At 37.2% G+C, this 83407-nt stretch carries 84 protein-coding genes and 1 riboswitch; of the genes, 53 read left to right on the forward strand and 31 right to left on the reverse strand.

The genetic code is table 11. The features are described from left to right. Positions 1-309 precede the first annotated feature (309 nt). The 5 genes from NYQ66_RS06355 to NYQ66_RS06375 all read left to right on the forward strand — a co-directional run bounded on the left by NYQ66_RS06355 (position 310) and on the right by NYQ66_RS06375 (position 3823). On the forward strand, positions 310-1179 hold the full coding sequence (locus tag NYQ66_RS06355; protein ID WP_259867933.1) for a tyrosine-type recombinase/integrase: 870 nt from the start codon (positions 310-312) through the stop codon (positions 1177-1179). Continuing rightward, the gene (locus NYQ66_RS06360) at positions 1176-2342 is read left to right on the forward strand and encodes an IS91 family transposase (RefSeq protein ID WP_456151316.1); all 1167 of its coding nucleotides are present in this window, start codon (positions 1176-1178) and stop codon (positions 2340-2342) included. The genes NYQ66_RS06355 and NYQ66_RS06360 overlap by 4 nt, the downstream gene beginning before the upstream one ends. A gap of 370 nt (positions 2343-2712) precedes the next feature. Beyond that, on the forward strand, positions 2713-2844 hold the full coding sequence (locus tag NYQ66_RS06365; RefSeq protein WP_407652055.1) for a YuzL family protein: 132 nt from the start codon (positions 2713-2715) through the stop codon (positions 2842-2844). A gap of 320 nt (positions 2845-3164) precedes the next feature. Continuing rightward, positions 3165-3326 (forward strand): hypothetical protein, encoded by a 162-nt coding sequence (locus tag NYQ66_RS06370; RefSeq protein ID WP_259868055.1) that lies wholly within the window; start codon positions 3165-3167, stop codon positions 3324-3326. Between the two features lie 44 nt (positions 3327-3370). After that, the gene (locus NYQ66_RS06375) at positions 3371-3823 is read left to right on the forward strand and encodes an SRPBCC family protein (protein ID WP_259868058.1); all 453 of its coding nucleotides are present in this window, start codon (positions 3371-3373) and stop codon (positions 3821-3823) included. A gap of 166 nt (positions 3824-3989) precedes the next feature. Here the strand turns inward: NYQ66_RS06375 and NYQ66_RS06380 are convergent, their stop codons facing one another. The 5 genes from NYQ66_RS06380 to arfA form a co-directional block, all read right to left on the reverse strand. Further along, positions 3990-5330: an ABC transporter substrate-binding protein gene (locus NYQ66_RS06380; protein ID WP_259868060.1), complete on the reverse strand. Its 1341-nt coding sequence runs from the start codon at positions 5328-5330 to the stop codon at positions 3990-3992. 54 nt (positions 5331-5384) lie between these two features. Then, positions 5385-6044 (reverse strand): YesL family protein, encoded by a 660-nt coding sequence (locus NYQ66_RS06385; protein ID WP_259868062.1) that lies wholly within the window; start codon positions 6042-6044, stop codon positions 5385-5387. A gap of 25 nt (positions 6045-6069) precedes the next feature. After that, positions 6070-6909, reverse strand: coding sequence for a carbohydrate ABC transporter permease (locus NYQ66_RS06390; RefSeq protein ID WP_259868064.1), 840 nt, complete (start codon positions 6907-6909; stop codon positions 6070-6072). Then, complete coding sequence (locus NYQ66_RS06395; protein ID WP_259868180.1) at positions 6909-7790, reverse strand: carbohydrate ABC transporter permease; 882 nt, start codon at positions 7788-7790, stop codon at positions 6909-6911. Before NYQ66_RS06395 ends, NYQ66_RS06390 begins: the two co-directional genes overlap by 1 nt. 526 nt (positions 7791-8316) lie before the next feature. Further along, a complete protein-coding gene (gene arfA / locus NYQ66_RS06400) occupies positions 8317-9831 on the reverse strand; it encodes an arabinosylfuranosidase ArfA (protein ID WP_259868066.1) in 1515 nt (504 codons plus the stop codon). A 768-nt stretch (positions 9832-10599) separates the two neighbouring features. Here arfA and NYQ66_RS06405 point away from each other — a divergent pair. The 5 genes from NYQ66_RS06405 (at position 10600) to NYQ66_RS06425 (ending at position 15206) form a co-directional block, all read left to right on the forward strand. Continuing rightward, entirely contained in the window at positions 10600-11988 is a 1389-nt protein-coding gene (locus tag NYQ66_RS06405; RefSeq protein ID WP_259868068.1) for a DUF6880 family protein, read from the forward strand. A 23-nt stretch (positions 11989-12011) separates the two neighbouring features. Then, positions 12012-12311 (forward strand): Dabb family protein, encoded by a 300-nt coding sequence (locus NYQ66_RS06410; RefSeq protein WP_259868070.1) that lies wholly within the window; start codon positions 12012-12014, stop codon positions 12309-12311. A 178-nt stretch (positions 12312-12489) separates the two neighbouring features. Next, complete coding sequence (locus NYQ66_RS06415; protein ID WP_259868071.1) at positions 12490-12978, forward strand: PH domain-containing protein; 489 nt, start codon at positions 12490-12492, stop codon at positions 12976-12978. Continuing rightward, positions 12978-14495 carry a PH domain-containing protein gene (locus NYQ66_RS06420; protein ID WP_259868072.1) on the forward strand — a complete coding sequence of 506 codons (1518 nt, stop codon included), beginning with the start codon at positions 12978-12980 and terminating at the stop codon, positions 14493-14495. Before NYQ66_RS06415 ends, NYQ66_RS06420 begins: the two co-directional genes overlap by 1 nt. A gap of 147 nt (positions 14496-14642) precedes the next feature. Beyond that, complete coding sequence (locus tag NYQ66_RS06425) at positions 14643-15206, forward strand: DUF1697 domain-containing protein (RefSeq protein ID WP_259868074.1); 564 nt, start codon at positions 14643-14645, stop codon at positions 15204-15206. Between the two features lie 75 nt (positions 15207-15281). Here NYQ66_RS06425 and NYQ66_RS06430 read toward each other — a convergent pair whose 3' ends face one another. Together NYQ66_RS06430 and NYQ66_RS06435 are read right to left on the reverse strand one after the other, a co-directional pair. Then, positions 15282-16508: an endo-1,4-beta-xylanase gene (locus tag NYQ66_RS06430; protein ID WP_259868076.1), complete on the reverse strand. Its 1227-nt coding sequence runs from the start codon at positions 16506-16508 to the stop codon at positions 15282-15284. Positions 16509-16798: 290 nt separating this feature from the next. Next, entirely contained in the window at positions 16799-17005 is a 207-nt protein-coding gene (locus NYQ66_RS06435; protein ID WP_259868078.1) for a DUF378 domain-containing protein, read from the reverse strand. A gap of 310 nt (positions 17006-17315) precedes the next feature. Between NYQ66_RS06435 and NYQ66_RS06440 the strand changes: the two genes are divergently transcribed. The 4 genes from NYQ66_RS06440 (at position 17316) to NYQ66_RS06455 (ending at position 22175) form a co-directional block, all read left to right on the forward strand. Then, complete coding sequence (locus NYQ66_RS06440) at positions 17316-18914, forward strand: xylulokinase (protein ID WP_259868080.1); 1599 nt, start codon at positions 17316-17318, stop codon at positions 18912-18914. Positions 18915-18944: 30 nt separating this feature from the next. After that, positions 18945-19637 (forward strand): L-ribulose-5-phosphate 4-epimerase, encoded by a 693-nt coding sequence (gene araD, locus NYQ66_RS06445; protein WP_259868082.1) that lies wholly within the window; start codon positions 18945-18947, stop codon positions 19635-19637. Between the two features lie 25 nt (positions 19638-19662). Continuing rightward, positions 19663-21150, forward strand: coding sequence for an L-arabinose isomerase (gene araA / locus NYQ66_RS06450; protein WP_259868086.1), 1488 nt, complete (start codon positions 19663-19665; stop codon positions 21148-21150). Between the two features lie 203 nt (positions 21151-21353). Next, a complete protein-coding gene (locus tag NYQ66_RS06455; RefSeq protein ID WP_259868088.1) occupies positions 21354-22175 on the forward strand; it encodes an alpha/beta fold hydrolase in 822 nt (273 codons plus the stop codon). Positions 22176-22249: 74 nt separating this feature from the next. Here NYQ66_RS06455 and NYQ66_RS06460 read toward each other — a convergent pair whose 3' ends face one another. After that, positions 22250-22627, reverse strand: a complete 378-nt coding sequence (locus NYQ66_RS06460; protein WP_259868090.1) for a hypothetical protein — start codon at positions 22625-22627, stop codon at positions 22250-22252. Positions 22628-22675: 48 nt separating this feature from the next. Beyond that, the gene (locus tag NYQ66_RS06465; RefSeq protein WP_259868182.1) at positions 22676-22972 is read right to left on the reverse strand and encodes a hypothetical protein; all 297 of its coding nucleotides are present in this window, start codon (positions 22970-22972) and stop codon (positions 22676-22678) included. 360 nt (positions 22973-23332) lie between these two features. Here NYQ66_RS06465 and mnmH point away from each other — a divergent pair, with 360 nt between their 5' ends. The 5 genes from mnmH to NYQ66_RS06490 all read left to right on the forward strand — a co-directional run bounded on the left by mnmH (position 23333) and on the right by NYQ66_RS06490 (position 27851). Beyond that, entirely contained in the window at positions 23333-24400 is a 1068-nt protein-coding gene (gene mnmH, locus NYQ66_RS06470) for a tRNA 2-selenouridine(34) synthase MnmH (protein ID WP_259868092.1), read from the forward strand. 33 nt (positions 24401-24433) lie between these two features. Beyond that, positions 24434-25669, forward strand: a complete 1236-nt coding sequence (locus NYQ66_RS06475) for a mechanosensitive ion channel family protein (protein ID WP_259868094.1) — start codon at positions 24434-24436, stop codon at positions 25667-25669. A gap of 296 nt (positions 25670-25965) precedes the next feature. Next, on the forward strand, positions 25966-26145 hold the full coding sequence (locus tag NYQ66_RS06480; protein ID WP_259868096.1) for a hypothetical protein: 180 nt from the start codon (positions 25966-25968) through the stop codon (positions 26143-26145). Between the two features lie 3 nt (positions 26146-26148). Next, a complete protein-coding gene (locus NYQ66_RS06485; RefSeq protein ID WP_259868098.1) occupies positions 26149-26748 on the forward strand; it encodes a hypothetical protein in 600 nt (199 codons plus the stop codon). 338 nt (positions 26749-27086) lie between these two features. Beyond that, entirely contained in the window at positions 27087-27851 is a 765-nt protein-coding gene (locus NYQ66_RS06490) for a DUF817 domain-containing protein (protein ID WP_259868185.1), read from the forward strand. 61 nt (positions 27852-27912) lie between these two features. On the opposite strand, the gene NYQ66_RS06495 is transcribed toward NYQ66_RS06490, so the two are convergent. Both NYQ66_RS06495 and NYQ66_RS06500 read right to left on the reverse strand, forming a co-directional pair. Next, positions 27913-29151 (reverse strand): endo-1,4-beta-xylanase, encoded by a 1239-nt coding sequence (locus tag NYQ66_RS06495; RefSeq protein ID WP_259868100.1) that lies wholly within the window; start codon positions 29149-29151, stop codon positions 27913-27915. Positions 29152-29330: 179 nt separating this feature from the next. Then, positions 29331-30050, reverse strand: coding sequence for a 3-ketoacyl-ACP reductase (locus NYQ66_RS06500; RefSeq protein WP_259868102.1), 720 nt, complete (start codon positions 30048-30050; stop codon positions 29331-29333). A 253-nt stretch (positions 30051-30303) separates the two neighbouring features. Between NYQ66_RS06500 and NYQ66_RS06505 the strand changes: the two genes are divergently transcribed. Further along, complete coding sequence (locus NYQ66_RS06505; RefSeq protein WP_259868104.1) at positions 30304-30519, forward strand: hypothetical protein; 216 nt, start codon at positions 30304-30306, stop codon at positions 30517-30519. An 87-nt stretch (positions 30520-30606) separates the two neighbouring features. Here NYQ66_RS06505 and NYQ66_RS06510 read toward each other — a convergent pair whose 3' ends face one another. Both NYQ66_RS06510 and NYQ66_RS06515 read right to left on the reverse strand, forming a co-directional pair. After that, entirely contained in the window at positions 30607-30843 is a 237-nt protein-coding gene (locus tag NYQ66_RS06510; protein ID WP_259868105.1) for a Parvovirus coat protein VP1-like protein, read from the reverse strand. 198 nt (positions 30844-31041) lie between these two features. Then, positions 31042-31299 carry a hypothetical protein gene (locus NYQ66_RS06515; protein WP_259868106.1) on the reverse strand — a complete coding sequence of 86 codons (258 nt, stop codon included), beginning with the start codon at positions 31297-31299 and terminating at the stop codon, positions 31042-31044. 276 nt (positions 31300-31575) lie between these two features. Between NYQ66_RS06515 and NYQ66_RS06520 the strand changes: the two genes are divergently transcribed. Both NYQ66_RS06520 and NYQ66_RS06525 read left to right on the forward strand, forming a co-directional pair. Continuing rightward, entirely contained in the window at positions 31576-32364 is a 789-nt protein-coding gene (locus NYQ66_RS06520) for a hypothetical protein (RefSeq protein ID WP_259868107.1), read from the forward strand. 5 nt (positions 32365-32369) lie between these two features. Continuing rightward, the gene (locus NYQ66_RS06525) at positions 32370-32840 is read left to right on the forward strand and encodes a hypothetical protein (protein ID WP_259868187.1); all 471 of its coding nucleotides are present in this window, start codon (positions 32370-32372) and stop codon (positions 32838-32840) included. Between the two features lie 62 nt (positions 32841-32902). Here the strand turns inward: NYQ66_RS06525 and NYQ66_RS06530 are convergent, their stop codons facing one another. Further along, positions 32903-33442, reverse strand: a complete 540-nt coding sequence (locus tag NYQ66_RS06530) for a hypothetical protein (RefSeq protein WP_259868108.1) — start codon at positions 33440-33442, stop codon at positions 32903-32905. A 118-nt stretch (positions 33443-33560) separates the two neighbouring features. On the opposite strand from NYQ66_RS06530, the gene NYQ66_RS06535 reads away from it, so the two are divergent. Together NYQ66_RS06535 and NYQ66_RS06540 are read left to right on the forward strand one after the other, a co-directional pair. Next, on the forward strand, positions 33561-34157 hold the full coding sequence (locus NYQ66_RS06535) for a TetR/AcrR family transcriptional regulator (RefSeq protein ID WP_259868109.1): 597 nt from the start codon (positions 33561-33563) through the stop codon (positions 34155-34157). 78 nt (positions 34158-34235) lie between these two features. Further along, positions 34236-34406, forward strand: coding sequence for a hypothetical protein (locus NYQ66_RS06540; protein ID WP_259868110.1), 171 nt, complete (start codon positions 34236-34238; stop codon positions 34404-34406). Between the two features lie 77 nt (positions 34407-34483). On the opposite strand, the gene NYQ66_RS06545 is transcribed toward NYQ66_RS06540, so the two are convergent. After that, complete coding sequence (locus tag NYQ66_RS06545) at positions 34484-35011, reverse strand: hypothetical protein (protein ID WP_259868111.1); 528 nt, start codon at positions 35009-35011, stop codon at positions 34484-34486. 263 nt (positions 35012-35274) lie between these two features. Further along, the gene (locus tag NYQ66_RS06550) at positions 35275-36243 is read right to left on the reverse strand and encodes a sugar phosphate isomerase/epimerase family protein (protein ID WP_259868112.1); all 969 of its coding nucleotides are present in this window, start codon (positions 36241-36243) and stop codon (positions 35275-35277) included. A gap of 215 nt (positions 36244-36458) precedes the next feature. Here NYQ66_RS06550 and NYQ66_RS06555 point away from each other — a divergent pair, with 215 nt between their 5' ends. The 6 genes from NYQ66_RS06555 (at position 36459) to NYQ66_RS06580 (ending at position 43131) form a co-directional block, all read left to right on the forward strand. Continuing rightward, positions 36459-37448, forward strand: coding sequence for a LacI family DNA-binding transcriptional regulator (locus tag NYQ66_RS06555; RefSeq protein WP_259868114.1), 990 nt, complete (start codon positions 36459-36461; stop codon positions 37446-37448). Positions 37449-37574: 126 nt separating this feature from the next. Continuing rightward, entirely contained in the window at positions 37575-38525 is a 951-nt protein-coding gene (locus NYQ66_RS06560; RefSeq protein WP_259868115.1) for a substrate-binding domain-containing protein, read from the forward strand. Between the two features lie 135 nt (positions 38526-38660). Beyond that, a complete protein-coding gene (locus NYQ66_RS06565) occupies positions 38661-40175 on the forward strand; it encodes a sugar ABC transporter ATP-binding protein (RefSeq protein ID WP_259868116.1) in 1515 nt (504 codons plus the stop codon). Beyond that, positions 40168-41142: an ABC transporter permease gene (locus NYQ66_RS06570; RefSeq protein ID WP_259868117.1), complete on the forward strand. Its 975-nt coding sequence runs from the start codon at positions 40168-40170 to the stop codon at positions 41140-41142. Before NYQ66_RS06565 ends, NYQ66_RS06570 begins: the two co-directional genes overlap by 8 nt. A gap of 12 nt (positions 41143-41154) precedes the next feature. Then, positions 41155-42162, forward strand: coding sequence for a Gfo/Idh/MocA family protein (locus NYQ66_RS06575; RefSeq protein WP_259868118.1), 1008 nt, complete (start codon positions 41155-41157; stop codon positions 42160-42162). 372 nt (positions 42163-42534) lie between these two features. Beyond that, positions 42535-43131: a CPBP family intramembrane glutamic endopeptidase gene (locus NYQ66_RS06580; RefSeq protein WP_259868120.1), complete on the forward strand. Its 597-nt coding sequence runs from the start codon at positions 42535-42537 to the stop codon at positions 43129-43131. Positions 43132-43270: 139 nt separating this feature from the next. Here NYQ66_RS06580 and NYQ66_RS06585 read toward each other — a convergent pair whose 3' ends face one another. After that, entirely contained in the window at positions 43271-44815 is a 1545-nt protein-coding gene (locus NYQ66_RS06585; protein WP_259868122.1) for a BCCT family transporter, read from the reverse strand. Between the two features lie 154 nt (positions 44816-44969). Between NYQ66_RS06585 and uvsE the strand changes: the two genes are divergently transcribed. The 7 genes from uvsE to NYQ66_RS06620 all read left to right on the forward strand — a co-directional run bounded on the left by uvsE (position 44970) and on the right by NYQ66_RS06620 (position 51821). Next, positions 44970-45923, forward strand: a complete 954-nt coding sequence (gene uvsE, locus NYQ66_RS06590; protein WP_259868125.1) for a UV DNA damage repair endonuclease UvsE — start codon at positions 44970-44972, stop codon at positions 45921-45923. A gap of 170 nt (positions 45924-46093) precedes the next feature. Then, complete coding sequence (locus tag NYQ66_RS06595) at positions 46094-47956, forward strand: anaerobic ribonucleoside triphosphate reductase (RefSeq protein WP_407652056.1); 1863 nt, start codon at positions 46094-46096, stop codon at positions 47954-47956. Continuing rightward, positions 47953-48420: an anaerobic ribonucleoside-triphosphate reductase activating protein gene (nrdG, locus tag NYQ66_RS06600; RefSeq protein WP_259868127.1), complete on the forward strand. Its 468-nt coding sequence runs from the start codon at positions 47953-47955 to the stop codon at positions 48418-48420. The genes NYQ66_RS06595 and nrdG overlap by 4 nt, the downstream gene beginning before the upstream one ends. Before the next feature lie 370 nt (positions 48421-48790). Further along, positions 48791-49366 (forward strand): DUF7010 family protein, encoded by a 576-nt coding sequence (locus tag NYQ66_RS06605; protein ID WP_259868128.1) that lies wholly within the window; start codon positions 48791-48793, stop codon positions 49364-49366. A gap of 188 nt (positions 49367-49554) precedes the next feature. Then, the gene (locus NYQ66_RS06610; protein WP_259868130.1) at positions 49555-50277 is read left to right on the forward strand and encodes a 5-formyltetrahydrofolate cyclo-ligase; all 723 of its coding nucleotides are present in this window, start codon (positions 49555-49557) and stop codon (positions 50275-50277) included. Between the two features lie 211 nt (positions 50278-50488). Continuing rightward, the gene (locus tag NYQ66_RS06615; RefSeq protein ID WP_259868131.1) at positions 50489-51025 is read left to right on the forward strand and encodes an RNA polymerase sigma factor; all 537 of its coding nucleotides are present in this window, start codon (positions 50489-50491) and stop codon (positions 51023-51025) included. Next, positions 51018-51821: a hypothetical protein gene (locus NYQ66_RS06620; RefSeq protein WP_259868132.1), complete on the forward strand. Its 804-nt coding sequence runs from the start codon at positions 51018-51020 to the stop codon at positions 51819-51821. The genes NYQ66_RS06615 and NYQ66_RS06620 overlap by 8 nt, the downstream gene beginning before the upstream one ends. Positions 51822-52068: 247 nt before the next feature. Here the strand turns inward: NYQ66_RS06620 and galT are convergent, their stop codons facing one another. The 5 genes from galT to NYQ66_RS06645 form a co-directional block, all read right to left on the reverse strand. Further along, positions 52069-53559: a UDP-glucose--hexose-1-phosphate uridylyltransferase gene (galT, locus tag NYQ66_RS06625; protein WP_259868133.1), complete on the reverse strand. Its 1491-nt coding sequence runs from the start codon at positions 53557-53559 to the stop codon at positions 52069-52071. Further along, on the reverse strand, positions 53560-54558 hold the full coding sequence (galE, locus tag NYQ66_RS06630) for a UDP-glucose 4-epimerase GalE (protein ID WP_259868135.1): 999 nt from the start codon (positions 54556-54558) through the stop codon (positions 53560-53562). After that, the gene (locus NYQ66_RS06635) at positions 54559-55743 is read right to left on the reverse strand and encodes a galactokinase (RefSeq protein ID WP_259868136.1); all 1185 of its coding nucleotides are present in this window, start codon (positions 55741-55743) and stop codon (positions 54559-54561) included. It lies immediately after the preceding gene. A 234-nt stretch (positions 55744-55977) separates the two neighbouring features. Then, the gene (locus NYQ66_RS06640) at positions 55978-56295 is read right to left on the reverse strand and encodes a DMT family transporter (RefSeq protein WP_259868137.1); all 318 of its coding nucleotides are present in this window, start codon (positions 56293-56295) and stop codon (positions 55978-55980) included. Beyond that, positions 56295-56642 carry a DMT family transporter gene (locus tag NYQ66_RS06645; protein ID WP_259868139.1) on the reverse strand — a complete coding sequence of 116 codons (348 nt, stop codon included), beginning with the start codon at positions 56640-56642 and terminating at the stop codon, positions 56295-56297. The genes NYQ66_RS06640 and NYQ66_RS06645 overlap by 1 nt, the downstream gene beginning before the upstream one ends. Before the next feature lie 60 nt (positions 56643-56702). Next, positions 56703-56800, reverse strand: a riboswitch (guanidine-I (ykkC/yxkD leader). Between the two features lie 619 nt (positions 56801-57419). On the opposite strand from NYQ66_RS06645, the gene NYQ66_RS06650 reads away from it, so the two are divergent. Then, positions 57420-58244, forward strand: coding sequence for an undecaprenyl-diphosphate phosphatase (locus NYQ66_RS06650; RefSeq protein ID WP_259868141.1), 825 nt, complete (start codon positions 57420-57422; stop codon positions 58242-58244). Between the two features lie 62 nt (positions 58245-58306). Here NYQ66_RS06650 and NYQ66_RS06655 read toward each other — a convergent pair whose 3' ends face one another. Continuing rightward, positions 58307-59179: a DMT family transporter gene (locus tag NYQ66_RS06655; protein WP_259868146.1), complete on the reverse strand. Its 873-nt coding sequence runs from the start codon at positions 59177-59179 to the stop codon at positions 58307-58309. A 109-nt stretch (positions 59180-59288) separates the two neighbouring features. Here NYQ66_RS06655 and NYQ66_RS06660 point away from each other — a divergent pair, with 109 nt between their 5' ends. Together NYQ66_RS06660 and NYQ66_RS06665 are read left to right on the forward strand one after the other, a co-directional pair. After that, a complete protein-coding gene (locus NYQ66_RS06660; RefSeq protein ID WP_259868148.1) occupies positions 59289-61043 on the forward strand; it encodes an ABC transporter substrate-binding protein in 1755 nt (584 codons plus the stop codon). Between the two features lie 48 nt (positions 61044-61091). Beyond that, a complete protein-coding gene (locus NYQ66_RS06665; RefSeq protein ID WP_259868149.1) occupies positions 61092-62003 on the forward strand; it encodes an aminoglycoside phosphotransferase family protein in 912 nt (303 codons plus the stop codon). A 61-nt stretch (positions 62004-62064) separates the two neighbouring features. Here NYQ66_RS06665 and NYQ66_RS06670 read toward each other — a convergent pair whose 3' ends face one another. Continuing rightward, positions 62065-63063 (reverse strand): DUF3231 family protein, encoded by a 999-nt coding sequence (locus NYQ66_RS06670; RefSeq protein WP_259868151.1) that lies wholly within the window; start codon positions 63061-63063, stop codon positions 62065-62067. Positions 63064-63397: 334 nt separating this feature from the next. On the opposite strand from NYQ66_RS06670, the gene NYQ66_RS06675 reads away from it, so the two are divergent. Together NYQ66_RS06675 and NYQ66_RS06680 are read left to right on the forward strand one after the other, a co-directional pair. Next, positions 63398-64669 carry an MDR family MFS transporter gene (locus NYQ66_RS06675; protein ID WP_259868152.1) on the forward strand — a complete coding sequence of 424 codons (1272 nt, stop codon included), beginning with the start codon at positions 63398-63400 and terminating at the stop codon, positions 64667-64669. Positions 64670-64798: 129 nt separating this feature from the next. Further along, positions 64799-65797 carry a DUF3231 family protein gene (locus NYQ66_RS06680; protein ID WP_259868155.1) on the forward strand — a complete coding sequence of 333 codons (999 nt, stop codon included), beginning with the start codon at positions 64799-64801 and terminating at the stop codon, positions 65795-65797. A 75-nt stretch (positions 65798-65872) separates the two neighbouring features. Here the strand turns inward: NYQ66_RS06680 and NYQ66_RS06685 are convergent, their stop codons facing one another. Then, a complete protein-coding gene (locus NYQ66_RS06685; RefSeq protein ID WP_259868156.1) occupies positions 65873-66436 on the reverse strand; it encodes a hypothetical protein in 564 nt (187 codons plus the stop codon). 477 nt (positions 66437-66913) lie between these two features. Here NYQ66_RS06685 and NYQ66_RS06690 point away from each other — a divergent pair, with 477 nt between their 5' ends. The 3 genes from NYQ66_RS06690 (at position 66914) to NYQ66_RS06700 (ending at position 69754) form a co-directional block, all read left to right on the forward strand. Further along, positions 66914-67936, forward strand: a complete 1023-nt coding sequence (locus NYQ66_RS06690; protein ID WP_259868157.1) for a Gfo/Idh/MocA family protein — start codon at positions 66914-66916, stop codon at positions 67934-67936. Between the two features lie 49 nt (positions 67937-67985). Further along, positions 67986-68846, forward strand: coding sequence for a DUF6807 domain-containing protein (locus NYQ66_RS06695; protein ID WP_259868158.1), 861 nt, complete (start codon positions 67986-67988; stop codon positions 68844-68846). A gap of 257 nt (positions 68847-69103) precedes the next feature. Then, positions 69104-69754, forward strand: a complete 651-nt coding sequence (locus NYQ66_RS06700; RefSeq protein WP_259868160.1) for an SDR family oxidoreductase — start codon at positions 69104-69106, stop codon at positions 69752-69754. A 65-nt stretch (positions 69755-69819) separates the two neighbouring features. Here NYQ66_RS06700 and NYQ66_RS06705 read toward each other — a convergent pair whose 3' ends face one another. From NYQ66_RS06705 to NYQ66_RS06715, 3 genes are all read right to left on the reverse strand, one after another. Beyond that, the gene (locus NYQ66_RS06705) at positions 69820-70470 is read right to left on the reverse strand and encodes a PepSY domain-containing protein (RefSeq protein WP_259868161.1); all 651 of its coding nucleotides are present in this window, start codon (positions 70468-70470) and stop codon (positions 69820-69822) included. A 95-nt stretch (positions 70471-70565) separates the two neighbouring features. After that, positions 70566-71921 (reverse strand): sensor histidine kinase, encoded by a 1356-nt coding sequence (locus NYQ66_RS06710; RefSeq protein ID WP_259868162.1) that lies wholly within the window; start codon positions 71919-71921, stop codon positions 70566-70568. Then, positions 71918-72604 carry a response regulator transcription factor gene (locus NYQ66_RS06715; protein ID WP_259868163.1) on the reverse strand — a complete coding sequence of 229 codons (687 nt, stop codon included), beginning with the start codon at positions 72602-72604 and terminating at the stop codon, positions 71918-71920. Before NYQ66_RS06715 ends, NYQ66_RS06710 begins: the two co-directional genes overlap by 4 nt. Before the next feature lie 145 nt (positions 72605-72749). Here NYQ66_RS06715 and NYQ66_RS06720 point away from each other — a divergent pair, with 145 nt between their 5' ends. After that, entirely contained in the window at positions 72750-73703 is a 954-nt protein-coding gene (locus NYQ66_RS06720; protein WP_259868164.1) for an alpha/beta hydrolase, read from the forward strand. A gap of 74 nt (positions 73704-73777) precedes the next feature. On the opposite strand, the gene NYQ66_RS06725 is transcribed toward NYQ66_RS06720, so the two are convergent. After that, complete coding sequence (locus NYQ66_RS06725) at positions 73778-73939, reverse strand: hypothetical protein (protein ID WP_259868165.1); 162 nt, start codon at positions 73937-73939, stop codon at positions 73778-73780. A 264-nt stretch (positions 73940-74203) separates the two neighbouring features. Here NYQ66_RS06725 and NYQ66_RS06730 point away from each other — a divergent pair, with 264 nt between their 5' ends. Then, positions 74204-74965, forward strand: coding sequence for a YdcF family protein (locus tag NYQ66_RS06730; RefSeq protein ID WP_259868166.1), 762 nt, complete (start codon positions 74204-74206; stop codon positions 74963-74965). 315 nt (positions 74966-75280) lie between these two features. Here the strand turns inward: NYQ66_RS06730 and NYQ66_RS06735 are convergent, their stop codons facing one another. Then, positions 75281-75793 carry a DIP1984 family protein gene (locus NYQ66_RS06735; RefSeq protein WP_259868167.1) on the reverse strand — a complete coding sequence of 171 codons (513 nt, stop codon included), beginning with the start codon at positions 75791-75793 and terminating at the stop codon, positions 75281-75283. A gap of 356 nt (positions 75794-76149) precedes the next feature. On the opposite strand from NYQ66_RS06735, the gene NYQ66_RS06740 reads away from it, so the two are divergent. Then, positions 76150-76989: a hypothetical protein gene (locus NYQ66_RS06740; RefSeq protein ID WP_259868169.1), complete on the forward strand. Its 840-nt coding sequence runs from the start codon at positions 76150-76152 to the stop codon at positions 76987-76989. 184 nt (positions 76990-77173) lie between these two features. On the opposite strand, the gene NYQ66_RS06745 is transcribed toward NYQ66_RS06740, so the two are convergent. Beyond that, positions 77174-77320, reverse strand: coding sequence for a hypothetical protein (locus NYQ66_RS06745; protein WP_259868171.1), 147 nt, complete (start codon positions 77318-77320; stop codon positions 77174-77176). A 384-nt stretch (positions 77321-77704) separates the two neighbouring features. Between NYQ66_RS06745 and sda the strand changes: the two genes are divergently transcribed. The 5 genes from sda to NYQ66_RS06770 all read left to right on the forward strand — a co-directional run bounded on the left by sda (position 77705) and on the right by NYQ66_RS06770 (position 83091). After that, positions 77705-77839: a sporulation histidine kinase inhibitor Sda gene (sda, locus tag NYQ66_RS06750; protein WP_259868173.1), complete on the forward strand. Its 135-nt coding sequence runs from the start codon at positions 77705-77707 to the stop codon at positions 77837-77839. Positions 77840-77998: 159 nt separating this feature from the next. Next, positions 77999-78715, forward strand: a complete 717-nt coding sequence (locus NYQ66_RS06755) for a LytR/AlgR family response regulator transcription factor (protein WP_259868175.1) — start codon at positions 77999-78001, stop codon at positions 78713-78715. Positions 78716-78867: 152 nt separating this feature from the next. Next, positions 78868-80703: an ATP-binding protein gene (locus tag NYQ66_RS06760; protein ID WP_259868177.1), complete on the forward strand. Its 1836-nt coding sequence runs from the start codon at positions 78868-78870 to the stop codon at positions 80701-80703. Between the two features lie 355 nt (positions 80704-81058). Beyond that, positions 81059-81928 (forward strand): tyrosine-type recombinase/integrase, encoded by an 870-nt coding sequence (locus NYQ66_RS06765; RefSeq protein WP_259867933.1) that lies wholly within the window; start codon positions 81059-81061, stop codon positions 81926-81928. Further along, positions 81925-83091, forward strand: a complete 1167-nt coding sequence (locus NYQ66_RS06770) for an IS91 family transposase (RefSeq protein WP_456151316.1) — start codon at positions 81925-81927, stop codon at positions 83089-83091. The genes NYQ66_RS06765 and NYQ66_RS06770 overlap by 4 nt, the downstream gene beginning before the upstream one ends. Positions 83092-83407 lie beyond the last annotated feature (316 nt).

The following is an 83407-nucleotide window of genomic DNA, read 5'->3' on the forward strand; positions in this document are numbered from 1 at the left end:
ACAAGAAGAACGAAATCGCGTCCCGCGATGGCTATGGGATAGAGCGTTATTATGTAAAGAGGAAAAAAATACAGATAGAGGGTTATTAAGGGAAGAAAACCATTAAGAACATAAAGAAAAAGTATGCTTTCTGTGATATTGTTTAATCGCCAAACCAAACAATAAAAAAGAGAGAGCATACTTCTATGAAATTTATTCTAACACGAAAAACAACAAAATTACATAACCAATATTTTACTCCACTTAATCGTGGACCACCCACCTTCCGGTTTGTTTAAAAATCAACTAACAAATCGGAGGGCTTTTATAATGGAAAAATATAAACGACAGATCGAACTATTCTTTGAGCTTAAGAACTCACCAGAATCCACAAGAAAATCTATGAGAAGAAGAATAAACGATTTTTTATTCTATGTGGAAGTAGTATTAGAGATAGAAATTGATGAAGTTGCTTTTGAAGATATTCAGGGGTATATCCTTCACTTAAAAAGAGATAGAAAACTTTCACCAGGGACAATAAATAATTGTATTTCATCTATTAAGTTTTTTTACACGTATGTACTAGAGAAAACCTGGAATCCAATAAAGGTACCTAGAATGAGAAGAGGCAAGAGCTTCCCTGTTATTCCACCTAGAGAGCAAGTATATGCACTTTTAGAGGGTACCAATAATTTAAAACATAAGGCGATTCTCGCCTTAATCTATGGTAGTGGATTGCGCGTTAGTGAAGTTGCACGACTAAAAATTAGTGATATAGATAGTCAAGGAATGCGAGTTCGTGTGCAGAAAACAAAACACGATACGAACCGTTATACCATTTTGTCTGAAGCTAGTCTTCTTGTCCTGCGAGAGTATTTCAAAGCCTATCATCATCGATCCTTTTCTAAAAATGATTGGCTCTTCAAGGGACAAAAGCAAGAGAATCATATTACGGTTAAAAGCATACAAAATACCTTTCTTAAAATTAGAGAAAGATTAAATCTCGATACAGCAATTTCAGCACATACCTTACGGCATTGTTTTGCGACACACTCTCTCGAAGACGGAATTGATCCTGTGCATATACAACATATGTTAGGTCATAAAAGAGTGGCAACGACAGTTGCTTATTTACACATGACTTCTAAAAGTTTAATGGGGATCAAAAGTCCATTGGACCAGCCTAGAGGTAAAAATTGATGACTATACAAAGTTTATTCGTTGATAACTACGATTACTTTAGAGTAACTCATAAAGTATCCATAGAACAGGCAAAAGCAGCCACGGCCATTAAAAATTGTAAAACAGATGCTTTAGGAGGTCACAGGCATGAGTGTGATTCATGTGGTGATTCAAAACTTAGCTATAATTCTTGTCGAAATCGTCACTGTCCGCAATGTCAAGGAGTTGATAAAGAGATTTGGGTGGATCAAAGAAGCAAAGATATTTTAAACGCACCCTATTTTCACGTCGTGTTTACGATACCCGAACAATTACACATGTTGATCTATCACAATCAAAAACTACTTTATAAATTAATGTACAAAGCAGTGGCAGAAACTTTGAACGAACTCGCATGGGACGATAAATATTTAGGTGCCCAAATTGGCTTTTTATCTGTCTTGCATACTTGGGGCCAGAATTTACACTATCATCCTCACATTCATACCATAGTCTTGGCCGGAGGCCTGACAAAAGATAACCGTTGGAAGGAAACGAGTAAAAAATTCTTTATTCCTGTGAAAGTTTTATCAAAGCAATTTAGAGGGAAATTTCTCTATTATCTCAAACAATATTACAACCAAAAGAAATTAAAGTTCTTTACTGAAACAACAAAATATCAATCTAGAAGTCAGTTTCAACAATTACTAGATAGCTGTTATGAACTGAATTGGTATAGTTATACCAAAAGAACATTTTCAGGTCCTTTAGCTGTGATGAAGTACCTTGGATTATACACGCACAGAATTGCCATTTCGAATAAACGTATCCTTTCACAAGGTTATGATACAGTGACCATCGGTGTAAAAGACTATAAGAATAACAATAAGAGAAAGCAAGTAAAGATGACCAAAGTAGAATTTATTCGGCGTTTTTTAATGCATGTATTACCGACACGATTTGTGAAAGTAAGGCATTATGGTTTATTAGCAAATCGAAATAGAAAAACGAAGTTGGAACGTTGTCGAAGACTAACAAAGAGCCCTAGCTATAAACCGTTATATGAAGGGTTAAGTAAAATTGAAGTCCTTGGAAAAATATTAAATAAGGATATGACTTTGTGTCCTTCGTGTAAAAAAGGTCATCTAGAAAGCGTTCATTCATTTAAGATACCGCCGTTTCCATCATATAAGATACCGTGATCGGTAGAATTAAATGCTTTTTTAAAAGCCTCTTAAATGGGGAGGGGGAAAGTACACCCATTTTTAACTGTTATCTATGTTTTTAAGAAAAAACATAGATAACAGTTAAAAAAACTGATAAATAAAAGATCAAAAATGAGGTTGGGGAGGATTGAATCCCCATAGGAAGAGAAGGAAGCGACTTCGTCCTTCTGGGACAATCAAAAATTTGCGGATAGTGGTAATACGAGATAGTACAAAGGCACAGATAGCTTAAATAGCTAAATGTGCCTTCTTTTTTCGCAAACTTCCGATTGTTCCCTAAAAGAACCGTCCCTCCGTTCACATAGCTTGCAATATTAATGGAACACTATAATCGGAGGTGATTATAGTGAAGGAAAGAAAAGCGAATCCATCAAAAGTAGGATTAGGTTCCGCGCATACAGAAGGGCAAGGAACGACAACACAAGAAACTGGTAGACATAAGGCTGATTCTTCGAGAAAGAAACCGAAGCGAACATAATTTATCAGGTCTAGAATGTAAAGCAGGTGGAAGTAATCCACCTGCTTTACATATTAACGCTTACATTATTGGAGGTTGGATGGACTGTATATGGTAATATCAAGGTAGGGGAATTGTTAATTATGGGTGGGGGACATTGTGAAATCAGTAATGAAATACTTTTCTATAAAAGATAACTTACCCATGCTTATTATTCATTCGTCATTCACCATTATAGCTATACTTTCAGTCCTGATTCTATTTGTAGTCGATAATTGATTGTACGAAATGGTATAGTGGTCTATATAGCATAAACGATCATCATGGAGAGGGGCAATACTTTGGATTTTCTTTTTTACATCACGATCATTGTAGCATTATCCTTGATATACTACGGATATGAAAAAAAGGTAAATGCTGAATTAAAGAAAAAAGAAATAGAACTAGAAGAAAAAAAGATAGAATTAGAAATGAAGAAAATAGATTATGATAGAGAAAAGTAAGTAGAGGGGACGCTTTAAATAAAGGTGAAAATGGAGGGGTTAGTGTGAGTATAAGTTTTGAAGTAATGAAAACATTTCAGGTATCTAAAGAAAAAGTGTACGAGGGGTTACTTGATCTTGAATCAGCTAAACACTGGATGCAGGGCTTAGTAAGTATAGAGCGATTGGATACTGGTCCGATTCAAATAGGTAGTGAATGGAAGGAAACAAGAAAGATGTATGGTAAAGAAGCGTCTGAACATTTTGAGGTCGTTGAACTGCAATCGCCAGATAAGTTTGTGCTCCTTTGCGATGGAACGAAAGGCACGATGGGTAAGGGGGAGTATGTGTTTACATACCAACTTGATTATTCTGATAATCATACAGTCGTTACGCTTGATGGAAAAATAAACGGTTTGACCGGTTTAACAAAGTTATTTGGTAAGATGATGGTTGGGTCATTTAGGAAGGCATGCGAAAAAGATTTGGATGCTTTAAAGCGTTATTTGGAGGAGTAGGGAGAGGAACGGAGATTAGAACCACAATATATCTAGCATGGATAAAACGTGAACGAAAGAACCGTCCCCCTGTTTACACCCCTGTTTACAAGAGTTAAGTCGGAAAGCTTACTTCCTCTTATTATAGAAAAAGGGCTACAATATTTGCAGCCCTTTTTCTCATCCTTTAATTATTCACTTGTGATTCAACAGCTTCTTGTGCGGCGTTTAATGCTTCTTCTGGTGTTTCAGAGCCAGCACGCAAGACGTTGTTTAGTGTATTCGTGTTAATTTCAGTTGCTACTTCCGGTGTATGAGGAGAAACATTAATCGCGTTAATTTCATCTTGAATTTCAGTTAAAGTGTCAAAGATATCATCACCAAAGTATTCGAAGTATTTATTAGATTCTAATACATCTGGGTGGTCCCACACATCATGACGTATCGGGTCGAATCCTAAGACCGTCCAAATTTTTACGTTGGATTCCTCAGAAAGTTTTGCATATGCTAAGAATTCTTTCGCTAAGTCTGTACTTTCTGATTGGTTGGTAACGACTGTACCCGTACCACCCATACCTGCTGAACGGTTTCCGCCTTCTTCAAACGCTGGCATTGGTCTAACAACCATTTTACCTTTTAAGTCAGGCATACTGTCAGTAAATCTACCCATATACCAAATTGGCATTGCAACAGATGCGGCTCCACCATCTAGCATGTAGGAATAATACTCTTCTGCGTGTGGTTCATTACCAGGTGCTACTTCTGCAATTCCTGCTTCTTGCATATCTAAAAGTAATTGCAATGCATCAATATTTTCCTGTCTATTAATAGTAAGGTTATCATTTTCATCGATAAAGTCTGAGCCTTGTTGGGATACTAATTGGAAGTACGGTAAATAATCACCAGGGAATGTGTTATACATCATAGCATCCGTGTTAGCAACTACTTTTTCACCTGCCGCCATAAAGTCATCCCAAGTTTTAATGGAATCAATATCTACACCAGCTGCATCCATTATTTCCGTGTTGTAGTACATAACCGATGCACCTACGTGTGTCGGCATACCGTAGTAATTTCCGTCTTTTGAATAAATTTCAAAACGTGATGATACAAAGTTATCTAATTCAGGTTCCACATATTCGTTCATCGGTTCTAATTGTGGTTCCCCTTCCATGTAGTTAGGGAATCGTGCGATCTCTACATCGGCAATGTCTGGAGCACCGTTTCCTGATTGCAATGCTAGCAACAAGTTATTGTGCATTTGATCAAATGGATATGTTTCGGCAGTTAATTCAATTGGTCGATCTGGATTTTCTTCATTCCATCTTTCAGCAGCATCAACAAAGAAATCAACGTGTTGTGCAGCGAACGTCCAGAATGTAAGAGGTGTAGCATCCTCTATGTCATCCCCTACAACAGATACATCGTCGGCTTCAGTGCTAGCAGCCTCTTCATCATCTCCCCCACAAGCTACTAGGAACATGGCTAATATTCCGAATAAAATTGCTAATAAACTTTTCCTTTTCATTTTCCTACCCCCATCTATATATTAAAATTTAAGTGAAACCGCATGTCATAAGATCTAATGATTCGTTTCAACTGTTGGATTTTGTTCCAACATGTCTATATTGCTATGATCAATCTTTTCAAACACTCGCATAGATAGAAACGATACGATTATGGCTAATAAACTCATAGTACAAAAGATAAACATACTTGGAATCTCCAAAGAGATATAGATGATGATGAATATAAATAAGCTAATTAGTAAGGTTATTGGTAAATTTGTAATACCAATGATGAAAGCGTTTTTAAAATGGTTTTTTATGCTAGATTGATAGTGTGTTAATAAAGGAAAGATCCAAATAACCAAGATAGAGTAAAGCAGTATGATAAAGTAATAAGCAAATACAACTACAACCGGCATTTGGTCTCCGAATTGTAAAAGAGCATGGTAATTTAGGAATAGGATAGCTGCTATGAAAGTTAAGACAATGCCAATAATATTAGACTTCAAGAATTCCTTTTTATACGATTTCTTGAAAGTCTGGAAAACAGATACGTCCTCTTTGTTCTGCACCCATTTTCTAGAAACACTAATGGCGGCTGTGGTAGCTGGAAACACACCAGCAAATACTAAACCCATTAAAGTAAATGCAATCCATAAGCAATTGAGCCATGCAACCCTCACTACAATTCTTAAAAAGCGTTCCAATGAACCTACAATTTGTTCACCAAACATATTTTTCACATCCTAGTAAGTGCAATTATCCTTTCACTCCACCAACTGTTAAACCTGAAATAAAATAACGTTGGAAGAAAATAAATAAAATAATGATTGGTATGACTGTCATCACGGAGCCGGCTATTAAAACGTCGTAGTTGTTTCCATAAGGTGTTAATAATGTTGCTAAACCAATTGGTAAGGTAAACATGTCATTGGAACGTAGGACAATTAATGGCCATAAGAAATTATTCCAGCTCCCAAGACCTTGTAAAATAGCCATTGCTCCTAATGATGGTGTCATTAGTGGAAGCATGATTTTGAAATAAATGCCATACTCTGTGGCACCGTCTATCCTAGCTGCATCCATGAGTTGAATAGGTAATCCTAAAGCGTACTGTCTAAAGAAGAAGACGGCAATTGGAGCTACAATCATTGGTAAAAGAACCCCAACATAGGTATCCACCAATTGAAAACTAATCATCATTTGGAATAATGGAAGCATTAGTATTTCAAAAGGTACCATTAAAATAAATACTACAAAAGTAAAGAAGAGATTTTTCCCTTTAAAATCATACACAGCTAGTGCATAGCCTACCATCGCAGAGAAAAATAAAGATAATACAATGGTAATGGCCGATATAATTAGACTGTTCATGTACCAGCCCCAATAACCATTTGCCTCTGTAAAGATGTACATGTAATTATCTAAATTAAGTACACTCCAATCAAATGCTAGACTAATTCCTGTACGCATTAATTCTGACGAAGGCCTTAGTGATGAAATTAAGAGCATAATGACAGGGAATAACGCTATTAAACAGATAATTCCCATACCAATATTCGCTATCATAACTGAAATTTTACGCTTTTCTTTTTTCATTACTCGTCACCTCGCTTGAATGCACCAGTTAGAACTAGCTGAATGAAACTTATAATGAAGATGATCAGCATGAGGATAACCCCAATTGCTGCCCCAAAGCCCATATCATTTTGTTGGATACCTTGTTGATAGATGTAACCAACAACGGTTAACCCGATATTTCCTGGTGAGCCTGCTTCCCAAAATACAAAGCTCTCCTCGAACATTCTGAAACCATTAATGATAGAAATAGTGACTACGAATATAGTTACAGGTTTTAAGAATGGTAACGTTACGTACCAAAACTTCTTGAAAATGGATGCCCCATCAATCTCCGCAGCTTCATATAGCTCTTTTGGAACTGTTTGAAGAGCTGCTAAAAAGTAGAGTATGTTGACCCCTAGCCAACGCCATACACAAAGCATAACCATTAAGAACATTCCAGACCACGCATTAAATTTCCAATCAACCGATTCCATTCCAAGCCAGTTTAGAAGCTGATTTGCTGCAGCGGTATCTGTTTCCCCGAACATCAACCGGAAGATCATACCAGCAACAATGGTGGAAGCTAATGCTGGCATAAATAAGGAAGCACGAAATATTGTTTTCAATTTGATAAATCTTGAATCCAGTATTACTGCAAGAATAATCGGTAGTATCGTCAGGATCGAAACAGTTAGAATAACGTATATTGTCGTATTTGTTAAAGCTTTATAAAATGTAGGATTAAATACGCGGTCATAGTTTGCTAACCCAACAAAATTAACTTGCCCTGGTAATACACTTTGAAAACTCATAATAATACCACGGATTGCAGGATAAACAGTTAAAACTAAGAATGAAATAATAAATGGTGATACGAAAATATAAGGTACGACTTTTTTTGAGTTTAAGAATTTCATCAAAGGCTTACGCGGCGGTTTTTGAGTAGCTACGTTAGGGTTCGTAGCTAAATTATGATCTGTTTTCAATATATCCCCTCCATTAAAGCATTAGTGTTTGAATGCGCTTTCAATATAGGTGTAGTGGAATTCCCTCTATTCCTATAACTCGATAGGTGTAATGTAATCGTTATCAATTATACGTATAAATAGGGTTGTAATCTGTTAGAATTACAATATTTAACCGTATAAGTTATTACTATTATATTCAGAAGTATGGAGTATAGGATTAATTATTTCATTTTTTCAAAATAATTGTTCCACTTAATTAATTTTGCACATCTTTACTAGAATAGTTGAATCTACTTTATGCATAGGCGATAAAAGTAAAAACTTAAAGTTTGGGATTGTTTACTAGATACTAGATATAAAGTGAAGTTCTATTTCCATCGTCCATCAATTATCGAAATAGAACTTCTAGCTAAGCCTGCCTCGCTTCTATCCGCAATATAAGTGTAGGAAAAACTTCTTAGATGAGGTGTTTGATTTATGATTTTTTAAGACGGATCATACTCCAAGAGAATTTAGGGAAAATACCAACTAATTTCCCATCTGTTAAATAAGACTCTCCGTTCGTATGAGGTTTTACATTTTCGCTTCCTGCAATATTTACAGCTTTTGCGTCTTCGTTTTCTAAAACAATGTGTTCTACCAAGCTATAATTTTCAAAAGAGCGAACATCGATATCAACTTCAAGGGGATTTTCTAGATGTCGGTTTGTGGCAAATATTACTAATTCATCTTTCTCTTGATTGTACACAACAGATGAGTCTAAATAAGGAACATCCGTAAAGTCCTTACTATCATATTTTGGTGAGCTAACGATTGGATTCAGTGCAATTCCTCTTCCATATACAGAAGTATAGTAATATGGATAGAAGATCGTTTGCTTCCAAGCTGCACCGCCGTTTTCAGTCATAATTGGTGCAATAACATTTACGAGTTGTGCCATACAAGCCATCTTGACACGGTCAGAGTGACGTAGCATCGTATTTAGCATGCTTCCAACAAGCAATGCATCTTCAAACGTATAAACATCTTCTAGTTGAGGTGGAGCTACTGTCCAGGGTTCAATTTCTTTATCTTGTTCATTCGAATGGAACCAAACATTCCATTCGTCAAAGCTTAAGTACATTTTCTTTTTACTGCGCTTTTTAGCTTTAATGTAATCACATGTGGAGATAACCGTCTGAATAAAGTTCTCCATATCCATTGATTTAGCTAAAAAGTTGGCTGTATCTCCGCTGCGATTTCCATAATATTGATGTAAAGAGATATAGTCAGCTACTTCGTATGTATGTTCTAACGTTTCAGCTTCCCAACTTGGAAAAGTAGGCATTTGTGCGCTAGAACTACCACAGCTAACTAATTCAATGTCAGGATCAACAAGACGCATTGCTTTGGCAGTTTCATAGGCTAAACGACCATATTCTTGCGCTGTTTTTTGACCAACTTGCCATGGGCCATCCATTTCATTGCCAAGGCACCATGTTTTTATTTTATGTGGGTGTTCATATCCATGTGATCTACGCAGATCGCTCCAATAAGTCCCACTAGGGTGGTTGCAATATTCGATTAAATTTCTAGCGGCATCAATCCCTCGAGTACCAAGGTTGACTGCCATCATAACGTCTGCATTAACTGCCTTTGCCCAATCTACAAACTCGTTTGTTCCTACTTGGTTCGTTTCCGTTACCCTCCAAGCAAGCTCTAAACGTTTTGGTCGATCTTCTTTCGGCCCAACACCATCTTCCCAGTTATAAGCAGATACCATATTACCACCAGGATATCGAATAATCGGTACTTGCAATTCTTTTACTAGGTTAATAACGTCCTGTCTAAAACCGTTTTCATCTGCAGTTGGATGGGTAGGTTCATAGATACCGCCGTAAACAGCTCTACCTAAATGTTCAATAAAGGAACCATATACACGTGGATCGATCTCTGAAACCTGAAAGTCTTTGTCAACAACCATTTTTGCTTTTACTGTAGCCTTACCCATTTCCGATCACCCTTTCACTTGATTATGTTCCTGGCTCTCAGCCTCTACGTAATTAAAGCGTTTACATAAGTGTGAAGAATAGATAACTTAATCGTACATCTGGTGATTAAGTTGATTTGGATATTAAGGTTGTACGTATATCTAGATTAGGGGTATATAACTCATTAGTCAAGGGCTGTAACTAAAAATCCTCTTTACATTGTTCGACAAAGATTATATATAAAATTAATTGTAATGCGAACAATAGAATTTTTCATGTTGACGAAAGCTAGGGCATTAAAGTTACTATTCTAGATGGTGTAGAAGTTATAAAAGTCAAAGTACATGTTAGAAAGATCCTAAGCATTTGGTTAGCAATTGCAAACATACATGATGACAAAATGGATAAATATTAGTCTATCATTAAGTACATAATAGCCTTGTTATTTTTACAAAAATTGGAGATAAACTATGTAGAACTTTGTCGAATGAATATTACGAAAACAATAATAAATTTTATAAGTCTGTAGCTTTAAAAAGCTATTAAAAGAACTTAAGAAAAAGTATCGTATCTACTGTTTTTTTAGTAGATGATTAGGAAAATAAATTTGTTATGGTTTAAGCAGACAAGGATGCTTAACAAGTTATTCCATATGTAGGACTCATAAGCTAGAATGTTGGAAAAAATTTACTGACTAGTGCTTTTTCCATTTGCTAAGAAACAATGAAATTCTGTAAAATGAATGTGTACCTATTAGAATTGCTTTTCTGGAAAGGAGAGTACTATGCTTGGATCTGTATAAAAAGATTGAGAAGCTTACAAAGCAAGAATTAGTGGACCTAATCATGAATATCGTCGACGGGGATGAAAATGTTGAGAAGAAGGTGGAATATAAACTAATAAGTCCTAACGATGAGATAAAAGCTAGCAAACAATTAATTCGAAAATACATAAATGAGAATAAAAGACGAGGTTTCATCTCGTGGCGAAATGTTCATGCTGCCTTAGAGGGAGCTGAGATGGTACTAGAAAAGGGTAGGAATAAACTCATTACCGGAGAAGAGGAAGTAACGGTTCGGTTAAGCATTGCGACGCTTTCTATTGTCATTGATATGCTTCAATATGCCGATGATTCTGGTGGAGAAATTGGCTATATGGTCAATCAGTGCATCACGCTATTAGAGGACGCTTCTTCACTTGTACTTGTTTCCTCCGACTACCGCGTTCAGGACACGATGTTTCAGTTACTTGTAAAAGAAGCGATGCACAAGCGTTATGATGGTTGGAGTGATACGCGCTACCAACTATTGGACGTATGTACAATCTATTCCGTTCGCGCCGCTGCTAGAAAAAAATTAGAAGCAACATTAGATAAGCTGCTTTCAGATATTGATGCTATTTCTTCCTGGTCGTCCGATTATGATCAAGAAGCGATTCATAAGCTACAGTTGAAGATTCTAGAACGAAATGGAGAATTTGACAGGGTAGAACAGTTTATAAATGATAATCTCGAATACGATGAATTTAGAAAAATGGCGATTGAAAAAGAATTAGAGAATGAGAACTTTGGAGCTGCCCTTCAACTTTGTGAGGAAGGCGAAAAGAACGATGAGAAATACCCAGGTCTCGTGAAGCAATGGAAGCAATATCGTTTGCAGGTTTACGAGGGACTTGGAGATATAGAGAAACAAAAGGAGCTTCTTTTTGAATTTGTCTATGCCAATGATTATGAACCTTATAATAAGTTGAAGGAATTATTTAGGCAAGATGAATGGAACACTGTTGTGGAAGATATCTTTGCTACATTTGAAAATGCTGACACTGGCTATTTACCAAATGTGTATGTCTATATTGCCAAACAAGAAAATCGAACAGATAAGATCCTTCAATACTGTCAATATTCGCCTATATCAATCTTGGAATATTATCGATTTTTATTAGATGATCACTTGAAAGAGGCACAAGTATTATTTTTAGATTATGTAAGAGGAGAAGCGGAAGAGGCGACGGATCGTAAGAAGTACCGGAATGTATGTAAAAAGCTAGAAACGTATAAATTAGCATTTGGAGAAGCGAAATTCCAGGATTTTGTGATGGAATTGAGAGATACGTATGAACGGAAGCCTGCTTTTCTGAATGAATTGGAAAAGATCGAGCGGAAAGTATTGAAAATCTAGTATTTTTAGAAGGAGAGAGAAATATGTATGAACACATTGTGTTATTTAAACTAAATAGTAACATTACAGATGATAAAGAAAAAGCATTAGTCTCCCAATTGCAATCCTTTAAAGAAAAAATACCCGGAATCGTCGAATTGACAGCGGGGATTAATGTGACAGAAGAAGTAGAAAATAAACACGGCTATACACTAGCCTTACGAATAACCTTCGAGGATAAACAAGCTCTTGACCACTATTTACCACATCCAGTACATCAAGCATTTGTCTCATCATTAGACGGATATATAGAAAATGTAGTCGTAGCCGATTATCCGTGTTAGTGGATGTGTCAACACAGGGACAGACCTTGTAAGCATAGGGACGGTTCTCTTGTTTCCAAAATGGAAACAGGAGAACCGTCCCCTTGTTTACACATGAAACTTTCGTTGCCAGCTTTTCGTATAGTTATTATCTAAGTTTACAAACATGTTTCTGTTTTCAAGGAGGAATTGGTACAAAGTGAATGATTATAAGTTTGAACATTCTTTATCTCCATCTTTTCCAACGATGCGTCGTATATCTGAAACAATTTCGAACTTAATCGGACTTGTTGTGCTAGGGGTACTATTTTGGTTAGATCATTTTTTTGAATGGCCGACATGGGCTTTTTGGATATTGATTGGCCTTGTTGTAGTCAGTGTGTTAGGTATAATCTGGTCGTTCATTGAACCAGTATTATTGTACCGAAGCTGGAGCTATCAGTTCGATGATGAGTACCTTCAGTTAAGTTATGGTCTTATAAAAAAAGAGTGGGTGACCGTTCCGATGACGAAAATACAATCGGTTACTACTAGACAAGGTCCAATCATGAAACGTTATCACACACGATCGATTAAAATAGAAACAATGGGGTCTTCACATGAGATACCTGCATTAGAAGAAGCCATTGCATTCCAGTTAAGAGAAAGATTAGCGGAATATGCAAAGCTTAAGGAAGTGGATGAATAATGAGGTATCATCCATTAACTATGGTTTTTCGACTTAGCGAGTTAGTGAAAAATAGTTTATTCATCGTCCTTATCTTGTTTGTGTTGAAGAAGAATTCAGAGTTCTGGCTAGTCGAGTATGGAAGATATGCTTTTGTGTTATTTGTTTTGTCGCGGATTGTTTATATTATTATTGCTTGGTTTGTTGAAACTTATGAATGGCAAGATCACACGTTTCAAATTCATAAAGGGATTTTTGTAAAGCATACGAGTTCTATTCCGTTCTCAAGGATACAAAATATAACGCGAAAGACAACACTTTTTCATAAAGTCTTTGGCCTTACCTCTTTAACATTCGAAACGGCAATGGATGGGGAGAATGATGCCATCCATTTTGAGGTATTATCTAAAAACCAAGCTAGCTCTTTAATAAGTCTTGTCAAACAAAATGAGCATAAACATCCACAAGAAACAAACGGAGATGAAGAGGTAATACATTCAACGTTGCAAGAAAACGATCAATCAGATGAGAAGACGGTACAGCAATCAAATAGGACCATTCATTTTACTCCGAAACGAAAAGATTTATGGAAAGCAAGCTTTACTTCCTTAAGTTTCCTGGCAATCATCCCACTTGTGGCTGGTGGATATGACTATTTACAACCTTTTTTACCGGATACAGATGAGGTGGAAGGTTTATTTCAAGGGTTGTTGGCGAGTGTTTGGATATTTATTGGAATCATTATGGTAGCCGTAGTTCTAGCAATTGGTTTTGGAATAGTTAGGACATTTATTCGTTTTGGGAAGTATGAAATTTCTTCAGATTATATGCATATTTACATTGATCGAGGAGTTTTAAATGAAAGTTATTTTGCAATTGAGAAGCGAAAAATTCAAGGTCTTGAAATCAATCAAACATGGATAAAGCGAATCTTTGGTTTAGCAGAAGTGAAACTGGTTAGCTCTGCTAATCCAGGCCAAGCAGATGAATCGGTAAATGTGAACTCACTTTATCCGTTTTTGCCGATTGATCAAGCGTATCGGTTAATAGAAGAGTTGTTACCTGACTATCAGTTGAATGAGAAATTGGAAAGGTTACCTAGGAAATCCTTATGGCTAAAGTTGTTTAGACCAAGTTGGTTATGGATTATAGCCACAATCGTTTTATGGTACTTTAAGCCTGCGATCTTTCAAATAGATCAAGCATGGTGGATTGTAAGTGTAGGTTTATTGTGTTTTATTGTCGTACACCGGATCCTTGACTATATCCATACGAGATATGTTGTGACGGGGGATCAGTTGCAATGGTGGCATGGAGGCTTAACAAGCCGCATGTTTGTAACAAAAAGAAAGAATGTAATTGAAATGGCTTATTCCCAGTCAAGAATCCAAAGATATTTTAACGTTGCGTCCATTACTACGATAAATCGATCCGTTCCAGCCCATATCGAACAAATCAAAGACATCCCGCTAGACCATGCATCAGCAATAGAAGACTGGTACCGTAAACGTAGAGAAGAAGTAAGGGTAGTGAAATAGTGTACACATAGGGACGGTTCTCTTGTTTCCAAAATGGAAACAGGAGAACCGTCTTTTCTTATAACATGTATTTTCCAATTAAAGCGTGCTATAGTTTGAGGTAGAAGGTGATATGTACGGACTAGATAAAAGGAAAGGTGGACGGGTATGACAATATATGTAGCGTTACTCCGAGGGATTAATGTTGGTGGACATAACAAAATCAAAATGGCAGATTTAAGAGTATCTCTAGAATTGCTAGGCTTAAAACAGGTCAAGACCTATATCCAAAGTGGCAACATATTGTTTCAGTCAGATGAGTCTGAATCAGCCTTACAAGAGAGGTTACAGTCTAGAGTAGAAAAGGATTTTGGTATAGTGAGTACGGTTGTAATTCGAACAGCCGAAGAAATGAAACAAATCATTAGCAACAATCCTTTTTCGGAACAGGAGATTTCAAAGGCATCAAGTTCTGCTAAAGGTGAATGCATGTATGTTGCCATGTTACCCATCGCTCCTTCTGCCAAAAATAGCGATACGTTTTTATCTTATACAAACGATCAAGAACAATGCGTGATAACCGGAAGGGATGTTTATTTTTTGTTCCATGATAGTATTCGGAATTCAAAGTTAAATAATAACCTGAAAAAGCTTGAAGTGCCAGCAACGGTGCGTAATTGGAAGACGCTCACCAAGCTCTCACGTATGATGGAAGATCTCATATCTAGTTAATAGATATCCCATAATCTAAAAAAAGCTTCCGTCCATTCGTAATGGCCGGAAGCTTTTTCATGGACTTGCGGGCAGTTAAATCGTGAACTGATCTTGTGCAGACTCTTTCTCTAATGTAAAACTAACGCTCTTATCCCCACAAACAAGATCATAATCACCAAGGAATCCTTCGAACGTGAGCATTCCCTTATCATCTGTCCTAACTGTTACATTCGTATGCCAGTCTTCTTTGATCAATCTCTTCACTACATCATATGAAGGTTTCGGACTATTATCCTTTCGTAAGAACCCTGCTGGGGCACCAAGCCATGCACCCTCATCACTGAACTTCCATGTAGTAATCGATTCTACCAATGGATGTTTAAACAAAATCGAATACATTTCTTCTACTTCTTTAGCTTGTCGCTCTTCGAATTCCGGTGTAGTAGGCCAATCATCAATTTGATAATCATTTAAGTCCTCAATTTCAGGAGGCATAATATGTCCAGAAGTTAACGTGTTTTCCGTAAAGTGAATCGGAAGACCAAAGTGTGAGAATCGGTCTAGTATTTCTTCTAGTTTCTCGCGTCCCCAATAGCCTTGGTGTTGGTGAGACTGAATACCAATCACATCAATTGGAACACCAGCGTTCAAGCAACCATCAATTAAAATCTCATAGTTTATCGATGTGTTAAAATCATTTAATAGTAGAGTTGCATTCGGGTTGACTTCCCGTGTTTTCGCAAACATTTCTTTTATAATACCAACTCGCCCAAGTTCTTGAGAGAGTCTAGTAATCCCGTTATCATACTTATCAAAAATTGGCATGATCACCACTTCATTGATGACATCCCACATATCAATTAAACCTTTGAAATCAGTGACATCGCGTTCAATTCGGTCAAACTGTGCTTTCAAGATTTCTTTATTGCTCATATCGAGTAGCCATGGAGCAGTTAAGGTATGCCATACAAGCGGATGTCCTTTTAATGTTACATTTCTACTTTTTAGCCACTTTGCTGCATTCTGTAATTCTTCAGTCATTGGTTTTCCACGTTTAGGCTCGAACCTATCCCAGTAGAAAGGAAGTGTTGCAGAATTAAATACATCAAAAAACTTTTCCATTTTGTCTTCTAAAAATGCAAGTCTGTCAGGATCCACACTTTTATTGGCGACCTCGACCGCATCAAACGTACTAGCACCAAATAAAAACTTATGGTTAGTCAAGTTCAATTGTACCTCTTGACCTGCAACAGGATTACCAGAACCATCTACAAGCTTAATAGATTTCCTTGCCATACGATGTGCAAATTCATTTGACATTATGTAACCTCCATTCGTAAACAGGGGGACGGTTCTTGTGTTTCCAAATGTAAAAACGTAAACGGGAGAACCGTCCCCCTGTTTCCACCTAAATTCAGAAAACGCTTTCATTAATCTCGTATAAATCTTACCAAAATCTGTTCGTTTAGGGAACTATCTTGTCTGAATACATTTAAATTTTTTTGTGAAGTGTAAACATGGGGACGGTTCTTGTGTTTCCAAAATGAGTTACTACCGATTAATGAAGAAGAGCTATCCCTCCATAAGAAGGATAGCTCTTTATCGATTAATTATGCAGATTCAGATTTTACTTTAGGGATAAACCGTAAAGCATAGATGGCACAAACCCCTACAATGATGTAAATCAGTTGAGATAGTATTGCTTCTTTTCCACCAAAGATTTGGGCAACAAGATCAAATTGGAATAGTCCTACTAAAAGCCAATTTAACCCACCTACAATCAGTAATACTAATGCAGTTATATTTAAGGCTTTCATCAATTAGTCTCCTTCCATTCTTTATTTATTGCCTTGCTTGTCCTGTATCCTATTTCGTGCCAATTCAAACATTTGAGGTAAGAAAATTGTGAACGCAGGGACGGTTCTTCTGTTCACAAATTGTAAACAGAAGAACCGTCCCTATGTTCACGATCTAGCTTGATTGTACGTATGAATTGTAGTAATATTAGAGTGCGAATCTAAACATATACGTACAAGTTGGTTAAAGACTTGAAGAGATACATATAATAGTAAATATGTAAACGGTTACTGAAATATGTGCTATAAATCTATTATTGGAGGGGATTACATGAGTCTTGATGTGAAAAATACCATTGAGAGTGGCAAAACAGTGCTTGGAATTGAACTAGGATCAACCCGAATTAAAGCAGTACTTATTGGTGAAGATCACACAACCATTGCATCTGGTAGCCATGACTGGGAAAACAGTTACGTGAACAATATCTGGACCTACAGCATCGAGGAAGTTTGGCAAGGGCTACAAAATAGCTACCGAAATATGGCAAATGACGTGAAACAGCAGTATGGAGTTACGCTTACAAAAATTGGGGCAATTGGTTTTAGTGCGATGATGCACGGCTATATGGCTTTTGATAAAGACGAGCAATTGTTAGTACCATTCCGTACATGGCGTAACAATATAACGGATCAGGCCTCCAAGGAGCTCACAGAACTATTTAACTATCAAATCCCGCAGAGATGGAGTATTGCGCATTTGTATCAGGCAATACTGAATCAAGAAGAACATACGAGTGATATTCACTTCCAGACAACGCTAGCTGGTTATGTACATTGGAAACTGACAGGCAAGAAGGTATTAGGCGTTGGTGAAGCATCGGGTATGTTCCCAATCGACTTGGAGACCAAGCGTTTTAACAAAACCATGATCAATCAATTTGATGAATTAGTTGCACCAAATGATTTTCAGTGGAAACTAGAAGATATTCTTCCTGAAGTCGTAGTAGCAGGTGAGCAGGCAGGTGTGCTGACGGAAGAAGGAGCAAAACTACTTGATCCGTCTGGCGAACTAGAAGCGGGCATTCCATTATGCCCACCAGAAGGTGACGCAGGGACTGGGATGGTTGCAACCAACAGCATTGCGAAGCGCACCGGGAATGTTTCAGCTGGAACGTCTGCGTTTGCAATGGTTGTATTGGAAAAAGATTTGTCTAAAGTACATCCGGAAATTGATCTTGTTACGACTCCGAATGGTGATCTCGTAGCGATGGCTCACTCAAATAACTGTTCTTCAGACTTAAATGCGTGGGTTGGACTATTTGAAGAATTTTCCCAAGTCATGGGTGTAGCAGTTGATACGAATAAATTATATGAAACGTTATTCAAGCAAGCGCTTCAAGGAGACCCAGATGGTGGTGGATTGCTTTCATACGGTTATCTATCTGGTGAACATATGACCCATTTTGAAGAAGGTCGTCCATTATTTGTCCGTTCTTCTGGAAGTAATTTCAATCTGGCTAATTTCATGCGTACGCATTTATTCACAGCTTTTGGTGCAATGAAAATAGGAATGGATATTTTGATTAATGAAGAAAAAGTACAATTGGATGAAGTGTTGGGCCACGGTGGTTTGTTTAAAACAGAAGGTGTTGGACAAAGCATCCTAGCTGCAGCGTTTAATGTGCCTGTTTCTGTCATGGAAACAGCAGGAGAAGGCGGCGCGTGGGGTATTGCCCTACTAGGTTCATACATGATCAACAAAAAAGACGGCGAAACATTAGAGACATATTTAAATGATAATGTTTTTGCGAATCAGTCTGTAAAAACGGTGTCTCCAGATCCAAAAGATGTTGAAGGATTTGAACAATTTATGACACGTTACAAGAATGGACTAGCGATTGAGCGTGCGGCAGTCGAGCATCATCAATAAAAATTAGAAGCGAAAGGAGTGTAAATTCCAATGTTAGAAAACCTAAAACAACAAGTACTAGAAGCAAATCTAGCATTACCGAAATACGGCTTGGTTACATTTACGTGGGGAAATGTAAGTGGTTTTGACAAAGAGTCAGGCTTAGTTGTCATTAAGCCAAGTGGTGTTCCATATGAAAAGTTAAAGGCTGAAGATCTAGTCGTAGTTGACTTAGATGGAAATGTAGTGGAAGGCGATTTGAATCCATCTTCTGATACACCAACCCATATTGTACTCTATCGTGAATTTCCAGGCATCGGAGGCGTGGTACATACCCATTCGCCTTGGGCAACAAGCTGGGCGCAAGCAGGTAAACCCGTTCATGCATTAGGCACAACCCAGGCGGATTACTTTTATGGCACCGTTCCTTGTACGAGAAAAATGACAGAGGAAGAGATCGAAGGAGCTTATGAATTAGAGACAGGAAATGTGATTGTGGAGACATTTAACGATATTGATCCACTCCAAATTCCGAGTGTGCTTGTCCATAGTCATGCCCCGTTCAACTGGGGGAAAGACCCTGCGGAGGCCGTGCATAACGCGGTTGTTCTAGAAGAAGTAGCAAAAATGAATTATCATGCTTATCAAATTAACCCGGATATCGGACCGATGGATCAAAAATTACTAGACAAACACTATTTAAGAAAACATGGTGCAAACGCTTATTACGGCCAGAAAAAATAATTAAAAATCCTAGGAGGAATAAAACATGTTAAAAACAAAGCCTTATGAATTTTGGTTCGTTACAGGTAGTCAAAACCTTTACGGCGAAGAACCATTACGCCAAGTGGCAAACAACTCTAAAGAAGTGGTAGCTGGATTAAATAAAGATGGAGATCTTCCTTTTCCAATCGTATTCAAATCTGTTGTTAAAACAGCAGATGAAATTAAAAATCTAGCAATCGAAGCAAATACAAATGAAAATTGTGCGGGGTTAATCACGTGGATGCACACGTTTTCCCCTGCAAAAATGTGGATCGCAGGACTAACTGCTTTGCAAAAGCCACTCCTTCACTTGCACACACAATTTAACCGTGATATTCCTTGGGGCGAGATCGATATGGATTTCATGAACTTAAACCAAGCAGCACATGGTGACAGAGAATACGGCTTTATCGGAACACGTATGGATGTTTCTAGAAAAGTAATCGTAGGACATTGGCAAAATAAAGATGTTACAGCAAAGGTAGCTAGTTGGATGAAAACGGCTGTTGGTGTAACGGAAGGTCCAAACATTCGTGTTGCTCGTTTTGGGGATAACATGCGAAACGTTGCTGTTACCGATGGGGATAAAATCGAAGCTCAAATTAAGTTTGGCTGGACAGTTGACTACTATGGTATCGGTGATTTAGTTGCCGAAATGAAAGAAGTAACGGATGCGGAACTAGATGCACTTTACAAAGAATATAGTGAATTATATGAGCTACCGGCAGAAGCTAGTGAGTCAGGTCCAGTGAGAGACTCGATCCTTGAGCAAGGCCGTATCGAGTTAGCGTTAAAATCATTCTTATCAAAAGGAAATTACAATGCTTTCACGACTAACTTTGAAGACCTGCACGGCATGAAGCAACTTCCGGGGCTAGCAGCACAACGCCTCATGGCAGAAGGCTATGGTTTTGCAGGTGAAGGGGATTGGAGAACTGCTGCATTACTTCGCTTGATGAAAATCATGTCTAACAACCAAGGTACTTCATTTATGGAAGATTACACGTACCACTTAGAGCCAGGTAATGAGATGGTTCTTGGTTCGCACATGCTTGAAATTTGTCCGACTGTTTCTGCAACAAAACCAAAGATCGTTGTGAACCCACTGGGCATTGGTGGAAAAGAAGACCCAGCACGTCTTGTATTTGACGGTCGAGGTGGAGATGCTCTTAATGCATCACTTGTAGAGATGGGTGGCCGATTCCGTCTTGTGATCAACGAAGTAAAAGCAGAGCAACCAACTAAGGAAACACCAAACTTGCCAGTAGCAAAAGTGTTATGGAAACCACAACCATCATTAAGCGAAGCTACAGAAGCATGGATATATGCTGGTGGAGCACACCATACGGTCTTCACATTTGACGTAACAACAGAGCAACTATGCGACTTTGCTGACATGGCCAAAATAGAAGTAGTTGTAATTGATGAAGATACAAAAGTAAGACAATTCCGCAACGAGTTAAAGTGGAATGAAGCAATCTGGAGAAGATAAAACGTAAACACAGGGACGGTTCTCTTGTTTCCAAATGGAAACAGAGAGCCGTCTTTTTTTCTCCAGAACCTTTTTTGCTCATTCTCATACGATGTTAAAAGGTTTGTAAATTTTTATGCATATTTTTATTAATTTCACATGTAATCGTCCCTTTTGCTAAATAATACATGTACATCTATGGATTAAACAGGGAGTGAAGGCTATTGTCTGGTGCGGGATTAACAGAGTCATACATCAGGGTTGCGAATATGGATTTGTACTGTGAATACTTATTGAATGATAAACCACCGATTTTGCTCATCCATGGATTTGCATCATCTATCTATACGTTTCGTCGGATCATTCCTTTATTGATGGAACAATTTTCTGTTATTTCGGTTGATCTACCTGGGTTTGGTAAAAGTGAAAAGTCAAATTCTTTTGTCTATAGCTTTGAAAACTACGCAAAGGTAATGCTTGAATTCATCCAAACATTTAACTTATCCAGCACGCATATCGTTGCGCATTCTATGGGCGGACAAATTGCGCTTCACATGGCACGACTGGCTCCTGAAAAAGTGAACAAGCTTATCTTGTTATGTAGTTCCGGCTATCTTAAGCGTGCAAAAAAGCTGTTGATTTATAGTTCTTATTTACCATTTTTTGATCGAATGGTGTATTATTATATCCACAGAAAAGACGTAAAAGATTACTTGCATAATGTTTTTTTTAACAAAGAATTAATTTGTGAAGAAATGATTGATGAATTTTCTAGGCCATTAGCAGAAAAACGGTTCTATAAATCTCTGATTCGCTTATTACGACACCGTGAAGGAGATCTATTGCCTAAACAATTACAGAAGATCGATGTACCTACATTAATTATTTGGGGGGAGGAAGACCGTGTCGTACCACTCCATGTTGGCAAACAACTAGTGAAAGATTTACCTAACGCCCAATTAATTACGTATGAAAAAACTGGACATTTAATCACAGAAGAAAGACCAGAACCAATTTTCCAAAACATATTAACCCATGTTATGTAGCGGGAATAATCTCTTTTGAAAAAAGGGAGGCAGTTATTAGCTACTGCTTCCTTAACAAAAGAAGCACCCTAAGGTTACTCCCCGTAATGACGGGTAATGATTTCAAAAAATTGATCCGAATCGCCCATATCCAATGTATAGGTCGTATTCGTATTGCTCGTTTTCATAATCGTACCGGTACTCGCTTGTATCCAGAGGAAATAACTCTTTTGACCATATTCAAATTTGTATTCTGGTTCTGCTATATCAACAGTACCAGGATCTTTTGTTGCGTTTTTAACTGCTTGCAAAATAACATCGATCTCTTCTTCATCTGTTATTTCAACGGTTGTATTAGCTTTCGTTTTCTGGAAGTTTTCCATTTCAACTATGGTAATTTTGCTCGGTGATGTACAGGCAACTAGAAAAAGTGTAATAATCACGAAAGTTGCAATAAACCTAAATAAGCGCATGAGATACACACCTTTGTCATTTATTTTCCTACTTCTGATTAACTCCTGCTAGTTTAACAAAAAATGTAGAATCGGGGGTGAAAGTAATAGTAGGATAGCACTTAATAATAGCGTTTTTGATACCACGCCGGGAAGTTTTTCTCTACCTTTTCCTGTGTACCATCCACTGAATTGGAGTTTATTTCTATACAAAACAAAGATGAAGATAAATACGCCGAACATAGATATCCATCCATATTTGTCCGTATCAATACCGATACTTGTATATATTGCATGCGGAATTCCATCCAAGACTGTTCCAAGGATCGCAATGATAAAAATTATTCTGAGTAATTCTAAAATCACGCTCAAAGACCTCTCCCCCTGTTCGTTAAAGTTACCCGTAGACAAAAAAAATATCCATTACTATTTTAACATAAAAATCCAATTATCATTGTTTATCAATCGCTATTAGGAAAGCAAAAAGCATCATATCTGTACACGGTAGTTTTTGCGATTGTGTTTGTGGATGATCTGTTTCTATTTTCTAGCCTTCTTTATTAAAATATAATTCGCGGTAAGGCTGTATCATAATGTAAAACGTAAACAGGAGAACCGTCCCCATGTTTCCAATTCTATTAGTATGGTAAAATTAATAGGGTGATAGTTTAGTGATTATAAATAGAGTAATGGTGGTAAAATACATGTATTAGGAAGTGAATCTTTATGTTTAAAGATATTGCTCTCGAAGATCTTTTTTGTCTTAAGAATGAAGCAAACCATACGCTTGTTGATGTTCGTTCGCCAAAGGAATTTATGGAAACGACGATTCCAGGGAGTATCAATGTCCCGATCTTTGACGATGAGGAACGCGCGGAGGTTGGTACGCTTTATAAGCAAAAAGGGCAAGAAGAAGCAAAAGAACGTGGCCTAGAAATTTTTTCTGCAAAATTGCCTGGGTTTATTACAACATGTAAGCAATTGGGCACACCACTAACCGTATTTTGTTGGCGTGGTGGGATGCGTAGCAAGACGGCTGCGACTGTTTTGGATTTAATGGGTATGGAAGTGAATCGCTTATCTGGCGGGATCCGTGCTTATCGCCAGTGGGTAGTTGATACGTTGGAAAAAGAGGAATGTAATCCTGAACTGCTTGTGTTAAATGGATACACGGGAGCGGGAAAAACATTGATCCTACACGAACTAATGAAAAGGCAGTACCCGGTGATTGATTTAGAAGGGATGGCCCAACATCGAGGATCTATCTTTGGTCAAATAGGAATTAACCCAAGTAATCAGAAAAATTTTGAATCCCAACTTGTACAAAAGTTGATTGAGTATAAAGAACATCCCTATGTATTTATTGAGGGGGAAAGCAAACGAATTGGTAAAGCAACTGTTCCAGATTTTCTTATGAATAAAAAAGAAAAAAGTATGCAGATTTTCATTGATATGCCGTTAGAGACCCGTGTTGAACATATTCTTGAAGCATACCATCCGTGGGAATATCCGGAGAAATTTATCGATGCATTTCAGATCATTAAGAAACGCATCCATACGCCTGTTGCTAAAGAGATTGAGCACGATTTACGAACAGGAAACTATCGTCACGCGGTTGCATTGTTATTAACTTATTATTATGATCCAAAATATAATCACAGCACAAGTCATCCAAATGCTAAATCATTGCACATTCAAGCAGAAACGATCGAGGAAGCTGTTGAGAAAATAGAAAACGTAGTTGGAGATATTTTTCCGTTAAAGAATAAATTGCGCGAAACACTCCATCATTAAGCGTGTTATCATCATTAGAATGGGAGGGAGCAAATGAAGTACATAGAAGATTGGTTGGTACAATATGATATGTCTGCTACTTGGGCAGGTTATCTTGCCAATATCATTATGATCCTTTTAATAGGAATCATCTGTATTATTGCAAATTTTATTACGAAAAAAGTCGTGATCAGAGTCATTAGCCATTATGTGAAAAGAAACAAATTCACATGGGACGATATTTTGTTGGAAAGAAAAGTGTTTCATAAGCTTTCTCATATTGTTCCGGCAATTATTATAATCGTATTTGCCACCACCACCACCTTTTTTTCAGGTTATAACGAAATAATTGAAAGAGGGGCAATCATCTATATCATCATGGCAGGTTTGATGGTGATCTTTAGCTTACTAAATGCAATTAACGATATCTATCAAACGTTTGAGATTGCGAAGTTAAGACCAATTAAAGGATATCTACAGGTAGCTAATATTATTGTCATTATTGTAGGGGTAGTCTTGGTCATCTCTATCCTAGTGGGAGAAAGTCCGTTTATTTTGCTGAGCGGAATTGGTGCCCTTTCTGCAGTGATCTTGTTGATTTTTAAAGATTCGATCTTAGGTCTCGTTGCAGGGATTCAATTGGCGGCGAATGATATGGTCCGTGTCGGTGACTGGATTGAAATGCCTAAATATGGCGCTGATGGAGACATTATTGATATTTCACTTGTCACGGTGAAAGTACAAAACTGGGACAAAACGATTACAACAATCCCAAGTTATGCGCTTGTATCCGATTCGTTTATTAACTGGCGAGGGATGCAAGACGCTGGTGGCCGACGTATCATGCGATCTTTATTTATTGATAAAAGTAGTATTACTTTTTTATCGAAGGACATGATTGAAAGCCTGAAAAGTATCCACTATTTGTCTGAATATCTTCTTGAAAAAGAAGAAGAAATTGAGGCTTACAATACAAGGCATGATATAAATGATAGTAATACCGTAAATCGACGTTCACTTACGAACATCGGTGTGTTCAGGGCCTACATTCAAAAATATCTTGAGCACCATCCGCAAATTAAACAAGACATGACCTTAATGGTTAGGCAGCTTGCGCCAACAGAACACGGGTTGCCGCTTGAGATATATGCTTTTACCAATGATATTAGGTGGCATATCTATGAAGGGATCCAATCCGATATCTTTGACCACCTGTTTGCCGTCGCACCAGAATTCGGCATTCGCCTATTCCAAAACCCATCCGGCAACGACTTTAGAAACTTAACGTGAACATAGGGACGGTTCTTGTGTTTCCATTTTGGAAACACGAGAACCGTCTTTTGTTTATGTAGTTCGTATTAAGTTATGGAATCATTCAACCACATTGTAAAGAAATGTTAAAATGTAAACAAAGGTGAAATACAAGATAAGGAAAAGAGTGGTGAGATGAAGAGAATTACTTTTTCTTTTGTCTATTCTAAGTCTTGGCTGTTCTTCTAATCAGGATGAACTAAGGAATTTTTATTGAATCATATAATAATCATGCGAAGGAGCTTTAATCTGTTGATCTGCTAGACAATGAGGATGTGCAACAAAAAGAAGATTATAATTATCTGCATAAATCATATTTGTACACGATTGGAGCATATCATCACGAAGATGATCTTAGTATTGAACTTGCTATTGAACAGGACCAGTTTTTTAAAGGGGCAGGTTATGATAGTTCATTAGTTATCGCTACTGTATTAGGAATAGAGGTGAAATAATAAATGTCATATTTATCGGGTTTCTTTAGAGTATTGATTATCCTTTTGCTTTTATATGCTTATCACATGATCATAAGCAATCTCGATTTTATTCAAAGTACAGTTGTATATCTCCTATTATTTGCAATTGTATTAATTGTAGCTTTTTGGATCGCAAATAAACTAGATCTATCAATAGACGTAGTTCGATTTCCAATACTAATCCGAATTATTGTGAGTTGTCTCATCATCCTGTTTTTCTGTTACTCGTTCTTTACTACTCATTTCTATACAGATAAACAGTTGATCGAGACCGGATTAGAAAAAATAGAAATGTATTATCAGTTGAATCAAGTTAACTTTACCGATGAAGAACGACAAGAACTACTAGATTCTATATTTCATGAGCAGTTTGGCTATTCTGTGCAGTTACTCGGAAAATATCCAGAAGCCGAGTTAGTGGAAGCAAATGCACTCAATATAACCCGGAACTTCTACCAATATAACCTGCTAGTAAAAGTGGAATTATCTGAGGGAGGCCACAAGTGGACGGAGAAATATATGCTGATATTGGAAAGGGACGGGTTTACATTTAAATTGAATGGGATGTCCTATGTTGATTAAGCTTATGCGACGAAATGATCATATTAATAAATTCCTTAAAAACATTACAGTTAGTTAGTAAAACGCTCATCCTGAGCGTTTTTTCTTTCTATTTATGTGATGACATGAATCTAAAATGAACGTTATCATTACATGTAATCAATAAAAAAATGTTAATAAACAGTAATAATTTATTGTTAAACAATAAATTGAATGTTATGCTTTAAACAAATAATCATGTGCGTATCGAGAAAACACGGAGTAAGAAAAATTCATTGTTTTGTTTTATAAAAAGGAGGTTAAGCATGAGTACATCTGTTCATGCAAATGTTCAAAAGAAAACGTCAAAGGCTAAAGTAATGCGGCCACTATCACAACTCGTGCACTTTGGGTGGGAGCAGGCCCTTTCTTGTATTTTTCCTGTCGTAATCTTTACTTCTTTAGCTATTACAAAAATAGTTCCTCTTCCATTTCTCCCACGTTATGATTGGCTCCTGATCATCTGTCTATTGATGCAATGGATAATGGTTCGTTCAGGACTTGAAACCCGAGATGAATTAAAGGTAATCACCTTGTTCCACCTTATAGGGCTTGGGCTTGAACTGTTTAAGGTGCACATGGGATCTTGGTCTTATCCCGAAGAAGGGTATTCAAAAGTTTTGGGTGTGCCGTTGTATAGTGGATTCATGTATGCGAGTGTTGCCAGTTATCTTTGTCAGGCGTGGAGAAGGCTTGAGGTGGAACTAGTAAAGTGGCCGCCATTCTTAGTCGTTGTTCCTCTTGCAACGGCGATTTACTTGAATTTTTTCACTCATCATTATTGGATGGATGTTCGATGGATTTTATCTGGGCTTGTCATTATCGTTTTTTGGCAATCATGGGTTACTTATGAGGTCAATGGGTCACGTTACCGAATGCCTATTGCATTTTCATTTGTGCTTATTGGTTTCTTTATCTGGATTGCAGAAAATATCGCTACTTATTTTAAGGCTTGGGAATATCCAAACCAAACGGAAGCATGGAGTCTTGTCCATTTGGGGAAAGTAAGTTCATGGCTTTTGCTCGTGATTGTAAGCTTTCTTATCGTCGCAACACTAAAGCGGGTCAAGGGAAAGCAAATGTGAACAGGGGGACGGTTCTTCCGTTTCCAAAAATGGAAACAGGAGAACCGTCCCTGTGTTTACACTAGATTACTAATTTAACTGTTTCACTATTTTTATCTAACTGCAAGGTTGCTTTCTTGTCTCCACATACTAGGTCATAGTCACCTAGGAATCCTTCAAATGTAAGCATTCCGTCGCTATCTGTTTTCACAGTCAGATTGGTATTCCAATCTTGCTTAATTAGACGCTTTAATGTGTTATAAGCAGGTTTTGGACTATTGTCACTTCTTAGGAAACCAGCAGGTGCACCAAGCCAAGCACCATCATCACTGAAGGTCCAGTTTGTGATTGCTTCTACTAATGGATGTTTAAACAGAATTGAATACATTTCTTCCACTTCTTTTGCCTGACGCGCTTCATATTCCGGAGTAGAAGGCCATTCTGGAATTTGATAATCATTCAAGTCTTCGATTTCAGCTGGCATAATATGCCCGGAAATAAGCGTGTTTTCTGTAAAATGTATTGGCAAGCCAAAATGAGAGAAGCGCTCTAATACTTGTTCTAATTTTTCGCGCCCCCAATACCCTTGGTGTTGGTGTGACTGAATACCAATCGCATCAATCGGAACACCAGCGCTTAAGCATCCATCTATAAGAATTTCATAGTTGATTGATGTGTTAAAGTCATTTAGCAATAACGTTGCATTAGGGTTTGATTCACGCGTTTTTGCAAACATCTCTTTGACAATTCCAACGCGACCTAAGTCTTTACTAATTCTAGTAATCCCATTATCGTATTTATCAAAAATAGGCATAATCACTACTTCATTAATGACATCCCACATATCAATTAATCCTTTAAAATCTGTTACGTCTCGCTCAATTCGGTCAAACTGCGCCTTAAGGATTTCTTCATTACTCATATCAAGTAGCCAGGGGGCTGTTCCTGTGTGCCAGCAAAGCGGATGTCCTTTGACCGTCATGTTTCTATTTCTATCTTTTAGATATTGTGCAGCAGCTTTTAATTCCTTTGTCTTTGGATTTCCTTTTTCAGGCTCAAATCCTCCCCAGTAGAATGGTAATGTTCCGAAGTTAAAAACGTCAAAAAACTTATCCATTTTGTCTTCTAAATAGGATAGATTTTCTGTTGTATCCGTTGCATTTGCAACCCTAACCGCATCAAAAATCCCTGAACCAAATAGAAACTGATGGTTTGTATGCGTTAGTGAGACTTCTTGATCAACAACAGGATTTCCTGAAGCATCTACTAGCTTAATAGTCTTTTTCCCCATTCGGTGTTGAAGCTCATTTATTTGTCCCATTATGTAACCTCCGTTAAGTAACAAGCATGTATTTAAGAAAACGCTTTCACGTCTCTTGTGAGTATTCTACCAAAATTCATTTCAATAGAAAACAAATTAGTCTTATGCCTGGTGTAAACGTGGGGACGGTTCTCCTGTTTCCAAAATGGAAACAGAAGAACCGTCCCTCCGTTTACGTTTTATGGATTTGTCGACCAAAGTCCTGCTGATTTGATGAATGTTCTACGGTTTAGTTTCAATCCTGAGATCACTAATTCAGCAAGGTCTTCTGGGTGCATGACTCGTTCTGGATCACCTGTAATCAGGTTTGATTCATTGGCTAAATCAGTAACAACGGTACTCGGCGTTAATGCAGTAACACGAATGTTATGCTTGCGTACTTCTAACATTAAAGATTCTGTTAGTCCTAAAACACCAAACTTCGAAGCACTGTAAGCACTTGTAACAGGTGCACCTTTCTGACCTGCTGTAGAAGAAATATTAATAATATCTCCTGTTTTTCTTTCAATCATTTCAGGCAGAACCGCTCGTGTGACGTTATAAACGCCCATTAGATTTACTTGAATGATGTTCTCCCACTCATTTGGGGCAAGGTCAAGAAAGCCACCGAACTTCGCTGTCCCTGCATTATTGATTAAAATATCAATCGGACCAAGATCCGCTTTAATATGATCGACTGCATGTGTAACTGCATCAAGATCAGCCACGTTGGCAGAAGCTGCCGAAATATTTACAGCATAAGATTCTGTTATTTCTGCGGCTACTTTCTCCAAATTTTCCAAGCTTAAACCAATCAAACCAACGTTCACACCTTCTTTAGCTAAAGCGATTGCAGTAGAACGTCCAATGCCTCTTCCAGCTCCAGTAACAATTGCTGTTTTTCCGTGTAAAGATGTCATTAAAAATCACTCCTTCATTATTAACCACATGTATTATTCCCAATAAGAGGGAAAGAAATTACTAACCTAAATATGTGCACTATTTTAATATACCAAGCTCATTTTACTAGATAAAGGAATTTGTTTATTAAGATGGTCGAAGTCGATGGTTGAGATGGCGGAAATGCAGACATGGACTTTTAAATAAGCTTAACGTTTCCATTATTGGACAAACTAAGGATACTAAATATAGTTGTGAAGGAGTATTAATTTTATGTCTGAAGAAACTTTTTATATAAGAAATGTTATAGATAAGGAAACAATCCAAGAAATTGAGAAAATCTTAAATCAAGTTAATGGAATGGAGAGAGTATTAATAGATACGGATGATGGAGAAGTTAAGGTAGAATTTTATGGAGATAAAGTAATGATTGAAGAAGTTAACAGGATTTTAGAGGAGCATCGTTATCAAGTGGAAAGAAAAGATTAGAACTGCTTTCCTTACTTTAGATGCATTTGTAAAATCATTACAAAAGGTAAAATCAGAGGGAAAACCCTCTGATTTTTATAATACTTATTACCTGTGTTTTAATCGGATTGCCCGATGCATAAGAGCTGCATCCTTACCTAATTTTGATCTTTGATTTATATATGGCTCAAGCTGTCTCAAGAAAATGTCATCACAATGTCTACTAGGGCCATATTTTCGATAACAAGCATCATGTTGCCTGCAAAAGGCATCTAGTTGATTTGTGGGTGGGCCAGGGCCACTACATCTAGGGCCACAATAACGATAGCCAGGTAAGCATGGCATGGGAATCCTCCTTTCTCCATATAGCTTTGTTCTGTAAGCAAACTATCCTGCCATTATAGAGCTCAAATTTATTAAGATCGGTTACAAGTAGCTAGGATTTTTTGCTCAATCCAAAATATCTCGAGTTAAAATTATGAAGACATTAGCGAAATGAAGGAATGCACCCATGTAAATGGATTGAAAATTTCCTTTAGTCAATTACCAGAAAAAAAGCGGTAGTAAGCTTAATGTTGCGATTGATCCCAATGCAACGCCCCATCCTAATCCACTTCCATAGCCACCCCAGCCATAACCATAACCACCTAATTGTTTAGGGCGATCAATTGGTCTTAAGAAAACTTGGTGACGGTCAACGTGCTCGATAATTCCTTTGTGAACTTTACCGCCATGGCATCTAATTTCTACTGCTCTACCTCGATATTTATTGCATAATCCGTGATAATGTCCAATAGACATCGTTTCACCCCCATATATTTTATTGTATGAATGGTTCCAACAAATGGAAGGGACAGGTGAACCAAGGTAAATGTGGAGTTTAAGATATGGTTTCATTCTATTTCTATGTAATCGAAAGGGCCTTAGTTTAGTGCAACAAGATTTAATGAAGATATATCCAACATTCGCCCTTCCACTTACCGATTGATTAATCTCCTAATACGATATGGCAGAGTAGTATATTTTTAAAAATAATAGGAAAAAATGGGAAATACATGATAATTAGGGGCATACTTAATGAATAACTACACAAATGACAATAAAGCTAGACGATACAAGGCGCATGTTAGCACACTCGGAACTACACAATTCCACTTAAGAAACCCATATATTGTAGCTTGGTGGAGTGCGGCGTTTCCCGGTTTTGGGCACTTATTGTTATCAAAATATATAAGAGGGTATATGTTATTTATTTGGGAAGTAATTGTTAATGTAAAAGCCCACATTAATATGGCGATGATTTACTCCTTTCAAGGGGAAATTGAAATGGCAAAAGATATTTTGGATACACGGTGGATGCTTATTTATATTCCAGTTTATCTCTTTGCGATCTGGGATAGTTATCGAACGACAGTGGATATGAATAAAGTGTACATATTAGCTGAGCGAGAAGATCATCACTTTAATTCATTTGTTATATCACCATTTGAAATTAACTATTTAGATAAAAGAAATCCGGTTTTAGCGTTTATATGGTCGTTATTTGTACCTGGACTAGGTCAACTGTATATTCATAGAATCTTGACTGCAGCTTTTGTTGTCATATGGTCTGTCGTCTTTTTTTATTATTCTCATGCGCTTGAAGCGATAACGTTTTTATTTTTGGGGGAAATAGAAAATGCAACTGTTGTTTTGAATGCAGAATGGCTATTGTTTTTCCCATCACTCTATGGATTTGCCACGTATGATTCCTATACGGCGACAGTAGAAAACAATAAGCTATACGAAAAAGAACAAAGAAAGTATTTTGTGGAGAATTATCAAGGGAATAACTTTAAGATCCTGAAAGGACAAAAGGTGAAGTAATCATGATGCAGGTATTTTCTACCTTTGAAAATAATGCCTTTACTGAACTAGCGATTACAACGCTAGAAAAAAAGGGAATAAAGAAGGAACAAATATTTATTGTACCACTTGATAATCGACAAGAGTCACCTAAGTTATTTGACACACTTCACCGATCAGATGGAACCACTTTTATTGATATTGGTTTGGCACTTGCAACAGCTTTTTCAGTGATTGGAGCTAGTATAGGGTTTAAATTTGCATGGGGTCCGATATATTGGGGACTAATCGGTGCTTTTTTAGGGTTTCTACTAGGATTTATTATTCGTCTATTTACTGAAGTCATTCTTAAAAAGAAAAAGAGAAAATTAAAGGGGAAGCATTCAGAGGTCATTGTCATTGTAGAATGCGAAAAAAGATTCGCTGAACTAGTAGAAAATATACTCTGGGCTCACTATGCCATAGGCGTAGCAAAAGTAATCTCCGGGGCAGAGTAAACAGAGGGACGGTTCTTGCGTTCACGTTTTGTAAAACGTGAACACAAGAACCGTCCCCATGTTCACGATTTGGCTCTTTTTGGCCAGATATAATTGCTAATGGAGATGGCAAAATCGATGCCAAGTACGAGTGACCATGTCATCCATACTCCTTTTAATGATTCTGTTCGGATAGGATCTTGGATTAGGAAGATTACGCCTAATAAAAGTGCTGAACCGATCAAGTAAGCGAGCACGTGACTGCCGAACCCTTTGATATAATGATGTGCATACTCCATACCATAGCGTTGTTTTGGTTTTTGTCCTTGTTTTAAAATGTAATATTGGAATCGCACGTCCGCCCAGGCAATCATCGATTTACCAAAAGCTAGCGAAACCCCAATATAAACCGCTGCTATACCGTGGGCTACCGTCGCAGTTGCCCCTCTGTACAAATCAATACTTGTAATAATTAGTAACAGCATGTCGATGACAGGTGTTAATGCTAGGAATACCATCCCTAATTTTGGACGCTTTAGCATATAACGCGTCACAAACCCCAAGGTAATAACAACCCAAAATCCAATCTCACATGCAACGATCATCCATCCGATAAAACTCATTGTATCCCCTCTTTTACAATACAGTTGTACTAATTAAGGTGATTGTAACATGGCTTTTTAAATAATACAACTGTATTATTAAATTGATTGAATAGGTCTTTCCTGCTAATATAAAACTATGCCAAAAATAGTAGATCATGAAAAAAGAAAAAAACAAATTGCAGAAGCGACATGGCAAGTCATCTTACACAAAGGAATGGAAGGAGCGACGGTCAGGAATATTGCCAAGGAAGCAGGATTATCCTTAGGCGCACTGAGGCATTATTTTTCCACACAGGACGAGCTACTGGTCTATGCGATGAAGCTTGTAAAAGAAAATGCGATGATCCGAGTGAATGAGATTATAAAGCGTGATTTACCAGCAAAGGAAAAAGTGATCCAAGTTTTATTAGAAATTGTGCCAATCAACAAAGAAACGATGGCTGAGATGGAAGTATGGTTTGCTTTCACGTTCTATGCCAGGCACAAGGAAGATGTATTTGGTGTCGAGGGTGATGGGATTTTTAAAGGAGTTCAGAATGTTATTCGTTATCTAGACCAATCCGGTATGTTACGGGAAGGTTTGAACAAGGATATCGAGTCAGAAAAATTATATGCGATTGTTGATGGTATTGCTCTGCATGCCATGCTTGAACCACATCGTGTAAACAAAGATCGGATCATCCAAACGTTGAGAAATCATATTGATTCACTTTGTGTAAGTGCGTCTAACTAGTGAGTACACGGATTAGACGTGCTACAACAGACTGAGGCTTTGAGGATATCTGAGTATGATTGATGGGGGAGTGTTACTGTGGAATTAATCATATTCCTAGTTATCATTATTGGTATTGTGTACGGCTGGCGGGACTATAAAAAGAAGGCAAAGGCGGCAGAAAATGAAGAAGTAAGAAATACGTTTGTACCGTTGTTTTTATTAGCGCTCTTGGTTGTGTTAATCGTGTACGTATTTATTTTTAGTTAACAATAAGCGCTTTAAGTACATATGAAAAAAGTATTTCCAAATAATCCAAAACGTGAACAGGAGAACCGTCCCCATGTTCACGTTTTTAGAAGTTTGTATAGTGTTTCTTTTTCGTCAACGGTAATGAATATTCTAGTTAACTTACTATTTTTTCTGTATGCTACTGGTTCGTGTAATACGATTTCAAAGGTAGGATCATCTAACCCTAGTAACGAAAGGTCGAGTACTTCCTTGTTTTTCTTATCTTGTTCATAATTGATATTGCCATTAAGGATTTCTTTAATGTTATCCGTTTTGATTGTAAGCTTAGGTCTAACGCCAATTTTGATAGACAATGTATCCCCTGATAATTCAATAGGATTTCTGATTACTGCTTGTAGGTCTACAATTAGAAAAACAAACATAACGATAGCTAGCAATAGGTGAATCCAATGTAAAAGCGGACTCCAGTTATACAAAAGGAAAGATATTGCTACAGTTTCGATCACAATAACAACAAGCATGGCACAAATGAATCCAATGTAACCAGATTTTTTGTGATAGGAAAAAGAATAGGTTTCCTGGTTAGTTTCTTTACTTTTCTTTACTAGTGTGGGACTATTCATAATGGAGATCTCCTCGTATCATTCTACTAGTTATATATTATATTATAGATTGGCATGTTTTTGACATAAAATAGAAGCGGATTCCATGAAATATCATGCTGCCTAAAAACTTGTACTTGATCATCAAGCTTCAGGGGTGTATCAAGAACATATAAAATAATGTATGTCAGTCACGTAGTGTGTAAGTAGGCGGACAGAAACTAAAAATGTTGCATCCATGATATTTCCGTATCATGGATGCAACATTTTACTAAAAGGGCTATTTAAGCCCACCACATTTCACCAACAGACTCTTTAACCATTACCGGTTTTAAGTTTGCTACTGCCTTAGCAAAACCTTCATTAATCGACATAAGTCCATCCTCATGTTCAATGCTGACAACATAATCATAGCCATACATACGTAAAGCGCTAATCATATCAGCCCAAACTTTCGTATCATGCCCAAACCCAACTGTGCGGAAATACCATGAACGATTTCGCATATCGGTGTAAGGTGTCATATCAGTCAGGCCATTTTTATTCATGTTTGGCTGGTCAATAATTGTGTCTTTTGCATGAAAATGGTGAATGGCATTCTCTCGTCCTAATAGTTTAATAGATTCCACTGGGTCAATGCCTTGCCACCACATATGACTAGGATCTAAGTTTGCTCCAATTGCAGGCCCACATGCTTCTCTCAGACGAAGTAAATTTGCTGGAGTGTGAACAGAAAAACCTCCGTGTAATTCTAAGCCGATTTTCACATCATGTTCTTCAGCTAGAATAGCTTTCTTCTTCCAATAAGGAATGATTTTCTCTTCCCATTGCCATTTTAAAATTTCTTGAAAATCATGTGGCCAAGGCGCTACAGGCCAGTTTGGATATTTTGCGTTCTCGTGGTCACCGGGACATCCAGAGAAGGTGTTCACGATAGGAATGCCAAGTTTACCTGCTAATCTAACGGTTTTGTCGAATAAGATGTCTGCTTCTTCCGCAATTTGTTTTTGTGGGTGAAGTGGGTTCGCATGACAGCTCAATGCACTAACCATTAATCCTCGTTGTTTAATTTTTTTCATAAATTCTTTTTGTTTATTCTCACTATCTAGTAACTCATCAACCTTACAATGCGCATCTCCAGGATATCCACCTGTTCCTAATTCTACAGCTTCGATACCCTGTGCAGCGACATGATCTAACATATCATCAACATTTTTATCTGAAAATAACACGGTAAATACACCTAATTTCATCGAAAATCCCCCTTATCATGAAAACGCTTAATGTAATCCATTACATAATATCACAACAATTAAAGTATGTAAAACAATCATAAATACGAATAATATAAAGGATTTTGTCATACAAAATTTACTGTTGACAAATATAAACAGTGTATTTACAATTAAATTTGTAATCGATTACAAGTTATGATAATCAAATTTTAATATTGAGAGAAGGTTACATCGTGGCAAATATTCAACAAGTTGCTCAGAAAGCAGGTGTTTCCGTTGCGACTGTATCTAGAGTAATGAACAATAGTTCTTCTGTTACAGCAAGTACTAGACAAAAAGTTGAAAACGCTATAAAAGAATTAAACTATGAACCTAGTGTATTAGGGAGGAATCTTAGAACCTCTGAAAGTCGATTAATCCTTGTATTAATTCCAAGTATTTCAAATCCTTTTTATACTGAAATCATAAATGGGATCGAGGATACATCGATCAAGAATGGTTACAATATTCTTCTTTGTGAAACAGATTCGAGTGTAGAAAGGGAAAATATCTACCTAAACATGATTAAAAATAAGTTAGTGGATGGTGCAATTTCGATGGATCCAGCAGTTAATATGGAAAAGCTCAATCAACTTGCTTTAGACTATCCTATTATTCAATGTAGTGAGTATGAAGAAGGTGGAATTATTCCCTATGTAACAATTAATAATGAGTTGGCTGCTTATCAAGCGGTAAAACATCTTATCAAGTTAGGTCACGAAAGAATAGCGCTAGTAAATTCAGATGAAAAATTCCTGTATGCTCGGCAGCGGAGACAAGGTTATGATCGAGCGTTAAAAGAGTATCACCTTCCTATCCGTGAAGAATTAATCTACCATACGGATTACCTAGAGTTTGATTACGGCATTCAAGCCATGCGAAAGTTGTTGGAAGTGCAGGAGAAACCTACTGCTGTATTCGCAGTTTCAGATACATTGGCTATTGGTGCACTGAAAGAAATCAATCAATCTGGTTTGCAAGTACCTAATGATATTGCAGTTGTTGGTTTTGACAAAATCAGTTTTTCAAACATGACGAACCCATCACTTACTACAATTTCGCAACCCATGTATAAAATGGGATGTACAGCTGCAACGATGTTGATTAATAGTGTCGTTGGCAAGAAAGTTGAAAATATTGTGCTTGACCATGAGTTAGTGATTCGTGATTCAACCATGGGATAACCTTTTAATTGAGACTAACAACCCGGCATTAAACTCCGAATTAGTGTCGGTCAGTTAGCCTCAAATGTAAACGGTTTCTTATGGGGAGGTTACCAAATTTCAGTAAAAACAAGGGGGAAAAGAAGAATGAAGCGTATCTTATCTTTAGTGTTCGTGTTAGTTGTAGCAATTGGAATGGCAGGTTGTGCTAGTAGTAGCTCAGGTGATGATGAGGTTGTTTTAGGTTTAGCTTTACCTTCTGCAACACATGGTTGGATGGGTGCCCTAATTCAAAATGCAGAGGATCAAGCGAAAGCACTTGTCGAGGATGGTACGATTGATGACTACGAATTTACAACAGCAGATAATCCAGCAGATCAAACAAGTAATGTGGAAGATTTAATAGCTCAAGGGGTAGATGCTATTGTCATGCTTCCAATTGAATCTGAGGCATTGTCTCCAGTGGGGGCAAAAGTAAAAGAGGAAGGCATTCCACTTATCATTGTTGACCGTGAACTAACGAATGATGCGGCAACAGTTGTTGTGAAAGGCGATAATACTGGAATTGGAATTAATGCAGGTGAATACATCGTTGAACAATTAGGTGGCAGTGGTAAAGTAGTTGAAATCGCTGGTCCTTCTAGCTCTGTAACGAATCAACGTAGTGACGGATTCCGTGAGTCTATTGAGGGTACTGATATTGAGATCATTGCTTCTCAAAACGGTGAATTTTCAACAGAAACATCTTTACAGGTAATGGAAAACATCTTAACAGCACAAGCTGAAATCGATGCTGTTTATACGCAAGATGACGGGATGGCATTAGGTGTTATCCAAGCGATTAAAGAAGCGAACCGTACTGACATTCAGTTTGTTACAGGTGCTGGTGGAGCGAAGGAAGTATATGAAATCATCCAAGAGGACGGTTTAGTTAAAGCAACTTTCTTATACTCTCCACTAATGGTTATCGATGCAGTAGATATTGGAGCCGATCTTGCGAATGGTGATGAAGCGGAAAGTGCGGAGGTAGTTATTCCAGCTACACCAATAACACAAGAAAATGTTGATGAACATTACGATGCAGACGCAGCATTCTAAAACGAACACCCTGTAATTACTTACCATCAGTGGCAGGGCGTGCTCCGCCACTGATGGAATTTTATTTTAATAAGTTAAAAATTTTGACTAGATAGTCGTTGTATTTCCATTTTTCTGTTAAAGGGGGTAATTGAAATGGAACATGAAACTATTTTGGAAATGATTGGTGTGAAAAAGTCTTTTCATAATAACGAGGTTTTGCATGGTGTCGATCTCGTGTTAAATAAAGGTGAAATCCATGCCTTACTAGGGGAAAATGGTGCAGGGAAATCAACATTAATGAACATTCTTGGAGGAGTTCATCAGCCTGACAACGGTCAGATTAAAATAACTGGGCAAACAGTTCTAATGGGCAACCCGCGAATTTCGCAAGCACATGGTGTTAGTTTTATTCACCAAGAGTTAAATGTAGTTACTGATTTAACTGTCTATGAAAACATGTTTCTTGGTTCCGAACTAAGAACGAAAATAGGATTTTTAGATGAAAAAGAAATGTGTAGGCAGACACGTGAAGTGTTGTCTAAGTTAGGTGTTCATATTGATCCAAAAACATATGTCAGAGATTTAGAGACTTCCTATAAGCAAATGATTGAAATTGCAAAAGCATTATTAAGTAATTCGAAAATTATTATTATGGATGAGCCAACGACATCATTAACGGATAATGAAGTAGAACGATTGTTCACGATAATGCGCTCTTTAAAGCAATCTGGTGTTTCCATTATTTATATTTCACACAAACTAAAAGAGATTCAAGCCGTTTGTGATCGATATACTGTTTTACGTGATGGTAACTTAGTGGGTACAGGTAATATGAAAGATACGGATTTAAGCGCCATTACACAATTAATGGTTGGGAAATCTGTTTCGACAGATGCGTTTTATAATAAAGCAACTAAAGGAGAACCTGTATTAACTGTAAAAAACTTAACAAGCGAAGGATTATTTAAAGATGTAAATTTCTCTCTATCAAAAGGGGAAGTCCTTGGGTTCACAGGTTTAGCCGGTGATGGAAGAACAGAATTATTTGAGAGTATTTTTGGATTTAGAAAAAAATATGGTGGTGTCATTGAAGTGAGTGGCAAGCCAGTAAAAATAAATCATCCGAAGCAAGCACTCCGAGCAGGAATCGGACTTGTACCAAAAAACAGGAAAGAAAATGCAATTATTAAAGATTTAAGTGTAATTGAAAACATGAGTTTAACGTCGATGGGACACTTTGAGAAAAACGGCTTCATTAGTTCGAAAACGGAACAGAAAAGATTTCAAGAATATAAGGAACAATTAAATATCAAAGTGCATGATCCGAAAGTGACAATTGATTCCTTGAGTGGTGGTAATCAACAAAAAGTAGTTATAGCAAAATGGCTTGAAGTAAATGGTGACATTATCATCTTTGATAATCCGACCCAAGGGATCGATGTTGGAGCCAAAAATGAAATTTATCAACATATTATGCATCTAGCAGAAATGGGAAAAGCAATTATTATATTGTCTTCAGAGGCACCGGAAATATTAAGGGTATGTGATCGGGTTAACATTATGTTTCATGGTGAGATTACTGGAAAATTCACTCGAGATGAATTAACAGAAGAAAAAATCATGGAATATGCAACTGGTTCAAAAAGGGAGGCGAAGAACATTGGCTGAATTAAAAGTGAATGAGAATAAATCTATGAATAGAGGAAAGAAAAGTCTGCAGTGGCTTTGGAGTGAATACAGTGTTGTCATTGCCTTTGTCATAATTTTTATCGTTGCTGCATTAATGAATGACCGCTTTCTTTATATTCAGAACCAGATGAATATTTTGATGCAAGTATCGACGATTGGGATTATTGCACTAGGTATGACAGTAGTGATGCTATCTGGTGGGATTGACTTATCTGTTGGGTCCGTGCTTGCGATGGTTGGTGTCTTTTCCGTTTTGGCACTCAATGCATCTGGAAGTATATTTATAGGGATTTTGACTGCTTTAGCCGTTGGGGCGATTACAGGAGTTTTGAATGGTTTACTTGTAGCAAAAGGGAAAATTGCTTCCTTTATTGCTACCCTTGGGATGATGGCGGGTGCGCGTTCCATTGCGCTATTCTATGCTGATGGTGGAAGTGTTTCAGGAGAAGTAGACGGGCTCACTGCCATTGCAAATACAGAACTTTTTGGAATAGTTGACTTACCGATCATTATCTTCCTTTTGCTGACCGTAGTTGTGTATTTACTCATGCAAAAAACACGTTTTGGTCGTTATGTTTATGCCTTAGGTAGTAATGAAAAAGCAGCACTTTTATCTGCTATTCGTGTGGACCGTATCAAAATTGGTGTGTACACACTTTGTAGTTTATTAGTAGGTGTTGCAGCCATCATTGAAACATCACGCTTAAACTCTATTTCCTCCTCAAGCTCTGGTAATCTATATGAGCTTGACGCAATCGCAGCAGTTATCATCGGTGGTACGAGAATGACTGGTGGTAAAGGTAGGGTTATTGGAACTTTTTTCGGGGTTCTCTTGTTGGGTGTTCTTAATAATATGATGAACTTAATGAATATTTCTCCTCATTTACAAGGTCTGGTAAAGGGGTTAATTATTATCGTTGCAGTATTTTTCCAAAAAAGAGATTAAGGGGGACTTTTGATGAAACAAATTAATGTCGGTATTATAGGCTGTGGCTCTATTACTAAATTTCGTCACGCACCAGAATATAAAGCGAATCCGCATGTGAATGAGATTGTCTTTTTTGATAGAAACATAGAAAGATCTAAGGCGCTTGCGAACGAATTTGGCGGACGTGTCGTAGAAACGTTAGAAGAGATGTTCGAAGATCGAACGATTGTAGCCATCAGTGATTGTTCATCGAATGAAACGCATCATATTCATTCTGCTAATGCGTTGTTAAAGGGAAAGCACGTATTATGTGAAAAACCGATCGCGATAACAGTCGAGCATGCGGAAGAAATTTTAGAAGCGCAACGCAAATCTGGAAAAAAACTAATGGTTGACCATAACCAACGATTTACAAGAGCACATCAAAAAGCAAAAGAAATAATTGAAAGTAAAGAACTTGGAGAAGTGTTAACATTCAAAACATCATTTGGGCACCAAGGGCCTGAAAGATGGGGAGTAAACAAATCAAATGCTACCTGGTTTTTTAAAAAAGAACGATCCCATTCTGGAGTTGCTGGCGATTTAGGTATCCATAAGATCGATCTCATTCATTATTTACTAGATGATGAAATTGTCGATGTTCATGCTTTTCATGGTGCGTTTGATAAAGTAAATGAGAATGGCGAGCCAATCGAGGTTTGTGACAATGTCGTTAGTGCATTGAGAACAAAAAAAGGCAGGCTTGGTACAGCTTCCTTTTCATGGACATATTACGGATCTGAGGATAATTCAACAACAATTTACTGTCAGAAAGGCATTATCAAAATTTATCATGATCCAACGTATCAGCTAGTAGTAGAACATAAGAATGGTGAAGTGGTTAAATATGAACTAGAAGCAATCCAAACCAATGACAATCAAACAAATACTGGCGTGATTGATGCATTTGTGGAATCGATCATTCATGACAAAGAACCAATTGTTACAGGTAAAGATGCTGTTACTGCGCTCAAGGTAATTGAAAAAATCATAGGTTAATGAGATAAACACACAGTTACCTGCTTTTAGTGAAGCGAGTAGCTGTTTCTTTTTTCGTGAAATGTGGAACTGCAGCCCGGTGTGAAACGTAAACGAAAGAACCGTCCCTGTGTTTCCAAAAAGTTCGAGTGTCAAAGGAAGAAGCATTCTTAAAGTAAAGGAAAAGGCAGGTACGTGATCCGGCCTTTTGTTGTATGTTAGGAAAGTATAAATTTTTGCTAAAAAGTCTATCGGATAGAAACCGAGTGAATGCGCACTGTTAAAAAAACTTGATCATGACGTAGCGTTATCTTTTATAATGGTCGTATTGAATGTGGTGTTCCTACATAATTCAGTTCACAGGTACGAGCATCATTTAAGGGGGAATAAGTAATGGGGAAAAAAGCGACTCCAGAGATAACGATGAAAGATTTGATCATGTCGTTTTCTCTATTTGGTTTTGCTGCTCTTATTTGTATTTTTATATGGAAACGACAGCAAACAGTACCGTTTTTATCAGAAATATTCGATCTTTCGAATATCCTAATCAGTAGCTTAATTGGGATTGGTTCCGGCATAGTTTTCGCGGTTTTAGTCGCCATATTGGCACGTGTAACGAAAACGAAAATGCCGGATAATGAAGGTGGTACGATGCTTCTAGAGTTGATGAAGAAGCCATACGGACCTGTATTAGTAGGCGTTTTACCGGGAGTCTTTGAAGAATTATTTTTCCGTGGATTTTTACTTGCATTACTATTAACTTTCATGAATACGCCTCTGGCAATCTTATTGTCTACGCTTGTCTTTTGGCTATTGCATGTTCCGCAGTACAAAGGCAGTATCGTATTAAACGTGGTTGTGTTTGTTTTATCGATCGGACTAAGTATCTTATTTGTCGAACTAGGTACGCTATGGGCACCCATACTCGCCCACGGTATATACAATTATTTAGTAACCCTATTCGTACAAAAAGGAATCATCGAGATATAGGAAACAGGGGGACGGTTCTTGTGTTCACAAAATCGTGCGAGCCAGAGGAAAAGTCACTTGTTCCAAAAAGAGATAAAGGCCAGGTATGATCACATACCTGGCCTTTATCTTCTGGTGAGCAAATCTAGCCCTGAGCCTATTACTTCTTTTTATTAACTTCATCTCTAATACGACGGAAGCGCCGCAAGTCTCTTTTTGCAATCGGTAACGGTTCCTTTTTCAACAGCTTCAGAATCGCAAAGATCAACATTAATAAGATGATGGTGAATGGTAAAGCTGAAATAAGTGAAGCGGTTTGTAACGCTTTTAGGCCGCCAGCATACAGAAGTACGGCAGCAATCGCTGACATAAGCACACCCCAAACTAGTTTGGCGAAAAACGGTGGACTTGTACTTCCTCTCGTTGTCATGCTTGATAAAATATACGTAGCGGAATCCGCTGATGTAATTAAGAATGTTGCAATTAACAAAATGGATAATATAGACATGATCATGGTCATGGGTAGTGATCCGTATAATTCAAATAGAGCAGTCGCCAAATCCGCGTTTACTGCTTCAGCAATACTCGTCCCTTGATATAAATCACTCCACAGAGCTGTACCACCAAATGCAGCGATCCATACACATGCTATTAAAGGAGGGATGATCATAACCCCAATAATAAACTCGCGAATCGTACGTCCTCTTGAAACCCGAGCGACAAATGCACCAACAAATGGGGACCAAGCTATTGCCCAAGCCCAATAAAAAATCGTCCAATCCTGAACCCATGTTCCTCCTTTGTATGGTTGCATCCGTAAACTATATTGTATGAAGTTTGTAATATAATCGCCTATAGCTAGTGTAAAAGTCTCAAGAATAAATATCGTAGGGCCGGCGATTAACACAAAAGCTAGTAAACCTATTGCTAAGCCTAAATTTAAATTACTTAAATATCGGATACCTTTATTTAATCCTGTTGTAGAAGACGCCATATAGGCAATAAAGATAAATAATATGATCAACATTTGAATCCCTACATTATTGCCTATATTGAACACATAGTTTAGTCCACCATTCATTTGGAGAATTCCAAGCCCAAGTGATGTTGCAATCCCCATAACCGTTGCAATAACTGCTAACGAATCAATGGTATGCTTAACAATCGTGTTATTCCCTGTAACTGGTTCAAGAGCAGTTGAGATAAGTCCATTTCTTTCTTTTCGGAACTGCAAAAAACCGATGACTAGACCTACAATAGCAAAAACAGACCATTGACTAACTCCCCAATGGAAAAAGGAATATGCCATGGCGACTCTTGCAGCTTCTAGTGTTTGTCCTTCTAAGTCTGCAAATGGAGTGACAAAGAAATGACTCATAGGTTCTGCAACACCCCAAAAGACAAGTCCGGCACCAAATCCTGCGGAAAATAACATGCCAATCCAGGTGAAAAAAGGGAATTCAGGGCGTTCATCTTCTCCCCCAAGACGAATCGTACCAAACTTACTAATTGCAAGGATAATTAGAAAAAGGACTAGCACAAAAACAGCGAGTAAGTAAAACCACCCAAAGTAATCTGTTGTATAACCAAATAATGTTGAAGATACCTCACCGAATTTTTCTGGAATAGTTGCACCTAACACCACTAAGGTTGTGATGACAATAGCAGATATGGAGAAAACAGGATTTTTCCATAAGTCTCCCATAGCAATCCTCCTAAACTAAAAAGATATTTTTAACGTTTTTATATCTTTACCGAAAAATCCGTTATTATGTGGCTTTATGAATCAAGTCAAACGTATGAAACAATTTCTTCTATCACACACTATCTGTATCTTTAACAAGGGTTGAGGTGAAACCATGATAATTAGATTCGGATACGTCTCTACAGCGCTCTCTCTATGGGAAGCTTCACCTTCCCGAACGATGACGTACACTAATTGGAAGAAGCAAGAGCAGGAAAGTAGAAAAGAAAAACTTCATCATCTTACAGAACAGAACCTTAAAAACACAATTCGAATTCTTCATTATAATATTGCACATGGCATTGACGTGTATCGGATGTCTTCATCCCTCGTGCCACTTGCTACGCATCCAGATGTGAATTGGGATTACCGCACGCCATTTCTTCAACTCTTTGAAGAAATTGGTTCCTTAGTCAAGCGATATAACCTTCGTGTTAGCTTTCATCCTAACCAGTTCACATTGTTCACAAGCCCACAGGAACATGTAACGGACAATGCCATTATTGATATGACTTATCATTATCACATGTTAGAAGCGATGGGCTTACATAAGGATGCCAACATAAATATCCATGTTGGAGGATCGTATGGGAATAAACAAGAAGCCATTACAAGATTCGATCAAAACTTTGTAAAGCTTGATGAAAAAATAAGAATGCAAACGACCTTGGAGAATGATGACAAAACTTATACAACCGAAGAAACACTACAAGTCTGTGAAAAGCATCATATTCCGTTTGTATTTGATTATCACCACCATTGGGCAAACCCAGGTGATGAGCAATTTGAGACGTTATTGCCTCGGATTTTTGCTACCTGGAAACGAACAGGAAAACAACCCAAATTCCACCTGTCCTCACCAAAGTCAGACAAACTCATTCGAGCACATGCAGATTATGTTGATGTGGATTTTGCGCTTCCTTTCATTAAAGCTTTAAAAGCGTATGGAGAGTCTGCAGATATCATGATTGAGGCAAAAGCAAAAGATAAAGCGGCATTAAATTTAGTGGAAGAGTTAGCTAAAGTGCGAACGTTTAAGCGGATAAATGGAGGGGCGATTGAAATATAGAGCTTATAGGAAAGGCCCTGTCCCACTTTCTCGCAATTTTTTTAAATATGTTACATTTATCACAGTCTCCCGTGTTTAATTTATGATAAACTTAGCACTAATCTATATATAGTTGTCGTATTACGAATTTAACACAATATATAGATAACATAAAGACGGGAGAGGCTATAATGACGAACGGACTTTTAGAAATGAATGAGTTAATGGGTTCATTTCGACAAATAATTGAATCAAGTAATCTAGACCTAATTCAGGAAAATGCAAATGTGGATGGACAGTCACCTATGGGACAGATGTCCAAAATTGGTTCTGAATCAGCTAAATACTATGCCATCAATCAAATGCTGAGCCGAGAGGTCCAACAAGCAATTAATGAGAACTATATTCATCCTCATGATTTAGATTTCATGCCTACAGGAACAACAACATGCTGTCAGATCCCTTTAGGTAAACTAATAGAAGGTGGATTCAATACAGGACATGGTTTTATGCGAGAACCTAATGATATAGGTAGTGCCATGGCGCTATCCTCCATCATTTTTCAATCGAATCAAAACATGCAGCATGGTGGTCAAAGTTATCCGATGTTCGATTATGATTTAGCACCATACATATCTAAAACGTTTCAAAAACACAGGATTCGATTGCATTCGTATCCATTAAATATGACAGGTTCGGAAGTAGAGGAATTGGCTTGGATAGAAACGGACCGAGATGTGTACCAGGCTTGCGAAGCTTTTATACATAATTGCAATAGTATGCATTCACGTGGTGGTGCTCAGGTTCCTTTCGTATCAATCAACTATGGAACGGACACCTCACACGAAGGTCGTCTCTTAATTAAGAATATATTATTAGCAACAAAAGCAGGTCTTGGAAAAGGGGAGACACCTATTTTTCCGATACAAGTATTTAAAATGAAACAAGGGATCAATTCAAATCCAGGTGATAAAAACTATGATTTATATCAACTTGCATTAGAAACCACTGCTAAACGGTTGTTTCCTAACTTTAGCTTTATTGATGCCCCTTTTAACAAGCAATATTACAATGGCACCCCTGAATCAGAGGTAGCTTATATGGGGTGTCGAACAAGAGTAATGGGGAACATGCACGGAGCAGAAAATAGTATTAGTCGAGGCAATTTATCCTTTACGTCTATCAATCTTGTGAAAATAGCTTTAACATCTAGTACCTTTGATAGCTTCCTAAATAAAATGGATCATTATACGAATCTGATAATAAGACAATTACTAGAACGTTATCAGTTTCAAGCAAACAAAAAAGCACATCATTTCTCTTTTTTATATGGGCAATGTGTTTGGAAAAATAGCGAACAACTTGGTGCAAACGATGATCTTACTGAAGTTTTAAAACAAGGAACGCTTAGCATTGGATTTATCGGTCTTGCTGAAGCTTTGGTTGCTTTATTTGGTGAACATCACGGACAGTCACAATTGGCTTATGATCATGCAATAAAAATAATGGAATACTTGCGCGAAAAAGCGAACCAAGCATCTGATAAGTATGGACTGAACTTTTCACTGATTGCTACACCTGCGGAGGGCTTATCAGGTAAATTTACAAGACGGGATCAACAAGTTTTTGGGAAAATTCCTGGTATAACGGACCGTAACTTTTATACGAATTCATTTCATATTCCGGTCTACTATCCCATTAAAGCAATCGATAAGATTCGTAAAGAAGCTCCGTTTCATGCACTTTGTAATGGTGGGCATATTTCCTATATTGAATGTAATGGAGATGTATCAAAGAACATCCATGCACTAGATAAACTTGTAAAAGCGATGGCCACTCATGGAATTGGCTATGGTTCGATTAATCATCCTGTTGATCGATGCCGCAGTTGTGGTTATATCGGTATTATTGACGAAAAATGTCCGGGTTGCCAAAATGAGGATGAACATATGATTGAAAGAATTAGAAGAATCACTGGGTATCTAGTAGGTGACATGAAGAAGTGGAATGGTGCGAAAAGAGATGAGGAAAGTAATAGAGTGAAGCATCAATGAGGGTGATGAATATTATTCATGATTCTGTTGTTGATGGCGAAGGGCTCAGAACTGTTGTATTCTTTGCAGGCTGCCCACATTTCTGCAAAGGATGTCACAATCCACAGAGTTGGAATATAAGAAATGGCACAGAAATGTCAGTAGAAGACATTCTTACAGAAATCAAAAGCAACCCTCTAACAGATGTAACCTTATCCGGCGGAGAACCTTTTTTTCAAGCAAAAGAAGTGAGTGTACTTGCGAAAAAAATAAAAAAATCAGGTAAAAATATATGGATTTATAGTGGTTACACCTATGAAGAAATACGTAGATCTAATGATCGATACAAACGAGAACTACTTCATTACTGTGATATCCTTGTTGAAGGACCATTTATCTTGGAGCAACGAGACCTAAGCTTACGGTTTCATGGAAGTAGGAATCAACGCATTATTGATTTAACCAAAAAAAGCGAATTTAGATAGCAAGTTTAAACTTATAAGAAAGATAGATTGATTTCACTTGGGATTTCGAAGTATGTAGTAATTGTCATAGTACCACGAGAAATATCAATGATAATATTTCCTTGGAAATAATTGTGTTCTACTGATGACTTATGACGAATCGTCGAATACTGTTCATCATTTAAATGCAAAGGTACTTTTTTTCCAAACCTTCACCAAACGTAATATAGAGCAACTTATGTAGAGGTAAGGGACGAGTTCCCTTGTTTTTGTATGGGGAGGAAGTGCATACTTGGAAAAATCATCCTCTAGACGGATAAAACTGGCGATAAGTAGAGCTATAATCAATTTGATATGCGTCAAAATTGAATAAAGAGAAGGTGTGTAGTGTATGAATTTGGAGGAATTAAGAGATGATTTATCGGTTAGGTGTAAGAATGGTATTTCCTTTCTTATTGCGGGGACGCTGATCTGGACTATTATAACCATTTTATTTTTACAATCTTTTGATTTAACGCAGAAAAATATTTTCACTTTGTTTGCAACTGGACTCATGATGCCTTTATCCCTGCTTGCTACGAGATTAATTAAGGCGGAGTTTAGTGTAAAGAATAACCCTATAAATCAATTAGGGATCTTTTTAAATATCGCTCAATTGATGTATTTCCCTCTTCTTTACTGGGCGTTTGTTGAAAATCCTGAAGGCTTTATCGTATTTTTTGCAGTAATTACAGGAGCTCACTTTTTTCCGTATGGTTGGTCGTATCATACGAAAGCCTATTATGTGATGGCACCAGTCATCTCTATTGTAGTTACCATATTAGGTCTGAATGTAAGCGAGTCGTATATGTGGATGGTTCCTTTCGCAGTAGTACTATGCCTACTCGTGCTAATTGGGTGGTTGTTAATAGATTACAAACAAAAAGTCTCCACACCCCAGCAACCTTCTCTTCAAAAGACAAGCTGATGCGTAAACGTAAACACAGGGACGGTTCTTCTGTTTCCAAAATGGAAACGAAGAACCGTCCCTGTGTTTGCGTTAGGAAGTAGAAAATTAGTTCTGTGATAATATAAACTAGATGAGAGTTGAAAACTCCCGAAATTTTAATAAACCCAATAGTTATAGCAATCAATGAAAAATGGATGGTGTATATAATGGTATCAAAACAAGAAATTCGCGAAGAAAAGTGGAATCTACTAACAGAACAAAAACTAGGCAGGTTCCCTTTTCCACTAACTAATCGGATTCCGAATTTTAAGGGGGCAGAGAAAGCAGCCGCACTAGTCACAACAATCCCAGATTATATTACGGCTAAAGTGATTAAAGTAAATCCTGATGCACCACAGTTACCAATCCGGGCACAAATTTTAAAAGATGGTAAGACTCTGCTCGTTCCTACCCCTAGACTCAAGGCGGGTTTTATTATGGTGAAACCGGAGTGGGTACCAAGTGGTGAGGAAAGGCGGGCGGCAAGCCTATCTCACATCAAGTCCTACGGGAAAGAAATCCCTCTTACCGAGATGCCTAAAATTGATCTTTTTATTGTAGGTTCTGTTGCTTTACATCGAGACGGAAGAAGAGTTGGAAAAGGAGAGGGCTACGCAGATCGTGAATACGCCATTATTCGAGAACTGGGGAATCAGGATGTACCAATTGTTGGTACAGTAAATAGTGTGCAGTTAACGGATGTGGATGTACCGAGAGATGCTTTTGATTTAACGGTGGATTGGATTGCGACGGAAACCGAACTTTTTGAAACGAATTCCTCTTATAAAAAGCCTGACGGAATCAAGTGGGAGCTTGTCACGGAAGAAGAGTTGGAGGAAATGCCAGTACTGAAGGAGATACAGGAATATATAAGGAAGAATCAAGCATGAAGTATTGCAAGCATCAATAGGAATGATCATTAGAAAAGGTGCAAAATGTACCTTTTCTTAATGTAATGACTGGTTATGTTTCCACTTTATTGAATCTCCCCCTACCCCAAAATTTAATATCAATTATTTTTACATAAAAATGAAATTATTTATCTCCTAAAGAAAACCTTTTGCTTCTCACAAACGTGTTTGGAATGAAGGAGGAATGAGTATGAGGCGATCCTTGTTACAAGATAGTAAGCATGTTGATGATGATAAACCAGAGCGAGTGGAAAACAAGATCATAGATGTATATGAACGACATATCGACACGGTTTATAGAATCTGTTTTTCCATGACAGGGAACAGGCAAGATGCAGAAGATATTGCGCAAACGGTGTTTATTACGTTGATGGAGAGCAAGCAACGATTCATGAGTGCGGAGCATGAGAAAGCATGGCTTATTGTAACCGCTAAAAACAAATGTATTGATCTGCACCGGAAATGGTGGAAAAAGAAAGTGGTTCAATTTGATTCGAGTGAAATGGAATGGTTTGGTGCAAATACGATCCAGCATAGCGAGATAGAGGACACCCTCCGAAAGTTACCCTCCACGCACCGATTGCTTTTGTATTTACATTACTACGAAGGGTATAAATTAAAGGAAATTGCCACCATGTTGAACATAAACCTAAATACGGTCAAAACAAAAATGAGAAGTGCTAAAAAACGATTGAGGCTTGAGATAGGAGATGATTTTCATGGATAAAGAGCAATTAAATCATTATTTTGAAAAAATGTCACCTACAGAATCCCAAAAGGAACGGATGAAAGAAGCGGTCTTGTCTCATGGAGAGAAGAAAGGTGTTCGATCCAATCACGTTAAGAGAAGTCGGTTCCCTTGGTTGGCACATGTTGCTGCTGGTGTAGTACTTGCATTGATTATTGTTGGAAACCTCCCTTTCATCGTAAACACTAGTGCTGGAATCATGAACTGGTTTCAAGACCATATCGTGAATGAAATTAAGGAACTGGATGAACTAGATAAACAAGATTTTGAAAAAGATGATTTAATTCATAGTGAATTTTCAATAGAGAAGCATGAAAAATATAAAGAGAGGTTTCAGATTCAAGGTCTATCTGAAGAAAGAGCAACAGAAGAAGCTTTTCATAGCCAGTTAAATGAACTAGCAATGATCAATAGAGCAATGGACGTAGGAATTCAATTCTCAAGTGAGGAAGCGTTGCAGAAGGCTCAAGAAGTAAAAGAGGACCATGAAAAGTGGCTAGCGGATGAAGACAAAGGTGAAAATGTTTTAGATGAAGAAACATTGAACAGCAATAAAAATGAGCTCGAAGCAATGTCAGGTGATCCGTTTTGGGATGAATATTATAGACTTTATGCTAATGCATACAATGCAATGTTTGAAAAACTAGTAGAGTATGAACGAATTGAAAACCCAACGAAAGATTGGAATGAGCGGAATATGGAAATCCTTATCGATTTTATGTCCGATGAAGCAGAGCAGATCAATGAATTTAAAAGAGAAATTGGGATGGAGTAGCATTACATCCTCTGAAACATGTAGTTCAATTACGATTACAGTCACTTCTATTATGAGAGTGGCTGTTTTTTGTTTTCACTTCAAGCCAATCAATCAGCTATAAAAAGACGAAGTTCGACTCCTTCATAACAAAAAAGGAACTTAGCATTTAATCCAAGTTCCTTTTTCTATGATAATGTGAAAGATTTGTAGTGACATCACTGGAAATAATACACTTTATTTTAAGTGTACATCAAAATACTCAACTCTAGTTATTTAAGGATCCAATAAATCTCTTAAAAGCACTTCTCCCACTTTCATCTGTTTTAAAAACCCCTGCATCTTCTAACACTCTTGCAAACTTTTTGCCCAATGCGTTCTGTACAATTTGATTGACATTACTAGCGTTTAGAGATTTGTAAGTTGTATGAATTTCTTCAACCCAAGCTTTGTGATAATCACGCACAGCAGTTTTTCCATCAAGTAAATGAAGCTTAATTTCATCCAATTCTTCTTTCAAACGTGGAGGTAGTACGGCAAGCCCCATCACCTCAATCAAGCCTATATTTTCTTTCTTAATATGATGTACATCTGCATGTGGATGAAAGATTCCTAATGGGTGCTCATCTGTCGTCCTGTTATTTCTTAGGACTAGGTCGAGTTCGTATAAACCATCATGAACTCTAGCGATAGGTGTAATCGTATTGTGCGGTGTTTCACCGGTATAAGCATAAACTTCAGCTTCAGGATCACTATACACTTTCCATCGCTCTAAGATATGGGTAGCAGCATCAACAAGAGAATTTCGATCACCGCTATTTAATCGAATCACAGACATTGGCCATTTAACAACGGATGCATTCACATCAGAAAATAAATCGAATGCAAATTCACTTGGTGCATTAGCCATAGCAAACATATAGTTACCAGCTTGATAGTGGTCATGGCTTAAGATACTTCCACCTACGATAGGTAAATCGGCGTTGGAACCGATAAAATAGTGTGGAAACTTCTCTATAAATGCAGTTAGTCTTTCAAAGGTTGCTCGACTAATCTTCATGTCCCGGTGTTCACCAGCAAAAACAATACTATGCTCGTTATAATAGACATAAGGAGAATATTGCAGATACCACCTCTCTCCTTCTAGTGGTACTTCGATAATCCGGTGATTGGACCTGGCGGGATGGCCAATTCGTCCAACATAGCCTTCATTTTCGGCACATAACAAACACTTAGGATAGTTAATTGTTTGTTTTAATGCTTTCTCTCTTTTTATTTGTTCTGGGTCTTTTTCAGGTTTTGACAGGTTGATCGTAATATCTAAATCTCCATAAGGAGTAGTCGTCTTAAACTGTATATTGTTGCTTATTCGCTTCATTTGAATGTAATTGCTATTTTTGCTTAACTCATAAAAGTAATCGGTTGCAAGTTTTGGATCTTCATTATATAGATTGTAAAATGTTTTATTCACTTCAGATGGTTTAGATAGAAAGCAATTCATTATTTTAGCGCTAAATATCTCTTTTTCATCTAGGATGTTCTCAATCGTTCCATTTTTAACTGCATAATTCATTATCTCTTCCACTAAATCAGGAATGGTTACGTCCGTTGGTAGGTTGGAGTTTTCCTCATAATCCTTAAGCTGTAATAATCCTAATAGTTGATTTCTCGCGTAGATGGAATCATTAGGTTCGATCAGAGCTGCCTCCACACTTTTTTCAACTAACTGAGCAATGCTCACATAAATCGACTTTGACATTTATTTAGCACCCTCTCGGTAACCGGTTGGGTTATGTTGATGCCAATTCCAAGCATCTTCTATAATTTTCGTAATCGAGGTCTTTTGAGGTTGCCAACCTAAAACTTCCTTTGCTTTGCCGGAGGAAGCAATCAACACACTTGGGTCACCAGCGCGTCTTTCCCCAATTTTTGCAGGGATATCTTTTTTCGTTACCTCGCGAGCCGTATCAATGATTTGTTTAACAGAGAAACCTTGGCTACTACCTAGGTTGAAAATAGTACTTGATCCACCATTTTTTAAATAATCTAGTGCTAACAAGTGAGCATCAATAAGGTCTTCGACATGAATGTAATCCCGAATACATGTGCCATCATCTGTATTGTAATCTTCTCCATAAATAGTAATATGCTCACGTTGACCTAATGCTACTTGCAACACAATTGGGATTAGATGTGATTCTGGCTCGTGATCTTCCCCAATTTCTCCGGTTTCCCGAGCCCCAGCGACATTGAAGTAGCGAAGGGATACATAGTTGATCCCATGTGCAGACTCGCACCATTTCATCAGTTTTTCCATGGTTAATTTTGTCTCTCCATATGCATTCGTCGGCGCAGTAGGAGAGGTTTCTATAATTGGTATCACCTCTGGTTCGCCGTATGTTGCAGCAGTAGAAGAGAAGACAATGTTGGACACATTAAATTCTGTCATTGCCTGTAATAACACTTGTGTTCCGTACACGTTGTTATTAAAGTATTTAATAGGATTCTCCATCGATTCTCCAACCAAAGAGTTAGCCGCAAAATGAAGAACAGCATCGATGTCTTCATGTGCAAAAACTTCTCTTAGAAAATCAATATCTCGTATATCCCCGTGGTAGAAAGTAGCTTCTGGATGGACAGCACGTTGATGTCCTGTCTCCAGGTTATCAATCACAACGACATCTCTCCCATGGTCGATCAATTGATAAACAGCGTGTGACCCAATGTAACCTGCCCCACCTAAGACTAGTATGCTCATTTAAAACACTCCTTCACTTGTCATTTCTTTTGCTCCAGCGCCAATTGTTGCTATGTAAAAAGTCGGGTAATAGCCTATTTTTTCATAATATGATTGCTTAATATTTTGTTGAAATCCGACAAGATGATCTTGATGCACAATAGCAAGCGCACAACCACCGAATCCCGCTCCAGTCATTCTAGCACCTAACACACCCTCTTGCTTCCAGGCTGCCTCCACAATCGTATCCAGTTCCACGCCGGTCACTTCATAATCATGCTGAAGCGAGAGGTGCGAGTGATTCATTAGTTGTCCAAAGCTTCGAAGATCATGTTGTTTTAACTTATCAAATGCTTCTAGGGTTCGGTGGTTTTCATAAACGGCATGCTTTGCTCGTTTCTGGTTAACTGCATTTTGTATCAGATGTTTGTTCTTTTCAAAGGCTTCTGGGGTTAAGTCACCTAAACTATTGATCGAGAGCTCTGTTTGCAAATCAAGTAATGCTTGCTCACATTGCTTTCTACGTTCATTGTATTTAGATTCGGCTAATTCTCTGCGTTTGTTGGTGTTGATAATCATAATAACGTGATTTTGTAAGTCTAGAGGAGCGTATTGGTGTGCAAGTGTTTGGCAATCTAGCAATATAGCATGGTCTTCCTTTGCTTTCCCAATTGCAAATTGGTCCATAATACCAGTGTTTACACCGATGTAGTTGTTTTCAACTAGCTGGCCGATCTGGATCATGCGTATTCTATCTACATTTAGATGGTAGAGTTTTTCTAACATGACGCCAGTGACGAGTTCGATAGAAGCGGACGAGGACAAACCAGCTCCATTCGGGATATTTCCATAGATTAATAAATCAAATCCAGTAGACAGAGTATAGCCTTCTTTTTGAAAATATTGAAGCATTCCCTTAGGAAAGTTAGCCCAATGATGAGCTTTATTATAATCTAGATTTGATAACTCGCATTCTACGATACCGATGTCCTTAAAATTAATAGAGTAGAATCGAATCTTGTTATCGGATCTTCTTGCGGCTACTGCATATGTGCCAAAGGAAATAGCAGCAGGGAAGACATGACCACCATTATAATCAGTATGTTCACCAATCAGGTTAATACGCCCCGGAGCGAAGAATGCTCTCGGAGTTTGATCCGTATTAAAAATAGATTGGAATGTCTCTGTTAAGTCATGAAGCTTCACTAGAAATCCCTCCTTGTTTAAAGCTTAATTATGTTAATTTTAAAGTTAATCATACTCTAAATCAATGGAATTACAATATTGTTTGGTTTGGAATAAGGGATCCATTGTCCCACCCCCCTAATCTGAACAATCGGTGGAAAAAGAAAAATAATAACGAGTGAAATCGAAGCATAAATAAATGGGAAATATCTTTTTTGAATGTCATCCATAACGAGTGATTTAGTGAATTCGCTGTTATGAGGAAATCAATTTTAATCCGATCACTGCGCTGATGATAATAGCGATACATGTGATTCGTTTCCAGTCTTTTGACTCTCCGTAAAAAATCATTCCAACAACGGCGCCCCCCGTAGCTCCGATTCCGGTCCAAATGGCATATGCAGTTCCCATGGGTAAGGTGGATAATGCAAAAGTAAGGAAGAGAAAACTTGATCCGAATCCGAGTATTAAAAGGGATAGGGATTGCCAGTTTCTTTTTTTGTTGAATTCATTAATCATGATCACACCAATCGTTTCACAAAGCCCAGCTACAATCAAAGAAATCCAAGCCATCAAGAAACAGCTCCTTTCTCTACCTGATCATCTTCCTTCGTCAGTATCTTTAGGCCAATTACACCAAATAATAAAAGGAGTATTAGCGCAATTTTTACCAAGTCAAAAGACTCGTTAAAAATTACTATTTCTGAAAGTACTGTTCCGGCTGTTCCTAATCCAACAAAAACAATGTACATCGTTCCAACAGGTAGGCTTTTTCCTGCCAAAATTAAAAAGTAGAAGCTTATGGTAATCGCAATGATCGTTCCAATCCAATCTAGAAATCCATCGGAATGCTTCAAACCGATCACCCATAACACTTCAAAGAAAGCTCCAACGAAAACTTTCATCCAATGCTTGTTCATAATCTAAGGCCCTCCTATGTTTTGCTCATGAAAAAAACCTGAGAGATACTGATAATCAGTTTCTCCCAGGCTTTTGTCCCTCCGTGTACACATATGAGATGTGCGTTTTCTCTCGGACCAGACCAGGCGAATGCTGCGGAACCCTAGAAAACCATAAACGTATGTGTTTGTAGTTCATATTATTTCAATTTGGAAATGCAAAGTCAAGCGATCGAAATGGAAGGGGGAGAATAAGCAGAAGTAGTTTATAGTAAAGTGTATTTATTACATTATTATTATGTAGGAAAGAATGGAAGCATGGTTTGCGCTTGTAAGCTAGTGAGGTAGTGTGGAGTTTAGTTATGATACATGAAGAATGTGCGTATTGGATAAAAAAAACTTCTAATTGATCGCTTGCAACCAGATTTTATACTATTATTTGGGTCGTATGCTAAGGGAACAGTTCGTATATTTTGGCAAAAGCATTGATGAATATGGTAGGATTTCGTAATATTGCCGTGATGACTACCAATCTATTGAGTTGGCTATTTTGCGAGCAATTGTGGAGAAGTATCTGAATGACTTCAGAGCATTTGCAAAGATAATTTTACATGTAGATAACGATTGAGTAGAGAAATACAATTTTCCTCTACTTTTTTGTTACGCAGAAAAAATGAGTTATTAATCTTCAAAGCTCTTATCGTCAACATGGATAAAAAAATCTTATTGACTAGACTTCCAGAATTGATTACATTTATCTAGATAATCAAGATTATAAAACTGAATAGAGGAAGCAAAATGGACATCATGCTGTTATTAAAAGCAGTTATATTAGGGTTGGTTGAGGGTTTAACTGAATTTGCACCTGTGTCTTCTACAGGACATATGATTATTGTTGACGACATGTGGTTAAAATCTGAGGAATTTCTGACAAAGTATGTGGCCAACACGTTTAAAGTTGTGATTCAATTAGGTTCGATCTTAGCCGTTATCATTATTTTTAGGCAGCGTTTTATTGATATGTTATTGGTTGGGAAGCAAAAAAAAGACAAACCTAGGCTAAAGCTTACACAAGTGATTGTCGGCTTGATTCCAGCTGGAGTGCTAGGTGTTTTATTTGAAGATTACATCGATGAACATTTATTTTCGATTGAGACTGTGCTAATTGGCTTAGTAGTAGGCGCAATCTTAATGATTTTTGCTGACTATGTAAGTAAAAAGAATAAAGGGATTAAGGTAGAAACAGTTGACCAGATTAGCTATAAACAAGCGCTAACAATTGGATTTATTCAGTGTTTATCCCTATGGCCAGGTTTCTCTAGATCAGGCTCGACGATTTCTGGTGGTGTAATACTCGGGATGAGTCACCGTGCTGCGGCTGATTTTACTTTCATCATGGCCGTACCAATTATGCTTGGAGCGAGTTTCTTGTCATTGATTAAAAACCTTGAATACTTTTCAATCGACATGATGCCATTTTTTATTGTCGGATTTATAAGTGCATTTATTTTTGCGTTAATATCCATTCAATTCTTCCTCAAACTGATCAATAAAATAAAGCTAGTACCATTTGCAATCTACCGAATTATACTAGTGATCGTCATTTGTCTAGTATATTTCTAAAAAAATGCAGGGGGACGGTTCTCCCGTTTCCAAAAATGGAAACGGGAGAACCGTCCCCCTGTTTACGTTTGTTTTTTATCTGCGATAGTGAGGAGGAGTATGGATAATATTAATAGAATTGCTCCTGTCGTATTTTTTATAGTTAGGTCAATTGGAAAGAATGGAAAGGAAATAATGGCAAGTAAAATTGGGCTAAACGCTCGTGTTACATTAGCGATCGAAAAACGTAAATACTTAAGTGCTTCATATAACAATAGAGTACCGAGAAATCCACCTAAAAGTGTTGATCCCACTAAATAGCTAATCCCATCAAACGAATAGTTACTGTGAAATAAACTACCTGTAATAAGAGTATATCCAATAATGAAAAGGAGAGAGATGCAATTATTTGTAAACATAATCGAATTAGCGCTTTTGTCATCGGATAACGTTTTTTTTATCAAAATATTCGTCAATGCAAAAAAGAAGGTATATAAAAGAGCGAAAAGACTTCCTAACCATTTTTCAGCAAAGTCCCCACCTGGCTCTACAAATAAGAACACTCCCACTAACGCAAATAGAATAAACAGAATTTCTCTTCTTGAAAGCTTCTCGTTCAGGATGACCATAGATAGAATCACTGCAAAGACGGTATAAAATCTACCGATGAAACCAATTTCCACAGGTGAAAGCATATTGATACTTTCAAATAAAAAGATTACCCCCAATGAATTAAAGACAGCTAACAGAATGATATTTATATCGAAATAAAACTCAACGCCTTTTCGGGTGATTATGCCTAATACATAACATCCGATTATAATCGTTAGCACATTGATTAGGGCAGCTTGAGAAGGTGGGATTTTTAGCAGTCCAAACTTTGATAATAGCGGGCTAATCGCTAACAAGATAATAGATAAAGTATTGAATAGATGTCCTTTGTGTAGATTAGTCATATGATCGCCCCTCCTTATTTACTAACACACTTGATTATACTTGTTAAAAGGTGAGGGAAAAGTGTAAATTAGTACTAGTTATTTCACCTTTTAATAGTGGAGGGAATCGATGAGGTTAATAGAGTATTACGTTAGGTTACTTTTAACTTTTCCAGAAATGCAGGTACATGTTCAAACGAATGTGACTAGAACAACACTAAGTAGAGAATTGGATTGTACAGAAAGAAACGTCATTTATATTTTAAATAAACTGGAAGACAAAAACTGGATAAAGGTGAAAAGAGGGAAAGGAAGAGGCCATACAACGGCCATCACCTTTTTGAAGACGATTGAAGAAATGTTTGCAATCTATGAAAAGCAAAGTCCAAGAACCGAGGATATTGAAAGACTTGTAACTATTTTAGAAACGAAAAACACGGACCAACGTTTTATCCATTTGCTTATGCAAATGTTGTTTGGAGCGAGAACTCCTCAGGTAGAAGGGGGAGAGTACGAGTCTTTGAAAATACCATATTTTCGTTCAATTTATTCCTTGGATCCTGCTCAGGCAGAAAGACAAACAGAACGACACTTAGTAAGACAAATATTCAATACTCTCGTAACTTACAATGAAAAGAGCAAGGAAATAGAAGCCAGTCTCTCTCATTATTGGGAGGTGGATGATGATGGAAAGCAATTTACTTTTCACCTAAGAAAAGGGATTATGTTTCATCATTCCAAACGCCTGGAGGCAAAAGATGTCCAATTCACTTTCGAGCGATTGAAAGTGACTTCTGCCAACTGGATCGTCCAAGACTTAGATTCCATTACCTGTATGGGGAAGCATAGGATTCAATTCACATTCCGTAAACCTTCTTATCATTGGATATCTCTTCTTACATCATCGAAATGTTCCATTGTACCTTTTGCGTATGGAAACAAGCCAAAAGATGCGTTCGCAAAAAGACCTATTGGTACAGGACCGTATAAAATAAAAGAACATGAAACAAACTTTATGAAATTATCCGTTCATCAAGATTACTTTCAGGAACGTGCACATATGGACGAGATTGATCTTTTTATTCTGCCTTCGTTGGAAAAATATCTACATGCCTCGGATATCGTGGAGGAATCGAATCTTTATATTCCTTTCACTACGAGTAGTCATATAGGAGATAGATTTAACTATGTGGAAAGAACTCGGCTATCTGTGAAATATTTAATGTGGAATATTAAGAAAGAGAGGATTCGAACGAATGAAGCATTAAGAAGAACACTATCTATGATCGTAGACAAGGAGAGAATGGTGAATGAACTCGGTTATCCAAGGTATCAACCAGCTAGTTCTTTTATGAAAAATTCTCCTCCTGACCAATATCTCGATCGGGATGTAGTTCGAGAAGAAATCAATGATCCATTACTTGTGATCACGTATGACCTTGAACCACATAAAAAGGATGTAGACTGGATAAAGAAAACATGTGAGTATCATGGAATACCTTTAAAGATAAAGATTCTTCCGTATGCTGATTTTTGGAATGACATTGAACGTGCTGACTTAGTGCTTTTTGAGTATGTAACCGAAGAATCAGAAGAGGTTTCGCTTTTCCATTTATTTAGAACTGGGACAGGTTTGATCAATAACCTATTAGATTCAGATCGGAAAGCAAATCTTCAACAAATTATACAAACAGCGTATCTGCAAGAAGAAGAACAAGAAAGATTGAAAGTATTAGAAAAAGCAGACCAGCTATTATGTGGACAAGCTTTTACAATTCCCTTGTACTGGACTTTTCAAAAAGCGCTCTATCATAAAAACATAATTGGCACGACACTAAATACCTTAGGATTAGTTCCATTCAAGAATCTATTCTATAAAAAATGAAGCATGGAAACGAAAGAACCGTCCCCATGTTTATAAGGAGGTAAGCAGTTGATTAATTTACATATTCCGGAATCTTTCAAAACGAAAATTGTAGGTGCTTTTGGTGAGAATGGGAAGCAATGGTTAGAAACTCTAGAGGAGACAGTCAAAATGTATGCCGGTCAGTGGCATCTCCAGATCGATGGGCCAGTGGATAATTTATCGTACAATTATGTTTTGAAAGCTGTTAATGATAAGGGTACTCCTGTTATTCTTAAGCTAGGTGTACCAGGTTTTGACTTTAAAAATGAAATTAAAACGGTTCTGGCTTATGGGGGAAATGGTTGTGCCAACGTTCTAGAATGGGACGCAGAGGGTGGAGGTATGCTTTTAGAGCAACTCATCCCAGGTCAAATGTTAGTCGGTGAGGAAGAAGGGCAGGCAATTCAACATTTTGTTACCGTTTGGCAAGCAATTCGTTGTCCAGTTCCAGACGGATTAGATTGTCCTAAGATTATGGATTGGGCTAAAGGGTTAGATCGATACCTAGAAGATCATCCGAATGATACAGGTCCAATTGACAAGGAGACTATTAAAAGAGCGCAAGGTTATTTTAAAGAGATCTTCGATACATCTGATGGATCAGAGCTTCTGCATGGGGATTTGCATCACCAAAATATATTGTATTCCGAGGAAAAAGGTTGGATGGCAATTGATCCGAAGGGAGTTGTAGGCGATCCATACTTTAGTTTTACAGCTTTCATGGTAAATGAAATACATAATAAGCCAAGTCCAAAGGAAAGGTTTATAGCAAGAGCAAATAGACTTATCGAAATGCTCGAACTAGATCGAGGTAGATTTTTAAAAGCTGGCGTAGCTATGGCAACCTTATCTGCTTGTTGGGGAATAGAAGACCATGACGAAGAATGGATTTACGCCTTTACATGTGCAGAGTGGTTTCAAGAACTATTGGACATGTAAAAAAGAGGGACGGACGTTCTCCTGTTTCCAGAAATGGCAACAGATCGAATCGCCCTTATACTTAAAATTCAACCTTTTCTTGTTGTGGTGGTTGCTCTAACCAACTATTTTTAATCATTAAAGTCTCTGCTTTTTTCCCAAGTTTCACTGTATCTTGAAGTACATCAGAGTAGAATCTTTTTAAATCGTTTCTTAACGATGTGGCAACAGATGTTGCATAATCTGAAACACCAGCTGATGTTAAAATGCTCATTTGATACATAACGAACTTGTCAGAAAATGGTGGTTGAGTGGAACTGTATATTTGTGTCTCAGATGGCATGGGAGCAGGTAATTGACTACTTGTTAACACTTTAGTAAGAGAGCTTATAATCTTTTCAGATAAATTACCTGCTTGCTCCATAAATTCTCTAACTTCTTTTTTGTCAGCAGTTTGTCCAAAAGCTTTTGTAATAGTATTTCCCACTACATTAGCCTCTAGGTTTCCGAAAACATGCGATATTTCCACTGCATTTAAAAACCGTTGATCCCCAAATAAATTATTACCACTTACATAATCTTTATTTTCAATAAAGTCTACCTTTTTCGAAGAATCTATAATCGGAGCTCGATTATAAATTCCTTTATCCAACAACACATTACTAATAAGTTCAAAAACATGCATAATCTCTCCAGTACCGACGCGAAAGTGATCCATAATGTCTTTGCGAGAGGACATCGTGTACATGAGACTATAACTTGAAGTCATCATTCTAGCTACATTTTTAAAATAGAGTAATGAAAACGAATCCGAAAATAGTCGTGGTGCATTCATATCTATATCTTGAATTCCAAATCCTACTGGTACTGGGATTTTTTCAACTTCTAGTAGATGTTTTGTTTTTTGTGTTTGGTGTTCCATGTTTTCAAGGGTTTTGGTTAAAGTATTACGAACCTCCATATCTTCTGCTATCGATATAGAATACTTTAAAATACAAGAACAATGCGTGAGGCTCATATATGATTGCCATATAGATGCTATTTCAGAGGCTGTTAGATTTACATTTTTTTGCGAACACATGCACATATCACTCCGATATTTCTATAATTTAGTTAGTATTTTTCCACATAAAAGCGATAATATACTTTTGTAAACGCAGGGACGGTTCTCCTGTTTCCATTTTTGGAAACAGGAGAACCGTCCCTGTGGTTACAAGATATGTCCCTATGTTCACGTTCTCCATCTTAGGTCTGAGTATTTTTCATTCCAGTGCCTGACGCAATTGTCTTTCCAACGGTATATGATTGTAGTCGTTGAATGAATTGGTTTGGGTAACATGTTTGATATTATGAACAGACATACACTGGTAACAGTTTGCTTGAACCCTCAAGAAATAGAGAAGGGGGAGTTACAAATGCGTTTTAAGGACTTTCATCCAAATATAAAATTAAGGATCATTTTTGGCTTTTTAAGTGAGATGATCGGAAGTATGATTTTTCCATTTATGGCTATTTATTTTGCCGTCCATTTCGGAGCAAAGTTAACAGGAATTCTATTGATTGTTAACATTCTTGTCGGGGCACTCGTAGGTTTTTATGGAGGCTATTTATCTGACAAGATGGGGCGTAAGAAACTGATGGTTGTCGCTGAGTTATTGCGTGTTGTCTCACTTGTTGTGATGACGCTGGCGAATTCTCCGTGGTTTGAGTCACCTGTTTTAACATTTGCTATGTTTCTAGTAGCAAGCATTTGTTGGGGAATTGAAGGACCTGCAACGGATGCCATGTTAATTGATGTGAGCAAGCCAAAGGAAAGAAAGTTAATGTACTCAATCATGTATTGGTCAGGTAATCTTTCTATTGCGATAGGTGGAGCAGTTGGCGCATTTTTATTTGAGGACTTTTTATTCGAACTCTTTATTGGTATGACTGTGATGTCGGTTATTATGGCTTTTGTATTAATCTTTTTTATCCAGGAGAGCTTCTTTCCTGAACAGAGTATGAAAGTAGATATGGCTAACGGGAAATTTCAGGTTTTTCAGGACATTTTTCAAAGTTATAAAACAGTAGCAAAGGATAAAGTATTTATACTTTTTGTTATTGCTGGTTTGTTTATTCAATCGCTTGAGTTTCAATTAACGAATTATATTGCGGTAAGGTTGCATGAACAAATGCCAGATCAAGATATATTCAGGTGGACGATTGACGGATTGCAAATGACTGGGATATTACGGACGGAAAATACGGTGCTTGTTGTCTTATTTGCTGCACTCGTAACAAAGCTAATTCAACAGTATAAGGATAAGCATGTGTTTTTAGTTTCCATTGTGTTATTTGCGGTTGGTTACACCGCGATTAGTTATTTTGATAACATTTGGATATTAGTTGGAGCAATGGTTGTTGCAACCATCGGCGAATTAATGCGTGTACCTGTACAACAAAGCTATCTTGCTGCAATTCCACCAGATGATAAAAGGAGTAGCTACATGGCGGTTAATGCATTTACGTATCAAGGCTCCATGATTCTTGCTTCGTTGTCTGTGACGTTAGGAGCATACCTATCTAAAGAAATGATGAGTGTCATGCTGTTGATTACTGGATTAATTGGATTCTTACTCATCAACAAAATAATTCCGAGCTTAGAATCACGTCTACGTAACCAACAGAAAGACGAAAAAGTAGCCTAAAATAGAAACAGAGGGACGGTTCTAGTGTTAACGTGTGCACAGAAGAACCGTCCCTCTGTTTCCAATGTTAGCATAAAAATTCTACAGTTAGATAAAATAAAGGAGGGAAATACTTAGAGGAGTGGTTAAATGGATAAGGCACAATTAACCTCCGTAGAGATTGCTAATCTTTGGACGCAATACTTGAATGATACAATGTCAATCTGTGTAATAACCCATCTTCTTGAACATTGTGAGGATAAAGAAACCATAAAAATTTTAGAAACTGCCCTTGATTTATCTAATTCCCATGTTAAGAAGATAGAGTTATTCTTAAAAAAGGAAAATTACCCTATTCCTGAAGGGTTTTCTAAAAATGATCTTGACCTTAAAGCACCACGATTATTCTCTGATAACCTAATATTAGCATACATGCAGGTTATGGCTTTACATGGAATGAATAGTTACTCATTATGTACAACCACCTCCATTCGAACCGACCAAAGAAGTTATTTTAGTACATGTCTTTCTAACACTTCAAAGTTATACGATTCGATTATTGGACTCATGTTGGATAAAGGAATTCTTAGTAAACCTCCGAATATCAATACACCAGACAAGGTTGAATATGTAGATAATCAACAATATTTAGCGGGATGGTTTGGTAAAAAAAGACCTCTCAATGCAATAGAGGTGAGTGGACTACACTACAATATTATTAAAACTGTTGTGAAGGTAGTATTAGAAATTGCTTTCAGTCAGGTAACTGAAATAAGTGAATTACGGGGTTATTATCAACGAGGAGCCAAATTGTGTAGAAAGCAAATTAAAGATATGGAAGAGATGCTAAGCAACAATAACCTTCCTGCACCAATGAATTGGGAGTCGGAAATCACAGAATCGACGACACCTCCTTTTTCGGAAAAATTGATGTTATTTCATGTAGTAACTTTAGTTTCTGTAGCTATTGGTTATTACGGGGCAGCATTCTCCGTTGCACAAAGACGAGATTTAGCTATGAAATATACGAAATTAATCGGAGAAATTGGGCTATATGTGGAAGATGGAGCAAATCTAATGATTAAACACGGTTGGCTAGAAAAACCACCAATGTTTAGTGATCGTCAGGCATTGGCAGAAAAAAAATAGCTGTAAACAGAGGGACGGTTCTTGTGTTTCCAAATTTGGATACACAAGAACCGTCCCTCTGTTTTCTTTAGTTAATTAGTTAATTTCTTCTGCAAGGTTTGGAGTTGAAGTTAAGCCTACTTCTTCAAAAATAACAGTTAGCTTGTCGTTAGCTTCTGTAATTTTAGCTTCTGCATCAGTCACATCAACTTCTTCAGCAGTAAGTGCTGTAGCATACTCGTCATAAGCAGCTTTAACGTCTACTAGAGCCTCTTCAAATTTAGCTGTTGTATCTGCGTCAAGACCTTCTACAGTAAATCCGTCGATTGTTGTAGCAGCTTCCTCAGCAGCAACGATTGCATCAGCCTTTAAAGTTTCAAGTGTAGCAGCTTCAGCTTCAGGGTTTGCTAGTTCTGCAAGATATGCATTGATATCTTTTTGTTGAACACGAACTGATTTTGCAACATCTAAGTAAGTAACTAGCACGTTTCCTTGTAGTTCTTTTTCAGTTAACTCAGTCGATTCTTCCCCATCTACGTTCTCACCTTCACCAGCGGTTGTATTTTCGTCATTTGCAGGCTCTGTATTTTCTTCTTCCTGTCCACAAGCAGCCATTATAAGTACGAACATTAGCGCTAAAAGCATTAATAATTTTTTCATTTTATGTTACCCCCTTGTACTAAATACAGTAAGTATTCTATACCTGCAGGATATACTTGTAAACATATTGAAAAAATGTTGAAAAACTAAAATAATTCTGAAAAATTATGATTTATAAACAAAAGAGGGAAGTTGTGCAGATCATTTTTAGAAGTGATTTGATCCTATTACATGTGGAAAATTTTTTTGAGGCATTGCACATAAGCGGAAGCATGTACATGAATCGCATGAAATTATACCCAAAATTAGGCTATCCTTTTTTGTATTCACAAAATTGCTAATTTTTTTAAAAAACTCTCATTCCTAAACTCTTTTTTTGATATAGATTATGAATTTCGCTATAATTGGATTACTTTAGAGATTACTAGAGGTACTAGGCTATGTAAGAGTGAAGCACGCATAAGGTTAGTTTCTGTGGAAAAATGTAAGCGATCTCAAAATGATTATAGCAAACAATGAATCTGGGGGAAGACTACTATGAAATTTGGTATTGTAGGACTTGGTTGGCCGGGACAACAACATGTGCAAGCGATACATGCACACGAGAGTGAAGCTATTTTATCTGCTGTATGTGATCTTGATGAATCAAAAGTAAAAGCATTTGAAGGAAAATGTGATACATTCACGGACATTGATCGTTTTTTTGCAGAAGCGGACATGGATACCGTCGTATTAGCTGTACCACACCAACTGCATGAAACGTTGGCTGTTCGTGCTTTAAATCTTGGGAAGCATGTATTGATTGAGAAACCGATGGCACGTACAAGTGAAGAGTGCAAGAACATGATTGATGCTGCAGAAAAGAATAATAAAACGCTCATGGTAGCACAAAACTGGCGTTATCAACCATGGTGTATCGCTGCTAAAGCAATCATAGAAAGTGGCGAGCTTGGAAATATACAAGCAGTGCGCACTGAATGGTTGTTAAATTTCCGTGATGCTTTTCCAAAAGGAAATTGGATTTACAACGGTGAGTTAGCCGGCGGTGGTGCGATTACTAGTTTAGCAATCCATAATGTCGACGCGTTACGCTTTATTATTGGTGAGGTTGAAGAAGTGTACACAAACCAACTGTACACGGATGACTGGTCAACTAATGGTGCAGAAAACTGGGCTATGGTCCAAATGAAATTCGAAAATGGTGCGTTAGGGCATTTGTTTACTGGATATACGCCTTTCTTCCCACCAGATAACGGGATGTTACAAGTTTATGGAGATAAAGGTACAATGTTTTTCGGTCCACATCAAGGAGAAACCGGATTGTGGATTCGCTCTGCAAAACGTTCTGTTAATCCTAATGCTGGGTATGAACGTGTTGATGAAGCAAAATATGCTGCAGGGTTGGTTGAACACCCGCAGACAAACCAATTAAAGCATTTTATCGATAGTGTAAACAGCCAGACACGCCCAGAATCAGATGGCCGTGAAATAATAAAAACGATTGAATTAGTCGAAATGATGTACGATTCAGGTAATAAAGGCACGCCGTTAAAAAAATAGCCTGAAGTGAGCATAGGAAAGAATAACAGCAGATAGTGAGGTTTTATCATTGGCGATAGAAGTGAAATATAAAAAGCAAGAAGCTTATTGGGAAGCTAGTGTTAATGGTGCGAAAGTATTGGAATATGTATATGGCGAAAAGGATGATGTGAATCCATCCTTTCGTTTAGTAAAAACGTTGGATGGAAATACGATTACGATTTATCGTCCATGGGATCACCCGTGGCATCCAGGTATGTTCTTTTCATGGAAATATATGAATGGACTGAATTTCTGGGAAGCGAAATATCATGGGGAAGATAATAAAGTTGTTACAGACACCTTTACGCCGGTGGACGATGAAGAAGTTGGTTTTAACCAATCAATTTCCTATATCACACAGGAAGGGGAAAATATTCTGGAAGAAAGTAGAGAGGTTCGTGTGAAAGAAGGGCCTGATGGGTATTTCATCCATTGGCAAGGAACGTTCACGCCAACGGATGGTCCAGTTACCTTAGATCGCACAGAGCATACAGAAGAGACACCATGGGGCGGATATGCCGGTTTGTCGTGTCGATTCAACCGCAATTTTCTAAACCCTGTTATTACAACGGATGTAGGAGAGTTCACGGCAGAAGATGCATATGGTAAAGCATTCAAATGGTGTGATTATGCTGGTAAAGTAGACGGTTACGTCGAAGATACGTGGGCAGGTGTTTGCTTGATTGACCATCCCAAAAACTTACGCCACCCATCACCAAAGCTAACGTATGACTATAAAGACATGCAATTTTTATCAGCATCCTTCTTATTCGATGAACCATTTGTACTAAACATGGGTGAAACATTAACGCTTAATTACACCTTTTACGTACACGACGGAAAAATCCAACAAAAAAACATCAACCAAATCTGGAATACACTAAAGTAACGGGACAGAGGGACAGACAACTCTGTCCCTCTGTTTTTGGAAACATGGGGACGGTTCTTGTGTTTCCATTTTTTAAACGATTAATAATCTACCAAGCCAAATACTGGATTTTCTATTGAGGAGCTTTAAAAGAAAGAGAATGAAAAGAGTAAGTATATAAAGAAACTAGCTTTAACTTAAATCCAATTGGTGGACATCGGGAATGGATTCTGTTTACCATAGATATATACTTAAGAAGCAAAGAAAGGGTGGAAGCATTGAAAATTCTTGTAGTTGGAGCAAACGGACAAATTGGGAAACATCTGGTAAAGCTCATTCAGAATAGTGGAAACCATAAAGCAAGAGCGATGATTCGTAAACAAGAGCAAGCAGCTTATTTTGAAGATTTAGGTGCAGAGACTACTGTTGTCGATCTTGAGTCTAGTATTGACGAGATTGCAAAAGCGGCAGATGGCGTCGATGCGGTTGTGTTCACTGCTGGTTCTGGGCCTCACACAGGGAAAGATAAAACAATTATGGTTGATTTAGATGGAGCTGTTAAAACAGTTGAAGCAACGAAAAAGGCTGGTGTGAAACGATTTGTAATGATTAGTTCGTTTGACACGACCAGGGAGGCAATCCAGGCAGCGCCAGAATCTTTCGCACCATATGTAGCTGCTAAGCACTATGCAGATGAATGGTTAAAAGCAACCGATCTGGATTATACAATCATCCACCCAGGTGGGCTTACAAATGATGAAGGAAAAGGTGTAGTCCAAGCAGCTATTGAAGTTGAGAGAGGACAGATCCCGCGCGAAGATGTAGCAGGAGTTATTTTTCAAACCCTAAACAACAAAACAACGATTGGAAAAGAATTTCAAATCGTAACAGGAAACACACCAATAGAAGATGCGGTAAAATCAATATAGTGTAAACACAGGGACGGTTCTTCCGTTTCCAATGAAGGAAACGGAAGAACCGTCCACTGTTTACATTAGTCTTCGTCCGTTTCGATATCTAACACAAGTACTTTTCCTGTATATGCATCAATATCAATGTCTGCTTGTCGTTTGCCATTAACTATTTCAATTTCGTATATCAAACGGTTGTCGTCTTCATCTAATTCCAACTCTTCGATCGTGCCAGCAAAGTTTTCTAATGCTATTTTTTCCGCTTCTTTTTGACTGATCAAAGTATTTTTGGAATCATCACCATCTGCATTAGAGCCATCATCGCTTTCTTTCTTACTTTCGTCATCGATGAGGTCATCTTCTTTAGTTGTGTCGTCTGCCTCACCATCATCATCCGTACCTCGGTCATCATTTTGAACGTCTGCTCCTCTTGAAGCATCTTTAGCAGCAAGTAATTTTTCATCAAGTTTCAAAACTTCCCCGGTATTGCCGTCCATTTCTAATTCGTATTCTTTACCATCAACATCAATTTCTATTTCATAAATTACTTTCTTCCCTTGTTTTTCTAATTCCAATTCTGTGATTTCTCCAGGATAAAGTTCCAATACTTCTTTACGAATATCGTCCTTTGAATAGCTTGGATCTGCACTAACGACTCCGGTTTGTGATAAAGCAAAACCAATAAGTCCACCAGCAACAATTACTCCAGTTACGATCATTATTTTCTTTTTCAATTAAATTGCCTCCTAATGTTTTGTTACACTCAGTCTATACTCCATACATGAAAGGAGGATGTGACGAAGATTAGAATTTGATGAGAAAGTATGATTCAATCTTGAGCACGTAACATTAGCGTAAATGTGGATCCAATTCCTATCTCACTGTTAACATACAAGTCTGCTTGATGTGCTTCTGCAATAGATTTTGCGATAGACAAGCCTAATCCAGTACCTCCAGTATCACGATTCCGTGCTTGATCCACACGGTAAAACCGATCAAACACATGATGCTGTTCCTCTTTGGAAATGCCATGTCCGTAATCTTTCACTTGTAAAAAAACACTGTCATCCCGCATGAAAACATGAACATCAACTTGTTTTTCACTATATTTCAAAGCATTATCAATAAGTATATAAGCGATTTGCTTCAGTTGATCTTGATTCCCGTTGACCATTAGTTCTGGTTTTTGTGCGGTCACATGAATCGCTCGTTGGTAAGCATCACGAAAGGTTAATGCTGTTTCTTCAGCAATATTCGTAAGATTCACTTTTTCGTTTGTGTAAAGTTCTTTATTTTTTGCCAAGGAAAGCAGTTGCTCTACAAGCTTTTTAATCCGATCAGATTCGGAATTAATCGCTTGAATAGATTCTTTAAAGACTTCTGGCGAAAGTTGATCCCTTCGATCCAATAACTGGGCATAACTTTTAATAATCTGAATCGGAGTTTTTAGCTCGTGGGAAGCATCAGAGACAAACATTTCTTGTTTCTCGTAACTTGACTTCAGGTGGTCAATCATCTCATTAAATGTCTGTTCCATCTGATATATTTCATCCTGAGATCGTGTGGTAACCTCAATCTTTTGCCATTTCCCTAATTTCATATTTTGCTTCATTGTCTTTATCAGGTTCTGGATTGGACGTAATAAAAATCCACTTAAAACTGAACTTGCTACAATGACGGGAATTAAAGTTACGAGAGATAAAACAATGAGTACATACATTAAGGTTCTCATCGTATCGTGTAATGATAATAAATGGTTAGATACTTGGATAGTAATTATTTCACCTTCATGTGTGCCTGTAGGCCAAATCATAGGCTTTTCAATCACTGCAACATCTGGTGTATGTGCTTCATTTAGTAGTCGCTTAGATTCGGCATTTGAAAATTCCCATGGTAAGGTTAAAAATTCTGAGGATCTCGTTTGTTCGATTATGGGCACATCATTTTCTGCAATCACTCGAATCATACCATTAGCAGGTAAATATGCTTTCATTAAGCCAACTGGATCAACATTTGGATTTGTATGTAAAGCTTTCATAACATCCGTTGCTGTAAGCTCTAACTCGTCTAATTCAGTATCTGTACTCATTTGATAAAAGAAGAAATATACAGATAAGTTAACGAATACGACTAAAATTAGCATAAATAAGCCAGAGAATAATTGTATTTTTGTACGTAGTTTCATGTTCTTGAATCCTTTATGGTATAGCCAACACCTCGTACCGTTTGAATATATGTTGTATCAAAGTGCTTATCTATTTTTTGTCGTAGGTAACGGATATAGACATCCACCACATTCGTTTCTCCAAAGTAATCATAGCCCCACACATTTTCCATGAGTTGATCTCTGGTTAATACAATGTTTTTATTTTTCAGTAGGCAAACGAGCAAATCAAATTCCCTGGCAGTTAGATCGATAGGATGGCCCTGGTGCTTTACTTCATGCGCATCTAGATCGACAGTTAGATAGCCGACTACTAGCTTATTTTCGCCATTCTTTTTCCCTTGTGACTTGCGTAAATGCACACGGATCCTTGCTAAAAGTTCCTCAATCTGAAATGGCTTGGTAATGTAATCATTTGCACCGAGATCTAATCCACTTACCTTATCGTGAATTTCATCGCGTGCAGTTAAAAGTATGATCGGGGTATCCTCATCCGTTTTTCGAATCCTTCTTAATACCTCCATCCCACTCAATGCAGGGATCATGATGTCTAATAAAACGAGATCCCAATCTTGTTCCTCCATTAGCCGAAGCGCAGTTTTTCCATCACCCGCAATCTCCGTATCATAATTTTCATAACTTAGCTCAAGTTGCAAAACCCGACTGAGCTTTGGCTCATCTTCCACAATAAGAATTCTCGACATACCAGACCTCACCTACTTTAATTAATTTTGGAAACATGGGGACGGTTCTCCTGTTTCCAAAAACGAAACAATCGAACCGTCATTCATGTTTCATCTCGATTTTTTGGATCATAATAAAAATAAGAAATAAAAGGAGCTTGGATGTATGATGAATAATCTAGAGATAGAGCATGTGTTAAAAAGGCTAGCTTTATCTGAGCATGAAATAGATTTTGAAACACCTGTCCAACGAAATGATGACATCGAATTGTACCTTCATTATTATGGCTTTCAGATGAACAATATAGCATTCCATTTTGGTAAGTTAACGTTTCATAACACTCGAATTTCTGTATATATGTTTAAGCCAAAAGTAAGCAAAGGAACAATCTTTCTTTTGCATGGCTATTTGAGTCATGTAGGACATTTAAAATATATGATAAATTTTCTAACGGAAACTGGATACACTGTGATCAGCTATGATTTACAAGGACACGGGCTTTCAGAAGGAAAGACTGCATCGATTTACCATTTTTCTAGTTACGTTAAAACGATGGAGCAATTAATAGATGACTTAAAGCAGCGATTCCCACAACCCTTTCATGTCATTGGTCATAGCACTGGCGCTGCAATTGTGATGGACTATTTATTGAGCTGTAAAAAGCCTCATGATCACGACAAGTTTGTGCTCGTAGCACCACTCATTCGTTCGAAACATTGGCACGTATCGAAGTATGGCTACTACTTAGTTCGATTGTTCCCATTTATCTCTGAGGTGAGAAGGTTTCTGAGGGAAAATTCTTCAAATGAGAAATATCTTACCTTCACCAGTGAAGATCCATTGCAAACGGATGCGATTCCAATAGAATGGATTGGTGCGGTTATAGATTGGAATAAGCAGATAGAAAGATATCCAGTAAATCAGAAGTCAAATGTGCTTGTTATTCAAGGTAATCAAGATACGACAGTGGATTGGAAACATAATATATCTATAATACAAAAGAAATTCATCCATGTAAGAACGGCATTAATTGATGATGGACGTCATGAGTTATTTAATGAAGCTCAACCTATTCGTGGGATCACTTTTTCTAAGTTGAAGGAGTTTTTGGATTTGTGAATAATGGTGTTGTTTGGCTAGTTTGATGGATAAGATACTTATGCACTTATGTATGATCAAGAGTACCGTCGATACTAAGAAAATATTGCTATCATAATTAGGATTATACCAATACCTCCCCATGTGTACATAATGATTCTATTTTGTTTTTTGCGATCTTCCACTTTCTTTGTGACCAAATATTCGGCAATTCCGCCGATAACGAGGAAGATAATTAGAATAGCCCAGTCATTCACTTGAACAGCCCCCATACTTAGCAGTTTAATTTTAAGTAACTTCAATAATGGTATAGATTCTACATTAATATAATATTACCTTCTTCATAATGTGCGTTGTGTCGCAGGGATAGGTCGCTCGTCAAAACCTTCCCAAACCGTGAACAGGAGAACCGTCCCCTTGTTTCCAAGAACTGTCTCACTGTTCACGGGGAGTTCTTCATGTTATATAATTAGTATGTTATGTTTCAGACTTATAAATGATTATGATTAGAAGAGGTACATATGAGTGAAAAAAGAACGAATTTATTATTTATCGTAATAGCATTAATTATTGTCTTATTACTGATCCTGTTTGGTAGTAGTTTCGGGGTTTTATTTATTACTGCAAATATCCTTACAGTGGCGGTAATTTTTTTACTGAAAAATCATTATAGGAAAACGAGAGATCGAAAGTACAAGTTCTTCACTAGATTATTAGCAACAATCTATGGTCTTTTCTTGCTTTCTTTCATCCTAGTAGAGAGCTTCATCCTTTATGAACTAGCAGAGGGTGAAAAAATAGACCCAGAGACTATTGATTTTGTGATTATTCTTGGTGCAGGTTTACAAGGTGAAAAACCATCCAAGACATTAGAAACAAGATTAATAGCTGGATCAGAATTTTTATTGGAAAACAACGAAATACCAGTAGTTGTCTCAGGAGGGCAGGGCCCAGGAGAATCAATTACAGAAGCTGAGGCGATGGGGGATTATTTGAAGCAAAAAGGAGTTGCTGAAGATCGTATCTATTATGAAAAACTTTCTACTACTACTTTCGAGAACCTCACAAACGCAAAGCAACTAATTGAACAGGTAGGCGTGAAAGACCCAACAGTACTGATCGTCACAAGCGATTACCACATTGTTAGAGCAAAAATGATTGGTAAAGAGACAGGATTAAACAGTTACGGTCTTGGAGGGGAATCGCCTTTATTTGTGAAAATAAACTATTTCATTAGGGAATACTTTGCCATTGTTAAAACCTGGTTTGTCCACTTGATCTAACTTGTACGTGGGTCCCACGTCTAAAAAAACAAACGTGAACAGGGGGACGGTTCTCCTGTTCACACCTTTCTTCTCACTCCAACCTAAAAAAGGACACCTTCATTGCTGAAGGTGTCCTTTGTCATAGAAGGAGTTCAAAATTACAAACTTTGGTCGTCGACCGCGATTGGCATATAGTTGGTCATTGGTTACTGGTCACAGTGTAATGGGTTAATGATCATTGGTTTTGCCATTGCCATTTCTATTTCCGAGTACAAAATGTACGCATACTATCTCCTTCTATGCCTTGATGAAGAGTCTCACTTCATCAAGGGATTAGAAATACTTTTCACTATCAAATGCTAGTTCAATAGCATAGTTTTTCGCATTAATAAGATTGGAAAGTCTATTTGCAAGACGCTCTGTTTCCACAGATCTTTGACGGTACTCCTCCGGATCATAGAGCGCAACTTTCACCATTGTTGTTGTCTCACCAAAATAAAGGTGCTCTTCTTTTTCGCATGATGCTAATTCTTTTAGTTTTCGAGCTTTTGCACGTAGCTGTGTCGCAAGCTCGATCGCCTCCACAATCGATATGCTTTCGCCATTAAAAACTACTTCATTTTCAATATTTGCTTGATACATTAATTTATCTAGTAAACGGAAGTCCGCTCGTACAAGCTCTATTTCTTTCTCCACGTTAGAGAGTGTTCGATTTTGCTTAGGCAATTCACTCCCACTTTCCATTTGAACAAAAGCAACTCGGAACATCTCTTCTTCTAACTCATGAATTCTTTTCGACAAAATGCTTTTAAGCTTAACTGCTTCAGCAAGTGTAATGTTGGCCATACATGCATGCTCCTTCATTATCCAATTTCTTAAAGATTATCACCAGACTGCGAAAAGAGCAATAAGGGAATCAATAACAAATTTGAAAGTTAATTAGTATGTAATAATACACGCAGTTAATAGGGTGATTTTTAATTTTTCGGTTATATAAAAAACTATTTTCTACTTGATTTCTATCGTACTATTAGAATTTTTTTGACATTGACCAGTAAGCCAAACTCGACTATCTTAGTAGTACTATAAATCCTCTACTACAAATTCTTCTTCCTTGAAAAGTAAGAAAAACTGATTTAAATCCCATCCATAAAAACACTTCACCACCCAATGTGTAAAAGAAAATAAGAGGAGTTGATGTAATGAAACGAATGATCAATGAGACTTTTACAACAGGTAACGGCTCTGTCCAAATTAAGACATTTATGCATGAGTTCACGTATGAAGGTGAGCGAGAAGAGTATCTTGACATGTTACGATTAGGCTCCAAATTTAACATGAGGTACCGTGCGTTAGTTTGCTTTTACGGTCGAGATTTAATAGCGTATAAACGAAAACACCTAACAAGTCCGCAAGTCAATGAATTTCTTCGTATCTTCTCAGCGTACCTAACTACTAACTTAGAGGATGATTGTCCAGATTCCTGGAGTGCATGCACACCGGAATTTTGGGAAGAGTTTATTATTGAATACATCCCTCGCCATATAACAATTACAAAAAAGCAAATGGAAATGAAGAATTTGCTTATCCAACTAAAGCGGTTTATATGTTGGTTAGACCAACAAGGGAGTTGTTCTTGGTTTGCATTCGTGGAAAAATATGTAGAAAATGTTATAGGAGAAATGATGACGTGTGAAAGAGCACTAAATGATTTGTTCGCGTACACCTATCCAAACTACAATCAAGCCGATTGGAGTCCGATCGAAGATTTAAACAACATTATGGCTAACTTAGAGCAATGTGACACAACAGTGAATAGTATTTTTGAGGTAAGAAAAATGTCAGAATCAATTGTTTCACTTTATGATATTGATACAACTAGAACCTACGAGCTTATCCACTTTCCATTGAAAAAAATTACACCTGGAATTTTACTTGATTGTGTAATTGGTAAAAAGTATGATGATATCTTCTGGACTTTGTATTTTACTGACACTGTATATCCAAATAAGGCTCAAAAGTATATTTGCTTTGTAGGATAAGTAAATAAAAATAGGACGAACACCAAACAAAGAGGGCTTGCCTCCATGTTCCATGTTCGTCCTGTGCCTACACTAAATATAACATAGATTACAGCCGTCATTAAAGTATTGATCATTGGAAACACTGGAAAAAATGTACTGCAACTGGCCTGTCTGACCGTCTATAATTCCCACTCCAAACCTCTTATATTACTAATCTTTCTTCTAAGGCAGCCTTTGTTCGTTCTTCAACTGGAATTCGGACGTAACATAATTGGCAAATATATTCACTATAATATTTTATTACTCTGGGTGTTTCTAAATCGCATCTTGGACACGTATGTTTTTTCATGATTAGCCTCCTAGAAGTTCACCCCGAAGCCGGAGTATTTTTGATAATTACCTATACCCATTTTGTGCGAGTGCTAGGCACGAAAAATCCCATCAAATGCTGACAATATCTCCAAATTATCGACAGTCTTTTGTTGTCTGTAAAATGGAAACAAAAGAACCGTCCCCCTGTTTCCAAGGTCTGTCCCACTGTATCTTACTTATGATCTGCGCTAAATTTCTTCAATAAAAGACAAAATGCACGTTTGTTTTTCTGAAACCACCTGAAGGGTGTTTCGAATGCAGTATTCCTTGTTTTAGGTTTCTTGATTAGTAGGGTTAGAAAGTTTAAAAAAATGTAAAATAGTGTATATATACTTAACATTATAGTTGGAAGGGGTATTTCATGGATTATCTGAGTTACAATCAATTAAAAGATGCCTATGAACAAGCGGTAAGATTGAATTTAGATGAAGAGTTTATCAGCCTTCTTGAGCAAGAGATTGATCGTAGAAATCTGCAACTTCATCGTGATCAATAGCTACCCAATCAGGTATATTAATAGTAACTATTGGAAAGTGTTCATAGGGTTATAATTAGCAAATGAAAATGGTATACTTACATACATAAACTAGTACCTTAGAACTTTCCTTTCTACTAGCGATTAGGTTTTCATCTGCAAAGGAGAGGGGGACTGTTAATGGGATCTAAAATAACGGTTGTTATTGCAGAAGACCATGAAGAGTCACAAGAAATTTTATCCACTTTTATACAAGCTTCCAATGTGTTCGAAGTAGTGGGTATAGCCAATGATGGGGAAAAACTCCTTGATTTAAATTTAGATCTAAGGCCAGATTTAATTATAGCTGACATAAATATGCCGAAGTTGGATGGCGTTAAAGCGATTGAAGCTTGTTTAAAAATAAATCCTGCCTTAAGGTTTATTTTTACTACTGGTTATGGTCAATACGCGGTAAAAGCATTTGATTTAAATGCGCTTGATTATGTGATGAAGCCGATAAAAAAGGAGCGGTTATATATTGCTTTGGATAAAGCAAGAACTGCTTTAGTAGAAAAGAAGCAAAAAAACAAAATTATTACAATAAAGGTGGATAGAGTTTCTTATTTTATCCACTTAGATAAAGTGATTTTCATAGAACGAGATAAACGGAAAACAATTATTCACACTGAGCAACAAATATATGAAACAAATGAATCTTTAAATAATTTGGTAGAGCAGCTAAATGATAATTTTTTTCGAACACATCGTTCTTTTATTGTGAATAAACAGTATATCTCTTATATCTCATTTGAAGGGGATACTTATTTCGCTCACTTTATAAATTATCCACAATACGCACATGTTTCTAAACTACAAAAAACAGATTTAATGAACGAACTATCCAATACGATATAGCCTTAAGCTCCGCATTTGGTGCTTAAGGCTTTTTTTATGATTTTCATAAGTAGTTTTAAAGTTGGTGCCTTAGATTATGGTAAAAATATCTTCTTTATTGGGCGAGCGGTTTTTATTAAAATAGAACCGATAACCTATTGGGGGATGAGATCATGGGTGCAAGAGAAAAGGAATTACGATCAAAAGAATCACTAACATTACAAGAACTAACAAATCAAAAAGAGTTAGCTCACCTTCTTTATATGTATAATGAACAAGATAAATATATTATGAATGCGGTTTTATATATAGAAGATGGATTAAACGATGGAGATCATATTTTATTTGTTGAAAGAAAAAGTATTTACATGAAAATCAAAGAAATATTAATAAATAAAGGATACACAGAAAGTGACCTTAGCCTAGTATCCTATATGTCTAGTGACATGTTTTACTTAAACGAAAGTGGATTTGATTCAGATGAAAGCTTTAAAGAGTTAGAAAAAGTTATAACAGCTAATTTAGATAAGGGAATGTTGACGAGAACTTGGGGGCATGTTTTAGCAGATGAATCTTCCATCAGTGAGATTTTAAAGTATGAGAGTAAGGTTGATACATTATTAAATGAGAATGGCATCATATCTGTCTGTGCGTACAACGCCTTAACGACACCTGCTTTTTTTCAAAATGAATTGTTAAAAATACATGAGTACCTTTTAACGGATGAGGAGGTTGTTAAATCTCCTTATTACCATAGACAATATGTTTCTTTTCCTTTAGAAGAAAGAAAGCGAGTGGGAAATTTAGAAAAAGAAATTCATATGTTAAAAAATAAAAATGAAAAGCTATTAATGGATAAGGCACGTCAAAAGGAACGTGAAAAGTTCTTGAAAAAAGAAAAGTCAAATGCTGATCAGGCAAATCATGCAAAAAGTGTATTTTTATCTCAAATGAGTCATGATCTACGCACACCGTTAAACACGATTCAAGGTTATGCACAAATATTAATGATGAATGATTTGACGAGAGAGAACCGAGATAAGGTTGACAAAATACTTCGCTCTTCGGATCAGTTGTTACAATTGATTGAAGAAATACTGGATTTTTCATCGATGGATATGGGAAGTATTCACATTAACAAAGAAGAGGTCCAGTTAAAGCCTATTTTGGAGGAATGTGTAGGTTCTATTTTAGATACACAGAAATCAAATATTATGATTAATTTAGACAACATTAGTGAAGATATCTATGTAGAGGCTGATCATTTACGGTTAAATCAAGTAATGACGAATTTATTGGACAATGCGATGAAATACAATAGCTACAATGGCATTATAAATGTTTATTGTGAGGTTGATGAAAAGGAAGAACAAGTGAAAATTAGTGTGCAAGATAACGGATCTGGCATTGATCCAAAAGAGATTGATTTAATTTTTGAACCTTTTTATCGCAGTCAAACACATATGAAGGGTTGGAAAGGAACCGGTTTAGGACTTGCAATAGTTGCCCAATTGATGACTAGAATGGACGGTACCTTTGGCGTTACTTCAGAAAAAGGTATTGGATCAACCTTTTGGGTTGGTTTTAAAAGGATTAATCAGGAAAAAAGTGAGCATTTGGATCAGGCAATAAAAAATTGGAGTCCTTCTAGTTATAACTTTCGAGTCTTATATATAGAAGATAATCATGATAACATCGAGGTTATGAAATCTATGTTAGATGTAATTGGAAACATCGATTTACATTGTACTACTTCTGGTAGATCAGGTTTAAAAGAGTTGGATAAGCTACACCCTGATTATATTTTTTTGGACCTAAGCTTACCTGACCTGCAAGGATTTGATATTTTAAGTAAACTAAAGAAAAATCCTAAAACAAAGGACATTCCGGTTATTGTAGTCAGTGCGGACGCTATGGAAGCAACGATCGAAACAGCAGCTGACAAAGGAGCATTTGCCTACATGACAAAACCAATTAACTTTGAAGAGCTAAGGAAGCTATTTGTCTAGCAGTTGTAAGCAGAGGGACGGTTCTTGTGTTTCCGAAAATGGAAACACAAGAAGAACGAAATCGCGTCCCGCGATGGCTATGGGATAGAGCGTTATTATGTAAAGAGGAAAAAAATACAGATAGAGGGTTATTAAGGGAAGAAAACCATTAAGAACATAAAGAAAAAGTATGCTTTCTGTGATATTGTTTAATCGCCAAACCAAACAATAAAAAAGAGAGAGCATACTTCTATGAAATTTATTCTAACACGAAAAACAACAAAATTACATAACCAATATTTTACTCCACTTAATCGTGGACCACCCACCTTCCGGTTTGTTTAAAAATCAACTAACAAATCGGAGGGCTTTTATAATGGAAAAATATAAACGACAGATCGAACTATTCTTTGAGCTTAAGAACTCACCAGAATCCACAAGAAAATCTATGAGAAGAAGAATAAACGATTTTTTATTCTATGTGGAAGTAGTATTAGAGATAGAAATTGATGAAGTTGCTTTTGAAGATATTCAGGGGTATATCCTTCACTTAAAAAGAGATAGAAAACTTTCACCAGGGACAATAAATAATTGTATTTCATCTATTAAGTTTTTTTACACGTATGTACTAGAGAAAACCTGGAATCCAATAAAGGTACCTAGAATGAGAAGAGGCAAGAGCTTCCCTGTTATTCCACCTAGAGAGCAAGTATATGCACTTTTAGAGGGTACCAATAATTTAAAACATAAGGCGATTCTCGCCTTAATCTATGGTAGTGGATTGCGCGTTAGTGAAGTTGCACGACTAAAAATTAGTGATATAGATAGTCAAGGAATGCGAGTTCGTGTGCAGAAAACAAAACACGATACGAACCGTTATACCATTTTGTCTGAAGCTAGTCTTCTTGTCCTGCGAGAGTATTTCAAAGCCTATCATCATCGATCCTTTTCTAAAAATGATTGGCTCTTCAAGGGACAAAAGCAAGAGAATCATATTACGGTTAAAAGCATACAAAATACCTTTCTTAAAATTAGAGAAAGATTAAATCTCGATACAGCAATTTCAGCACATACCTTACGGCATTGTTTTGCGACACACTCTCTCGAAGACGGAATTGATCCTGTGCATATACAACATATGTTAGGTCATAAAAGAGTGGCAACGACAGTTGCTTATTTACACATGACTTCTAAAAGTTTAATGGGGATCAAAAGTCCATTGGACCAGCCTAGAGGTAAAAATTGATGACTATACAAAGTTTATTCGTTGATAACTACGATTACTTTAGAGTAACTCATAAAGTATCCATAGAACAGGCAAAAGCAGCCACGGCCATTAAAAATTGTAAAACAGATGCTTTAGGAGGTCACAGGCATGAGTGTGATTCATGTGGTGATTCAAAACTTAGCTATAATTCTTGTCGAAATCGTCACTGTCCGCAATGTCAAGGAGTTGATAAAGAGATTTGGGTGGATCAAAGAAGCAAAGATATTTTAAACGCACCCTATTTTCACGTCGTGTTTACGATACCCGAACAATTACACATGTTGATCTATCACAATCAAAAACTACTTTATAAATTAATGTACAAAGCAGTGGCAGAAACTTTGAACGAACTCGCATGGGACGATAAATATTTAGGTGCCCAAATTGGCTTTTTATCTGTCTTGCATACTTGGGGCCAGAATTTACACTATCATCCTCACATTCATACCATAGTCTTGGCCGGAGGCCTGACAAAAGATAACCGTTGGAAGGAAACGAGTAAAAAATTCTTTATTCCTGTGAAAGTTTTATCAAAGCAATTTAGAGGGAAATTTCTCTATTATCTCAAACAATATTACAACCAAAAGAAATTAAAGTTCTTTACTGAAACAACAAAATATCAATCTAGAAGTCAGTTTCAACAATTACTAGATAGCTGTTATGAACTGAATTGGTATAGTTATACCAAAAGAACATTTTCAGGTCCTTTAGCTGTGATGAAGTACCTTGGATTATACACGCACAGAATTGCCATTTCGAATAAACGTATCCTTTCACAAGGTTATGATACAGTGACCATCGGTGTAAAAGACTATAAGAATAACAATAAGAGAAAGCAAGTAAAGATGACCAAAGTAGAATTTATTCGGCGTTTTTTAATGCATGTATTACCGACACGATTTGTGAAAGTAAGGCATTATGGTTTATTAGCAAATCGAAATAGAAAAACGAAGTTGGAACGTTGTCGAAGACTAACAAAGAGCCCTAGCTATAAACCGTTATATGAAGGGTTAAGTAAAATTGAAGTCCTTGGAAAAATATTAAATAAGGATATGACTTTGTGTCCTTCGTGTAAAAAAGGTCATCTAGAAAGCGTTCATTCATTTAAGATACCGCCGTTTCCATCATATAAGATACCGTGATCGGTAGAATTAAATGCTTTTTTAAAAGCCTCTTAAATGGGGAGGGGGAAAGTACACCCATTTTTAACTGTTATCTATGTTTTTAAGAAAAAACATAGATAACAGTTAAAAAAACTGATAAATAAAAGATCAAAAATGAGGTTGGGGAGGATTGAATCCCCATAGGAAGAGAAGGAAGCGACTTCGTCCTTCTGGGACAATCAAAAATTTGCGGATAGTGGTAATACGAGATAGTACAAAGGCACAGATAGCTTAAATAGCTAAATGTGCCTTCTTTTTTCGCAAACTTCCGATTGTTCCCTAAAAGAACCGTCCC

The sequence above is a fragment of the Aquibacillus koreensis genome (assembly GCF_025154055.1).
GTDB classification, from domain to species: Bacteria; Bacillota; Bacilli; order Bacillales; family Amphibacillaceae; genus Aquibacillus_C; species Aquibacillus_C koreensis.

Excerpts from the sequence above, each read along its gene's own strand:
- araD (WP_259868082.1), top strand. The coding sequence starts at position 18,945 with ATGTTAGAAAACCTAAAACAACAAGTACTAGAAGCAAATCTAGCATTA.
- NYQ66_RS06460 (WP_259868090.1), bottom strand. The coding sequence starts at position 22,627 with ATGCGCTTATTTAGGTTTATTGCAACTTTCGTGATTATTACACTTTTT.
- NYQ66_RS06715 (WP_259868163.1), bottom strand. The coding sequence starts at position 72,604 with ATGTCGAGAATTCTTATTGTGGAAGATGAGCCAAAGCTCAGTCGGGTT.
- galT (WP_259868133.1), bottom strand. The coding sequence starts at position 53,559 with ATGTCAAAGTCGATTTATGTGAGCATTGCTCAGTTAGTTGAAAAAAGT.
- NYQ66_RS06490 (WP_259868185.1), top strand. The coding sequence starts at position 27,087 with ATGCGGCCACTATCACAACTCGTGCACTTTGGGTGGGAGCAGGCCCTT.
- NYQ66_RS06755 (WP_259868175.1), top strand. The coding sequence starts at position 77,999 with ATGGGATCTAAAATAACGGTTGTTATTGCAGAAGACCATGAAGAGTCA.
- NYQ66_RS06760 (WP_259868177.1), top strand. The coding sequence starts at position 78,868 with ATGGGTGCAAGAGAAAAGGAATTACGATCAAAAGAATCACTAACATTA.
- NYQ66_RS06620 (WP_259868132.1), top strand. The coding sequence starts at position 51,018 with ATGGATAAAGAGCAATTAAATCATTATTTTGAAAAAATGTCACCTACA.
- NYQ66_RS06565 (WP_259868116.1), top strand. The coding sequence starts at position 38,661 with ATGGAACATGAAACTATTTTGGAAATGATTGGTGTGAAAAAGTCTTTT.
- NYQ66_RS06515 (WP_259868106.1), bottom strand. The coding sequence starts at position 31,299 with ATGTCTATTGGACATTATCACGGATTATGCAATAAATATCGAGGTAGA.
- NYQ66_RS06745 (WP_259868171.1), bottom strand. The coding sequence starts at position 77,320 with ATGAAAAAACATACGTGTCCAAGATGCGATTTAGAAACACCCAGAGTA.
- NYQ66_RS06685 (WP_259868156.1), bottom strand. The coding sequence starts at position 66,436 with ATGAAAAAATTATTAATGCTTTTAGCGCTAATGTTCGTACTTATAATG.
- NYQ66_RS06690 (WP_259868157.1), top strand. The coding sequence starts at position 66,914 with ATGAAATTTGGTATTGTAGGACTTGGTTGGCCGGGACAACAACATGTG.
- NYQ66_RS06740 (WP_259868169.1), top strand. The coding sequence starts at position 76,150 with ATGAAACGAATGATCAATGAGACTTTTACAACAGGTAACGGCTCTGTC.
- NYQ66_RS06610 (WP_259868130.1), top strand. The coding sequence starts at position 49,555 with ATGGTATCAAAACAAGAAATTCGCGAAGAAAAGTGGAATCTACTAACA.
- NYQ66_RS06500 (WP_259868102.1), bottom strand. The coding sequence starts at position 30,050 with ATGACATCTTTACACGGAAAAACAGCAATTGTTACTGGAGCTGGAAGA.
- NYQ66_RS06410 (WP_259868070.1), top strand. The coding sequence starts at position 12,012 with ATGTATGAACACATTGTGTTATTTAAACTAAATAGTAACATTACAGAT.
- NYQ66_RS06730 (WP_259868166.1), top strand. The coding sequence starts at position 74,204 with ATGAGTGAAAAAAGAACGAATTTATTATTTATCGTAATAGCATTAATT.
- NYQ66_RS06440 (WP_259868080.1), top strand. The coding sequence starts at position 17,316 with ATGAGTCTTGATGTGAAAAATACCATTGAGAGTGGCAAAACAGTGCTT.
- NYQ66_RS06640 (WP_259868137.1), bottom strand. The coding sequence starts at position 56,295 with ATGGCTTGGATTTCTTTGATTGTAGCTGGGCTTTGTGAAACGATTGGT.
- NYQ66_RS06655 (WP_259868146.1), bottom strand. The coding sequence starts at position 59,179 with ATGACTAATCTACACAAAGGACATCTATTCAATACTTTATCTATTATC.
- NYQ66_RS06395 (WP_259868180.1), bottom strand. The coding sequence starts at position 7,790 with ATGAAATTCTTAAACTCAAAAAAAGTCGTACCTTATATTTTCGTATCA.
- NYQ66_RS06650 (WP_259868141.1), top strand. The coding sequence starts at position 57,420 with ATGGACATCATGCTGTTATTAAAAGCAGTTATATTAGGGTTGGTTGAG.
- NYQ66_RS06735 (WP_259868167.1), bottom strand. The coding sequence starts at position 75,793 with ATGGCCAACATTACACTTGCTGAAGCAGTTAAGCTTAAAAGCATTTTG.
- NYQ66_RS06510 (WP_259868105.1), bottom strand. The coding sequence starts at position 30,843 with ATGCCATGCTTACCTGGCTATCGTTATTGTGGCCCTAGATGTAGTGGC.
- NYQ66_RS06615 (WP_259868131.1), top strand. The coding sequence starts at position 50,489 with ATGAGGCGATCCTTGTTACAAGATAGTAAGCATGTTGATGATGATAAA.
- NYQ66_RS06430 (WP_259868076.1), bottom strand. The coding sequence starts at position 16,508 with ATGTCAAATGAATTTGCACATCGTATGGCAAGGAAATCTATTAAGCTT.
- NYQ66_RS06495 (WP_259868100.1), bottom strand. The coding sequence starts at position 29,151 with ATGGGACAAATAAATGAGCTTCAACACCGAATGGGGAAAAAGACTATT.
- NYQ66_RS06680 (WP_259868155.1), top strand. The coding sequence starts at position 64,799 with ATGGATAAGGCACAATTAACCTCCGTAGAGATTGCTAATCTTTGGACG.
- NYQ66_RS06530 (WP_259868108.1), bottom strand. The coding sequence starts at position 33,442 with ATGAGTTTTATCGGATGGATGATCGTTGCATGTGAGATTGGATTTTGG.
- NYQ66_RS06390 (WP_259868064.1), bottom strand. The coding sequence starts at position 6,909 with ATGAAAAAAGAAAAGCGTAAAATTTCAGTTATGATAGCGAATATTGGT.
- NYQ66_RS06485 (WP_259868098.1), top strand. The coding sequence starts at position 26,149 with ATGTCATATTTATCGGGTTTCTTTAGAGTATTGATTATCCTTTTGCTT.
- NYQ66_RS06545 (WP_259868111.1), bottom strand. The coding sequence starts at position 35,011 with ATGAATAGTCCCACACTAGTAAAGAAAAGTAAAGAAACTAACCAGGAA.
- NYQ66_RS06420 (WP_259868072.1), top strand. The coding sequence starts at position 12,978 with ATGAGGTATCATCCATTAACTATGGTTTTTCGACTTAGCGAGTTAGTG.
- NYQ66_RS06710 (WP_259868162.1), bottom strand. The coding sequence starts at position 71,921 with ATGAAACTACGTACAAAAATACAATTATTCTCTGGCTTATTTATGCTA.
- NYQ66_RS06560 (WP_259868115.1), top strand. The coding sequence starts at position 37,575 with ATGAAGCGTATCTTATCTTTAGTGTTCGTGTTAGTTGTAGCAATTGGA.
- NYQ66_RS06425 (WP_259868074.1), top strand. The coding sequence starts at position 14,643 with ATGACAATATATGTAGCGTTACTCCGAGGGATTAATGTTGGTGGACAT.
- sda (WP_259868173.1), top strand. The coding sequence starts at position 77,705 with ATGGATTATCTGAGTTACAATCAATTAAAAGATGCCTATGAACAAGCG.
- arfA (WP_259868066.1), bottom strand. The coding sequence starts at position 9,831 with ATGGGTAAGGCTACAGTAAAAGCAAAAATGGTTGTTGACAAAGACTTT.
- NYQ66_RS06475 (WP_259868094.1), top strand. The coding sequence starts at position 24,434 with ATGAAGTACATAGAAGATTGGTTGGTACAATATGATATGTCTGCTACT.
- NYQ66_RS06550 (WP_259868112.1), bottom strand. The coding sequence starts at position 36,243 with ATGAAATTAGGTGTATTTACCGTGTTATTTTCAGATAAAAATGTTGAT.
- NYQ66_RS06380 (WP_259868060.1), bottom strand. The coding sequence starts at position 5,330 with ATGAAAAGGAAAAGTTTATTAGCAATTTTATTCGGAATATTAGCCATG.
- uvsE (WP_259868125.1), top strand. The coding sequence starts at position 44,970 with ATGATAATTAGATTCGGATACGTCTCTACAGCGCTCTCTCTATGGGAA.
- galE (WP_259868135.1), bottom strand. The coding sequence starts at position 54,558 with ATGAGCATACTAGTCTTAGGTGGGGCAGGTTACATTGGGTCACACGCT.
- NYQ66_RS06585 (WP_259868122.1), bottom strand. The coding sequence starts at position 44,815 with ATGGGAGACTTATGGAAAAATCCTGTTTTCTCCATATCTGCTATTGTC.
- NYQ66_RS06645 (WP_259868139.1), bottom strand. The coding sequence starts at position 56,642 with ATGAACAAGCATTGGATGAAAGTTTTCGTTGGAGCTTTCTTTGAAGTG.
- NYQ66_RS06505 (WP_259868104.1), top strand. The coding sequence starts at position 30,304 with ATGTCTGAAGAAACTTTTTATATAAGAAATGTTATAGATAAGGAAACA.
- NYQ66_RS06595 (WP_407652056.1), top strand. The coding sequence starts at position 46,094 with ATGACGAACGGACTTTTAGAAATGAATGAGTTAATGGGTTCATTTCGA.
- NYQ66_RS06435 (WP_259868078.1), bottom strand. The coding sequence starts at position 17,005 with ATGAAAGCCTTAAATATAACTGCATTAGTATTACTGATTGTAGGTGGG.
- NYQ66_RS06675 (WP_259868152.1), top strand. The coding sequence starts at position 63,398 with ATGCGTTTTAAGGACTTTCATCCAAATATAAAATTAAGGATCATTTTT.
- araA (WP_259868086.1), top strand. The coding sequence starts at position 19,663 with ATGTTAAAAACAAAGCCTTATGAATTTTGGTTCGTTACAGGTAGTCAA.
- NYQ66_RS06355 (WP_259867933.1), top strand. The coding sequence starts at position 310 with ATGGAAAAATATAAACGACAGATCGAACTATTCTTTGAGCTTAAGAAC.
- nrdG (WP_259868127.1), top strand. The coding sequence starts at position 47,953 with ATGAGGGTGATGAATATTATTCATGATTCTGTTGTTGATGGCGAAGGG.
- NYQ66_RS06720 (WP_259868164.1), top strand. The coding sequence starts at position 72,750 with ATGATGAATAATCTAGAGATAGAGCATGTGTTAAAAAGGCTAGCTTTA.
- NYQ66_RS06580 (WP_259868120.1), top strand. The coding sequence starts at position 42,535 with ATGGGGAAAAAAGCGACTCCAGAGATAACGATGAAAGATTTGATCATG.
- NYQ66_RS06670 (WP_259868151.1), bottom strand. The coding sequence starts at position 63,063 with ATGTGTTCGCAAAAAAATGTAAATCTAACAGCCTCTGAAATAGCATCT.
- NYQ66_RS06660 (WP_259868148.1), top strand. The coding sequence starts at position 59,289 with ATGAGGTTAATAGAGTATTACGTTAGGTTACTTTTAACTTTTCCAGAA.
- NYQ66_RS06575 (WP_259868118.1), top strand. The coding sequence starts at position 41,155 with ATGAAACAAATTAATGTCGGTATTATAGGCTGTGGCTCTATTACTAAA.
- NYQ66_RS06605 (WP_259868128.1), top strand. The coding sequence starts at position 48,791 with ATGAATTTGGAGGAATTAAGAGATGATTTATCGGTTAGGTGTAAGAAT.
- NYQ66_RS06385 (WP_259868062.1), bottom strand. The coding sequence starts at position 6,044 with ATGTTTGGTGAACAAATTGTAGGTTCATTGGAACGCTTTTTAAGAATT.
- NYQ66_RS06525 (WP_259868187.1), top strand. The coding sequence starts at position 32,370 with ATGCAGGTATTTTCTACCTTTGAAAATAATGCCTTTACTGAACTAGCG.
- NYQ66_RS06535 (WP_259868109.1), top strand. The coding sequence starts at position 33,561 with ATGCCAAAAATAGTAGATCATGAAAAAAGAAAAAAACAAATTGCAGAA.
- NYQ66_RS06520 (WP_259868107.1), top strand. The coding sequence starts at position 31,576 with ATGAATAACTACACAAATGACAATAAAGCTAGACGATACAAGGCGCAT.
- NYQ66_RS06765 (WP_259867933.1), top strand. The coding sequence starts at position 81,059 with ATGGAAAAATATAAACGACAGATCGAACTATTCTTTGAGCTTAAGAAC.
- mnmH (WP_259868092.1), top strand. The coding sequence starts at position 23,333 with ATGTTTAAAGATATTGCTCTCGAAGATCTTTTTTGTCTTAAGAATGAA.